The organism is Tamlana crocina (assembly GCF_012037625.1).
This window is the reverse complement of record NZ_JAAVJS010000008.1, coordinates 57,672-170,587: the sequence shown is the minus strand read 5'-3', so window position 1 is coordinate 170,587 and position 112,916 is coordinate 57,672. Positions and strand designations below refer to the sequence as shown.

Annotated in this window: 110 protein-coding genes, 1 tRNA gene and 2 pseudogenes (1 of these 113 only partly in view); 51 read left to right on the top strand and 62 right to left on the bottom strand. The window is 38.7% G+C overall.

The window, feature by feature from the left end; genetic code table 11:
- Positions 1 to 103 (top strand): annotated as a pseudogene (locus HC176_RS19965) (ISAon1 family transposase); the annotation flags it as partial.
- Between the two features lie 233 nt (positions 104 to 336).
- Here the strand turns inward: HC176_RS19965 and HC176_RS07790 are convergent.
- The 5 genes from HC176_RS07790 to trxA all read right to left on the bottom strand — a co-directional run bounded on the left by HC176_RS07790 (position 337) and on the right by trxA (position 5,157).
- A tRNA-Asp gene (locus HC176_RS07790) sits at positions 337 to 413 on the bottom strand.
- A gap of 143 nt (positions 414 to 556) precedes the next feature.
- The gene (locus tag HC176_RS07785) at positions 557 to 1,492 is read right to left on the bottom strand and encodes a DUF58 domain-containing protein (RefSeq protein WP_167917630.1); all 936 of its coding nucleotides are present in this window, start codon (positions 1,490 to 1,492) and stop codon (positions 557 to 559) included.
- The gene (locus HC176_RS07780; RefSeq protein WP_167917629.1) at positions 1,483 to 4,050 is read right to left on the bottom strand and encodes a M1 family metallopeptidase; all 2,568 of its coding nucleotides are present in this window, start codon (positions 4,048 to 4,050) and stop codon (positions 1,483 to 1,485) included. The genes HC176_RS07785 and HC176_RS07780 overlap by 10 nt, the downstream gene beginning before the upstream one ends.
- Positions 4,051 to 4,129: 79 nt before the next feature.
- Positions 4,130 to 4,672 (bottom strand): ClpP family protease, encoded by a 543-nt coding sequence (locus HC176_RS07775; RefSeq protein WP_209309686.1) that lies wholly within the window; start codon positions 4,670 to 4,672, stop codon positions 4,130 to 4,132.
- A gap of 167 nt (positions 4,673 to 4,839) precedes the next feature.
- Positions 4,840 to 5,157 carry a thioredoxin gene (trxA, locus tag HC176_RS07770; protein WP_167917628.1) on the bottom strand — a complete coding sequence of 106 codons (318 nt, stop codon included), beginning with the start codon at positions 5,155 to 5,157 and terminating at the stop codon, positions 4,840 to 4,842.
- Between the two features lie 225 nt (positions 5,158 to 5,382).
- On the opposite strand from trxA, the gene HC176_RS07765 reads away from it, so the two are divergent.
- The 3 genes from HC176_RS07765 to HC176_RS07755 all read left to right on the top strand — a co-directional run bounded on the left by HC176_RS07765 (position 5,383) and on the right by HC176_RS07755 (position 9,122).
- Positions 5,383 to 6,075: a glycosyltransferase family 2 protein gene (locus HC176_RS07765; protein WP_167917627.1), complete on the top strand. Its 693-nt coding sequence runs from the start codon at positions 5,383 to 5,385 to the stop codon at positions 6,073 to 6,075.
- Positions 6,072 to 7,562: a cellulose synthase family protein gene (locus HC176_RS07760; protein WP_167917626.1), complete on the top strand. Its 1,491-nt coding sequence runs from the start codon at positions 6,072 to 6,074 to the stop codon at positions 7,560 to 7,562. Before HC176_RS07765 ends, HC176_RS07760 begins: the two co-directional genes overlap by 4 nt.
- 84 nt (positions 7,563 to 7,646) lie before the next feature.
- Positions 7,647 to 9,122, top strand: coding sequence for an MptA/MptB family glycosyltransferase (locus HC176_RS07755; RefSeq protein WP_167917625.1), 1,476 nt, complete (start codon positions 7,647 to 7,649; stop codon positions 9,120 to 9,122).
- Between the two features lie 175 nt (positions 9,123 to 9,297).
- Here the strand turns inward: HC176_RS07755 and HC176_RS07750 are convergent, their stop codons facing one another.
- From HC176_RS07750 to HC176_RS07720, 7 genes are all read right to left on the bottom strand, one after another.
- Positions 9,298 to 9,672 (bottom strand): hypothetical protein, encoded by a 375-nt coding sequence (locus HC176_RS07750; protein ID WP_167917624.1) that lies wholly within the window; start codon positions 9,670 to 9,672, stop codon positions 9,298 to 9,300.
- A 131-nt stretch (positions 9,673 to 9,803) separates the two neighbouring features.
- A complete protein-coding gene (locus HC176_RS07745; protein WP_167917623.1) occupies positions 9,804 to 10,025 on the bottom strand; it encodes a hypothetical protein in 222 nt (73 codons plus the stop codon).
- Positions 10,026 to 10,045: 20 nt separating this feature from the next.
- On the bottom strand, positions 10,046 to 10,369 hold the full coding sequence (locus HC176_RS07740; RefSeq protein WP_167917622.1) for a hypothetical protein: 324 nt from the start codon (positions 10,367 to 10,369) through the stop codon (positions 10,046 to 10,048).
- A gap of 59 nt (positions 10,370 to 10,428) precedes the next feature.
- Positions 10,429 to 11,964 (bottom strand): carbon-nitrogen hydrolase family protein, encoded by a 1,536-nt coding sequence (locus HC176_RS07735; RefSeq protein ID WP_167917621.1) that lies wholly within the window; start codon positions 11,962 to 11,964, stop codon positions 10,429 to 10,431.
- Positions 11,964 to 12,941, bottom strand: a complete 978-nt coding sequence (locus tag HC176_RS07730; RefSeq protein ID WP_167917620.1) for a deoxyhypusine synthase family protein — start codon at positions 12,939 to 12,941, stop codon at positions 11,964 to 11,966. Before HC176_RS07730 ends, HC176_RS07735 begins: the two co-directional genes overlap by 1 nt.
- Positions 12,928 to 13,860 carry an agmatinase gene (gene speB, locus HC176_RS07725; protein ID WP_167917619.1) on the bottom strand — a complete coding sequence of 311 codons (933 nt, stop codon included), beginning with the start codon at positions 13,858 to 13,860 and terminating at the stop codon, positions 12,928 to 12,930. Before speB ends, HC176_RS07730 begins: the two co-directional genes overlap by 14 nt.
- Positions 13,861 to 13,870: 10 nt before the next feature.
- The gene (locus tag HC176_RS07720) at positions 13,871 to 15,325 is read right to left on the bottom strand and encodes a type III PLP-dependent enzyme domain-containing protein (RefSeq protein WP_167917618.1); all 1,455 of its coding nucleotides are present in this window, start codon (positions 15,323 to 15,325) and stop codon (positions 13,871 to 13,873) included.
- 589 nt (positions 15,326 to 15,914) lie between these two features.
- On the opposite strand from HC176_RS07720, the gene HC176_RS07715 reads away from it, so the two are divergent.
- Positions 15,915 to 16,436: a porin family protein gene (locus HC176_RS07715; protein ID WP_167917617.1), complete on the top strand. Its 522-nt coding sequence runs from the start codon at positions 15,915 to 15,917 to the stop codon at positions 16,434 to 16,436.
- A gap of 66 nt (positions 16,437 to 16,502) precedes the next feature.
- On the opposite strand, the gene hppD is transcribed toward HC176_RS07715, so the two are convergent.
- The 5 genes from hppD to uvrC form a co-directional block, all read right to left on the bottom strand.
- Positions 16,503 to 17,663: a 4-hydroxyphenylpyruvate dioxygenase gene (hppD, locus tag HC176_RS07710; RefSeq protein ID WP_167917616.1), complete on the bottom strand. Its 1,161-nt coding sequence runs from the start codon at positions 17,661 to 17,663 to the stop codon at positions 16,503 to 16,505.
- A 148-nt stretch (positions 17,664 to 17,811) separates the two neighbouring features.
- Complete coding sequence (locus tag HC176_RS07705; RefSeq protein WP_167917615.1) at positions 17,812 to 18,966, bottom strand: homogentisate 1,2-dioxygenase; 1,155 nt, start codon at positions 18,964 to 18,966, stop codon at positions 17,812 to 17,814.
- Between the two features lie 301 nt (positions 18,967 to 19,267).
- Entirely contained in the window at positions 19,268 to 21,508 is a 2,241-nt protein-coding gene (locus tag HC176_RS07700; protein WP_167917614.1) for a patatin-like phospholipase family protein, read from the bottom strand.
- A 22-nt stretch (positions 21,509 to 21,530) separates the two neighbouring features.
- Positions 21,531 to 21,932, bottom strand: a complete 402-nt coding sequence (locus HC176_RS07695; RefSeq protein WP_167917613.1) for a hypothetical protein — start codon at positions 21,930 to 21,932, stop codon at positions 21,531 to 21,533.
- 5 nt (positions 21,933 to 21,937) lie between these two features.
- Positions 21,938 to 23,740, bottom strand: a complete 1,803-nt coding sequence (uvrC, locus tag HC176_RS07690; protein ID WP_167917612.1) for an excinuclease ABC subunit UvrC — start codon at positions 23,738 to 23,740, stop codon at positions 21,938 to 21,940.
- Between the two features lie 54 nt (positions 23,741 to 23,794).
- On the opposite strand from uvrC, the gene HC176_RS19625 reads away from it, so the two are divergent.
- Genes HC176_RS19625 through HC176_RS07670 form a run of 5 tightly spaced genes read left to right on the top strand, consistent with a single transcriptional unit; the run spans position 23,795 to position 26,911 of the window.
- Positions 23,795 to 24,001 carry a hypothetical protein gene (locus tag HC176_RS19625; RefSeq protein ID WP_209309685.1) on the top strand — a complete coding sequence of 69 codons (207 nt, stop codon included), beginning with the start codon at positions 23,795 to 23,797 and terminating at the stop codon, positions 23,999 to 24,001.
- Between the two features lie 10 nt (positions 24,002 to 24,011).
- On the top strand, positions 24,012 to 24,434 hold the full coding sequence (locus HC176_RS07685; RefSeq protein WP_167917611.1) for an ATP-dependent zinc protease family protein: 423 nt from the start codon (positions 24,012 to 24,014) through the stop codon (positions 24,432 to 24,434).
- Positions 24,431 to 25,315, top strand: a complete 885-nt coding sequence (rimK, locus tag HC176_RS07680; protein ID WP_167917610.1) for a 30S ribosomal protein S6--L-glutamate ligase — start codon at positions 24,431 to 24,433, stop codon at positions 25,313 to 25,315. The genes HC176_RS07685 and rimK overlap by 4 nt, the downstream gene beginning before the upstream one ends.
- A gap of 53 nt (positions 25,316 to 25,368) precedes the next feature.
- Positions 25,369 to 26,346 (top strand): succinylglutamate desuccinylase/aspartoacylase family protein, encoded by a 978-nt coding sequence (locus tag HC176_RS07675; protein WP_167917609.1) that lies wholly within the window; start codon positions 25,369 to 25,371, stop codon positions 26,344 to 26,346.
- Between the two features lies 1 nt (position 26,347).
- Positions 26,348 to 26,911: a 5-formyltetrahydrofolate cyclo-ligase gene (locus HC176_RS07670; protein ID WP_167917608.1), complete on the top strand. Its 564-nt coding sequence runs from the start codon at positions 26,348 to 26,350 to the stop codon at positions 26,909 to 26,911.
- A gap of 24 nt (positions 26,912 to 26,935) precedes the next feature.
- Here HC176_RS07670 and HC176_RS07665 read toward each other — a convergent pair whose 3' ends face one another.
- From HC176_RS07665 to HC176_RS07635, 7 genes are all read right to left on the bottom strand, one after another.
- Positions 26,936 to 28,981: a hypothetical protein gene (locus tag HC176_RS07665; protein ID WP_209309684.1), complete on the bottom strand. Its 2,046-nt coding sequence runs from the start codon at positions 28,979 to 28,981 to the stop codon at positions 26,936 to 26,938.
- A 31-nt stretch (positions 28,982 to 29,012) separates the two neighbouring features.
- The gene (locus HC176_RS07660) at positions 29,013 to 29,633 is read right to left on the bottom strand and encodes a lipoprotein signal peptidase (RefSeq protein WP_167917606.1); all 621 of its coding nucleotides are present in this window, start codon (positions 29,631 to 29,633) and stop codon (positions 29,013 to 29,015) included.
- Between the two features lie 98 nt (positions 29,634 to 29,731).
- Entirely contained in the window at positions 29,732 to 30,109 is a 378-nt protein-coding gene (locus tag HC176_RS07655) for a TraR/DksA family transcriptional regulator (RefSeq protein ID WP_167917605.1), read from the bottom strand.
- A 3-nt stretch (positions 30,110 to 30,112) separates the two neighbouring features.
- A complete protein-coding gene (ileS, locus tag HC176_RS07650) occupies positions 30,113 to 33,517 on the bottom strand; it encodes an isoleucine--tRNA ligase (protein WP_167917604.1) in 3,405 nt (1,134 codons plus the stop codon).
- Positions 33,518 to 33,750: 233 nt separating this feature from the next.
- Positions 33,751 to 34,446: a zinc metallopeptidase gene (locus tag HC176_RS07645; RefSeq protein WP_167917603.1), complete on the bottom strand. Its 696-nt coding sequence runs from the start codon at positions 34,444 to 34,446 to the stop codon at positions 33,751 to 33,753.
- Positions 34,447 to 34,599: 153 nt separating this feature from the next.
- Positions 34,600 to 35,700, bottom strand: a complete 1,101-nt coding sequence (gene ald, locus HC176_RS07640) for an alanine dehydrogenase (protein WP_167917602.1) — start codon at positions 35,698 to 35,700, stop codon at positions 34,600 to 34,602.
- A gap of 353 nt (positions 35,701 to 36,053) precedes the next feature.
- Positions 36,054 to 39,134, bottom strand: a complete 3,081-nt coding sequence (locus tag HC176_RS07635) for a leucine--tRNA ligase (protein ID WP_167917601.1) — start codon at positions 39,132 to 39,134, stop codon at positions 36,054 to 36,056.
- 486 nt (positions 39,135 to 39,620) lie between these two features.
- Here HC176_RS07635 and HC176_RS07630 point away from each other — a divergent pair, with 486 nt between their 5' ends.
- Positions 39,621 to 40,541, top strand: a complete 921-nt coding sequence (locus tag HC176_RS07630) for a DMT family transporter (protein ID WP_167917600.1) — start codon at positions 39,621 to 39,623, stop codon at positions 40,539 to 40,541.
- Between the two features lies 1 nt (position 40,542).
- Here HC176_RS07630 and HC176_RS07625 read toward each other — a convergent pair whose 3' ends face one another.
- Entirely contained in the window at positions 40,543 to 41,112 is a 570-nt protein-coding gene (locus tag HC176_RS07625) for a porin family protein (RefSeq protein ID WP_167917599.1), read from the bottom strand.
- A gap of 178 nt (positions 41,113 to 41,290) precedes the next feature.
- Between HC176_RS07625 and HC176_RS07620 the strand changes: the two genes are divergently transcribed.
- Positions 41,291 to 42,169, top strand: a complete 879-nt coding sequence (locus HC176_RS07620) for a cell division protein FtsX (protein ID WP_167917598.1) — start codon at positions 41,291 to 41,293, stop codon at positions 42,167 to 42,169.
- An 89-nt stretch (positions 42,170 to 42,258) separates the two neighbouring features.
- Positions 42,259 to 42,510 carry a DUF3098 domain-containing protein gene (locus HC176_RS07615; protein ID WP_167917597.1) on the top strand — a complete coding sequence of 84 codons (252 nt, stop codon included), beginning with the start codon at positions 42,259 to 42,261 and terminating at the stop codon, positions 42,508 to 42,510.
- Positions 42,511 to 42,605: 95 nt separating this feature from the next.
- Here HC176_RS07615 and HC176_RS07610 read toward each other — a convergent pair whose 3' ends face one another.
- Positions 42,606 to 43,736, bottom strand: a complete 1,131-nt coding sequence (locus HC176_RS07610) for a glycerate kinase (protein ID WP_167917596.1) — start codon at positions 43,734 to 43,736, stop codon at positions 42,606 to 42,608.
- 85 nt (positions 43,737 to 43,821) lie between these two features.
- Between HC176_RS07610 and HC176_RS07605 the strand changes: the two genes are divergently transcribed.
- The 3 genes from HC176_RS07605 to HC176_RS07595 all read left to right on the top strand — a co-directional run bounded on the left by HC176_RS07605 (position 43,822) and on the right by HC176_RS07595 (position 46,075).
- The gene (locus HC176_RS07605; protein ID WP_167917595.1) at positions 43,822 to 44,616 is read left to right on the top strand and encodes an undecaprenyl-diphosphate phosphatase; all 795 of its coding nucleotides are present in this window, start codon (positions 43,822 to 43,824) and stop codon (positions 44,614 to 44,616) included.
- Between the two features lies 1 nt (position 44,617).
- Positions 44,618 to 45,310, top strand: coding sequence for a tRNA pseudouridine(55) synthase TruB (gene truB, locus HC176_RS07600; RefSeq protein ID WP_209309683.1), 693 nt, complete (start codon positions 44,618 to 44,620; stop codon positions 45,308 to 45,310).
- 81 nt (positions 45,311 to 45,391) lie between these two features.
- On the top strand, positions 45,392 to 46,075 hold the full coding sequence (locus tag HC176_RS07595; RefSeq protein WP_167917594.1) for a hypothetical protein: 684 nt from the start codon (positions 45,392 to 45,394) through the stop codon (positions 46,073 to 46,075).
- On the opposite strand, the gene HC176_RS07590 is transcribed toward HC176_RS07595, so the two are convergent.
- Positions 46,059 to 46,676 (bottom strand): thioredoxin family protein, encoded by a 618-nt coding sequence (locus tag HC176_RS07590; RefSeq protein ID WP_167917593.1) that lies wholly within the window; start codon positions 46,674 to 46,676, stop codon positions 46,059 to 46,061. The two genes, HC176_RS07595 and HC176_RS07590, sit on opposite strands and share 17 nt — an antisense overlap.
- Before the next feature lie 109 nt (positions 46,677 to 46,785).
- Between HC176_RS07590 and HC176_RS07585 the strand changes: the two genes are divergently transcribed.
- Both HC176_RS07585 and HC176_RS07580 read left to right on the top strand, forming a co-directional pair.
- Positions 46,786 to 47,352 carry a DNA-3-methyladenine glycosylase I gene (locus HC176_RS07585; protein ID WP_167917592.1) on the top strand — a complete coding sequence of 189 codons (567 nt, stop codon included), beginning with the start codon at positions 46,786 to 46,788 and terminating at the stop codon, positions 47,350 to 47,352.
- A gap of 12 nt (positions 47,353 to 47,364) precedes the next feature.
- Positions 47,365 to 48,054 (top strand): DUF2490 domain-containing protein, encoded by a 690-nt coding sequence (locus tag HC176_RS07580; protein WP_167917591.1) that lies wholly within the window; start codon positions 47,365 to 47,367, stop codon positions 48,052 to 48,054.
- Between the two features lie 33 nt (positions 48,055 to 48,087).
- On the opposite strand, the gene HC176_RS07575 is transcribed toward HC176_RS07580, so the two are convergent.
- The 4 genes from HC176_RS07575 to HC176_RS07560 all read right to left on the bottom strand — a co-directional run bounded on the left by HC176_RS07575 (position 48,088) and on the right by HC176_RS07560 (position 50,890).
- Positions 48,088 to 48,849 (bottom strand): DUF5995 family protein, encoded by a 762-nt coding sequence (locus tag HC176_RS07575; RefSeq protein WP_167917590.1) that lies wholly within the window; start codon positions 48,847 to 48,849, stop codon positions 48,088 to 48,090.
- A 4-nt stretch (positions 48,850 to 48,853) separates the two neighbouring features.
- On the bottom strand, positions 48,854 to 49,486 hold the full coding sequence (gene aat / locus HC176_RS07570) for a leucyl/phenylalanyl-tRNA--protein transferase (RefSeq protein WP_167917634.1): 633 nt from the start codon (positions 49,484 to 49,486) through the stop codon (positions 48,854 to 48,856).
- Positions 49,487 to 49,610: 124 nt separating this feature from the next.
- Positions 49,611 to 49,988, bottom strand: a complete 378-nt coding sequence (locus tag HC176_RS07565; RefSeq protein ID WP_167917589.1) for a DUF3127 domain-containing protein — start codon at positions 49,986 to 49,988, stop codon at positions 49,611 to 49,613.
- Between the two features lie 32 nt (positions 49,989 to 50,020).
- Entirely contained in the window at positions 50,021 to 50,890 is an 870-nt protein-coding gene (locus HC176_RS07560; RefSeq protein WP_167917588.1) for a flavin reductase family protein, read from the bottom strand.
- A gap of 123 nt (positions 50,891 to 51,013) precedes the next feature.
- On the opposite strand from HC176_RS07560, the gene HC176_RS07555 reads away from it, so the two are divergent.
- Together HC176_RS07555 and HC176_RS07550 are read left to right on the top strand one after the other, a co-directional pair.
- Positions 51,014 to 52,174 carry a sensor histidine kinase gene (locus tag HC176_RS07555; protein WP_167917587.1) on the top strand — a complete coding sequence of 387 codons (1,161 nt, stop codon included), beginning with the start codon at positions 51,014 to 51,016 and terminating at the stop codon, positions 52,172 to 52,174.
- Positions 52,167 to 52,517, top strand: coding sequence for a hypothetical protein (locus HC176_RS07550; protein WP_167917586.1), 351 nt, complete (start codon positions 52,167 to 52,169; stop codon positions 52,515 to 52,517). Before HC176_RS07555 ends, HC176_RS07550 begins: the two co-directional genes overlap by 8 nt.
- On the opposite strand, the gene HC176_RS07545 is transcribed toward HC176_RS07550, so the two are convergent.
- Positions 52,512 to 52,901, bottom strand: coding sequence for an HIT family protein (locus HC176_RS07545; protein ID WP_167917585.1), 390 nt, complete (start codon positions 52,899 to 52,901; stop codon positions 52,512 to 52,514). The two genes, HC176_RS07550 and HC176_RS07545, sit on opposite strands and share 6 nt — an antisense overlap.
- Positions 52,902 to 53,114: 213 nt before the next feature.
- A complete protein-coding gene (greA, locus tag HC176_RS07540; RefSeq protein WP_167917584.1) occupies positions 53,115 to 53,588 on the bottom strand; it encodes a transcription elongation factor GreA in 474 nt (157 codons plus the stop codon).
- Between the two features lie 150 nt (positions 53,589 to 53,738).
- Between greA and HC176_RS07535 the strand changes: the two genes are divergently transcribed.
- Positions 53,739 to 54,161, top strand: coding sequence for a hypothetical protein (locus HC176_RS07535; protein WP_167917583.1), 423 nt, complete (start codon positions 53,739 to 53,741; stop codon positions 54,159 to 54,161).
- 57 nt (positions 54,162 to 54,218) lie between these two features.
- Here the strand turns inward: HC176_RS07535 and HC176_RS07530 are convergent, their stop codons facing one another.
- The 5 genes from HC176_RS07530 to HC176_RS07510 all read right to left on the bottom strand — a co-directional run bounded on the left by HC176_RS07530 (position 54,219) and on the right by HC176_RS07510 (position 60,223).
- The gene (locus HC176_RS07530) at positions 54,219 to 56,474 is read right to left on the bottom strand and encodes a TonB-dependent receptor (protein WP_167917582.1); all 2,256 of its coding nucleotides are present in this window, start codon (positions 56,472 to 56,474) and stop codon (positions 54,219 to 54,221) included.
- 347 nt (positions 56,475 to 56,821) lie between these two features.
- Positions 56,822 to 57,229 (bottom strand): alternative ribosome rescue aminoacyl-tRNA hydrolase ArfB, encoded by a 408-nt coding sequence (gene arfB, locus HC176_RS07525; protein WP_167917581.1) that lies wholly within the window; start codon positions 57,227 to 57,229, stop codon positions 56,822 to 56,824.
- Positions 57,230 to 57,231: 2 nt separating this feature from the next.
- Positions 57,232 to 58,779 carry a DUF4301 family protein gene (locus tag HC176_RS07520; protein ID WP_167917580.1) on the bottom strand — a complete coding sequence of 516 codons (1,548 nt, stop codon included), beginning with the start codon at positions 58,777 to 58,779 and terminating at the stop codon, positions 57,232 to 57,234.
- A gap of 89 nt (positions 58,780 to 58,868) precedes the next feature.
- Positions 58,869 to 59,597: a phosphoglycerol geranylgeranyltransferase gene (locus HC176_RS07515; protein ID WP_167917579.1), complete on the bottom strand. Its 729-nt coding sequence runs from the start codon at positions 59,595 to 59,597 to the stop codon at positions 58,869 to 58,871.
- Positions 59,597 to 60,223 carry a 4'-phosphopantetheinyl transferase family protein gene (locus HC176_RS07510; protein WP_167917578.1) on the bottom strand — a complete coding sequence of 209 codons (627 nt, stop codon included), beginning with the start codon at positions 60,221 to 60,223 and terminating at the stop codon, positions 59,597 to 59,599. Before HC176_RS07510 ends, HC176_RS07515 begins: the two co-directional genes overlap by 1 nt.
- Before the next feature lie 131 nt (positions 60,224 to 60,354).
- Here HC176_RS07510 and ahcY point away from each other — a divergent pair, with 131 nt between their 5' ends.
- Positions 60,355 to 61,671, top strand: a complete 1,317-nt coding sequence (gene ahcY / locus HC176_RS07505; protein ID WP_167917577.1) for an adenosylhomocysteinase — start codon at positions 60,355 to 60,357, stop codon at positions 61,669 to 61,671.
- Positions 61,672 to 61,776: 105 nt separating this feature from the next.
- Here ahcY and HC176_RS07500 read toward each other — a convergent pair whose 3' ends face one another.
- On the bottom strand, positions 61,777 to 62,235 hold the full coding sequence (locus HC176_RS07500; protein ID WP_245234860.1) for a hypothetical protein: 459 nt from the start codon (positions 62,233 to 62,235) through the stop codon (positions 61,777 to 61,779).
- A 58-nt stretch (positions 62,236 to 62,293) separates the two neighbouring features.
- Here HC176_RS07500 and HC176_RS07495 point away from each other — a divergent pair, with 58 nt between their 5' ends.
- The gene (locus tag HC176_RS07495; RefSeq protein WP_167917575.1) at positions 62,294 to 62,764 is read left to right on the top strand and encodes a very short patch repair endonuclease; all 471 of its coding nucleotides are present in this window, start codon (positions 62,294 to 62,296) and stop codon (positions 62,762 to 62,764) included.
- A 59-nt stretch (positions 62,765 to 62,823) separates the two neighbouring features.
- On the opposite strand, the gene HC176_RS07490 is transcribed toward HC176_RS07495, so the two are convergent.
- A complete protein-coding gene (locus tag HC176_RS07490; RefSeq protein WP_167917574.1) occupies positions 62,824 to 63,093 on the bottom strand; it encodes a heavy-metal-associated domain-containing protein in 270 nt (89 codons plus the stop codon).
- 95 nt (positions 63,094 to 63,188) lie between these two features.
- Between HC176_RS07490 and HC176_RS07485 the strand changes: the two genes are divergently transcribed.
- Positions 63,189 to 63,692: a DinB family protein gene (locus tag HC176_RS07485; protein WP_167917573.1), complete on the top strand. Its 504-nt coding sequence runs from the start codon at positions 63,189 to 63,191 to the stop codon at positions 63,690 to 63,692.
- A 54-nt stretch (positions 63,693 to 63,746) separates the two neighbouring features.
- Here the strand turns inward: HC176_RS07485 and HC176_RS07480 are convergent, their stop codons facing one another.
- The 6 genes from HC176_RS07480 to HC176_RS07455 all read right to left on the bottom strand — a co-directional run bounded on the left by HC176_RS07480 (position 63,747) and on the right by HC176_RS07455 (position 70,946).
- Entirely contained in the window at positions 63,747 to 64,763 is a 1,017-nt protein-coding gene (locus tag HC176_RS07480; protein ID WP_167917572.1) for a phytase, read from the bottom strand.
- Positions 64,764 to 64,770: 7 nt separating this feature from the next.
- A complete protein-coding gene (locus HC176_RS07475; protein ID WP_167917571.1) occupies positions 64,771 to 67,611 on the bottom strand; it encodes a TonB-dependent receptor in 2,841 nt (946 codons plus the stop codon).
- Between the two features lie 146 nt (positions 67,612 to 67,757).
- Positions 67,758 to 69,329 (bottom strand): tetratricopeptide repeat protein, encoded by a 1,572-nt coding sequence (locus HC176_RS07470; RefSeq protein WP_167917570.1) that lies wholly within the window; start codon positions 69,327 to 69,329, stop codon positions 67,758 to 67,760.
- A 144-nt stretch (positions 69,330 to 69,473) separates the two neighbouring features.
- The gene (rpmA, locus tag HC176_RS07465) at positions 69,474 to 69,734 is read right to left on the bottom strand and encodes a 50S ribosomal protein L27 (RefSeq protein ID WP_167917569.1); all 261 of its coding nucleotides are present in this window, start codon (positions 69,732 to 69,734) and stop codon (positions 69,474 to 69,476) included.
- Positions 69,735 to 69,770: 36 nt separating this feature from the next.
- Positions 69,771 to 70,418, bottom strand: coding sequence for a 50S ribosomal protein L21 (gene rplU / locus HC176_RS07460; RefSeq protein WP_167917568.1), 648 nt, complete (start codon positions 70,416 to 70,418; stop codon positions 69,771 to 69,773).
- An 81-nt stretch (positions 70,419 to 70,499) separates the two neighbouring features.
- Positions 70,500 to 70,946 carry a DUF4199 domain-containing protein gene (locus HC176_RS07455; RefSeq protein WP_167917567.1) on the bottom strand — a complete coding sequence of 149 codons (447 nt, stop codon included), beginning with the start codon at positions 70,944 to 70,946 and terminating at the stop codon, positions 70,500 to 70,502.
- 289 nt (positions 70,947 to 71,235) lie between these two features.
- Between HC176_RS07455 and HC176_RS07450 the strand changes: the two genes are divergently transcribed.
- Positions 71,236 to 71,619 (top strand): heavy-metal-associated domain-containing protein, encoded by a 384-nt coding sequence (locus HC176_RS07450; RefSeq protein WP_167917566.1) that lies wholly within the window; start codon positions 71,236 to 71,238, stop codon positions 71,617 to 71,619.
- Positions 71,620 to 71,694: 75 nt separating this feature from the next.
- Here the strand turns inward: HC176_RS07450 and HC176_RS07445 are convergent, their stop codons facing one another.
- The 5 genes from HC176_RS07445 to mutY form a co-directional block, all read right to left on the bottom strand.
- Positions 71,695 to 72,405, bottom strand: a complete 711-nt coding sequence (locus tag HC176_RS07445) for a hypothetical protein (RefSeq protein ID WP_167917565.1) — start codon at positions 72,403 to 72,405, stop codon at positions 71,695 to 71,697.
- A gap of 121 nt (positions 72,406 to 72,526) precedes the next feature.
- Positions 72,527 to 73,132: a gliding motility lipoprotein GldD gene (gldD, locus tag HC176_RS07440; RefSeq protein ID WP_167917564.1), complete on the bottom strand. Its 606-nt coding sequence runs from the start codon at positions 73,130 to 73,132 to the stop codon at positions 72,527 to 72,529.
- A gap of 23 nt (positions 73,133 to 73,155) precedes the next feature.
- Positions 73,156 to 74,472: a gliding motility-associated protein GldE gene (locus tag HC176_RS07435; protein ID WP_167917563.1), complete on the bottom strand. Its 1,317-nt coding sequence runs from the start codon at positions 74,470 to 74,472 to the stop codon at positions 73,156 to 73,158.
- 53 nt (positions 74,473 to 74,525) lie between these two features.
- Complete coding sequence (locus HC176_RS07430) at positions 74,526 to 74,978, bottom strand: single-stranded DNA-binding protein (RefSeq protein ID WP_167917562.1); 453 nt, start codon at positions 74,976 to 74,978, stop codon at positions 74,526 to 74,528.
- A gap of 91 nt (positions 74,979 to 75,069) precedes the next feature.
- The gene (mutY, locus tag HC176_RS07425) at positions 75,070 to 76,110 is read right to left on the bottom strand and encodes an A/G-specific adenine glycosylase (protein ID WP_167917561.1); all 1,041 of its coding nucleotides are present in this window, start codon (positions 76,108 to 76,110) and stop codon (positions 75,070 to 75,072) included.
- A 132-nt stretch (positions 76,111 to 76,242) separates the two neighbouring features.
- Here mutY and HC176_RS07420 point away from each other — a divergent pair, with 132 nt between their 5' ends.
- The 4 genes and pseudogenes from HC176_RS07420 to HC176_RS07405 form a co-directional block, all read left to right on the top strand.
- Complete coding sequence (locus tag HC176_RS07420) at positions 76,243 to 76,539, top strand: HU family DNA-binding protein (RefSeq protein ID WP_342448674.1); 297 nt, start codon at positions 76,243 to 76,245, stop codon at positions 76,537 to 76,539.
- Between the two features lie 422 nt (positions 76,540 to 76,961).
- Positions 76,962 to 78,506 carry an Rne/Rng family ribonuclease gene (locus HC176_RS07415; protein WP_167917560.1) on the top strand — a complete coding sequence of 515 codons (1,545 nt, stop codon included), beginning with the start codon at positions 76,962 to 76,964 and terminating at the stop codon, positions 78,504 to 78,506.
- Between the two features lie 130 nt (positions 78,507 to 78,636).
- Entirely contained in the window at positions 78,637 to 79,008 is a 372-nt protein-coding gene (locus HC176_RS07410) for a hypothetical protein (RefSeq protein WP_167917559.1), read from the top strand.
- Between the two features lie 93 nt (positions 79,009 to 79,101).
- Positions 79,102 to 79,498, top strand: a pseudogene (locus HC176_RS07405) (ribonuclease E/G); the annotation flags it as partial.
- Between the two features lie 53 nt (positions 79,499 to 79,551).
- On the opposite strand, the gene HC176_RS07400 reads toward HC176_RS07405, so the two are convergent.
- Complete coding sequence (locus tag HC176_RS07400; RefSeq protein WP_167917558.1) at positions 79,552 to 81,528, bottom strand: tetratricopeptide repeat protein; 1,977 nt, start codon at positions 81,526 to 81,528, stop codon at positions 79,552 to 79,554.
- Between the two features lie 301 nt (positions 81,529 to 81,829).
- Between HC176_RS07400 and HC176_RS07395 the strand changes: the two genes are divergently transcribed.
- Complete coding sequence (locus HC176_RS07395) at positions 81,830 to 82,207, top strand: hypothetical protein (protein ID WP_167917557.1); 378 nt, start codon at positions 81,830 to 81,832, stop codon at positions 82,205 to 82,207.
- A gap of 11 nt (positions 82,208 to 82,218) precedes the next feature.
- Here the strand turns inward: HC176_RS07395 and HC176_RS07390 are convergent, their stop codons facing one another.
- The 3 genes from HC176_RS07390 to HC176_RS07380 form a co-directional block, all read right to left on the bottom strand.
- Positions 82,219 to 83,259 carry an NADP(H)-dependent aldo-keto reductase gene (locus tag HC176_RS07390; protein WP_167917556.1) on the bottom strand — a complete coding sequence of 347 codons (1,041 nt, stop codon included), beginning with the start codon at positions 83,257 to 83,259 and terminating at the stop codon, positions 82,219 to 82,221.
- A gap of 176 nt (positions 83,260 to 83,435) precedes the next feature.
- Complete coding sequence (locus HC176_RS07385; RefSeq protein WP_167917555.1) at positions 83,436 to 84,395, bottom strand: OmpA/MotB family protein; 960 nt, start codon at positions 84,393 to 84,395, stop codon at positions 83,436 to 83,438.
- A 29-nt stretch (positions 84,396 to 84,424) separates the two neighbouring features.
- Positions 84,425 to 85,189: an exodeoxyribonuclease III gene (locus HC176_RS07380; protein WP_167917554.1), complete on the bottom strand. Its 765-nt coding sequence runs from the start codon at positions 85,187 to 85,189 to the stop codon at positions 84,425 to 84,427.
- 178 nt (positions 85,190 to 85,367) lie between these two features.
- Between HC176_RS07380 and HC176_RS07375 the strand changes: the two genes are divergently transcribed.
- Positions 85,368 to 88,790 carry a hypothetical protein gene (locus HC176_RS07375; protein ID WP_167917553.1) on the top strand — a complete coding sequence of 1,141 codons (3,423 nt, stop codon included), beginning with the start codon at positions 85,368 to 85,370 and terminating at the stop codon, positions 88,788 to 88,790.
- Here the strand turns inward: HC176_RS07375 and HC176_RS07370 are convergent.
- The 5 genes from HC176_RS07370 to HC176_RS07350 all read right to left on the bottom strand — a co-directional run bounded on the left by HC176_RS07370 (position 88,787) and on the right by HC176_RS07350 (position 95,311).
- On the bottom strand, positions 88,787 to 89,710 hold the full coding sequence (locus HC176_RS07370) for a M28 family peptidase (RefSeq protein ID WP_167917552.1): 924 nt from the start codon (positions 89,708 to 89,710) through the stop codon (positions 88,787 to 88,789). The genes HC176_RS07375 and HC176_RS07370 overlap by 4 nt on opposite strands.
- 82 nt (positions 89,711 to 89,792) lie before the next feature.
- The gene (locus tag HC176_RS07365) at positions 89,793 to 90,536 is read right to left on the bottom strand and encodes a succinate dehydrogenase/fumarate reductase iron-sulfur subunit (RefSeq protein WP_167917551.1); all 744 of its coding nucleotides are present in this window, start codon (positions 90,534 to 90,536) and stop codon (positions 89,793 to 89,795) included.
- 72 nt (positions 90,537 to 90,608) lie between these two features.
- Complete coding sequence (locus HC176_RS07360) at positions 90,609 to 92,621, bottom strand: fumarate reductase/succinate dehydrogenase flavoprotein subunit (RefSeq protein WP_167917550.1); 2,013 nt, start codon at positions 92,619 to 92,621, stop codon at positions 90,609 to 90,611.
- An 11-nt stretch (positions 92,622 to 92,632) separates the two neighbouring features.
- Positions 92,633 to 93,310, bottom strand: a complete 678-nt coding sequence (locus HC176_RS07355; protein WP_167917549.1) for a succinate dehydrogenase cytochrome b subunit — start codon at positions 93,308 to 93,310, stop codon at positions 92,633 to 92,635.
- A gap of 186 nt (positions 93,311 to 93,496) precedes the next feature.
- Complete coding sequence (locus HC176_RS07350) at positions 93,497 to 95,311, bottom strand: T9SS type A sorting domain-containing protein (protein WP_167917548.1); 1,815 nt, start codon at positions 95,309 to 95,311, stop codon at positions 93,497 to 93,499.
- A gap of 126 nt (positions 95,312 to 95,437) precedes the next feature.
- Between HC176_RS07350 and HC176_RS07345 the strand changes: the two genes are divergently transcribed.
- On the top strand, positions 95,438 to 96,730 hold the full coding sequence (locus HC176_RS07345) for an aminopeptidase P family protein (protein ID WP_167917547.1): 1,293 nt from the start codon (positions 95,438 to 95,440) through the stop codon (positions 96,728 to 96,730).
- 56 nt (positions 96,731 to 96,786) lie between these two features.
- On the opposite strand, the gene HC176_RS07340 is transcribed toward HC176_RS07345, so the two are convergent.
- Entirely contained in the window at positions 96,787 to 98,109 is a 1,323-nt protein-coding gene (locus HC176_RS07340) for an aspartate kinase (protein WP_167917546.1), read from the bottom strand.
- A gap of 222 nt (positions 98,110 to 98,331) precedes the next feature.
- On the opposite strand from HC176_RS07340, the gene HC176_RS07335 reads away from it, so the two are divergent.
- From HC176_RS07335 to HC176_RS07320, 4 genes are all read left to right on the top strand, one after another.
- Positions 98,332 to 98,988: a hypothetical protein gene (locus HC176_RS07335; protein ID WP_167917545.1), complete on the top strand. Its 657-nt coding sequence runs from the start codon at positions 98,332 to 98,334 to the stop codon at positions 98,986 to 98,988.
- 45 nt (positions 98,989 to 99,033) lie between these two features.
- Positions 99,034 to 99,813, top strand: coding sequence for an alpha/beta fold hydrolase (locus HC176_RS07330; protein WP_167917544.1), 780 nt, complete (start codon positions 99,034 to 99,036; stop codon positions 99,811 to 99,813).
- A gap of 59 nt (positions 99,814 to 99,872) precedes the next feature.
- The gene (locus HC176_RS07325) at positions 99,873 to 100,136 is read left to right on the top strand and encodes a hypothetical protein (RefSeq protein WP_167917543.1); all 264 of its coding nucleotides are present in this window, start codon (positions 99,873 to 99,875) and stop codon (positions 100,134 to 100,136) included.
- A gap of 77 nt (positions 100,137 to 100,213) precedes the next feature.
- Positions 100,214 to 100,468 carry a hypothetical protein gene (locus HC176_RS07320; protein WP_167917542.1) on the top strand — a complete coding sequence of 85 codons (255 nt, stop codon included), beginning with the start codon at positions 100,214 to 100,216 and terminating at the stop codon, positions 100,466 to 100,468.
- Here the strand turns inward: HC176_RS07320 and thiL are convergent.
- Positions 100,461 to 101,504 (bottom strand): thiamine-phosphate kinase, encoded by a 1,044-nt coding sequence (gene thiL, locus HC176_RS07315; protein ID WP_167917541.1) that lies wholly within the window; start codon positions 101,502 to 101,504, stop codon positions 100,461 to 100,463. The two genes, HC176_RS07320 and thiL, sit on opposite strands and share 8 nt — an antisense overlap.
- A 291-nt stretch (positions 101,505 to 101,795) precedes the next feature.
- Here thiL and HC176_RS07310 point away from each other — a divergent pair, with 291 nt between their 5' ends.
- The 15 genes from HC176_RS07310 to HC176_RS07240 all read left to right on the top strand — a co-directional run.
- Positions 101,796 to 102,125, top strand: coding sequence for a HesB/IscA family protein (locus tag HC176_RS07310; protein ID WP_167917540.1), 330 nt, complete (start codon positions 101,796 to 101,798; stop codon positions 102,123 to 102,125).
- 47 nt (positions 102,126 to 102,172) lie between these two features.
- Entirely contained in the window at positions 102,173 to 103,621 is a 1,449-nt protein-coding gene (gene sufB / locus HC176_RS07305) for a Fe-S cluster assembly protein SufB (RefSeq protein ID WP_167917539.1), read from the top strand.
- A gap of 47 nt (positions 103,622 to 103,668) precedes the next feature.
- Positions 103,669 to 104,088 (top strand): hypothetical protein, encoded by a 420-nt coding sequence (locus tag HC176_RS07300; RefSeq protein ID WP_167917538.1) that lies wholly within the window; start codon positions 103,669 to 103,671, stop codon positions 104,086 to 104,088.
- Between the two features lie 2 nt (positions 104,089 to 104,090).
- Complete coding sequence (gene sufC / locus HC176_RS07295; protein ID WP_167917537.1) at positions 104,091 to 104,840, top strand: Fe-S cluster assembly ATPase SufC; 750 nt, start codon at positions 104,091 to 104,093, stop codon at positions 104,838 to 104,840.
- A 36-nt stretch (positions 104,841 to 104,876) separates the two neighbouring features.
- Positions 104,877 to 105,266: a four helix bundle protein gene (locus tag HC176_RS07290; RefSeq protein WP_167917536.1), complete on the top strand. Its 390-nt coding sequence runs from the start codon at positions 104,877 to 104,879 to the stop codon at positions 105,264 to 105,266.
- Between the two features lie 67 nt (positions 105,267 to 105,333).
- Positions 105,334 to 106,647, top strand: coding sequence for a Fe-S cluster assembly protein SufD (gene sufD, locus HC176_RS07285; protein ID WP_167917535.1), 1,314 nt, complete (start codon positions 105,334 to 105,336; stop codon positions 106,645 to 106,647).
- A gap of 92 nt (positions 106,648 to 106,739) precedes the next feature.
- Positions 106,740 to 107,954, top strand: coding sequence for an aminotransferase class V-fold PLP-dependent enzyme (locus tag HC176_RS07280; protein WP_167917633.1), 1,215 nt, complete (start codon positions 106,740 to 106,742; stop codon positions 107,952 to 107,954).
- Between the two features lie 215 nt (positions 107,955 to 108,169).
- On the top strand, positions 108,170 to 108,592 hold the full coding sequence (locus HC176_RS07275; RefSeq protein WP_167917534.1) for a SufE family protein: 423 nt from the start codon (positions 108,170 to 108,172) through the stop codon (positions 108,590 to 108,592).
- A gap of 75 nt (positions 108,593 to 108,667) precedes the next feature.
- Positions 108,668 to 108,994, top strand: coding sequence for an SUF system Fe-S cluster assembly protein (locus HC176_RS07270; RefSeq protein WP_167917533.1), 327 nt, complete (start codon positions 108,668 to 108,670; stop codon positions 108,992 to 108,994).
- 83 nt (positions 108,995 to 109,077) lie between these two features.
- A complete protein-coding gene (locus HC176_RS07265) occupies positions 109,078 to 109,413 on the top strand; it encodes a cupin domain-containing protein (protein ID WP_167917532.1) in 336 nt (111 codons plus the stop codon).
- Between the two features lie 136 nt (positions 109,414 to 109,549).
- Positions 109,550 to 110,056: a DUF2480 family protein gene (locus HC176_RS07260; protein WP_167917531.1), complete on the top strand. Its 507-nt coding sequence runs from the start codon at positions 109,550 to 109,552 to the stop codon at positions 110,054 to 110,056.
- 100 nt (positions 110,057 to 110,156) lie between these two features.
- Entirely contained in the window at positions 110,157 to 111,080 is a 924-nt protein-coding gene (locus HC176_RS07255; RefSeq protein ID WP_167917530.1) for a DUF3078 domain-containing protein, read from the top strand.
- Positions 111,081 to 111,262: 182 nt separating this feature from the next.
- Complete coding sequence (locus tag HC176_RS07250; RefSeq protein ID WP_167917529.1) at positions 111,263 to 112,531, top strand: DNA cytosine methyltransferase; 1,269 nt, start codon at positions 111,263 to 111,265, stop codon at positions 112,529 to 112,531.
- Complete coding sequence (locus tag HC176_RS07245) at positions 112,531 to 112,854, top strand: hypothetical protein (protein WP_167917528.1); 324 nt, start codon at positions 112,531 to 112,533, stop codon at positions 112,852 to 112,854. The genes HC176_RS07250 and HC176_RS07245 overlap by 1 nt, the downstream gene beginning before the upstream one ends.
- Positions 112,848 to 112,916: the 5' end (the start) of an HpaII family restriction endonuclease gene (locus tag HC176_RS07240; RefSeq protein ID WP_167917527.1), read on the top strand. The gene runs 1,014 nt beyond the window's last position; only the first 69 of its 1,083 coding nucleotides appear in the window; its start codon is at positions 112,848 to 112,850; the stop codon falls past the right edge of the window. The genes HC176_RS07245 and HC176_RS07240 overlap by 7 nt, the downstream gene beginning before the upstream one ends.

Genomic DNA, 112,916 nt, shown 5'->3' with positions numbered 1-112,916 from the left:
AGCGGAATCCTTTAATGCCAAAATTAAAGCGTTTAGAATGCAACTTAGAGGTGTAAGAAATAAAGAGTTCTTCCTGTTCAGATTAACTCAAGTTTATGCTTAGTCCCCAACTTTTGTACTTGATCCATTAAAGCTTTTATAAAAAGCCTACAGGTCCAAAAATACACTGCCCAAAAACAAAAAAGCATCCCCATTTTCTTCTCAGAAAAAAGGAAAGCTTTCCATTGGAACACCAAATAAACTTTGGCATTACTACACTCCCAAACTACATTGGGAACAACACAACTACTTTTCATTGCCAAAAAAAGCCCTAATTTCTTAGAGCTTTTAACAATTTGGCGGTCTGGACGGGACTCGAACCCGCGACCTTCGCCGTGACAGGGCGACATTCTAACCAACTGAACTACCAGACCGTTGCTTTATTGCGGTTGCAAATATACGCGGCTTTTTCAATATCTCAAATATTTTTTCACTTTTTTTTATTATTTTTTTCTATCCACACACTACTTTTTCTCCAGACACAAAACAAAACACTATACAACAACACGTTACACGATTAAGAGAACTTTTTCCGCTCCACCAAATATGTGGTTAAAATGTTATTAAAACCACTATTAATATCAGCTTCAACGTACTTAATTTTATATTGGGCACATTTTAGGCGCAACGTTTTAAAGTATTCTTCTACCGATTTACTGTAATTTTCCTTTATAGCATCGGCATACAAATTAATATACTCGCCAGTTTCAACATCTACAAAGCGTTTGGGTTTATTATTGTAATCGAAATGCAACTCCTTAGATTTGTCGAATACATGCAACAAGATAACTTCGTGCTTATTGTATTTTAAATGCCGTAGTGCTTCAAACAGCTTACCCTCGTCATCTCCCGTTTGGAACATATCGGTAAACAAAAAAATCATCGAGCGGCGGTGTATCTTTTCGGCTATTTCGTGCAAATATTTAAACGTTTCTGTTTTCTTGCTAACTGGTTTAGCAACTGCGGCTTTACCAAGATGGTTCAACAACATTTGATGATGCCGCTCACTCCCCTTTTCAGGCGCATAATAATCGTAAGCATCGCTATAAATACTCAACCCCACTGCATCGCGTTGCTTCTTTAATATTTGCATCAATGCCGCCGAAGCCAGTACCGAAAAACCTATTTTGTTCAACCCTTCGATAGAAAACGAGTTCATTTCAGGGTAGTGCATCGAGCTACTGTTGTCTAAAATAATATGGCAGCGCAGATTGGTTTCATCGTCATAGCGTTTGATGTACAGCTTATCGGTTTTGGCAAATAATTTCCAATCGATGTGACGCGTACTTTCCCCTTGGTTATAAATTTTATGCTCGGCAAATTCAGCAGAAAAACCATGAAACGGACTTTTATGCATCCCGGAAATAAATCCCTCTACCACTTGTTTAGCCAGCAGTTCGAGGTTTTTAAACCCTTCCGTTTTATTCAGTTCGTTTTGTAAATCTAATGCCATCGCTCTCTTAAAATTTCTCCTTTATACACGCCGTCGGCAGCCTGTAACAACTTATTTTTTAAAACCGTCGGAAAGTTAGGGTTTTCTTTTAAGAACGTTTCAACCACCTCAAATGCATAGTTCGAGTTATAATTCCCGATGGTTGCATTGAGCCATGACTTCGGAAAAAATATATCACCCGTTTTTTGAATGTCTTCCGTTAAGCCCAAACACATCTTTAAATGCTTTTTAGCTGAAGCCTGCCGTAACGGATGATTCATATTATACAAAGCCGAAATGACCCAACTCTCCTTTTCTCTATTTTCGGCCTGGGCCAAAGATTGCATAAAACCATCCCTTAAATTCTCGTCTGCCGACAAAGATGGTAATAAAAACTCAAACCGCTTTTTTCTATCCGAATTAGAAATATCCTTTAAAGCCTCGTGCAAAATGGTTTCAGCCTCCGGATGCCCATAAATGGCCAAAGTTGCCGCCAAACCGGTATAATCGTTTTCATTAAGGTTTAAGTTTTCAATTTTCAAAGATTTATCCCAGATTTTATAGAGCATATCGCGACCAGAAGACAAATATGCCACCCCCCTGTAAAATCCGAAAATTGTTTTTTTCAATCCTGACGGAAGGGCTTTGTCCATCAATCGTTTTATCAACTTCGGTTCCATCATTTGTGCTAAATCATCCCGTTTTTCAGGGTTGATGTATTTCCAAAAAATGGCTGAACCATACCCCGAAACCATACTTAAAACAAGTTCGTTCTTTTCAGTCAACAAACCTTGCACTAAGGTTTCCAAAGCTATTTCGGGCTTTAACTTGCCCAACAACACATTTTCATAAAGATTGATATAACTATAACCCCTAGCGACATCATCCTGAATATTGGGAATTGCCGAAGCTTCCAAATGTTTCATCGGGAACACGCCGTAACCAAAAGCATCATAATTATAAATAATGGACTGCGGTTTTTTAACGCCCTTAAATTTGGCTATGTTTTGACTTTTTTGATTTAGACTCACCGGGACCACCTTTAAGGAATCGGGATACACCAACCCAATGGAAAAGTGTTGTGGCCAAAGATTATCGCTGCCATCCTCGGCTTGCTGCTCAATGCTGAAAGACTCAATTTTACCATCTCTATACACCACATTGTCGGTTATTATGGGCCGCCCGGGCTGGAACACCCATACTTCACTCCATTGTTTTAAATCGACGTCGGTTTCGGCATCGAGCAATGAAACCAAATCGTTCCAATCGGCATTACCGTTGGCAAAATCTTTTATATAATTCTGCATGCCTTTTCTAAAGCCCGTTTCGCCCACCAAAGCCTCCAATTGCCGCATCATTATGGGCGATTTGTGATAAATAATATTTCCGTAAAGTGTACCGGCATTTTTTAAATTATCGAGGGGTTGCTTAATGGGTGTAGCACCTTTTGTTCGGTCCTCACTATACGCGCTGGAATAATGTTCGCACATAAAATTAAGGCTGTGGTTCACCTCCGGAAATGCAGGTTCCGAAATTTTATCGGCCAAAAAATTGGCAAATACTTCCTTCAGCCACACATCGTCAAACCATTTCATCGTCACCAAATCGCCAAACCACATGTGTGCCGTTTCGTGGGCAATTAAATGACAGCGGTTCAGTTTTTGGTTTTGCGTGGCATGCCTATCTAAAAACAACGACGACTCTCTGTACTGAATAGCCCCTGGATGTTCCATTCCTCCGTATTGATACCCCGGAATGGCCGCAAAATCCAATTTCTGGAACGGAAACGGAAACTGTGTGTAATCTTCCAAAAACGAAAGCGATTGCTTATGGAATTTAAAAATCGGTTCCATACTGGCTTCAATTTTTTCTGTATCATTTTCCCTGTAAAGGAATTCCATGTTGAAACCGTCTAACATTTCACTTGTTTTTTCAAATTCACCGGCAACGAACGAGAACAAATAAGTACTCATCAAATCGGAAGTTTTAAATCTGTGCCTTATAGCATCTTCGAGTTCCTCTTCGACCTCCAATGCCGCGCCACTAAGCACCTTCCAATGTTTTGGCGCTGTAATATCTAGTAAGTAATAGGCCTTAATGTTGGGCTGATCAAAACACGGAAACAGGGTACTGGCACGATCGGGCACCAAAAGGGTGTACAGGTAATCGTCGTTTCGGTTTAAGGATTGTTCACCGGCATCAAAAAGGATATTAATTTGGTTTTTGCCAATTTTTAAATATTCTGAAGCTACAATAACATGTTCTTCTTCGTGGTTTATATCAATGGTTTTTCCGTTAACGGCAATCGTTTTCAAAAGCGAACTATCAGCATTAAAATCCAAATACAACGGATGCCTTAAATCGTTTATGGTTAAGCTTAAATCGAGTTCGGCATCGATGGGCTCGGACTTTTCTTCCGGAATATCAAAAGACAATGTATAAACCACATCGCTAACCTGTTGCTTTCGGTAATTGGCCAGCTCTAATGAAATGCCCGGACTCAACAATGATTTCGTTTCTTCTTTTGCACACGAAACCAACAAGAGAAACACCGAAATTAATGTTGCAATTTTTTTCATTCAAAAACTTTAGGGTTTTGTAAAAATACGAAAAGGCACAGTTTGCACCATGCCTCTTAAAGTTAAATTGATTTGCTGCTTATATTACGGCATCAACAATACCGTAAGCTACCGATTCTTCGGCGCCCATCCAATGGTCGCGATTAAAATCCTTCATTACTTTTTCAAAATCCTGACCGCAATTGTCGGCCAAAATTTTGGCACTCAATTCTTTGGTTTTTAAAATTTCCTGTGCTGTAATTTCAATATCACTGGCCTGCCCTCGCGCTCCGCCACTGGGCTGATGGATCATCACTCGGGCATGGGGCTGAATGAAACGTTTTCCTTTAGCACCCACGGAAAGTAAAATAGACCCCATGGAAGCTGCTAAGCCCGTACATATTGTTGACACATCGCTTTTTAATGATTTGATGCAATCGTACATGGCGAAGCCAGAAGTCACATAACCGCCCGGACTATTAATGTATAGGTGGATATCTTTCGTTTCGAGGGCATCTAAATAAAGTAGTCTATCGATAACGTGTTTGGCCGATTTATCATCTACTTGACCCCACAAAAACACTTTTCGTTCTTCCAGCAATTTACTGTCTATGGCGTCTTGAACTTTTATTGGTTTGCTCATAATATTCTTTTATTCTTTATTTTGTTCTAAAATAAAAAAAGGTTCGCCATATTGGCAAACCTTTTTGGCTTTCTTTTTCACGTATGTTTTGAGCATCAAATTTTTTATGCATTAAAAACACAATCCAAATTGGTGTTGGTTTTTAAATTTAGATGCCTAGAGTCATTTTACAAAAGCGAATCGATAGCGTCTGTGTAAGCATTTTTAGGCGCTACACCTACCTGTCTTCCAACAACTTCTCCATTTTGAAATACCAAAACCGTTGGAATGTTACGCACACCGTACTTAGCTGCAAACTCTTGGTTGGCGTCAACGTCTACCTTTCCTACAACGGCTTTACCATCGTATTCGTCGCTAATCTGTTCGATGATTGGACCTACCATTCTACATGGTCCGCACCAAGCTGCCCAAAAATCTACCAATACGGGTTTATCACTCTTTAATACTGTTTCTTCGAACGTTGCATCTGTTATCTCTAATGCCATGATATTTATACTTTAAATGTTTTCAACTTATTTTTATTTCACAAAATTAGTCAAAAAAAACTCTAAAGCTTACAAACCGACAATTTGTTTTCCTTATAGTTTTATCAATTCGTATTATTGTTCATCGTTCACTTAAACTCGCTTCAAATTACTTTTCTTCACAACAAAATAAAAACCAAAGAATAAACTACCTTTGTCTCTTTAAAAACCAAACCAGCCATTGCCATGACCAAGATAATGGTTATTATTCCTGCTTTTAACGAAGAAAGCTCCATTGCACATGTTATAAACGACATACCCAGTGTAGTGGATGAAGTTATTGTAGTAAGCAATAACTCTACCGACAATACGGAAACCAATGCCCAAAAAGCGGGCGCTACTGTTTTAAGCGAACCCCAAAAAGGCTATGGCTATGCTTGCTTAAAAGGATTGCAATATGTGGCTTCAAAAGTCGAAAAACCCGATATTATTGTTTTTCTTGATGGTGATTATAGTGATTATCCCGAAGAACTTACCAAAATAGTTGCCCCGATAGTTGATAATAATATTGACTTTGTAATTGGAGCCAGAATCAAACGACTGAGAGAACCAGGATCCATGACTTTACCACAAATTTTTGGAAATTGGCTAGCCACCACCCTTATGACCCTATTTTTTAGATCTAAATTCACTGATTTGGGACCGTTTAGAGCCATAAAATATGAAAAACTGCTGCGTTTGAACATGGAAGACAAAACCTACGGATGGACCGTAGAAATGCAATTAAAAGCCTTAAAACAAAAATTGACATATACCGAAATACCAGTAAATTACAGAAACAGAATTGGGGTCTCAAAAGTTTCAGGCACAATAAAAGGCGCTATATTTGCAGGCGTAAAAATATTGGGTTGGATTTTCAAATACAGCTTTAAATCATGATTTTAGAAACAGTAATTATTACCATATACAGTATTTCACTTTTGCTGATTTTCATGTATGCTTTGGCGCAATTAAATTTGCTGTTCAATTACCTTTCTTCAAAGAAGAAAACCGAAAACTGTCCTAAATTCGATTTATCTAAGCCTGAAGAAATCCCCTCCGTTACCATCCAGCTACCCGTTTACAACGAAATGTACGTTATGGAGCGTTTACTGGACAACATGGCCAAAATAGACTATCCGAAAAACAAACTGGAAATTCAAGTGCTTGACGATTCTACCGATGAAACGGTTGAAAGCACCAGAAAACATGTCGAAAAACTACAAGCTACCGGACTTAACATTCAGCACATTACCCGTACCGATCGAAAAGGCTTTAAAGCAGGCGCCCTAAAGGAGGGATTAAAAATAGCCAAAGGTGAATTTATAGCTATTTTCGACTCTGATTTTTTGCCGAAGCCCGATTGGCTAAAACGCACCGTGCCTTATTTTAAGGATAAAAAAATTGGCGTGGTACAAACCCGCTGGGGGCATATAAACCGCAATTACTCGTTACTTACCAAAATTCAGGCGTTTGCACTCGATGCCCATTTTACTTTAGAACAGGTAGGCCGAAACAGCAAAGGCCACTTTATTAATTTTAATGGCACTGCTGGGCTTTGGCGAAAAACCTGTATTATTGATGCCGGCAACTGGGAGGGTGATACCCTTACAGAAGACCTCGACCTGAGTTACCGCGCCCAGTTAAAAAACTGGAAATTCAAATATCTGGAAGATGTTGAAACACCTGCCGAACTTCCCGTTGTAATCAGTGCGGCACGCTCACAGCAATTTAGATGGAACAAAGGCGGAGCTGAAAATTTCAGAAAAATGCTGGGTCGGGTTATAAAAAACCACAACATTTCATTAAAAACTAAAGTACATGGTTTGTTACACCTACTTAATAGCACCATGTTTTTAAATGTTCTTATTGTTGGCGTTTTAAGCGTTCCGATGCTATACATAAAAAATGAGTACGCCCACTTGCATGCCTATTTTTATGTAATGAGCTTTTTCGTGATTAGTACCATTATCTTTTTTGTTTGTTTTTGGTTTATGTATAAAAACACTTATGGCAGCGGGCTGAAGAACTTCATTAAATACGTAGGTATGTTTTTTACGTTTTTTTCCATAGCCATGGGGTTTTCGCTTCACAATTCCATTGCGGTTATTGAGGGCCATATGGGAAAAAAATCAGAATTTGTGCGTACTCCAAAATTCAACCTCAGCAAATACAAAGACAACTGGAAAAACAACAAGTACTTGAAGAAAAACCTATCAGTACACTTGATTTTTGAAGGTTTGCTGATGCTATATTTTGGTTTTGGGATGTACAGTGCCTTTATTGTAGGCAATCAGGGTGGCGATTTTGGGCTTTTCCCGTTTCACCTCATGTTATTTGCTGGATTTGGGTATGTGTTTTTTAAATCGTTGGCTTCTAAGGCTTAATGTCTATCTGTATCGCTGAAGGGGTAAAAACAGTTAAAGTAAACAGCTTTATCCAACATTTCAAATTAGCCCTATATTTGGATTATGCAGCCTAACACAATATTTTTTAAACTGTACAAACTCCCCTTACTCCTGGCCTTATCCTGCGGGTTTCTCTATTGGACTTTTGCTTATGATTTAGCCAGAACGGACTACATAAAACTTTTAACGCTTTATGTGGGCTTGTTCGTCTTGTTTTACAAACTGGTCCAAATTTTCAAAAATCAAATTGCTTTTTTAAGCTATTTGGCATTTGGGTTTCGAGCTATTTTTATTTTGGCCATTCCCAACCTTTCACAAGATTTTTACCGATTTATTTGGGACGGAAGAATGATTTTTGAAGGCATTAACCCCTATTTATTTACTCCCGAATCGTTTATAAGCACCGGCGAATTTCCAATCGCCCAAGCCCAAGAACTTCACAAAGGCATGGGCGTCCTCAACGCCAGTCACTTTAGTAACTACCCTCCTATCAACCAACTATGCTTTGCCATTGCCGCTTTGGTTTCCGGAAAGAATATTTTAGGTTCGGTAGTTGTTATGCGTTTAATCATTATTGCAGCCGATTTCGGAACGCTTTTCTTTGGAAAAAAACTGCTGAAAAAATTGAATATGCCTGCCCATCATATTTTTTGGTATGTTTTAAATCCGTTTATCATCATCGAACTCACCGGAAACCTCCATTTTGAAGGCGTGATGATTTTCTTTTTAATTTGGGGTTTGTATTTGCTCCACTCTGGAAAGTGGCAATGGTCAGCCGTAGTATTGGCACTGTCTATCTCAACCAAACTCATTCCATTGTTGTTTTTACCTTTGTTTTTTCAGTGGTTTGTTAAACGAGACGTCATTGCGAGAGGAACGAAGCAATCTTTTGAAAATCACGAGATGCCGAAACAATTCCGAAAGCCTTCGGTACAGCATATCGAAAACAAAAACAAGGCTACCATATTCGTAGAAATAAAAAGACTATTTATATTTTACTCTATTGTTTTAGGGGCTACGCTTTTGCTTTTCATACCGTTTTTTTCTTCAGAATTTATCAGCAACTACAGCCAAACCGTAGCATTGTGGTTTCAAAATTTTGAATTTAACGCCAGCCTGTATTACATTGCCCGAGCGATCGGATATACCTTTCGGGGTTACAATGAAATTGCCATTATTGGAAAATTTACGGCTATAATCGTGTTTGTTTTTGTTTTGGCTTTGTCATTTTTAAGAAAGAACGAAGCCACGGTAAAACTGATCACTGCCATGCTATTCGCTTTATCCTTTTATTATTTTACAGCGACAACGGTACACCCTTGGTATCTCGCCATGCTTTTAGCTTTATCGGTGTTTACGAACTATAAATTTCCTTTGGTGTGGACTTTTATGATTGTTTTAAGCTACCTGGCCTACCTCAACGTAAATAGCGCAGACAAATCAGAAAACCTTTGGATTATCGCTTTGGAATACATAGTGGTTTATGCTGTTTTTATTTGGGAAGTTTTTATAAAAAAGGCCACCAAAGTGGAAGCCTAAATTTTTACAAATAGAATAAATAGCAGAACCTTAAAAAAAACTAACTTAATAATATTCAATATAATGAGATTTCTCGACATAAGTTTATCTTGAGCGGAGTCGAAAGGCTCGAAATGAATAAGATACGCTTTTTTTCAACCCCAAATTTTCAAAAATAAACTGAAAGCTTTAATTTCTAAACTTTCTCCAAAAGCGTAATGGTATTTATTTCTTCTTCATCATCATTGCCATGTTCGTCTTTGGTCACTTTAATGGTTTTATTAAAAGTGATTTTAAACTTAGTGCCCACTAATTTTTCAGAATTTAAATCGAATGCTTTTAGAACACTTTCTTCAACCCTTTGAAAGGTTAAAGTATATTCCATGCCATCTTTTCCTTTAGTGACAAAGCTATAACCGTAATCCTCCTTTCCATCGTAAGAAGCATAAACCACAAGCCCCTCTTGATCTGAATTCGTAATATACATATCATTTATCCCATCACTTGTCACAAAACTTGCACTGAAAAAACACAGGGCAAACAAACCGCTCAACATCACTATTTTTTTCATTGTCATCATTTATCAATTAAGTTAACATACTGCTTTTTGTATTCAAAACACACAATAAATCAATGTATTAAATATACGTAATTCCATTCGCTTATTAAAACAAATAAAAAGCACCAACTAAGGCTTGGTAATTAAAGGGGCTTTAAACTTTGTACGCGATAAATAACATCGTCGCCATCTTCGTCCTCAACAAATGCCATTTTAAACTCTTTATCAACTAAGCTTTTATCGTTTTTTAAATCGAATTGCTTCAAAACGCGTGGATGCACCTCCTCAAAGGCCAACTCTTCGCCGTTTTCTAACCAAAACCTAAAGTAACCGTTTTTGTAGGACTTAAAAACAGCCGTTCTCATAATACTTTCTTATTTAATAATTAATTATCGTCGTCTGGGTCTTCATCCATCATATCGGGATCCTGCACGGCATCTGGATCATTTCCAGAGTAATCTTCATAATCGTCCTCGTCATAGTTCTCCATGGTCATGGCCAACTTAGTGCTCACCTTTACTAAATATTTGGTATCGGCCGTGGTTACTTCAACGGCTTCAATAATTTCGTTGTGCTGATTCCTAAAGGATATAATATGGTCGTCATCATAGCCATCGGGGTATTTTTCAACCAATAATGCTAAAATTTCTGGTGTTAATTTTTTAAAATCTACAATGACACGTTTTAAATTATCATTTCTATTTTTCATCAATTTGATTTTTTAATTTAGGGTAAAGTTTTTTGAGTTTGTTGTTCTAAAGATAGCATTTATGACGATTTTTTGCGAATAACATCATAAAAATCTTTCCTGCGGTCTTTTAGATTTTTTACTGCGCCAAACGAATGCAGTTCGCGCAATAAACTAATATCGACATCGGCTACCAATATCATTTCGGTGTTTGGTGTAGCCTCGGCTTTTATACCATTACTCGGAAACGAAAAGTCGCAGGGCGTAAACACCGCCGATTGCGCATATTGAATATCCATGTTGTTGACATTGGGCAAATTCCCAACGCTTCCGGCAATGGCCACATAACATTCGTTCTCCACGGCACGCGCTTGTGCACATAGCCTAACACGTGAATAGCCGTTTTGGGTATCAGTTAAAAAGGGCACAAACAGAATGTCCATGCCTTCGTCGGCCAACAAACGTGACAGTTCCGGAAATTCGGAATCGTAACAAATTAATATACCTATTTTACCGCAATCTGTATCAAAAGCCTTTAGCTGGTTGCCTCGTTGCAAACCCCATACTTTGGCTTCATCGGGCGTTACGTGAATTTTTTCATAACGCTCTACACTGCCATCACGCTTGCATAAATAGCCCACATTATATAGCTTATCGTTTACCACCTCGGGCATGCTCCCGGAAATGATATTGATATTGTATGAAATTGAAAACTCCTTCAGTTTGTTAACAATGGTTTCGGTGAATTTAGCCAATTCCCTAATGGCATCGGGTTCGTGCAAATGGTTGAACTCGGCCATGAGTGGCGCATTGAAAAATTCCGGAAACATGGCAAAATCCGACCGGTACGCCGCAACGCTATCTATAAAATACTCTGCCTGTTGCATGAGGTCATCCAAACTTTTATAAGGGCGCATTTGCCACTGGATAAGCCCTAATCGCACCACTGTTTTTACGGTACTGGCCTTTTTGCTGGGCTTGGTGTAATAGATATTGTCCCACTCCATTAAAACGGCATATTCGTTTGAAGCGGTATCGCCCTCCAGATAACCTTTAAGCACACGTACCGGATGAAAATCGTTGGAAATTTGAAAATTCAAAACCGGATCGTGAATTTCCTTTTGCTTTACCTTTTCAATATACTGTTTGGGTGTTAAATCTTTATGCTTGTGGTAATTGGGCATCCTCCCACCAAAAACAATACTTTTTAGATTCAGTTTTTCGCAAACTTCCTTTCGGTAATCGTAAAGTCGTCGCCCTAAACGCAAGCCCCTGTACTGTGGCTTGATGAATACATCGATACCATACAGCACATCGCCCTCTGGGTTGTGGTTTTTAAACGATTCGCCTTCAATAATATCGTTGTACGTATGGTCGTCGTCAATGCTATCAAAATCTACGATAAGCGAAAGTGCACAACCGGCAATATCGCCATCTACCAAAATAACCACCTGCCCTTCTGGGAACATCGAGGTTAATTTTTCAATGTGGTGCTTTTTCCAATAGGAATTGAGCACACCGCCGTACGACTCTAAAGTAGCGACTTTAAGCTCTTCAAAATCATCAACGGTTAAGTATCGAAGCTCAACGTTTTCTATGTTTTCAATTTTAGACATTACCAGCCCAATAAATATGCAAAAATTAACGGTGCCACAATGGTAGCGTCACTCTCTACGATAAACTTCGGGGTATCGATATCCAATTTACCCCAAGTTATTTTTTCGTTTGGAACAGCTCCGGAATACGACCCGTAACTTGTGGTACTGTCGCTAATTTGGCAAAAGTAACTCCAAAACGGCGTATCGGTACGCTCCATATCTTGATACAGCATGGGCACTACACAAATGGGAAAATCGCCTGCAATGCCTCCACCTATTTGAAAGAACCCAATACCCTTTTCTGAATTATCGGTGTACCAATCGGCCAAAAAGGTCATGTATTCAATACCCGATTTCATGGTACTAGCCTTTAATTCACCTTTCAACACATAGCTCGCGAAAATATTCCCCATGGTACTGTCTTCCCAACCTGGACATACAATAGGCAAGTTTTTTTCGGCCGCAGCGTACATCCAAGAATCCTTTATATCAATTTCGTAATATTCTTCCAAAACACCAGAAAGCAACATTTTGTACATGTATTCATGTGGCAGATAACGCTCGCCTTTATCGTCGGCTTCCTTCCAAATATCGTAAATATGTTTTTGTAAACGACGGAAGGCTTCTTCCTCTGGAATACAAGTATCGGTTACACGGTTCAATCCTTTTTCAAGCAAATCCCACTCCTCCTTCGGCGTTAAATCACGGTAATTAGGCACACGCTTGTAATGTGAATGTGCTACCAAATTCATGATATCTTCTTCCAAATTGGCGCCCGTACAAGAAATAATCTGCACTTTATCCTGACGAATCATTTCTGCAAAGCTTTTGCCCAACTCGGCAGTACTCATCGCACCTGCCAACGACACCAACATTTTCGCTCCGTTATTTAGTTGCGCCTCGTAGCCTTTGGCGGCATCTACCAAAGCGGCAGCGTTAAAATGTAAATAGTGTTTTTCTATAAATTGGGAAATCGGTCCTCTAGTAGTTGTCATCGTCATTAAATTTTAAGTTATTGTTTTTCTGTGCCGAGTTATCGTAAGCATTGTCGTATTCGTCATCCACCTCTTCGTCCAAAAATTTATAGCTCAACATTTTGTAATACAATTTGGCGGCTAAGAAATCGGACGACTTTTCATTTTTATTGGGGCAAAGTTCAACAATATCGAACCCTACCACATTTTTTTCAGCAAACACCTGTTTTAAAAACTCCAAGGTTTCGTACCATAACAAACCTCCTGGCTCAGGTGTTCCGGTACTTGGTAAAATCGACGGATCGAAGGCATCCAAATCGAACGTGATAAAAACGTTATCGGTCATCTGATCGATGGCCGAATCCACCCAAGTATCATCCACCGCCATATCATGGGCGAAATAGGTTTTCTCCTCGTCCATTACGGTTTTTTCCATAATATCCATAGAACGGATGCCCACTTGAATCAAGTTCGTGGTTTGGCTCGCTTCGTAAACTGCACAGGCATGGTTACATGTAGTGCCTTCGTATTCTTTTCTCAAATCGGCATGTGCATCGATATGCAACACCGTTAAGTTCGGATACATCTCGTTAAAGGCACGAATGGTACCAATGGAAATGGAATGTTCGCCACCAAAAACAGTCACGAATTTATTTTTTTTGATGTATTTTTTTGTGGTTTGATGCACCGCTTCAACCATCGCCTCTGGCGAACTATTTTCAGTTACCGCATCAGCCAAAAACACCCCTTGTTGATACACTTCGGTACCGGTTTCAATATCGTAAAGCTCCATATTTTCTGAAGCATCTAAAAAAGCATCAGGGCCTTTATCGGCACCTTTTTGCCAAGTACTCGTACCATCATATGGCACGGGAATTAAAACAATTTTTGCACGTTCTAATTTTGCAAATTCTTCTGGAATTCCAGCGTAAGTTTTCATCTGTTGGTAATTATTGTTTTTCGGAAGTTTCAAATTCGTCAACCTCAACCTCGGCTGATTCGTTTTGACCATTTTGATACCCCAATATTTTTAGTAAATCTTCACTTTTTTGTTGTTCGCTAAACAGCCTTGTGGTTAGCTTTCCATTTTCGTCCCGATCGATTAAAACATGCTTTGGCGATGGAATTAAACAGTGTTGCAGTCCGCCAAAACCACCAATAGTTTCTTGGTATGCGCCCGTATTGAAAAACCCAATGTACAGGGGTTTATCTTTGTTGTATTTGGGTAAGTAAATGGCATTCATGTGCTGTTCGCTGTTGTAATAATCGTCGCTATCGCAGGTCAACCCACCCAAAAGCACACGCTCGTAGGTGTCTTGCCAACGGTTAACCGACAACAAAATAAAGCGCTTATTAATCGCCCAGGTATCCGGTAAAGTGGTGATGAACGACGAGTTAATCATGTTCCATTTTTCGCGGTCGTTTTGCTGTTTTTGGTACAACACCTCATAAATGGCTCCACCACTTTCACCAACGGTAAAGCTTCCAAATTCTGTAAAAATATGGGGCACATCTACTTCTTCCTCTTCACAGGTGAGTTTAATTTGATTGATAATTTCATCAATCATGTATTCATAATCAAACTCAAATGCCAATGAATTTTTTATCGGGAACCCTCCACCAATGTTAAGACTATCCAACGACGGACAAATCTTTTTCAAGCTGATGTACACCTTTAGGCATTTCAGCAATTCGTTCCAATAATAAGCGTTATCTCGAATACCGGTATTAATGAAAAAGTGAAGCATTTTAAGTTCAACTTTTTTATTTCCGGCAATCTGATTTTTATAAAACGGCACGATGTTTTTGTAACCAATGCCCAATCGCGAGGTGTAAAACTCAAATTTTGGTTCTTCTTCCGAAGCAATACGTATACCTACCTTAAACTTGCCTTTTATTTCTTTTGAAAGCAAATCCATTTCCTCGTAATTATCAATAATAGGAATGGCATTTTTATGGCCACTGTTAATTAAACGTGCAATGTTAGTAACATACTGCGCACGTTTAAAACCGTTACTGATTACAAAAGTATCGTTGGTTATTTTACCCTCCTTTTTCAGACGTTCTACAATATCGATATCGAAAGCCGAGGAGGTTTCAATATGAATATCGTTCTTCAACGCCTCGTCCATCACATGCTTAAAATGCGAACTTTTGGTACAGTAGCAATAGTTGTATTTGCCTTTGTAATCATGCTTTTCAATAGCATTGGCAAACCACGTTTTGGCCCTGTTGATGTTGTTCGAAATTTGTGGCAGGTACGTAAATTTTAACGGTGCGCCATACTCTTTTGTGAGCTGCATTAAATCGATATCATGAAAATGCAACTGTCCTTTATCAACCTTAAATTCTTCTTGCGGAAAATCATAAGTTTGATTTATTAAATCAATATATTTAGTATTCAATTTATTTTTAATTAAAATTAAAGATGTAATTACTAGATTAACTACAGGTTAAGTTAATAAAAAATAAACACTATCAAATTTGGATCTCGCGCTGGGTAGTAGGCACAAAAGCATATTCATGCTGTACAGCATATATTGGCGATACGGAAGTTAGCTTTAAAATTCGGTTGCTTAAACGATAAGCTGCTTTTGAATATGACTTCCTAATTTTCAAAAGCCCGAACGTAGAAACAGATTTCAATTTGTTCAGCTAAAAAGTGAGACAAATGTAAATTATTTTTTAACATGTGAAACTTTTTTTATTTTTTTTTTAAAACCACGCCTAAACCCCTTTTCCATTAACTATCAACCTGTTACGTGTTTAAAATACTAAAGTCAAATCCAAAATAGGCTGGCGGAGCGCTTATATTGGGCAAAGCAGAAGGAATAGGCACAAGCTGAAGTATTGTGGACGAATGTATTGATTGCCCCCATAGCTACCCGAGTCACTACAGTTCTTAATCCTACCCATTTCAAAAAATTTCAAAAAAAACTGCTCACATTTCTGTTTTGGGCCGATGTACATTTATAACCATTAAAAACAAATACTATGTTACGAAAAACATTTAGCCTTTTCATTATTTTTTTAATTACAGCAAGCACACAAGCCCAAGAACTAAATTTGGCCGCCACAGCAGGTTACCTGAACCTCAATTCAATATTTAAGGTAGATGGCGAAAAATGGGATTTAGATTTTGATAGCAGCGGATTTTATATTGGCGCCCAAAGTGAATTTGAAATTACCGACGAGATAAACCTAAAACCTGAACTACTCGTTGCCATAAACAACGAGGGCAACACCCTTTATCTTGGCTTTTTGGGCGGTTATGAAATTACAGAAGAATTTAGCGTTTTAGCAGGACCTTCTATTAATTACCTACTGGAGGAAGTGGTTGACAATTACAGCAAACTTGGTGTTTTCATTACTTTTGGGGCAGAATATAGCTTTACCGAAAAAATCTATGCTCAAGCCAAGTACGGCGTGCAGCTGAATAATTTTTATACTGGCACCGCAGACCTTAGTTCAAAAATCAATTTTTTACTCTTTGGGGTGGGATATAAATTTTTATAGTTGTTTTTGTTAGTCAAGTTGAAAGGCATGTTTACGAATAAACTAAACATGCCTTTCTTTTTTAGCCTACAAAGTGCCTCTATTGGCCTGTTCGCGCTCAATGGCTTCAAAAAGCGCTTTAAAATTGCCTGCACCGAAACCTCGGGCACCCATCCGTTGGATGATTTCAAAAAACAAAGTCGGTCTATCCTCAACAGGTTTGGTGAAAATTTGTAACAAATAGCCCTCCTCGTCGGCATCAATCATAATTCCCAATTTTTTTAGTGTTTCAATATTTTCACGTAATTGGTGGCTGTGTTCTTCCAAACGCCCCGGAACGGCTTTATAATATGCTTCGGGTGGTTTCGATAAAAATTCAACGCCGCGCTCCCTTAATTGCGAAACTGTATTGATAATATCGTCGGTCGCCACAGCGATATGTTGCACGCCAGAACCTTCATAGAAATCGAGATATTCTTCAATTTGTGATTTCTTTTTGCCTTTTGCGGGTTCGTTAATCGGGAATTTTATGCGGCCATTACCATTGCTCATCACCTTGCTCATGAGTGCTGAATATTCGGTGTGAATCTGTTTATCGTCAAACGACAAAAAGTTCTCAAAACCCATCACATCTTCATACCATTTCACCCATTTATTCATCTGCCCCCAACCCACATTACCAACCATATGGTCGATATATTTCAAGCCAACCGGCGAAGGATTATAGTCGGATTTCCACGCTCTGAATCCCGGTAAAAATGTGCCTTTATAATTTTTCCGTTCTACAAACATGTGCACCGTTTCACCGTAGGTGTAAATTCCTGAACGGACTACTTCACCCTTTCCGTCAGTTTCAACGGCTGGCTCCATAAACGATTTTGCCCCTCGGCTCGTGGTTTCTTCGTAAGCTTTTCGGGCATCTTCCACCCAAAGGGCAATGACTTTTACGCCATCACCGTGTTTTACGATATGGTCGTTTATGGGCGATTTGCTATTGAGCGGCGTGGTTAGCACCAATTTGATTTTATCTTGTTTCAGCACATAACTCACCGAATCTTTCGAGCCCGTCTCCAAGCCTTTATAGGCATATGACTGAAACCCAAAAGCCGTTTTGTAAAAGTGTGCGGCCTGTTTGGCATTGCCTACGTAGAATTCAACGTAATCGGTTCCCAAAAGTGGCAGAAAGTCCTGTGCGCCTTCAAATATTTTTTCCAATCCGTAGTTTACTGATTTTATGTCTTTACTCATATTATGCCCCTCTTAATCTCCCCGAAGGGGAGAAACTCAAATCGGGAATTTGAATTTTTCTATATTATATCTAATTTAATTGCACTAACATTCCTCAAATTAAACCTGGAGCATTCTATCTCCCTCCTTTGGAGGGGTTAGGGGAGGCTCATATCCACGACTTAAAATAACTCTCATCGGCTATTTTCATGGCCTCTTCCGTTACTTGTAGTGGTTTAAAAGTATCGACCATTACGGCGAGCTCTTCGGTTTTGGTTTGCCCAATACTACGCTCAGTGGCACCGGGATGCGGACCGTGCGGAATGCCGGCTGGATGCAGTGAAATATGCCCAACCTCAATATCGTTTCTGCTCATAAAATCGCCATCTACATAATACAGTACCTCGTCGCTATCAATATTGCTGTGATTGTAGGGCGCGGGAATGGACTGCGGATGGTAATCGTACAGCCGCGGCACAAAACTGCACACTACAAAAGTATCGGTTTCAAATGTTTGGTGTACTGGTGGCGGCTGGTGGATGCGCCCCGTAATAGGCTCAAAATCGTGGATTGAAAACGCATACGGATAATTATAGCCATCATAACCCACCACGTCAAACGGATGAGATGCGTAAACCATCTCGATGATATCGTTTTGCTTTTTAACTTTGATTAAAAAATCGCCATTTTCGTTATGGGTTTCCAATTCCTGTGGGCGACGGATATCGCGCTCACAATACGGTGCGTGTTCCAACAATTGTCCGAACCAATTTCGGTAACGCTTTGGCGTGTAAATGGGCCGATGCGACTCGACTATAAATAGCCTGTTATCTTCAGAATCAAAATCTATTTTATAGATAATTCCACGAGGCACCAATAGATAATCTCCATATTTGAAATCGAGATTCCCCAGGTGTGTTCTTAATTTTCCCGAGCCTTTGTGGATAAAAATCAATTCGTCGGCATCGGTATTTTTATAAAAATAATCGGTTATTGATTTTTTGGGTGCCGCCAATATGATTCCACAATCGTTGTTGAACAAAATGGTTTTTCGGCTGTCGAGATAATCGTTTTCGGGCTTTACCTGAAAGCCTTTGAATTGGTACGATTGAATGTTATTGGCCTTGGCAATTTTAGGCGCCATACTGTACTGGTTTTTAATTTCCTTAACCTGTGTGGGGCGTTGCTCGTGGTAACTGTTGGTAGACATACCATCGAAACCAATGGTGCCGAACAACTGCTCGTAATACAAACTGCCGTCGGGCTTTCTAAATTGCGTATGCCGCTTGTGCGGAATGTTTCCTAATTTATGATAAATGGGCATTTTCGTTTAGTTTAGATCTGCTCATCGTTCGGAAAAGCCCAAACCACGAGCAATAATAGATTAACAATCAACTATATAAAGATACTAAAATTAAGGGGATTCCTGCTTGGTCATTTACTTTAGCCGAAATACAAACAGGAACAACAAAAATGCCGACTTATTCAGGATTTCTCTTGATAAGGAAATGAAGAAATTGCAATAAGTCTTTCCAAAAAGGTTTCATAACTTAACAAATATCGGAAAAAATTTTCATTCAATCAAACCAGGGAATAAATTCAATTCAAAGCAAGTTTAGAAACCATCAAAACCAAAAACCAATATTAAAAAACCATTTGCCCTGACCGCGTTCGGGCGAATAACTGTATTTGGCCTGAACGGGACCTAAAAAGGTTTCAATGGCGTAACCCAGTGCATAACCCCTATAATCGGGTAAGGTAAACCACTCTCCAGTATCGAAAATATTATCGTCAATATTCGCCCAATTGCCCTCTAAAGTAATGTGATGCTTTTTTATGATTTCGTAATCGGCCACCATCAGTGCCTTCACATAGCTGTTTCCTGTAAGTGAAATAAAATCGTACCCCAAAAAGGGTACAAAATTGTTTATTAAATTATTGCCATATCCGCCCAAAGCAAAATCTAAAGTTTGGGTAGATTTATCGCCCAATTTGAATCCGCCACTGGTTTGTAAGTTGAACGACAATTTATCTGAAATACTAAAAGCATAGCCCATATCGGCCTTGGCTATGGAGAAACTTTTAAAGTTTTCAACAAAATGAGAAGCATGAAAATAAATATTTAAGTGCCCATTAAAGTATAAGCCCTTTTTAGGAAAATATATATTATCGTAAGTATCGAGTTTTAGGTTTCCGAATAAACTGAAATAATCGGTATTTTCGAATAAAAATTCGTCATCAGGGTTATTGCCCGAAATAGTTTCCGAATCAATTTCCAAACGTTTGTGCTCGGCACCCATACTCAACGAAAAATCGCGTCTAAACAGTGTTTGCAAATAAAACTGATTGGTTTGATCTTTAAGCTTTACACCTATTTTATTCAATCCCGTTGCCGTTATTTCCTCTTCATCCAACAAAAGCTGGGCATTTATGTTTTTATTGAATTGATTGTACCGCGAACGCAAACCAATACTCCAATAAAACCCTTTGTCAATTAAATAATCAAAATTATAGCGCACGTTATCACCAAGAATAACATCAAGCGAAGCCACATCGTTTTTAAAGAATAAGCGTTTTTGGGTTAAATTTACCAAAGCGGCACTTTTGTACAACTCATCGTAGTGGATGCCCAATTTCAAAAAGGTATTTACCTGAGACTCTTTAATATTTGCCATAAAACTGTATTCTCCGGCATTTTCCGTACGCTTTAATTCGTACTGAAACACATCGAAATTATTGGTGGCCACCACATTGTAAATACCTTCGTTAAAATCTTTGTAGCTTATTTTTTCATCGGTTTTTAATTTCAGTTTTCCTAAAATATATGCCCGGGTGTAGTTTTCGTTCCCTGCAATTTCAAAATTTTTAATGCTTATGCTATCGATTGGTTTTTCGAGAAACGGTTGTTTATTTCCACAATTTTTGGATGCCAATGTTCTCAATACATTCAACTTAAACCATGCTGCTTCTTGCCCTTCGTTTATTATTTTATCGCCCTCGTCAAACGAAATCACATTAAAATCTTTGATATTGGGCTTTATGTAAATATCGGTTTTTGGAGCCTTTTCCTTCATGGCGTTAATGGTACGAAAATTATTGATTTGAATCAGTACATCGGGCGCCGAAGCCAGTTCTTCCCTGTTGGACAAACCGTCCTGAACATCTACCCCAATAATAACATCCATGCCTTTGTTGCGCAGCTCATCAATAGGGTAATTGTTCACCACTCCGCCATCAATCAAAATTTTATCGTCGATAATCACCGGCTGAAATAGCGAAGGCAACGCTCCACTGGCCACCATAGATTGGGCCAGGTTTCCTTTATCCAACACCACTTGTTCGCCCGTTTCCATGTTGGTAGCTATGCAGAAAAAAGGAATGGGCAGTTTATCAAAATCTTGAATATGACTAACGTTTAACGCCAATTTTAAAAGTAAACCATATACATTGTGACCCCTCGATAAGGCCGAAGGCAACTTTACCTTAAGCTTGTTAAACGGCAAGGTAACGGCATAACGCTCTGAATTATCGCGTTCGTAAAAGGCTTTCGATTCGCGGGGCAAATCGTCGTTTATAATATTATCGAAATCGACTTCCTGAAAAATGGAATCGAGCTGTTTTCCGGTGTACCCCGAAGCATAAAGTCCGCCAATGATTGCCCCCATACTGGTGCCTGCCACATAATCGACCTTTATGCCCAAACTATCAATCACCTTTAAAACCCCAATGTGCGCCAAGCCTTTTGCTCCGCCGCCACTCAACACCAAACCGATTTTAGGCTTAGTATTCTCTGGCTCGATGTTTTGCGCTTTCGCGGAAAATAGCGTGAGAAAGCTTAGAATTAATATGACAATGTGGGTTTTCAATGTAACCAATTTTAAGTTTGCCCTATTTAAAATGAGCTCCGGGCAATTCGTGCTTTTCGATAATTTTGTTCAAACGGGTTAGCGATGTGTTTTCTATTACGTTTGTATCAATTCTCAACTCTGCGCTTTGGGTTTGTAATATATATTCCCCTGCAAATATTTTGAAGTTTTCAACCTCACTAAATTTTAGTGCTTTACCAAATATGCCGTGCTTTTTGATAACATTGTTATTTATAGTTAAATATTGGTTTACATACTCATAGATAAACTGTAGCAGATACATTAGCGAGATACCACAATAACCATAGTCTGTCCAATCTATTTTTTCCTCATTTGCCAAATGGAAAACTGCAAAAACCAGCCAAACAACACCAATTACTAAATTAGAATACAACCGCTTCTTTTTATATTTAATCTTTATCATTTGAGCTATTTTACTTCGTTCTTATGATAATAATCATAAACCTTTTTGGCACGTGATACGCCAACCACATCTTCCAATTCGTCTAGTTTGGCATGTGCTACGCGTTTGGCCGATTTAAACTTTTTCAACAACTCCACTACTGTTTTTTCGCCCACCCCTGGAATGGTCTCCAACTCGGTGTTCAACGCACTTTTACTCCGTTTGTTTCGGTGATGCTCAATACCAAAACGGTGCGCTTCGTTTCGCAACTGCTGGATGACTTTTAGCGTTTCGCTTTTCTTATCTAAATATAAGGGAATTGGATCGTTTGGATAAAATAATTCTTCCAAACGTTTAGCAATTCCGATAATAGCAATTTCACCTCTTAAATGGAGCGCATCGAGACTTTTTAAAGCCGATGACAACTGCCCTTTTCCACCGTCGATTATGATAAGTTGCGGCAAGGGTTGCTCTTCGTCCAAAAGCCGTTTGTAACGGCGATATACCACTTCTTCCATCGAAGCGAAATCGTCTGGCCCTTCCACGGTTTTAATGTTAAAATGGCGGTAATCTTTTTTACTGGGTTTGCCGTTTTTAAACACCACGCAAGCCGCTACGGGATTGGTGCCTTGAATGTTCGAATTATCGAAACACTCGATATGCCGCGGCTCTTCACTGAGCCTTAAATCAGCTTTCATTTGCGCCATAATACGGTTGGCGTGCCTATCGGGGTCTACAATTTTTATTTGTTTAAACCGCTCCATCCTAAAATATTTGGCGTTACGGAGCGACAAATCCAATATGTGTTTTTTATCGCCCAACTTGGGAACGGTGACTTTCAAATCCTCTCCCAACTCGACTTTAAACGGCACATAAATTTCTTTGGATTTTGAATTGAAGCGTTGCCGGATTTCGGTAATGGCCAGCTCCAACAATTCTTTGTCGGTTTCGTCGAGCTTCTTTTTAATTTCTAAAGTATGCGCCCGAATGATGGAACCATACGACAGCTGTAAAAAATTGATGTAGCCATAACTCTCGTCGCTTACTATAGCAAACACATCTACATTGCTGATTTTTGGGTTTACCACAGTCGATTTGGCTTGATAGTTTTCCAGCACCTCCAGTTTTTCCTTTATTTTCTGGGCTTCCTCAAACTGCATATTGTTTGCAAATTCAAGCATCTGGGCTTTAAACTGCTGTAACGAATCCTTAAAATTTCCTTTTAAAATTTCTTTAATCGCTTTTATGTTTTCGTTGTATTCAGTTTCAGATTCAAGACCTTCGCACGGGCCTTTACAATTACCCAAATGGTACTCTAAACACACTTTGTACTTTCCGGCATCCACTTTTTCTTCTGAAAGGTTATAATTGCAAGTGCGCAAACTGTACAGCCCTTTTATTAAATCGAGTAGTGTAAGCACGGTTTTACCGCTGGTGTACGGCCCAAAATATTCGCTACCATCCTTGATGACCCGTCGGGTGGAAAACACCCTTGGGAAACGCTCTTTTTTTATGCAAATCCACGGATAAGATTTATCGTCCTTCAGCATTACATTGTAGCGTGGCTGGTATTTTTTAATGAGGTTATTTTCCAACAGCAGTGCATCGGTTTCAGTATCGACCACAATATGCTTTATTTCGGCTATTTTCTTAACCAACACCCGCGTTTTACCACTATCGTGGGTTTTATTGAAATAAGAACTGACCCGTTTTTTTAAATTTTTGGCTTTACCAACATAAATAATAGTACCCTCTTTATCGTAGTATTGGTACACTCCGGGCAGGTTGGGCAGGGTTTTTAACTGTATCTCTAAATCGGGGGTATCCATTGTTGTAAAGGTAATTATTTTAATTTTTCCATTCGTAAAATCAACTCCGAATAAATGCTTATATTTTATGAAAGTTTTTGGCCGATGGATGAATTATTTATCTACATTGCGCCACTTTTTGAAAAACCTAACAAACAGGCAAAAAGTTTGAAGCCGCCCCGTAAAATGCGGGCTGGCGCGTTAGGGATAGAGGCATTGTTGGAGCTCTCCCTTTTTTTGGGAAGCGACTGCCGAAAGCCCGGCCAACGCCATAAACATTGAAAAAATTAAAATGAAAAAAATTATAGGACGTGTTGATATTGTTGATTTCCCAAAACTGGGACTCTTTAATATTGACGTAAAAATTGACACCGGGGCTTACACCTCGGCCATCCATTGCTCGAAAATTATCGAGGAAAACAATACACTGCGCTGCATTTTTAACAGCAAAACCCATAAAAACTTCGGTAAGACCGAAATTATTTTTGAGGAATTTTCGAGAACCGACGTGAAAAGCAGCAACGGATTTAAGGAAAACCGCTATAAAGTAAAATCTGAAGTGGTATTTTTTGGAAAAACGTACAAGATTAACTTAACTTTAAGCACCAGAGACGATATGAGGTTTCCTGTTTTGATTGGCAGGCAGTTTTTAAAACAAAAATTTTTGGTTGATGTAGACCAGGAAAACCTTTCGCACCTAACAAGCAAAGCATGAACATAGTTATTCTGTCTAGAAACAACCAACTGTATTCCACCGAAAGGCTTATTGAAGAAGGCGAAAAACGGGGACATAAAGTTGAAGTGATCGATCCGCTGAAATGCGATATCATCATCGAAAAGGAAAAACCTACCATTTATTACAAAGACCGTTATTTGGATTACGTTGACGCCATTATACCTCGTATTGGTGCCTCGGTAACCTTTTATGGCTGTGCCGTGGTGCGTCAGTTCGAAATGATGGGGGTTTTTACCATTTGCACATCGGATGCGATACAGCGTTCGCGTGATAAACTACGCAGCTTGCAGCGTTTGAGCAAAGCCGGAATTGGCATGCCCAAAACGGTGTTTACCAATTACTCGCGTGATGTTGAAGAAGTAATTGAGCATGTTGGCGGCACGCCCGTAATCATTAAATTATTGGAAGGCACACAAGGCTTGGGCGTGGTTTTGGCCGAAACGAAGAATGCGGCCGAATCGGTATTGGAAGCTTTTAACGGACTCCAAGCTCGAGTTATCGTTCAAGAATTTATTAAAGAAGCCGGTGGTGCCGATTTGCGTGCTTTGGTAGTTGACGGACAAGTAGTGGGCGCGATGAAGCGCCAAGGGAAGGAAGGCGAATTCCGCTCGAATTTGCACCGTGGCGGACAAGCCAATATTATTAAACTGAGTCACGATGAGCTGAAACTGGCCATGAATGCCTCGCGTGCTTTAAAACTACCTGTTTGTGGTGTGGATATGTTGCAATCGGCCAGAGGGCCTTTGTTGCTGGAAGTGAATTCCACCCCAGGCTTGGAAGGCATTGAAGCCGCCACGGGCCGAAATATAGCCAAGGCCATTATAAGATATATTGAGAAAAACGTACCGCAAACCACCTAATAATTGAAAACCGAAGCTTTGGAACAATGTTCTAACCTTTAACATAACATTAAATGCCCGTAACACAAACTGAAGTCCTTCATATTTTAGGCGAACAGGTAAAACCTGGAGAAAGCAAGGAAGTTAATTTTGATGTTGCCAATTTACATACCTCATCGCCCGTGCACATTCCCGTCATAATCGAGCGCGCTAAAAAACAGGGGCCAACAATATTGTTTACCGCCGGTATTCACGGTGACGAGGTTAATGGTGTTGAAATTATAAGGCAACTCATCGCCAAAGGCATCAACAAGCCCAAAAGCGGCACCATTATTTGTATGCCAGTCATCAATATTTTTGGGTTCATAAACCTGAAGCGTGAATTTCCCGATGGGCGCGATTTAAACCGTGTGTTTCCTGGAAGTCCGTCGGGATCTTTGGCAGGTCGCGTGGCCTACAAATTGATGGACGAAGTGATTCCGCATGCCGATTTAATCATCGATTTCCACACCGGTGGTTCAGGCCGGTTTAATGCACCGCAACTGCGATACGCCAAAGAAAAAACCGACCTCGATATTTTAGCCAAAGTGTTCGGCGCACCGTTTGTACTGTATTCGAAAAACTTATCCAAATCCTTTCGCGCTACCTGCAATAAATTGGGCAAGCCCTTACTGCTTTTTGAAGGCGGAAAATCATTCCATATTGATGATGTGGTCACCAACTCGGGCGTTAACGGCTCCAAACGTATTTTAAAACATTTCGGTATGTTGCGCACTGTTTTTAAATCGTCGAAACCCAAAACCGAATGCGTTTTTATAAACGACAGCAAATGGCAGCGCGCCAAATACTCGGGTATGTTTAAGGCTTCCATCCCCATTGGGTCTTATGTGAAAAAGGACGACATGCTGGGCAATATCACCGACCCCTACGGCAAGTTCAATTATTTTGTTCGGGCTTCGAACACAGGCTATATCATCAACGTAAACGAATCGCCCATTGTGTACCAAGGCGATGCCCTATTCCATATTTCCACAAAGCTTAAAAGGCAGTAGCATGACCAAAAATGAACTCCGAAAAACCTATAAAGCCCTGCGAAATACTCTTTCGCAAAACCAAGTGGAAGATTTAAGTTTGGCTATTGCCAACCAGGTTTTACAGTTGCCCATTTGGGAAGCTTCGTTTTTTCATATTTTCCTTTCCATTGAAGAACACAAGGAAGTGAACACCGATTATATTCTGAATATTTTATCGGGGAAGGATAAAAACATTTTGGTATCGAAAAGTGATTTCAAAACGGGTGAAATGACCCATTTTTTACTTACCGACAACACCAAAATAAAAAAGAATGCCTATAATATCCCCGAGCCGATTGATGGTATTGAAATAGCCAACGATAAAGTTGATGTGGTATTTATTCCGCTGTTAGCTTTCGACAAAACAGGGAATCGCGTAGGCTACGGCAAAGGCTTTTACGACCGGTTTTTAGCCAAATGCAAACCCGAAACCCTAAAAATCGGACTTTCTTTTTTTGAAGCTGAAGTTGAAATTACCGATGTTTTTGAAGGTGATATCAAGTTGGATTATTGTGTAACGCCAGAGCGGGTTTATGAGTTTTAATAGCCTACCTCAATAGCTCTTTTTCTATTTTACAATTTCAATAAACATATCTGGCACATTATTATTGTACAAGTCATAGTACTCATCTCGTGGGAAACCAGAAGACAAGCTTATAATATTTCCTTGCGCATCCTCAACAACATATAACGGATACCCTTTAGTTGTAATTTTTTCTGAATATTTTTTTTCTATATCGTAAACCACAATTTCTTTTGAATAATCCTCATAAGAGCCAGTATATTTCTCATTTTTATCTACCCCGAAAATTTTTGTTCCTAATCTATTGAAATTAAACGTAACCCTGGGATTAGTGTAGCTATCTGTTTTTGAAAAATCTGAGATGGAATAAACTGAGTTCCTTTTTTTATTAAGCAACAGTTGAGATTCCATATTCACAGACAAATCGCTATTCAAAGTTGCCAACAACGGAATTTGTATAATACCTTTATTAGCAATAAAACCACCCTTATCAATACTATAATGTATTGCTCTCCCTTCGTTATTATGACTTAAAAGTACATTAGCATTATCTAATTTGGTAATTTCGTAGTTCCCACCCCCTTGATGCTTTGTAAAATGAAGTTTTTGATCAATCTTTTCCATAGTAGAGCCGGTACGCTTATACGTAAAAACATGGTCGTCATCTGAAAACACCCAAATACCATTTTTCAAATACGAGAAACTATCTCGCGGCCCTATAAAATCAAGATTTAATGAGTATTTAAACGTTAAGTCGGAGGCGTCATACACCCAATACTCACCGCCTTGCTCTAAAATAAGTTCCTTCCCCTCATTTGATGTGATCAGTTTCATTTCCACGTCTGTTTGAACTGACGGCAACTTATAACCTTCAGCTAGAACATTGTGATTTATATAATCATATTTAATGAGTCTTCTAGTGTTGTCGGGGTTAACTCCATAAAAGAAAAGAGCTTGTTCATCGGGATCAAAACTTAAAAACCTTATATAATCAAAGCTCAACAACTCGGGCCTGCTAAAGTTCGTTGTAATCAAGTTCCCATCTTGATTTAATTGGCTTGTGTTTCCAAAAATATTGTGCACATAAATTGAATAGATTGGATTATTCACATAGGGCGGGTTTACATCAGTGTATAAAGTCGTATTTACATCTTCAATTATGGCTACCGTTTCGATATGCGGCATTGAATTTTGATTTTGATCTTGTACTCTAACCTCATAATGTGAAAAATAATACCCTTTATATTTCTCCCAAGAAAGAGCAACAGAGCTTTCAGTATCTGTAGCATTTATAACCTTTACACTTTCTGGCAAAATAAATTCCGTTGCTACATAACGGGGATTGCTAATGCCTAACAAACCTTTATCGGTATAAATCTTCAAAAAATAACAAATTCCTTCAGTCGTGGGTGGATTATAGTCAATGAAGCGTGACACATTCACATCTTCAATTGTTTGAACTAATTCGGCTGAGGTGATATCGCACTCCTCAGTACTTCTATAAATTTCGTACCGTAAAAACGTGTTATACCCAGTGTAAATATCCCAACGAAATGTTATATGGTCTTCAAACGGGGGCTCTGTTCTTCTCGAAAAGGAATCTGTGTAAATATCCATTTCATTCGGCGGGTTGTATTTTAATGCAGTTAGCTTATAAACCTCTAAACTCCCATCTCCATTTAAATCCATACGCGTGGTAAAAATAAAAGTGGTTGTATTTAAACTATTGATTTCTATTAACTGGGATTCGCTTCCATTGACTGTTGACAATTCAATTACCCCCCTATTTAAGCTCCATTTCAATTGAAATTCTGAAGGCTGACAGGTTGACGATTCTAGAAATTGGAATTCCGAATACGAATAGTCTTCGTTATAAATAAAAAAATCTCTACCGCAAGTCTCAAAATTGACAGGCACCTCAGCTTTTACACCATCCGACTCAACAGAATATATTGTCCATACTCCTAATAAGTCTTCTTTTTTGACATCCGTTTGTATGTTGCTACTTTCACCAGAATCATCGTCGGTTGAGCAGGAAAGAACAAACACTGCCAACAAATAACACAGAAATTTTAATTTTTTAAATGACATAGATTGAAGATTCTTTTCACGTTTCTTAATTTCAAACTTTCGAAAACGCCTTTTTATTAAACACAATAAGCATAATAAAACCCGTGCTTATGGCTACATCGGCAATATTAAAAACCGGTTCGAAGAAATTAAAGCGCTTACCGCCGTAAAACGGCACCCACTGTGGCAAGTCGATTTCAAACAAAGGGAAATAAAGCATATCGACCACACGGCCGTGAAGCAGATTATCGTAACCGCCATTTTCGGGCAAAAAGGTGGCCACTTGGCTCATGCTGTCATCAAACAACACACCATAGAACACCGAATCGATAATATTACCCAAAGCCCCTGCAAATATTAAAGCTATAGCTAAAATGAGCACGCGCGAACCCTTGTTTTTTGTGGCGCTATAGAGCCAATAACCAATACCAAAAATAGCTACAACCCTAAAAAGCGTTAAAGCTACTTTTGCTGTCCTATCGGAAATAAACGAAGCAAAATCACTAATTTTTGTCCCCCAAGCCATACCGTCGTTTTCAATAAAATAGATTTTAAACCAACCGAACACATCTACACTTTCGTGAAGCACAAAATGGGTTTTGATGTAAATTTTACTGATTTGATCAATCAGCAAAACCGCAATTATAAGAATGATGGATTTTTTTAGTGACATTAAAAATTCTTAAAATGATGTTGAATTTGGCGCTATTCCAAACAAAAAACGTCCCAAATATTATTTTTGAGACGTTTTAAACCTATTATTTTAAACGCTTATTGCTGCATGTTTTTGGCTTCTATACTTAAGGTAGCATGCGGCACTAATTTTAAGCGCTCTTTGTTAATCAATTTTCCGGTAACACGACAAATGCCATAGGTTTTGTTTTCAATCCTTATTAGGGCATTTTTAAGGTCGCGGATAAACTTTTCTTGACGTATAGCCAATTGCGAGTTCGATTCTTTGCTCATCACTTCACTACCTTCATCAAAAGCCTTGAATGTAGGCGACGTATCGTCAGTACCATTGTTATGGTCGTTCATATAGGCACTTTTAATAAGATCTAAATCGTGTTGCGCCTTTTGGATTTTGTCCTGTATTATTTCTTTAAATTCAGCTAAATCCTTGTCTGAATATCTTACTGTATCTGCCATAATTTAATGTTTTTGGATAAATAGCTTGGTATTTACATCATCAAAAGCAATTTCTATACCATCGTCTAATTTATCGATAATTTCCAATTCATTTGTTAGGGTTTCCGACTTAATATAAGTGATATTTGCATCAACGGCACTTACCACCTGCTCGTCTTTTTGAAGCCTCACATCTATCCTGTCAGTCACTTCAAAACCAGAATCCTTACGTAAATTCTGAATGCGGTTAACCAATTCGCGAGCAATGCCTTCTCTACGTAAATCATCTGTAATGGTAACATCTAAAGCCACGGTAAACGCACCTTCTTTGGCTACCAACCACCCTTCAATATCTTGAGAGGTGATTTCTACATCCGAGCGTTCTAATGTAATATTTTTTCCATTAACATCAACCTCTACACTGCCATTTTGCTCAATTTTGTTAATATCTTCAGGTGAAAAGTTAATTACTGCGTTGGCAATGGCTTTCATATCCTTTCCAAAGCGTGGTCCCAAGGCTTTAAAATTCGGTTTTATCTGTTTTACCAAAACGCCCGAAGCATCATCCAGCAACTCAATTTCCTTAACGTTAACCTCGTGTTTTATCAAATTCTGAACCGCCAAAATCTCCTCTTTTTGCCACTCGCTATCAATAGGAATCATTATTTTTTGAAGCGGTTGGCGTACTTTAATTTTCTCTTTTGCTCTTAACGACAACACCAACGAAGATATTGTTTGCGCCGCTTCCATTTTACGCTCTAAAGCTTTATCTACAAAACTTTCATCGAACACGGGGAAATCGGCCAAATGCACACTATCAAACGTTTCCTTTTGGGTTACGGCGTTCAAATCCAAATACAGACGATCCATAAAGAACGGTGCAATGGGCGCGCCCAACATGGCAATAGTCGCCATGCAAGTGTAAAGCGTTTGGTAGGCCGAAATTTTATCCTGCCCATAATCGCCTTTCCAGTAACGTCTTCTGCTTAAACGCACAAACCAATTACTTAAATAATCTTGAGTGAAGTCTGAAATCGCTCTTGCTGCCCTTGTTGGCTCGTAATCGGCATAAAAGGCATCCACTTTTTTAATGAGCGTGTGCAGTTCTGAAAGGATCCAACGGTCTATTTCCGGTCTGTCTTCAATAGCAATATCGGATTCGCTATAATTGAAATTATCCAAATTGGCATACAATTGGAAGAACGAATAGGTATTGTAAAGCGTGCCGAAGAATTTACGCTTCACTTCCTCAACACCTTCTAAATCAAACTTTAAGTTATCCCATGGGTTGGCGTTACTAATCATGTACCAACGTGTAGCATCGGCACCGTAATTCCCAAGGGTTTCAAACGGATCGACGGCATTGCCCAAACGTTTCGACATTTTTTGTCCGTTTTTATCCAACACCAATCCGTTAGACACTACATTTTTATAGGCCACAGAATCGAAAACCATGGTTCCGATAGCGTGCAAAGTATAGAACCAACCACGGGTTTGGTCCACACCTTCTGCGATAAAATCGGCCGGATAGGTTGTACCTTTATCAATTAAATCTTTGTTTTCGAACGGATAGTGCCACTGCGCATAAGGCATGGAGCCCGAATCGAACCATACATCGATTAAATCGCTTTCGCGGAACATTTTTTGCCCCGATGGCGACACCAAAACGATATCGTCAACGATGTTTTTATGCAAATCGATTTTAGCGTAGTTGTCTTCGGAGTTATTTCCGACTTCAAAATCTTCAAAAATATCTTTTGAAAGCACACCAGCTTCAACCGCTTTGACCATCTCATTTTTCAATTCTTCCACCGAACCAATGCAGATTTCTTCTTTTCCATCTTCAGTTCTCCAAATAGGCAACGGAATACCCCAGTAGCGTGAACGCGACAAGTTCCAGTCGTTGGCATTGGCCAACCAGTTTCCAAAACGTCCGGTTCCGGTAGCTTTAGGCTTCCAATTGATGGTTTCGTTGTGCGCCACCATCTTGTCTTTTATGTCGGTTACTTTGATAAACCAAGAATCTAACGGATAGTAAAGAATCGGTTTATCGGTTCTCCAGCAATTCGGGTAGCTGTGCTTATATTTTTCAACCTTAAAGGCCTTGTTTTCTTCTTTTAATTTGATAGCTATTTCAACATCTACAGACTTCTCAGGTGCTTCGCCATCATTGTAATATTCATTTTTTACGTACTTACCAGCGTGCTCGCCCATTTCTGGTCTGAACTTCCCTTGCAAGTCTACCAAAGGCACCAAGTTTCCGTTTTCATCTTTCACCAACATAGGTGGCACCTCAGGTGTGGCTTGTTTGGCCACCAAGGCATCATCAGCACCAAAAGTAGGCGCAGTATGTACAATTCCCGTACCGTCTTCGGTAGTTACAAAATCTCCGGAAATGACTCTAAAGGCATTTTCAGGGTTGTCGTTTGGCTGTACGTACGGCAACAATTGTTCGTACTTAATGCCCACCAAATCCTTACCAACAAATTCTTTTACAACATAAAACGGAATTTTTTTATCGCCCGATTTATAGGCTAATAATTCCGATTTATCTTCAACTTGCTTAAACTTACCAGAGAACTGATAGTTTACCAACTTCTTAGCCAAAACCACATTGATAGGCTGGTGTGTGTATTGATTGTAAGTTTCCACCAACACATAGTCGATTTTTGCCCCAACGGTTAATGCCGTGTTACTAGGTAACGTCCAAGGTGTGGTCGTCCAAGCCAAAAAGTGGATATCACCTTCGTTCTGCAAAAATTCTGGAAGGGTTTCTTCAACCGCTTTAAACTGAGCTACTATCGTGGTATCGGTAACATCTTGGTACGTTCCTGGCTGGTTCAATTCGTGGGAACTCAATCCCGTTCCCGCTTTTGGCGAATACGGCTGAATGGTGTAACCTTTATACAGTAGGTCTTTGTTATAAATCTGTTTGAGCAACCACCAAACACTTTCCATGTATTTGGGTTCGTAGGTAATGTACGGATCGTCCATATCTACCCAGTAGCCCATTTTTTCAGTAAGGTCGTTCCAAATATCGGTATAGCGCATTACCGCTTTGCGGCAGGCTTTGTTGTAATCTTCAACCGAAATGGTTTTGCCAATATCCTCTTTGGTAATGCCCAATTCCTTTTCAACACCTAATTCAATCGGTAATCCGTGGGTATCCCATCCGGCTTTACGCTTAACCTGGTATCCTTTTTGGGTTTTATATCGGCAAAAAATATCTTTTATGGCCCGGGCCATCACGTGGTGAATGCCCGGCAAACCGTTTGCAGAAGGCGGCCCTTCAAAAAACACATAGGTTTCGTTGCCTTCTCTTGTCGATATACTTTTTTCAAATATGTTGTTTTCCTGCCAATAGCTCAGAATTTCTTCTGCTACTTTTGGCAAGTCAAGTCCTTTATATTCAGGAAATTTAGCGCTCATTTACTGGTAATTCTGTTAAGTTCGCGAATTTAATGAATTTTGATAAAACAGCCGTGGTTTTGCCCGATAATCGGGGTTTGAAATTTTGCAAATGAACCCATCGGACTAAAAACTTTGAAGATTCAATGTTTCTATCTATATATTTTCTTTCAAATATTTCAAAAATTCAAACAAAAAAGCCACAGAAAACGAATTTCTATGGCTTGAAATATTTTCAAAAAAAAAAGGATGCTTTAATCTCTAGCCCCAAACACTTGGAAACCCCAATACACAAGGTTAGCCAAGGCACCAATGGCTGCTACCAAATAGGTTCGGGCAGCCCATTTCAAAGCATCTTCAGAACCTTTGTATTCTTCGGGCGTTACCATATTTTTATTTTTCAACCAAGCCAAAGCGCGGTTACTGGCATCGTACTCCACAGGAAGGGTAATAAAACTGAATAGCGTAGCAAAGCCCATCATGACCAATCCAGCAACGGCTACCCAATAGCCCATGCCCACACCAGCGGCGGCACCCAATACCAAACCACCAATCACCAACCATTGCGACATACCCGAAGTCACACTAACTACAGGCACCAATGCCGAACGCATTTTTAAATAATCGTAAGCTTGGGCGTGCTGTACGGCATGACCACATTCGTGGGCAGCTACAGCAGCAGCGGCAGCGTTACGCTGATGATAAACGGCTTCACTTAAATTTACGGTTTTATTTTTTGGGTTGTAGTGGTCGGTCAATCGGCCGGGAGTAGAAATCACCTCAACATCGTAAATGCCATTATCGGCCAACATTTTCTCAGCAATTTCGGCACCACTCATACCGTTTCGAAGCTGTACCTTAGAGTATTTTTCAAACTTTCGTTTTAAGGTACTGCTCACCAACCAGCTTACTAATGCTATACCTCCTAATAATATATAATATCCAATCATTGTTCTATTTTAAATTGATTATAACAAAATAAAGATAGCAAAAATAACGCCAATTTTATGGATATGATATTCTGTCAGTCATTAAAATTCTGTTAAAAATAGGGCATAAAAAAAGCCCTCGTAAGAAGGCTGTATAAACATCAATATCATTTTTTATGATACTGCGTACTCCAAATCGAATGCTTCTGCTATTTCCTTGTAAACAATATTGCCCTTAACAATATTCAATCCTTTTGCTAAAGATTTATTTTCTTCACAAGCTTTTTCCCAACCTAAATTTGCCAACTTAATCACGTATGGCAAGGTTACGTTGGTTAATGCCATGGTCGACGTGTAAGGCACAGCGCCAGGCATATTGGCCACACTATAGTGCACCACTTCATCAATAATATATGTGGGATCCTGGTGCGTAGTAGGTTTTGTAGTTTCGAAACAACCGCCTTGATCTACCGCCACATCTACCATAACAGTACCGGGACGCATGTCCTTCAACATATCTTTCGTGATTAATTTTGGCGCCTTCGCTCCTTTAATCAACACCCCGCCGATGATTAAATCGGAATCCTTAATATGTTTTCTGATGTTATATTCACTTGAAAACTCACTAATTACGTTATTCGGCATCGTTTCACTCACATGCCGAAGGGCTTTCATATTAATATCTAAAATGAACACGTTAGCACCCAAACCTGATGCCATTCTTGCGGCTTGAATACCTACCACTCCGGCTCCTAAAATCAATACTTTTGCTGGTGGCACCCCAGGAACACCGCCTAATAAAATACCACGACCTTTAATGGGTTTTTCCAAATATTTGGCACCTTGCTGAACAGACATTCTTCCTGCCACTTCAGACATTGGAATTAACAAGGGCAGTGTACCATCGGTATCCTCAACCGTTTCGTAAGCAATACAAACCGATTTGCTTTCAATCATGGCATGTGTTAACGCTTCGCTCGATGCAAAATGGAAATAAGTAAACACTACCTGATCGGGCTTAATTAAACCATATTCGGGCTCAATGGGCTCCTTTACTTTTACAATCATTTCGGCAGTTTGGTAAACCTCCTCGATAGTTTCAAGAATGGTTGCCCCTGCATCCACATAATCTTCATCCAAAAAGCCACTGTTAAAACCAGCGTTTTTTTGCACGAATACCTCGTGGTTTCTTTTGGTTAATTCGAATACACCAGAAGGCGTCATACCTACTCGGTTTTCGTTGTTTTTCAATTCAATAGGAACTCCAATTTTCATCGGCACAATTATTAAAGTTAGTTAAAATACAATGCAATATTACAATACTCCATTTAAAAAAAACACAAAAACACAGACTTTATTAAAAAATCAATATCGATTTTAACCTTTTTATAACAATTATATAAAACACATCGATTTTGTAGGGTTTTAACAAATCCTCGAAAACTAGCATTTATGCACTTTAGTTTTTCCGGAAACCCAAATTTTTGTAACTACAATTTGAGGAAAACAAAAAAAGCATCCGTTTTGGATGCTTTTTGATATTAAAACTGTTTAAAATAAAAAAACAGGGTTTTTAAGATGAGATTGCCGCGTCGTCCCAATTCCTATTGGGACTTCTCGCAATGACATTATCCTACAATATTGACGATTTTACCCGGCACCACAATCACTTTTTTAGGCGTGCGGCCCTGTAATTGGTCTTGGGTTTTTTCGTGTGCCAAAACGGTTTTTTCAATTTCGTCTTTTGGCATATCCAAGGGTAATTCTAGGGTAAAACGCATTTTTCCGTTGAAGGAAATCGGGTAGTTTTTACTGCTTTCTACCAAATGGCTTTCATCAAATTTTGGGAATGGTGCGGTTGAAATACCCTCATACCCTTTTGGCAAATCTTCAATTTCAATATACTTTCCAAATTGGACACATACATAAAGTTGTTCAGCGATATGCGGCGCATACGGCGAAATCAAAACCAACAAAGGTTCTAAAATGGCTTTTGATGTACATTTTTGAGCCGTTAATTCATTTACGGCAATCATAAAAGTAGATACCGACGTGTTGAATGAAAAATTCTCGATGTCCTCCTGAACCTTTTTAATAGTTTTATGCAGTGTTTTTAAGCTGTCTTTTGTTGCCTCGGCATCAGTAACTTTTAATCCGTTGTCGCCTACATACAATTTCCATAATTTTTTAAGGAAGGAATGTACTCCGGTTATTCCAGCGGTATTCCAAGGTTTGTACTGCTCTAACGGCCCAAGGAACATTTCGTAAAGGCGTAAACTGTCGGCTCCGTATTCTGCACAAATGTTGTCTGGATTGACGACGTTGTACTTGGATTTGGACATTTTTTCGACTTCGCTCTTTAAATCGATATATTTTCCATTTTTATCACTACCATCCCATAATACATCTTGGATGGTCAGCCCCTCAAAACGTTTATCTGTTTCTATTAATAATTTAAGATTTTTTTCATAAATCCTCCTGCCAATTGCCAGATTCACAGGCACATGGTATACATATTCACACAACAACCCACAAAGTTTGTTGTTAATTTTCACACTCTTCAGAGCTAAATCAGCAACATTATATTTTGAATTCGCTAAAATTTTCTTTCCAGTAACATTATAAGGAGGCATAATATCTTCACATATATCATACTTCGTTAAGAATAATGACTCTCCCAAAATCATCCCTTGGTTAATCAGTTTTTTTGCAAACTCATCAACGGGCACTTGACCTTTATCGAACAAGAATTTCTGCCAAAAACGTGAGTAGAGCAAATGCCCTGTTGCGTGCTCGCTTCCGCCGATGTACAAATCGACATCCTTCCAATAGTTTAGCGCCTCTTGGCTGGCAAAAGCATCGGTGTTATTGGCATCCATATAGCGATTAAAATACCACGAACTGCCCGCCCAACCTGGCATGGTGTTCAGTTCTAAAGCCCCTCCTAGCCTCCCCAAAGGGGAGGAATTCTCAAACTCTTCTTTTGAAACGATTTCTGCTTTATCACCATATTGCAACCAGTGCCATTTTTTGGCATTCCCCAATGGCGGTTCGCCTGTTTCTGTTGGTAAATACTTCTCTACTTCGGGCAACTCGATAGGCAAAAACTTTTTGTCTATCATTTGCGGCATTCCCGTTTCATCGTAATACACCGGGAATGGCTCGCCCCAATAACGCTGGCGACTAAACACGGCATCGCGCAAACGGTAATTGGTTTTTCCTTCGCCCTGACCCAGTTTTTCCAATTCAGCAATCACCTTTTTTGTAGCCTCTTTAAACCCTAAGCCGTTCAAAAACCCTGAATTTTTCAAAACGAAGCCGGATTTTTCTGCAAAAGCACCGTTTTCAATTAGGCTTTCGGGGTTTTCTGCTCCCCCTTCGGGGGCTAGGGGGCTAAATATATTCGGAATCAGGATATTAAAATGTTTTGCAAAATCGTAATCGCGCTGGTCTCCGCAGGGCACACTCATTACTGCCCCCGTTCCGTAGCCCGCCAACACGTAATCACCAATCCAGATTGGGATGGGTTCTTTGGTAAACGGATGCTCTGCGTAAGCGCCAGTAAAAGCGCCTGTAATGGTTTTTACATCGGCCATACGGTCGCGCTCACTCCGTTTTGCAGTGGCTTCGATGTAAGCCTCAACCTCAACTTTTTGCTCGGGCGTGGTTATTTTTGAAACCAATTCGTGCTCGGGTGCCAAGGTCATGAACGATACACCGAAAATGGTATCGGGCCGTGTTGTAAAAACTTCAATTTGATGAGCCCCTTCGACTCCGCTCAGGGTGACATCTCCGTTTTCTGATTCAACAGATGGCTTCGCTTCGTTCGCAATGACGTTGAATTTTACAGATGCCCCTACCGATTTTCCAATCCAGTTACGCTGACTCTCTTTTAGCGAATCGGTCCAATCTATCTTTTCCAAACCTTGCAGCAAACGCTCGGCATACGCCGAAATACGCATACTCCATTGGGTCATTTTTTTTCTGACTACGGGGTGCCCGCCGCGTTCAGACACGCCGTTTACAATTTCATCGTTTGCCAAAACCGTTCCCAAAGCCGGACACCAGTTTACTTCGGTTTCCGCCAAATAAGTCAATCGATATTGCAGTAATATTTCCTGCTTTTTTACATCGTCAAAACCATTCCAAGCAGATGCTGTAAACGCTTCCACATCGTCATCGCAAGCGGCATTAACATTGGCATTACCTTCTGATTCAAAAATTTTGATGAGTTCGGAAATATCTTCGGCTTTATCGCTGTTTTTGTTGTACCACGAATTGAACAGCTGAATGAAAATCCACTGTGTCCATTTGTAATAACTCGGGTCTGAAGTACGCACCTCACGGCTCCAATCAAAAGAAAAGCCAATTTGGTCTAACTGGCGGCGGTAGGTTTTTATGTTTTCAGCCGTGGTAATGGCCGGATGCTGCCCCGTTTGGATAGCGTATTGTTCGGCCGGCAAACCAAAACTATCGTAACCCTGCGGATGCAACACATTAAACCCTTGGTGGCGTTTGTAGCGCGCGTAAATATCGGAAGCGATGTACCCTAATGGATGCCCCACGTGCAGCCCGGCACCACTGGGGTACGGAAACATATCCAACACGTAATATTTCGGCTTTTCGCTCTGGTTTTCTGCTTTAAAGGTTTGGTTTTCTGCCCAATACTTTTGCCATTTGGCCTCTATCTCGTTGAAATTGTAATTCATCGTATTTTTTTAAAAATAATGACGTCATTGCGAAGCAGGTACTACTGCGGCAATCTTTTGGATAAACAGTTCCATTCATTAAGATTCCCACGCTTCACTTCGACTGCGCTCAGTGTGACACGCTCGGAATGACGAATTTTAAGCTGCAAATTTAAGGTTTCTACCGAAAAACGGGATAGGTTTATGCCTTCATTTTTAAAAGACTCCGAATAATGACGCTAAAACTTAATGTATTCGAATCAAACTCGTTAATTCGAGTGAATTTTTCGACTGAAAAGAGAATTTGCACTTCGGCTGCGCTCAGCAGAGCTATCGAGAATTAAAATTTTAGTCACACAAAAGTTCTCGATACGATTTTTCGTTCCTCAAAATCACTCGAACTGACGACCAAACTATTACTCTACCTTCAAAACACAATAGTTTAGCTTTTATTTAAAGTTCTATTTGAGCGGCAATTTGTAATTTCGCAGCATAAAAATCCCTGCTTTGATAAAAAACACTACAAAAGCTCACCTTGCCCTTTTGGGCGCCAACATTATTTATGGTGCTAATTATATTATTGCCAAAGGCGTAATGCCCAATAAAATTGGTCCGACCGCCTTTGTATTTATCCGTTTAGCGGGCTGCGTTCTGCTGTTTTGGACGCTGAAATTGCTTTTCATTAAGGAAAAGGTAGAAAAGAAAGATTTTTTAATGCTCGCCCTTTGCGGGTTATTTGGCGGTGCGGCCAACCAAATGCTGTTCTTCCATGGTATTAATTTAACCTCACCCATTGATGCCTCCATCATCACCACAGCCACACCGGTAATTGTACTTATTTTTAGTTATTTCATTTTGAAGGAGCGCATTACAAAAAACAAGGTAATAGGTATTTCCATGGCAGGTGCCGGCGCCATATTTTTAATTTTGTACGGCAACAAAACCGATGGCACCAGTTCGCTATTGGGGAACTTTTTTGTACTGCTTAATGCGAGCAGCTACGGATTGTACCTTGTTTTGGCCAGAACGCTAATGAAAAAATACCATGCTATAACCGTAGTGAGCTGGATATTTTTATTCGGGTTTATGTACGTGCTCCCCTTTGGTTTAAACGATTTTTTAAACACCAACTTCGAAGCGTTTACCATAAACACCTATTTAACCATAGGCTATGTGGTATTGTTTACCACCTTTTTCGCCTACCTGTTTAATATTTTTGCACTAAAACATTTACCACCATCTATTACCAGCAGTTACACTTACCTTCAACCGGTGGTGAGCTTTCTTATAGTAACCTTAATGGCGCACACCTTTATGAACGATGTTTACGCCAAAGACATTAACCTTATTAAAATATCAAGCTGTGTAGTGGTAGCTGCTGGGGTTTATATTATTAGCAAGCCTTCAAAAGTCAAAACCGCTAAATAGTTTAAAATCGATAGCCAACGGACAATTGGAATATACCATTGTTAATATCGGGGTTTTCTCCAACCTTGGTAATTCCATAGCTATATCGCAGCTGCGAAAACCAGTGTTGGGCAAAATCAATGCCTAAACCTGCGTTAAGGGCTAAATCGAAGGTATTGGCATCGGTATCGTAATCGGGAATCTCTTCAAACCGAAACTTGGCCGTATCGTTAACCAAAAAACTAAATTGCGGACCAACATCTAAACTAAACCTATCGGCAATGTAAAACTTGGCCATTACGGGCACCGAAATATAATCTAACTGAAACGCCACTACATTTTCTTCTTCGGCACCTGCTCTGGAGTACAACAGTTCGGGCTGCAACGCAAAAGCATCGCTAAACTTTACTTCAGCTATAAAACCCGCATGAAAACCAATTAAACTATTTCGTTCTATTTGGTTATCTGAACGGTTGCCATAAAAACTCGAAACATTCATTCCTGCCTTAGCTCCTAAGTTAACCGTTTGGGCGTGCATCGTTTCAAAAAATCCTAAGGCCATTAACAAGGCCACAAGTAGCGTTTTTTTCATAGTTAAGTTATTTTAAAAATTATTGGTTCTGCAGTTTCAACAACTATGCCAAGTTCAAAAAAACTGAACTCCAAACAACAATTTCAAATAACAAAAGTTATAGCATGTAATTACTTGTTTTATTCATGGTATCGTACATCTTTTTATTATTTTTACAACCACAATTCAAACCGCCCTTATGAGTTCATCTTTTGAAAAACACCAAAAACGCAGACTAATTTCTTCCTATTTTTCGGTAGTGCTCAGTATTGCCTTGGTGCTATTTTTATTGGGGCTTTTGGGCATGTTGGTATTGAACGCCAAAAAAGTATCGGACCATTTTAAGGAACAAGTGGTTTTGACCATTTATTTGAAAGATGCCGCCAAAGAAGTGGAAATCAACCAACTTGAAAAAAGTTTGGCGATGGCCGAATATGTAAAATCGACCGAATACGTTTCAAAAGAAAAGGCGGCCGAATTTATGAAAGTTGAAACTGGTGAGGATTTCATGGATTTTGTGGGCTACAATCCGTTGCAAAATTCCATCGATGTACATTTGAAAGCCGATTTTGTAACCTCGGAACATTTGGAAAAAATTTCGGCGGAAGCCACATCAAAAAACTTTGTAGACGAGGTCACCTACGATAACGATTTGGTGAATTTGATGAACGACAACGTTCGGAAAATCAGTTTTTGGATATTGGTTATCAGTGGTATTTTTACCCTTATCGCCGTACTTTTAATCAACAGCTCCATTAGGCTGTCGGTTTACTCGAAACGATTTACCATAAAAACCATGCAAATGGTTGGTGCTACCAAACAATTCATTCGCCGCCCATTCGTTTGGAAAAGCGTGCGCTTGGGCATTATCGGCGCTATTCTAGCTTTAATTGGCATGGCCGTGGTATTATATTACGTCAACAAAACCTTCCCCGAACTCGGGTTGCTCAACACACCTATTTTAGTGGTTGGTCTATTTGTTTTTGTTTTTGCTTTGGGTATTGTCATTACCTGGATCAGCACCCATTTTGCCACACAACGCTTTTTGAATTTACGTACCGATGAGCTTTACTACTAACCTGTTGTCTGTTGAAAAGTATAATTTACAATCCTATTAACATTGCTTTTTAAATATTTCCGTTAATTTGCAGCACTAGCATTAAAACCATGGGAGAAAAAAAACGAAAAGAAGACGCAAAACCCACATTTGTTTTTGGGAAGAAAAACTATAAATTTATGTTTATTGGTTTGGCCGTTATTGCTCTTGGTTTTATTTTGATGGCCGGTGGTGGCAGCGACGACCCCAACGTATTCAATCCCGAAATTTTTAGCTGGCGCCGCATTCGTTTGGCTCCTACGCTTGTTATTTTAGGGTTTGGCATCGAGATGTATGCCATTCTTTTAAATCCGGACAAGTAGTTTATGTCACTCCTGCGGAGGCAGGAATCCACATCGCCATCTTACAATTATAGCTTTAAAACAACAGATTCTCACGTCGTTCCTTTCGTCACTCCTCAGAATGACAACAGTTTTTCAGCAAATGCTTTTGCCATTTTTTTAACATAGGTAAAACTATTTTCCATCGCATCTTGCAGGTTTTCAGAATAACCTAAAACCGCATCGGCATAGTCGATTCCCAAATTTTCAATTTCCTTTTCACTTAAATCAATCGCCCCGCAAAAGGCAGCCACTTTTTTGTTTTGCGCTTTCGCGGAAGTTAACACGCCTTGAATGGTTTTCCCCGAAAGGGTTTGATGATCTAATTTTCCTTCTCCGGTAATGACCCAATCTGCCTCTTCAATGTTGTCGTCAAAATTTGCCAAACCTTTAATTAAGTTTATCCCCGGTTTTAAATCGGCCTTTAAAAACACTTTAGCGGCCAAGCCCATACCTCCTGCTGCGCCTGCACCTTTTATGTGTTGCGCTTCTACTTGAAAAACACCATTAACTATTTTTGCAAAAGATGCCAATCCTTTATCCAATAATTCAACATCCTCTTTGGTAGCTCCCTTTTGCGGCGCATAAACATAAGCTGCTCCGTTTTTTCCGTACAAAGGATTGGAAACATCGCAGGCCACTTTAAAATGCACATCGCGTAATTTTGGATGAACAGCAGTTATATCAATAGAAGCAATTTTCGATAAATTAGCCCCAATGGGTTTTAACGCCTTATTATTTTCATCCAAAAAACGATAGCCCAACGCGGTTGCCATCCCGATACCACAGTCGTTGGTAGCGCTTCCGCCTATGCCCAAAATAATATGTTTTGCGCCTTTGATTAAGGCATCTTTAATTAATTCGCCCGTACCGAAAGTCGTCGCATTTGTACAATCAAACTGTTCTGGTTTTAGCAATTTTGCCCCTGAAGCTTCGGCCATTTCAATGAATGCGGTTTGCGTGCCTTCAGCATATAAATAAGAGGCTTCAACAGCTTCAAAAAATGGATTATTGACCACTAATTTTACCATTGTGCCTTTAAGGTAGTAGTTCACCACATCAATAGTACCATCGCCCCCATCGGCCAATGGTAATTTTAAAAATTCAAATTCCGGGATAACCGATTTCACACCTTCTTCAACGGCATTACAAAATTCCATTCCTGTTAGTGAATTTTTAAATTTATCGGGTGCTACAACTATTTTCATATGTTTCTATTAAAGCACTTAAAATAACACTTATAATTTAACTGAGAACAAAGCTTTTGTATTGGTATTTTAATATTTTTGCCCCATGGAAATTATAGACGCAATTATTCTTGGCATTATTCAAGGGTTAACCGAGTTTTTACCCGTATCGTCCAGCGGACATTTAGAGTTGGGCAAAGCTATTTTGGGTGACAACTCTGTTCCCGAAGAAAGCCTGTTGTTTACCGTGGTGCTCCACTTCGCCACGGCATTGAGTACCATGGTAGTTTTCAGAAAAGACATTTTCAATTTAGTAAAAGGCGCATTGAAATTTCAATGGAACGAAGATTTACAATTTATTGCAAAAATAGCCGTATCTATGATTCCTGCTGTGGTTGTCGGCCTATTTTTTGAGGAACAATTGGAAGCTCTTTTTGGCGGAAACATTTTTTTAGTGGGCTGCATGCTTTTGGTTACCGCAGTGCTTCTTTTTTTGGCCGACAAAGCCAAGGACACCAATAAAAAAGTATCGTTTTCCAATGCTTTTGTTATCGGTATTTCGCAGGCAATTGCCATGTTGCCCGGCATTTCGCGTTCAGGGGCAACTATTTCTACTTCGGTTTTATTGGGTAACGACAAAACCAAGGCTGCTCGTTTTTCGTTTTTAATGGTGGTTCCTCTTATTTTCGGAAAAATTGCAAAAGATATTTTAAGTGGCGATTTGAGTTATGACAGCGGAAATTTCACGGCATTGTCCATAGGCTTTATTGCGGCATTTGTAGCAGGGTTGTTTGCCTGCACTTGGATGATTGCTTTGGTAAAGAAAAGTAAACTTACCTATTTTGCCGTTTATTGCGCCATTGTTGGACTGATTGCTATAACTTTCACTTTTTTCAATTAATATGTTGACTGCTGAAGATTATCTTTCTGGACAGGTTTTGTTGATAGACAAACCCTTGCATTGGACCTCGTTCCAAGTGGTTAACAAACTACGGTGGGAAATTAGGCAAGCCTTCAACATAAAAAAAATAAAAGTTGGGCATGCCGGCACTTTAGACCCCTTGGCCACTGGGCTTTTGGTGATTTGCACCGGAAAAATGACCAAACAAATCGACAGCTTTCAGGCACAAATAAAGGAATACACAGGCACCTTTGTTTTAGGAAGCACCACACCGTCCTACGATCTGGAAACCGAAATAAACGAAACTTTCCCTACGGAACACATTTCTGAAACGCTAATACACAACACCGCCAAACAGTTTTTGGGCGATATTGAGCAGTTCCCACCTGTATTTTCAGCCATAAAAAAAGATGGCAAACGCCTTTACGAATTTGCCCGAGCCGGTGAAAGTGTTGAAGTAAAATCCCGAACGGTAAGCATTTCAGAATTTGAAATCACTAATATTTCTGGATTGAATATCGATTTTAGAGTGGTATGCAGCAAAGGCACTTACATCCGTTCTTTGGCTCACGATTTTGGAAAATCCCTAAATTCGGGCGCGCACCTGTCGGCACTCAGAAGAACCAAAATTGGAGACTTTAAGGTTGATGATGCCGTTACCATTGAAGGGTTTATAGCCAAGCTAAAGAACTAAACCGCTTATTTTTACGTATATTTACTGTACCCCAATTGTAATTTACAAGATTTGCACCTAACAAATCAACATAGAGCCTTATTGATTACGTTTCTCATTGCTGGAACCGTAATCCTTTCTGTTTTTAATATCGGACTTAAAAAACACAGTGAATTTATATCTGAAAGTTATTATGAATTAGAGCCAGAAAAAGACCCCGAAGAAGCTGCCGAAAAACAGGAAACCGAAACGGAAGCCAACAAAACCAAGGCCGAAACCAATAATGCCTTTAATGAGTCGCAAAAGGAAAAGCATTTTGCCCAAGCCTTTAAACGTATTGCTCCACCAGAAGATTATATCCCTAAAAACAGTGACATTTCAAAAAACAGCCATTCAGCAAAAAGAGATTATAAACTACCCGATGATTCGAAACTGAACGCAGAAGAGCTATCCAAGTTCAACAAGGCGAACGAAGTACTAAAAAAACAATTGGCCGAAAACAACAACCACAAAAGTACCATTAGCTATTCACTCTCAAATCGGAAAAAAGTGTACATTCCCATTCCCGTTTACCTTTGCGAAGTAGATGGCAAGATAGTGGTAAATATTACCGTAAACGCCAGCGGCGAAGTAACCGACGCCTACTTAAACACCTCATCAAATTCCTCAAACGAATGTTTGATTGAACACGCTTTGGAGTACGCGAAAAAATCGAAATTCAATGCCGACCCGTCTAAAAGCAGTCAAATAGGATCCATTACTTTCAATTTTATAGGCAAACGCTAGGTTCCAATTTACAGAGCATTTCGGTAACATCTTTTAACACGTTTTGTCCTTTATTTTTATTGTACCAATGCTGTAAATCTTCTTTAAATTCAGGAGTTAATTTGCCGTATTTTGCTTTGTACCTATTCACATAAACCGTGGCTTCGCTAGGTCGTGGCCCATAAGTAGTCAAAACATCACCTGTTTTGTCCTCAATCATGATTACCTTCGGGATAGACCGCGAACCTTCGGTTAAGAAAGCGTCCATTAGTTTTGGGTGTTCGTCGCGAAGCACAATTTTCATATTGAGATTTCCATTCAATTCAACAATTTTATGGAGCGCCGGCAAAACATGGGCAGCATCGCCGCACCAACTTTCGGTGATAACCAACCAAGTAACTGGGTGGTTGAATTCGGCAATCTTTTTCTTTAAATCATCCGATACTTTAATGGTTTTATCCCATCGCTTCATTCGGCGGTCGTTCAACTTTGTGTAATTAACCAAAGCTTCTGTTTTTTCCAAGCCTGTGGTATCGCTATTCTCTGCTAATTGCTTCACTAATTCCCGATAGGACGGGTAAGACATACCACGCTCTAAACTCGATTTTATTATTGATTCCATAAATAAGATTTTAAACAGGTACAATGACGCCTTCAAAATTAAAGGCTTCCCATTTCAATTAAGATGATATTTGTCATACTTTTACTTTAAACCTTACTTTTGCAGAATCATGAGCAAAAAACAACGATGCGGCTGGTGCGAAGGCGATGCACTTTATGAAGCCTACCACGACGAAGAATGGGGTGTTCCGGTGTATGACGACGATACACTTTTTGAATTTTTAACCTTGGAAACCTTCCAGGCCGGGTTAAGTTGGATAACCGTACTACGAAAGCGTGAAAATTTTAGAAAAGCATTCGATGATTTTAATTATGTAAAGATTGCCCGTTACAATCAGGATAAAATTGACGAGCTTATTCAAAATAAAGGAATAATAAGAAATCGATTAAAAATAAAAGCTACTGTTACCAATGCCCAATCTTTTATGAAAATACAGGACGAATTTGGCAGTTTCAGCAAATACATTTGGGGTTTTGTGGATGGCCAGCCCATAAAAAATTCGATAAAAAACTACAAAGAAGCCCCAGCAAATACGCCGTTAAGTGATGCCATAAGCAAAGATTTAAAAAAACGCGGATTCAAGTTTGTGGGCACCACAGTAGTTTACGCACACATGCAAGCTACGGGTATGGTTAACGACCATGAGACAAGTTGTTTTAGGTATAATCAAGTTTAAACCATTTCTCCTGTGAATATACAACACTTCCGTTTTAGCTTATTTTTATTGGCCATGCTTTGGGGCTGTAATTCTGCCAATGCCCAAAAGAGCTTTAGTAGTTTAGGCGAATCGGCCATTGGCATTAATCACCGTATTTCTAAAAACTACAATTTAAATATCACCCTTCGTAGCAGATATTTTCTTTACAATAACGACCATTTTGGTTATGAACAGCAACAATTTGACATCTACCATTTATCGTCTTTTAAATGGAAACAAAATAAAACTTTTGGTTTAGGGATTTATTACCGCAATAGGGATTGGTTTGATTCTGGAAGTGACGAATTACGGTTTATGCAGCAGTTTGTTCGAAAAAAACAATTGGTGACCGCTAAGGTAAGTCACCGTTTTAGGGCAGAACAACGCCTGTTCGAAGCTTCAACCATTTACAGGCAACGCTATAAATTTGGTATGGATTTCCCTTTAAAACCCGTTAAAAGCAAATCGAGAAAAACCTATTTAAGCACCGCACTTGAAGTCCTGTGGAGCTTAAGCAAACAAATAAGGGGCGAAACCGACATTAGAGTTACGGCCCAAATGGTTTGGCCAATTTTAAACAAACTGGGCTTAAAAGCTGGTTTAGAGCACCGCATGGAAGCGTTTAACCTGAAAGCAAAACATTATTTGTTTGTATTGACTTCGGTGAGTTTAAAAATTTAGCTAGCGGAATAGGTTCTAAATTAAAGTTTTGGTTCAACTTGCTTTTTTCTTCAACACCTCAATTTTGTTCGCCACGGAGCCCCACTCGGTAAAACGAATGATTTTAAATACGATACGTTCCAGTGTTCCTTTTGAAACCACCCGATCGGACAACGCTTTAATTTTCTCGTCCCTTAACTTAATGCAATTTTCGTCATTCAGCTGTTCTATTTCCAAAATCAGTTCGTTGGCGAATTTCCAAGCCCCGTCACGTGCTATGCCCATGCTGAAATTTACAAGAAAGTTGTCGACGTTTTTTAGTTTTTTTAAAATCCAAACCAAGGGGCGCCAAATTAAGCTTAAATTACTTTTCACATCGTCCACCAATTCGCCCAATATATCGTTGATTTTATTAAAATCGGATTCCAACAAATGAATATTTGATGGGGTTGATATTTGAGCCGCAGCAATTCCCAAATCGAGATTAATGTGGGCATTCATCCCAAGTATTAAATGCTGAAGCACTATTAAGTTGTTGTTTTTCGATAGGTTGAAAGCGACTTCCCAAGATTGGGTATTGCTTTTATTTGTTCTGTAATTGGCATAAGCCAACAGATACCGATTGGCAAAAACCACATCCAACAACTCCATACGTGCATCATCATCAAAATAACCTGTGCCCAATTTTTCCTTTACACAGATGGTTACTTTTTGATAAAGCGCTGCAAAATACCCCAACGGACTTTCCTCTTTTTTTGAGGTTTGAATGATGTCTTCCAACAGCACGATAACTTCTTCAATGGTTTTTGCTTCCATGTTTTCAATTGGTTTTTAAAAATTCAACAAATTGATTTCGTGGTATATCTTCTGCCCCCAAACTTGCTAAATGATTGGTGTACACTTGGCAGTCGATCAGCTTGTAATTGCTGTTGTTCACAAAAGTGATAAACCCCACTTTGCTGGCATTGCTCACTTTACTAAACATACTTTCGCCACAAAACACCCCATTTTTTAAATCGACACCATATAAACCTCCCACCAACTTTGTGTCCTGCCAAACCTCAACCGATTTGGCATATCCCATATCATGTAATTTTTGATAGGCTTTTACCATGTCGTTGGTAATCCATGTATCGTCCTGGTCTTTGCGTTTTATTTTCGAGCATTCTAAAATCACTTGCCCAAACGCTTTGTTTTCGGTAACCTCAAAAGATTTCTTTCGTAGCACCTGCTTCATACTTTTTGATACTTTTAATTTCTGCGGAAACAGTACGAATCGCGGATTGGGTGACCACCATAAAATGGGACTTTCTGCATCGAACCACGGAAATATCCCCGACCTATAGGCCAGCAGCAATCTTTCAACCGACAGGTCGCCACCAACAGCAAGTAAACCTTCGCTGGTTGCTTCTTCTATTTTCGGAAACCATAATTTTTCGGTTAGGTAATGCATGCCTTTAAAAGTAAAAAGTTTCAACAAAAAAACCTCAATGTTTATGCTAAACATTGAGGTTCTATTATATGAGCTATCTTTCTTTTATTTACAACACCAAGAGTGTCTTGGTAATGAAATTAGTTTAGAAAGGTAAATCGTCGTGCTCGTCTTGGTTTAAATCGCCCGCTGGCTCAAAAGCATCGGCCGGTGGCACTGGAGGAACATTTCCAGAAGCAGCTTCAGTTTGCACTGCCTCAATTCTCCATCCTTGGATAGAGTTGAAGTATTTAGTTTCACCTTGAGGATTTACCCACTCTCTCCCACGTAAGTTGATGTTAATTTTTACTTGCTGCCCCACTTGAAAATTATTCAACAAATCGGTTTTATCTTGAACAAATTCCACCATAATGTGCTGTGGGTATTGCTCTTCTGTAGTCACTACAATCTCTCTTTTTCTGAATCCGTTGTTCCCAAAAGTTTGGGTTTCACCAATCATTTTTACTCTTCCTTGAACTTCCATTTACTCTAATTTATACTTAATTAATATTCTTTTTATGACAACAATATTTTCCAAGCGCTCTCCACATCACCAAAGCTTAAATAGTTTCGTGCCAGTTTATGCTTTTCGCGATGGGTTGCCGTTTTAATGTTAGGATACCGCTCGCCCAAATCTTCAATAAAAGCATTAACGCTTGCTTCACTTGGCAAGGCTTCCACATTGCCCAACATGCCCAAATCGTTTCCGGTAAGCACCATACTGTGCTTTACATGCTCGGGAAAACTATCCACTCCTATACCCAACGTCGTCAGTGGTTTTGGTATTTGGAAAAACCCTTTTTTTGCTCGGCTGTAATAGCTTCCGCCAGCTCTTGCTACCAAATCTAACTTTATTTGGTCGATGGCTTCATCCTCATCCAAAACCTCTTCATCAATGTGCAACCGTACTACTTCACAAATTATCAAATTTCCGGCTCCACCATCTTCCCCCAGTTTGATAATTTCATTGACTTTGCATTCAAACTGAACGGGCGATTCGCCTACCCGAAAGGGTTTTACAACATCCGATTTCAGCATCGTCAGCCCCGCTTTTTCAAACTCATTCACCCCTTCAGGATATTCAGTACTGCTCAACGACATTTGGTGAACCATATCATAATTCACCACATTTATTACCACTTCTTTGGTTTTTTCAATATTCTCCAAAGTGTGTTTTGTCGTGTTATCGCGTACCCGTCTCGCTGGTGAAAATATCATAATTGGCGGGTTGGCACTAAACACATTAAAAAAACTAAATGGCGACAAATTTGGGTTTCCGTCGGCATCAACCGTACTTGCAAAAGCTATGGGTCTGGGCGCCACCGCACTCAACAAATAACTGTGTAATTTACTGGTTGATAACTGCTTTGGATCTATTGAAGCCATTACACTTTTAATTGAACAACAAATGTAACCAAACTATAACTCATGTAAAAACCGATTTACTAACAACTCGCACAATAATATTAACAGATTTGCATTATATTACCAGTTAAAAAATTTATTTCCATGTTTTTTTCCAAGCATAGCAATGCCTTTAGGTGGATAATAATTGCATCTTCCTTTATAATTGTATCCCTAATTTTATGGAAAACTTACGAGTTTTTTCAACATTTTAAGGAAGAAGAGCGTACAAAAATGGAAAATTGGTCGTTCGCCCAAACCGAATTCGTTAATGCCGAAACCAACACCAATTTAAACCTTACCCTAAAAATTTTAAACAGCAATACCACCACCCCTATGTTGGTGATAGATCAAGAAGGCAATTTAAGCAGCTCGAACAATATTGACGAGCGTAAACTGAAAAACAAAAAAGCCATCAACAAACTCATTGAAACCTTCAAAAGTGAAAACAAACCTATCGATATAAAATACCAAGGCGAAGTATTCTCTACCATTTACTATGGTAATTCCCCTTTGCTCAACAAACTGAAATACTACCCTTTGGCCTTGCTGCTCATTGTGTTTTTGTTCGGCGCCGTTATTTTCTTCTTTTACCGTAGCAACAAAAACGCCACGCAAAACAAATTATGGTCGGGCATGGCTAAAGAAACCGCACACCAAATCGGTACGCCGTTATCATCGTTAATCGGTTGGACCGAAATTTTAAAGACCGAGAATGTGAATGCCGATTATATTTCTGAAATGGAAAAAGACATCGACCGACTGAAAACCATTACCGAGCGCTTCAGTAAAATAGGCTCGTTGCCCACTTTAGAAAAGGCCGATATTATTAAAGAAACTATCGAGTCGTACGACTATTTAAAAGCGCGGTCGTCAAAACTAATTGAGTTTGAAATCATCACTCCCGATGATGAGATCCCGGTGGAACTGAACAAACAACTCTACAGTTGGTGCATTGAAAATTTGGTAAAAAATGCCATTGATGCAATGAAAGGCCGCGGCAAATTAACCATTGAAATTTCGCAACTGGAAAATGATGTTAAGATTAGAGTTACCGACACCGGAAAAGGCATTAGCAAAAAAGATTTCCATAAAATTTTCGAGCCCGGATTCACGACAAAAAAACGCGGTTGGGGACTTGGTTTATCCTTAACCAAACGGATTATTGAAGATTTCCACAATGGAAAAATTAACGTGCTGGAATCAGAAAAAGGAAAAGGCACCACGATACAGATTAACCTGAAACGCGCCCACCATTATGCCTGAAAAATTTATAGAATTTAAAGCCCTCGTTTTAAAAAACAACTGTCCGCAATGTTACAGTACAGACGGACTGCGGCTAACATTTAAACAAAAAATAGTGGAAACCGCACTATACAAGTCCATAACTTCTGAAATTCAGGACAAATTGGCTTGCGAAACCTGTAATTCCATCATTTATCCCGTGCAATGGACCGACGATATTGAACGCGTTGTAGAATATCAAAAAAAGGCTTTCACCCCCAAAAAACCCTCTACCTATCTAAAAAAAGCCACTTGGCTAATTATCGTAGCGGTTATTTTGGCTGTAATTGCTATTCTGTTTTTCGTGTTTTATAGTGAATTATAAATGCGCCCTAATCGCTTCGGCCACGGCTTCAAAATCTTCGGGAGTCAGTTTTTCCTTTTTAATGAATCGGGCATCATCCATACTGCGCAACGGAATTAAATGTACGTGTGCGTGTGGCACTTCCAAGCCAATTACCGAAACCCCCACACGATTGCACGGCACGGCTTTTTCAATGGCCAAGGCTACTTTTCTGGAAAAAGCCATAAGTCCCATATAGGTGGCCTCATCTAAATCGAAAATCTTATCGACCTCTTTCTTCGGGATGCACAGGGTATGCCCTTTGGCATTTGGATTGATGTCTAAAAACGCAAAAAACTCGTCGGTTTCTGCAATTTTGTAACACGGAATTTCACCATTGATTATTTTTGTAAATAAAGATGCCATACTATTTCGCTATTTTATTTTTTGAACTAGCCTAAATATAAAAGATTCCTGATGAAATACATCAGGAATCTTTATTGTGTTTTTAATATTTTCAATGCAATGAGATTTCTCGACTTAAGTTTATCTTGAGCATCTCGACTGCGCTCGATAAAGGCTCGACCCGAAAGGCTCGAAATGACCATCAAATTACTTTTTTCGCTGCAACCTACATGCCTATCTTGTAATCTCGACAATATCAAATTTCATCACGCCATTGGGCACTTGTATTTCTGCCACATCGCCAACCGATTTGCCCAGCAAGCCTTTTCCAATAGGCGAGTTTACCGAAATTTTTCCCGATTTTAAATCGGCTTCACTTTCAGCCACCAACGTATAGGTCATTTCCATGCCATTGGTTTGGTTCTTTATTTTTACGGTAGAAAGCACCAACGCCTTTGATGTATCGAGCTGCGACTCATCAATCAACCTAGCATTAGCGAGCGTAGCTTCCAATTTAGAAATTTTCATTTCCAAAAGCCCCTGTGCTTCTTTTGCCGCGTCGTATTCTGCATTTTCACTTAAATCGCCTTTGTCTCTTGCCTCTGCAATAGCTTGCGACGCCTTTGGCCGCTCCACATCTTTTAATTGATTTAATTCGGCTCTTAATTTTTTCAACCCCTCTGCTGTGTAGTAAGATACTTTACTCATAACTTCATCGTTTATTAATAACAAAGATGCTGAACTGGGTTCAGCATAAAAAAAATCCCGCATAGACGAGATTTCATTTTCAAATATACAAAATTTTTATCTGAGTTTGCTTTTTATCGTAAATTGCACTCCTAAATTTTTCATTGCATTATGAAGCCCATTTTCTATTTAACCTGTTTCATTTTTTTATGGTCTTGTAGCGGAAATCAAGTGGACGACAAAAACTGCCGTTTTTTACTGGATATAGTGGTGCACCATGAAATAAACTTGAGCTTACCGGCTTATAGCCAATTGCAATTTGCTGGCAACTCCGTTTATATTCCTAACATTGGAAACGGTGGCGTTATTGTTGCTTCCACAGGTGTTGACTTTTATGCTTGGGATGCCAGCGATCCTAACCACGCACCGAAAGAATGCTCACCTATAATACCCGATGGGCTAAATGGTACTTCTGGATGCGGCAACACCTACAATTTTGTCACTGGAATTATCGATAAAAATGACGGCCTTAGCTGTCCGCTAAAAAATTACCGTATTCAACAAAATGGCAATATTCTAACCATTTACAATTAATAAAAAAAGCCTTTCCAGTTCGGAAAGGCTTTTTATTTTTTTTAGAAAAAGCTGTTTTTAGAATTTTAAAGTAGCTCCAAATAAAAAGTTTATAGTTGCCTGTGGGTAGTAAAAATTTTCGGTTATTGGTGCATCAGGTGATCCTTCAGGTCTGTAGTAATAGCTATATGTATACCCATTAGATACATATTCAGAATCAAACAAATTATTAACTAATAAGTTTAGAGCTATTTCTTTAATCCATGTTGGTTGAAATTTGTATGACAGGTTTAAGTTATTTACAAAATAGGCATCAATACTTTTACTGTTACTCGATGTATTATCTAAATATTGTTTTCCAACGTATTTAGACAATAAAGCAATATTTCCGTTTTTAATAGGAGTAAAAGTTAAGTTGTTTCCAAAAATAACATTTGGTGAAAAAGAAATATCTGTATCCTCATACTCTGTAACAATAGGCTCGTAAGATACGGTATCAAATGAGTTAGGGTCGTATTGCGTATCGTAAACCACATAATCAAAAGCCTTAATCTTATTCTGGCTAAAAGTTGCATTAGCATCAGTTCTTAACCATTCTGACACTTTATATCCTATCTGTAATTCAATACCAGTCCTAAAACTTTTATCTACATTTTGTCTAATAGGGTCGCCAACATCATCTAAATCACCTGTCAAAACCAATTGGTCCTCATAATTCATGTAATACAAATTGGCAATGGTATAGAAATTAGGAGTTCTTAACTTATATCCAAATTCAAAATCGTGTAACCTTTCAGGCTTTGGTTCAAGTGGGTTTTTAGTTAAATCATCTCTATTAGGCTCTCTGTTAGCAACTGCAAAAGAACCGTACACAGTATTGTAATTATCGAATTTATACGTTAACCCAAATTTAGGATTGAAAAAACTATAGGATTCTGCTACATCAATATCTATTAAATCTGAGCTAGTTCCTACCGATTCATAATCTACTTTTCTAAATTGTAAATCTAATAATGCAAAGAGATTAGAACTGATATTATATTCCGCTTTCACATATGTATTGTAATCTTTTTTATCTCCATAACTAAAATAATAGTTGCTATTTATTGGAATTTCAGAAGAAAATGAATCCCAAATTATTTCACCAAAATGATCGCCCTTATAGGTGTTATAACCTCCTCCAAGGTATAAGCTTAAATCGTTCTTTTTGTAATTAAGCGAATATACTATTGCTATAAAATCATTATCCAACCAGCGTCTTCTAATAACATCTCCTTCGTCTGCAGCATTGGGGCTATTTGGAAAATAACCGCCTAGCTCTTCACCTTCTTTATACTGCTCAAAATAGCCTTTACCCCTAGTATAGTTTCCTGAAATATTAGCTGAAAAATTAGTGTTAAATTGATGCGAAGCATGTAATTGATAATGTGTTTGCTCGTAATTATCTACTTCATTTTCATAAGTGTAATAATTATAGGTTCGTCCAGAATTTAAAAGATTTTCAGCTTCAGATTCCGAAGGGAAATTTCTGTCGACAAATGCCTGAATACCCGCTCTATCATTATTTACAACAGCTTCAGGTGTGCCATACCAAGATTGGTATGTTTCTTCTTTACCTCCAAAAACAATGGCTTTAACTGATGTTTTTCCATTTAAAAATCCTGTTTCTACATAATACGAACTTAGATCTGCTCTTGCTCTATCAATATATCCATCACTTTGAATGTTTGACAATCGTCCTTCAGCATAAAAGTTATTTTTAATTCCAGAACCAATGCTAATATTGTGTTTTCTAGTCCCAAAACTTCCAACCGTATGGGTTGTAGTTGCGTAACCTTCGGTTGATGGGTTTAATGTTTTCAAATTTAAGCTTGCACCAAAAGCGGCAGAGCCATTAGTTGAAGTTCCTACACCCCGTTGAAGCTGAATATCTTCGACCGATGACACAAAATCGGGCATGTTAACCCAAAATGTTCCTTGACTTTCGGCGTCATTATACGGAATTCCATTAATGGTCACATTCACACGTGTTGCATCCGTACCACGCACCCGAATCCCCGTATAACCTACTCCTGCGCCTGCATCACTTGTGGTAACTACCGATGGTAGCTGGTCCAATAAAATTGGTAAGTCTTGGCCTAAATTTGTAGACTCCAACTCATCCTTAGTAATGTTTGTAAAAGCAACTGGCGTTTTATCCTTAGCCCTTGTTGCTGAGAGCAATACTTCATCCAAATTTTCTGTTTTTGTTGAATCTTGCTCGGTTTGGTTTTGTTGCGCCATAGCATTGACTGACAACACCAAAAGCGTTAAAAAAAGAAAACTATTTTTCATCTCGATTACGGATTTATAATCGAATAAAAAGAGGTAATTATTCTTTAATGGTTAAAATTGATTTTTTTGAATTTACTCTGAAAATATTGCCGCGTTAATTGATAAACTGCCAGCAATAGCTTTATAAATCCACCTCCCTAAACAGCATTATCTGTTCTAGGTTCTATGGGTATGATCTCAGCCTAAATGATTTTAGATTTCAAATTTTAGATTTTAGATTTTTGAAGTAAACATTTCAAAAATCGTCAATCATCAATCGTCAATCATCAATCAAAAAGCACCCCTTTATGAGAACGCTGCAAAGATACTACCCAATTACCGAACTTCAATTATTAATGATTAATATTTTAATCGATATCAGGCTTCTTTCGGTTGGCCTTTTTTTCAGATTGGGTGCGTTTGCTTTTTAAACGCTTACGGATGGCCGATTTCGGAATTTTTGTTGGTTTTCTTGGTTTGGGTTTAACCAAATTTGATTTTATCAAATTTAAAAAACGGGCAATCACCAGGTTTTTATTTTGGTGCTGACTTCTGCTTTCACCGCATTGTAAAATCAAAACACCTTCTTTGGTCAGTCTATGTCCCAACTTGCTCAAAAGTCGTTCTTTTTGAGTATCTTTAAGCACTAACGAATCTTTTATACTAAAAGCCAATTCTACTTTCGTGGATGTTTTATTAACGTGTTGCCCACCACTGCCCGAACTCCTAACGGCCTTAAAAGTTAATTCATTTATTAATGCTTCCGAATCAATCATGTTTAAGCTTGGTGCGCCGGCTTCAACAAATCGTTTACCGTTTTTACCGGATTGAAAGTTTCAATGGGCACTTCCACAAAAATGGAGTTCCAATGCGCCATGCTGCCATTCCAAAGTCCGGGCAATTCCAACGCTTGTATGTCGGTGCCATTTTGGGTTTTCATGGTGATGAATGCCGCTTCGGGATCTACAAAATCGGTGAGGTTGAATTTTTCTCCTTTGTAGTTTTTAATGCCACAAACCAAATCGGTGGGGTTAAAATGGGTCGCCTTGTACACCAATTCCTGTTGGCGGGTTTTACTAAAATTGATTTGGGCAAACTCAACAATTTGTAACGAAATATCTCCGTTTTTGTCCTTTACCCAAAACGGTCCGCCTCCGGGCTCTCCTTCATTTTTTACCATCCCACAAACACGGATGGGGCGGTTAAGTTTCCCCCTTAAAAAGGCAATTTTTTCTTCTATTGAGCTGTTTTCTATTTCTGCAGGAATTGAAATATTCAATCGGTAACGTAAAAACAGCAACATGATTTTGAGGTCGGTTTCTTCCAACTGACATTCATCTAACTTATGTAAATACGAAAACACGGTTTCTTGTGCTTCTAATAGCACTCCCGCAAGTAGCTTTTTATATTTTGAAACCTCAACATTTCTATTGGCTACCACAATATTATCGATGTTTTTTATAAAAACGAGGTCACTTTTTAAATCGTTCAAATTTTCCAAAAGCGCACCATGCCCTGCCGGGCGGAATAAAATAGAGCCATCTTCTTTTCTATAAACCTCGTCTTTTGTGGTGAGGGCAACTGTTTCGGTGGTTTCTTTTTGATAGGAAAACGATACATTAAAATTGGTATTGGTTTTCTTCTCTAAATTTTCCTTTATGCTATTGAATTCTTTTGAAAAGTATTCGTGATGCTTTTCAGATACGGTAAAGTGTAAATTGGCCTCGCCATTTGAGGAGGCGTACAAAGTGGATTCGAACAAATGCTCCTGAAAAGCGGTAACCACCTTGTCATCATATTTATGGAAAGGCAACAATCCTTTTGGCAGAAAACTGTAGTTCAATCCATTTCCATCGAGCATGGTTTTTACAAATTCATGCTGTTTTTTAGCTTCGCTTAAACTGTCGTAATGTGGAACAGTTTCTTTTAATTTTGAAATGACTTCATTGTAAAACGGAAAACTTTCCAGATTGGAGAAGAATTTTACAATCAAACTATCATTTTGTCTTTCAGTATAAGTTTTTAAAGTATCTGTTTCGGGATTGAAATTTTTCAAAAACTGAAACAAAAATTTGAACATACGAGTCGCCGCTCCAGAAGCTGGGACAAATTTCAACAAATGTAAATCGTTCTTTTTTTCTTCAAAAGCCTTAACAAATCCATCAACATCAGAATCGCCATAACTTTCAATGCCTTTGCCAATAGTGGCCGCCGACAGCAAATTGGAATACGACATACCATTTTTAATACGATTTACCTGTGCATTTACAGTGTCTATGCTTATGCCCTTCGATTGGATTTGTTTGATATCTTTATCTGAAAACATGATTTTGTATTTTGTACGTAAATATAGCACTCTAAAATGAAGCAATAAAAAACCAATGTAACTTTTAGACTAAGAAATCATTAATTCGGTTAATGGTTCTTTATGGCGTCAAAAAAAGATGTGTCTTCTTCAAAAGCTGTACCAATCACTACCAAGTCGGCTCCTGCTTTGTAGGCAACATCCAATTGGTTTTTTTTGCGAATACCCCCACCAACAATCAACGGGATATTCAACTCACGCTTAACGGATTGAATGATTTCAGAAGTTATGGGATGAAGCGCACCACTACCAGCCTCCAAATAGATTAATTTCATCCCCAAAAACTGACCGGCCACAGCGGTATCAACAATATTTTGGATATTATTTCTTGGCATGGGCTCTGTTCCGGTAATGCGCTGCACCGCAGTTTCCTTTCCGTTTTGGACCAAAATGTAGCCCGTTGGAATAATTTCCAATTGAGTCTTTCTAAGTTTTGAAACCGACTCCACATGCTTCCCGATAAGGTACTCTGGATTTCTTCCTGAAATCAAACTTAAAAACAACAGTGCGTCGGCTTTGTCGGTAATTTGGGTAACATCGCCTGGAAAGAGCACCACGGGCAATTGAGTGTGCTTTTTTATTTCAGCCACTAAAATTTCGGTAATATGCTCAGCTACGGTGCTTCCACCAACAAAAACATGTGTAGCGACCGACTGGTTTACTTTTTCGACAAAACTTTTGGTGTTGGAAAATGCAAATTTATCAGGGTCTATTAAAACCGCCAATAGTTTTTCTCTTTTTTTACAGGCCTTATAAATATGTTGATAAATACTCTCCATTAGGCAATCGCATAGGCGCAGGTAAAACCTTCAAACTCTAAAAATTCAATATTATATCGGCATTTTCTATTTTCATAATCAATCCACGCTACAGTTTCGTTTTCACCATCCGATATTGGGATTACCAAACAATGCTGTTTAAAACTCAGCCCCGATGTGGCAAACAGTTTGTACAACGACTCTTTTACGCACCAAATCATGGTTAGTTTTTCAACATAATCGTCAGCCGTTTTATCCAAATAATCACTTTCGTAATCAATGAATTTATGGGCGATGATTTGTATTTTATCGCGTTGTTTTTCAATATCAATCCCAATAACGGAATCACTGATTATTACTGCCGAAAAATTAAAAGAATGGGTTATGGAAATTTGCCTGCCATCTTTTAAATGCGGTTTGCCATTTTCGTCATAAAATAAATCGGTATCGGCGTAACCAAACTCTTGAAGCAACCGCCGCACACTTAAAAAACCACGTTGGTGCAGTTCACTTTTCATGCCCATAACGCGATTTAAACTTTCGGGCTTTAAATTCACCGATGCCATCAAATCGTCAAACGACTCTGTTATTTTCCAGATTTTAACAGTAGTTTGTGAGTTTGGGCTAATGGTTTTGTAAAGTGGCATTTAGTATTCTGAAACTTATTGATTATCTTTGCACCGCCTAATAAAGCTCTTGCTTTTTGTGGTAGCGAATTTAAGTATTTTAAAAGCTATTAGCAATCAAGTTGGGGTTTAAAACAATAAAGAAAAATACTATGAGTACAAAAACAGTTCCTTACGTGGCCCATAAAGTAAAAGACATTTCGCTTGCCGATTGGGGAAGAAAAGAAATTGAGTTGGCCGAGGCCGAAATGCCAGGCTTGATGAGCCTTCGCGAGGAGTATAAAAACGAACAACCTTTAAAAGGTGCTCGTATTGCAGGTTGCTTGCACATGACCATCCAAACTGCCGTGCTAATTGAAACTCTTCAAGCTTTAGGCGCAGAAGTTACCTGGAGTTCTTGCAACATTTTCTCTACGCAAGACCAAGCTGCTGCTGCTATTGCTGCCGCTGGAACTGCCGTTTATGCTTGGAAGGATATGACCGAAGAGGAGTTCGATTGGTGTATCGAGCAAACTTTATTCTTTGGTGAAGACCGAAAGCCATTAAACATGATTTTGGATGATGGTGGCGATTTAACCAATATGGTTTTAGATAAATACCCAGAATTAGTGTCTGGTATTAAAGGATTGAGTGAAGAAACCACTACTGGTGTTCACCGCTTGTACGAGCGTATGCAAAAAGGCACATTGCCTATGCCAGCCATTAACGTAAACGATTCGGTTACTAAATCGAAATTCGATAACAAATATGGTTGTCGCGAAAGTGCTGTTGATGCTATCCGTCGTGCTACCGATGTGATGTTGGCCGGAAAACGCGTTGTAGTTTGTGGCTATGGCGATGTTGGTAAAGGAACTGCCGCTTCGTTTAGAGGTGCTGGAAGTATTGTAACTGTAACTGAAATCGACCCGATTTGTGCGCTACAAGCAGCCATGGATGGTTATGAAGTTAAAAAACTGGAAACCGTAATTGGCAAAGCCGATATTGTAATCACTACCACTGGAAATAAAGATATTGTTCGTGGTGAGCATTTTGAGGCCATGAAAGACAAAACCATAGTTTGTAACATTGGGCATTTCGATAATGAAATTGATATGGCATGGTTGAACAAAAACTACGGAAACACCAAAAACGTTATCAAGCCACAAGTTGATAAATATACCCTTAACGGAAAAGATGTTATCATTTTGGCACAAGGTCGTTTGGTAAATTTAGGTTGTGCTACTGGCCACCCAAGTTTTGTAATGAGTAACTCGTTTACCAACCAAACTTTGGCACAAATCGAGCTTTGGAACCACAGCGACAAATACGAGAACAAAGTATATATGCTGCCAAAACACCTCGATGAAAAAGTAGCCAAATTACACTTAGAAAAAATTGGCGTTGAGTTGACTGAATTAAAAGAAGATCAAGCGGAATATATCGGTGTAAAAGTAGAAGGTCCTTATAAGCCTGAATACTACCGTTACTAAGTTCATGTCATTCCTGCGAAAGCAGGAATCTCGTCAATAAAACTTTTTAGATATTTAGAACCCCTTACAGTCCCGATAGCTATCGGGATGTGAGGGTTTTATTTTTTAATAACCAATTAGCAAGATCCCTTTTAATGGGAGCTGCATTCGGCTGCTGACATATAGTGTTTCCAAAAATGAATAAATTTTAGAAAAATCATCCGAATTCCTGTATTCATTGCGCACCGCAATCACCAAGTATTCAACTTGAAACATCATACTTGCCTGAAAAATGTCTTTTAAAAATTGATTGTTAGCAACCGCCCTACCAGCTTCTACTTCAATAACAACTTTACCGTCGGAACTAACAGCATCGGCGTTGAAACTCTTATCTATTTGATTATTGAGTCCAAACAAAACAGGTACGTGTATTTTGGATTCCTTCGATTTGCCTTTTTCAACTTTAAAACCTATATTTTCAAGAGGTTTTCTTAAAAACTCAAGTACTTCATTACTACTGTAAGTAAAAGTGCTTGATGATATTTTATCCTCACAATCAATAAAACAATCAATAACGTCTTGCATCTGATTTGTTATGCCTTGTGAGCGCGGAAAAAATTGAAAACGAATCATAATTTAATAAATGTCCTACGAAGATAATAAAATAAAAGTCCCACGTTTTAACGAAGCTTCCGGTTTTTACACCACTAAAAAGCGCTCGAAAATCATGGGTAAAATACGGGGCAAAAACACCAAACCCGAGCTGTTGTTTCGGCGTGCACTTTGGGCACGTGGCGTTCGGTTTCGTGTGGACAACAAAACGCTACCGGGAAAACCCGATGTGTCCATAAAAAAATACAGACTGGCTATTTTTATCGATGGGGAATTTTGGCACGGCTACAATTGGGACGAGCGCCAACAAACCATAAAAAGCAACCGTGCATTTTGGATACCAAAAATTGAACGCAACATTCAGCGCGACAAAGAAGTGAACCAACAACTAGCCGATATGGATTATACCGTTTTTAGGTTTTGGAGCCGCGAGATTAAACAGAACTTAAACCAATGCATCAACGATGTTATGGTTTATATTTCTACGGGGTATGATTTTTAGTTTTTAAGAGTATACGAATGAGATTCCGAAATAAATTCGGAATGACAATAGGCCATTCATTAATCCACCAAATCTTCCTCAAAATACCACCACAGACTCGAGTCTATAGCTTGTTTCATTTTATCAAGGTCGGCATCTTCATTTAAAAACACGGTAATATTTTCATTGGCACGGTTTTGACCAACGCTTTCCCGTATTTCAATCGATTCAACTTCCTTGAAATGTTCCAAATGCTTTTTAATGCGTTCGTCTAAAGACTCATCACTTAAAAAAATCTTGATGGTTGGTTGGCTTGGGGAATTTCTAATTTCTGATCTAAACGGTAGCATATCTATACAATTTTCAAGTGAAACAATACAGCTTTTGCAAAAGCAATTGCTTAAAGTTAAACATTTAATTTATATCTTTTGAAGAAATTTTGGGCATGGGCAGCAAATATTTCAATATTCTGAACAAACAATTGGCACAAATAGAAGCCCACATACCCCATTATCAAGTTACCGTTAAAAAAGTTTCGAAGCGTAGTATTGGTTGGCATTTATCGCATGTTTTAATGGTGATTAATGGCGTTTGTGGCATATTGGCCAAAACCAAACCCGAAAACTATAAACGTGATTTCAACATAAAGCGAACCATTATATTTCCATTAGGCTATATGCCACGTGGCATGGGCAAAGCGCCAAAAGTAGTCGTGCCAACAAAAGCTATTACGGTAAAGGATTTAAAAGTACAACTGAATTTTGCCAGAAAACAAGTTGAAGCCACAAAGCAGCTTCCCGAAAAAGCCTTTTTTACCCATCACATTTTTGGTATGCTCAACAAAAAACAAACACTTCATTTTTTGACCATTCACACCAATCACCATTTAAAGATTGTGCGGGATATTTTGAAAAAAGAAAACCCTCTCCGAAATACGGAAAGGGTTTAAAAAGGAGTCTTTATTAACCCCGAGAACTATCGGGACAGTATGATATGTAAATTTTTATTCCGTTAATTTTAGTAAGTCCAAATCGTGGAAGTAAAAATTGCGGTCGTTGTTCATCGATACGAACAGCCCATTTGGGAATTGACTCCCCAAATCTGCTGTGGTTACCTCACAGCCATCGGTCTCAATGGTTCCTAAATTAAGTTCTTTTATAAATGCATTGGTTTCTAAATCGAAAATATTAAAACTGTGCGCTTGCTGGTTCGAAACAATCAAAAAGCCTTTATCGGCGTATTTAGCAATAGCAATGCCCTCTATATCTTCTTTAAAATATTCGCCACCAAAACAACCTATCTCTTCGTCCCCCATTGAAGGTTCAGCATAGTATTTTCGGATGCAATGCCCTTCATCTGAAAAATAAACGATACCATTTTCGTTATCGATAGCAATGGCTTCAATTTCTTTTTTCCCACTGAATGCGCCAAACTTACGCACCAAATTGGCATGTACCCCTAAACTATCGGAAACCAATTCGTATTGGTGCAAGTAACCCAATTTTGGGCCTGACTTCCTGCCAACAATAACATATATGCTACCTGTTTTTGGCGATTTGTACAACGCAATGCCCATAGGTAAATTGTGCTCCAATTCGGTTTCTCCCTCAAAAACCTTAAACCCTCCGTTGTCCAACGGTTGTATATCTGGCACGGAGAACACACGGAATTGCTGGCGCTCCCTTTCGCTAAAGGCAATGATATCGGTTTCCGTAGAATCGGTCAATTTAAAACCGTATTCCACATCCACATTATTGGGACGCTTTATATTTTTAATACTTTTGCTTTCAATTATTTTTCCATTTAAATCGAAGGCATACACACCGCCATCGGTATTTTTATCGGTTCCGAAAACGATACTTTCCGAAGGGTTATCGGGATTCACCCAAATAGCGGGATCGTCGGTATCGTGTGGAGTTTGTTCGGTAACAACAGTGGCGATGATTTCGGGCAACTTACTGCCACAGCCTACTACCACCAAAGTGATTACCAAAACTATATTTGCTTTTAATTTATTCATTTCACTATTAATTTTTAAACACATCGTATTTTAATCCGAACGTCAATCGTTGTCCATAAAATTCCTTTTGCATCGTTCTGGCTTTTACGCCTTGGAAGTAACGCAAAGGTTGGTCGGTAATGTTATTAATACCCAAATACAGACTTAAATTTTTGTTGATGGACACGTTGGCATTGAAATCCAAAAAGAACTGCTCATCGTAATAGCGGTCTTCAAAAGCGCTACCACCAATTTCATCAATGTAAGAATCTGAATAATTCGCCGATAGGCGGAAGCTCATTTTTTTGGTAGCATAGGCCAACGAACCGTTGAACATATTTGGCGCCGTACCTGGCAAATCTAAATCGGCACGCTCGTCTCCATCTTCGTTTTTAATGCCATCGGCACTCGACGTTAGGTAAGTATAATTGAGCATAACACTAAAGTTTTTCGCAAAACCGGGCAAGAAATCCAGTTTGCGTTGCAAAGACACTTCTGCCCCAAAAACGGTAGCGCCCTCACCATTTAATGGCTGATACACTTCGTAGCCGTTATTGTCTTCCGATTGACTGGTGTAAACAAAATCTTGAATGTTTTTATAGAAAAGTCCACCAGAAACAATACCCACCGATTTAAAATAATGCTCGGCCATCACATCGAAGTTCATCGAAGTTGTGGGGTCCAGTTCTGAGTTACCTAAAAAGATTTCCTCGTCTTCGTTGTTGGTTTCTTGGTAAGGCACCAAATCCACATAATTGGGACGTGCCAAAGTGTTCGTCCAAGCAAAACGCAATACCGTATGATCGTTCTTTAAGTTATATTTTAAATGCAATCCTGGCAACACATTGGTGTATGAGTTTTCATCTTTAAGCTGGTTGGTTCCGGCATAATCGCCATCGACATCGAAAATAAGCTCGTTACCCAGACTGTTTATTTGGGTATGCTCTACCCTAACACCAACTAACATGCTTAGTTGACTAGACAGTTTTTGGTTGGTCATGGCATAGGCCGCATACACATTTTCATCAGCATCAAAATTGGCGGTCAGGTATTCCTCAGGAAGATTTTCGCCCTCAAATTGAGCTGCATCATTTAGGTTTAGGCTCCCAATAAATTCTGGAGTAGCAAAATGTCCCACCGCATATTGGCTGCCCGCCAAGAAATCTGCATCAGAATAATTACGTGTTGGTACATCGCCCAACATATCTAAGGCGCTGGTTAGCGGACTATACTCGGTAAAATCGTTGTCTCTATTTTTATTTTTGAATCGGGTTTTCGCTCCAAACTTCAAGAAACCATCTTTCTCCCCAAACAAATTAAGAGGCAACTGAAAGTTTACAAATAAGTTAATATCGCGCTCTTCGGTATATTGATTTTCTTCGGATACTTCGCCAAGTTCAAAATCGCTAAAAAGGGCATCGTCGGCATCTTGAGGTGTAAATAACGGATCCTCTAAATTATTATTGAAGGTAATACCGTACTCGCTTTCGTATTCTAAATAACGTTCATTTAAACGCTCTTCGGAAGCTTTTGAAACCGAAGCCATCCAATCTATCTGTAAATCGTTGGCTAAATGCTCTCCCCCTAAGCTGAAGTTGAACATGCGTTGATCTTCCAAGCGTCTGTTTTTATTTCGACTATTATCAATTCCGCCTTTAGATTGCCTTTTAACTTCCACGAGAAACCCAGTTAAGTTACCGCTTCCATCCACCGAAAAGTCACCTGACTCAATATCTTCTCCATCTAAAATTTCGTGCTCTAAACGGAATCTGTTTTCGCGGTCGTCGCGCCAGTTATAAATCGATTTAAAATAAATGTTGTTGTTTTTATTCAACTTATAATCGAGATTGGCCGAAAAACTTCTGCGGATACGTTGCACCAAATATTCACGAATTTCGAATACGTTGGCATACGGATTTACATCTACTTCCTCTAAGTTATCTTCGTCGTTGAAGGCATTGTATTCAAACTCATCGGTCCATTCGGCTTCAAAGTTGTCGCTTCCAAAATCATTATCGTTGAAAGAGGCCGAAACCATCCAGCCCAATTTTCCGTTTTCACTTCGGTCGCCCAATAAAAACGATCCGTTAAGGATTCGTTTATCGGTAATGAAATTCACCCCCGAACCGCCTGTTGCTGAAAAACGGAAACCTTGCGGCGACGTTCTGGTAATTAAATTTACGGAGCCACCCAAAGCATCGGCGTCCATATCGGGCGTAACGGCCTTGTTCACTTCAATAGTCTGGATCATATCAGAAGGAATCAAGTCCATTTGTACATTTCTGTTATCGCCTTCGGCAGAAGGAATACGGCTTCCGTTTAAAGTCACGGAGTTTAACTGTGGTGCCAAACCACGCACTATAATGTTTCGTGCTTCACCTTGATCCACCTGCATCGTGATACCCGGAATACGCTTAACGGCATCACCGATATTGGCATCGGGGAATTTACCAATCTGGTCGGTCGATACAATATTGGTGATATTGGTTTTATTCTTTTGGGTGTTCAATGCTCTGGCTTGTCCGCTATTAAAACCATTAATCACCACGCCATCCAACTCTAACGCTTTTGAAGCGATGCTAATTTTCACGGTTGCCGTTTTTCCAGCTTCAACCAAAACCTCTGCTTTGGCATCTTCGTAACCCAAATACTTTACGGTTAAGGTTTGATTCCCTTCTGGCACGTCGAGCAGCAAAAAGTTACCGTCAACATCAGAGTATGTCCCTTTGTTTAAAGATTCGATTAAAATATTACTGAAAGGCACTTGCAGTCCGTCGTTATCGACCACAACACCTTTAATGTTTCCATTTTGTGCCACCCCATAAAAGGACACTACAAATAGAATAATAAAAGAAAAATAAGATTTCATTATTGGTTGATTTTTGTTTGACACAAAACTACCTTCAGCTTGTGTTTTCTTGCTGAAGTGATTGTTAACAAAAAGTAACCAGAGCTCTAAAAGCGCCTATATAACATAGCAACATTAACATTGGGCTAACATTGCGATAAGATTTGCTAAAGATTGAGCAAATAGCCCTGCAAATCGTCATTGGAATCGAGGGGGAGTTTTTTTCGCAATCTATACCGTGCAATACGAACGCTATCTGGAGTTATGCAAAGTATAGAAGCAATCTCTTTTGAAGACAAATTAAGCCGAAGCAACATGCAAAGCCGCAATTCTGATGGCGACAATTTTTCCAAAGCGTTTGTTTTTAAAATTTCAAAAAACTTGGGATGGATTTGAGAAAAAAAGCCCATTAGCTCTTCCCATTCGTTTTCGTTGGATAGCTTAACATCAATTTCACTTGCCAAATCGCCCAATTTGTTCTTTATAAAATCGCCATTTCTGCTTTTTAGATTATTAAGTGTTCTAGAAACATCGGCCAACATTTTATTTTTATGCGCTATATTCAAGCTGTAATTGGTAAGCGATGCTATTTTAAAATCTATTTCCCTTTTCAAGGAAGTTTCTTCAGCAGTTTTTTTGTCCAAATCGGCTTTAAGAAGTTGCTGTTTGTACTGAAAAATTTGGAGTTCCTGTTTCTTTCTCTTTTTTATATAAACCATCCAAACAGCCAAAACCAAAAGCATTGCGAAACCTATTAAAAGAATGGCCCATTGCCTCGTTTTAGCAATTTGATTTTGTTTGTTAAGCACATTTACCTGAGCTTCTCTTTCCTTTACTTCGTACAGTACTTCCATGGCGCTCACCAATTCGGCATTATGCCGTTTTATCTCCTGCTCATTTACAATAGCCTGATTGTTCATAAATTCGTATGCCTTTTCAAAATCGCCCATAGCGGCGTAGGTTCGCGCCAAATCTTTTAGAGCACTTTCCTCTTCCGAGCCATTTTTCGCATCTCTTGCCATTTGCAAAGCCTGCTCAGTAAAGTGTAATGCAGACTCAAAATTTCCGGTTTTCCGATTAATATCCCCCAGATTATTTATGATGTTAATACGAACATGCATCGGGCTATTTTTCGCATAATGAAACGCCTTATTGAAATAAGTATCGGCTAAAGCATAACGCTCCAAATCTTCGTGAATGCTTCCGATGTTTTCGTATGCTATAGCTAATCCAGTACTATCCTGTTGTTTCTCGAATAAAGAAAGGCTCTGCTCTTGGTTTTGCAAGGCCCGTTTATAATCGCCTTGTTTCTCGGCTACACTCCCTGAAAGCGCAAAAGCCGTAGCCAAGCCTTTATCGTATTGTATTGTTTTTGAAACCTCAATACTTTCTTTTAAGTATTTGTTGGCCTCTTCAAATTTTTTCAATGAAAAGTTGATGGCCGCAATGCTATTGTTTGTATAAACAAAAAAGGTATCTTTTTTAGCGCTGTATTGTTGTGACAGATGGAAATTATTGAGCGCTTCGCTATACAACCCTAAGTGTTTATAAAAATCACCCAGCTCAGCATGTACTTGTTTGATTTTTGAAGAATCTATATGATTTTCTGCAATTTTTAGCTGTTCCTTTAGCACGGAAAGTGTTTCTACTTGTCGTGTAGAATTCGATTCTTGGGCGTAATTTATTGTAATGAACAGCAACCCAAAGCAAATAAGGGAGCATCTTTTTTTGAAACTCATTTCGTTTACATCCTTTTAAAAAGGAATAAAGAAACCACCTTTATGTTACTTAAAATTTTTCTGGTTGTTATGCTTATATTAAAGCACAAAAAAAGCGACTGAAAATTTCAGTCGCTTTAAATTTTATCTTAAGAAAGTAGTTTCTTAAGCCTCAAAAGGCTCGATAGAAACATAAGATTTGTTATCTTTTTTCTTAGTAAACTTTACAATACCGTCAACTCGGGCATGCAAAGTGTGGTCTTTTGAAGAATACACGTTTTCACCTGGGTGGTGGGTGTTTCCTCTTTGTCTTACGATAATGTTTCCAGCAACGGCAGCTTGACCGCCAAAAATCTTAACACCTAAGCGTTTCGATTCTGATTCTCTACCGTTCTTAGAACTACCTACTCCTTTTTTATGAGCCATTGTCTTAAGTTTTTATATTGTTAATAAAAACGGAATTTATTTTTCAATTCCGCCGTCTAATCTGTCTTGTAATTCTTTTAACTCATCCCATTTACCTTCGGCAGCCAAACCTGCTTGTTTTGGCCAAGTTTCGGTAACGATGTGAGATAATCTTGAACTTGCTTCAGAAAGAATATTGCTTAATTCTTCTGGAGTGGCTTTAGCTACTTTTGCAAAAGTATCCAAACCGGCATTAACCAACGCTTCTGCAGCTTTTGGCCCTGCACCTTCAATTTTCTTTAAATCATCAGCCTTACCTGTTGCTTTCTTAGCAACTGGTTTTGCTTCAGTTTTTTTAGCTTCTTTTTTAACTGGAGCAGCTTTCTTTGCTCCTGAAGCTACAATGCTTTCGATTACGATTTCAGAAAGCGCTTGACGGTGACCATTTTTTACACGGTAACCTTTACGTCTTTTCTTTTTGAAAACTATAACCTTATCACCTTTAAGGTGTTTTAAGACTTTTGCTCCTACTTGAGCTCCGTCTATAGCCGGGGCGCCTACAGTTACATTGTTACCATCACCTACTAAAAGAACGTTATCGAAAGAAATTTCTTTACCTTCTTCAGTTTGTAAACGGTTAACAAAAACTTTTTGGTCTTTTTCAACTTTAAATTGTTGCCCTGCTATCTCTACAATTGCGTACATAGCGTAACGTTTTTATTAATTTATTCAAAAAATGAGTGCAAATATACTGCTAATTAATTAAACCGCAAACGTTTTTAAACATTATTGAGGAACATTCCCTGTTTTTTTGAAGTATTGCATCACTGTAAGGGCAGCGACTACCGTAGTGGCAAATCCCATAATGGCCACCACAAAGGTTACCATACCAATATCGGCATTGAATCCCCCATTAACAGTCCGTAATAACTCGTGCAGAAAACCGCTATTAATTTCGGTAGCATAAAGCAGGAAGAAAACAGTAAATACAATGGTTGCGACGGCTCCAGTTATAATTGCTGTTTTAAAACCTTCGGCATACGAGAAACTGTTGAAGTTTTCTATTTTTTTAAATCGTACCGCTTCATATATACCCAAACCTGTTATAAGTGCATTGAAGAAACTAAAGGCCGGATTGGTATGTTTGTCTACCAAAGCCAAAACCAAAAAATAGGCTATTAAAACAGCACTGGTTACCAAACCGAAACGAATAGGAAGAGATATATTTTTCATCTGTTAATATTTAGGGTTATATGCAATGCCCAAAACTTCACTTTCGCTGGTTTACAGCAATTTGACAACAGGCATTTCACAATGGTTAGCTTAAATTAGTTCACTTAAATTTCGGAAAAAATCTTTGAAAAAAATAATTTCATCACTATTTTTTTACATTATTCGCAAATAAAACACCTGAAACAAACTGTTAAATATTTACATGAACACCATAAAAAAACATACGTTATCCTATTCTTGAAACATATATTTAGTAATTTTGAATTCTGAACATTTAAATACTATTTCAATGAAAACCATAAAATATATTTTAACGCTTGCTACCTTAACATTAGTTGTTTTAAGCTGTAAAAATGATGCAAAACCAGAAGTTAAAACGGTTGAAGTGGCCACTGAAGAAGTTAAAAAATTAGATCCTAATGCCACTTATGCAAAAGCCGAATTCACCATTGACGGCATGACCTGCCAAATAGGCTGCGCTGCCACCATACAAAAGAAAATTTCGAAAATGGACGGTGTAAAATCCGCCACGGTCGATTTCGATAAAAAACTGGCCATGGTGGAATACGACGAAGCTAAAGTAAATCCAGAATTGCTTACTGAAACCGTAACGAACGTTTCTGAAATCTACAAAGTAAGCGATATGAAAACGGTCGAAACCTTTTCGAAATAACTCAAAAACACACCTTTATAAAAAAAGCTTTTCCCGTAGGAAAAGCTTTTTTTTGTTTTGTCGTATTTATCTCTTTTAAGAAACTCCCTTCGATTGCCGAACCAAATAGCAACACAATAAATAGTGTGCTAAATTAAAACATATTACTGCAAAAAAATTGAACAGATCGTTCTTTTCCATAAACAAATTGTATCCCTGGAAATAAGAGCTTAACAGTATAGAAATTGCCGAAAACAATAAAAACCGATGGGTTTCGGTTTTTCGCGAAACATAAACCAATACTGCCGACAAAATATATAAAGCCGTGAGGCATACATACAGGATAGTAGCGTTAAAAACCACTGTTTGCTTTATCCCATCGTAATAAAAGGCCAAGGGCACCAACACCAATAGCGTTAACGGCCCCAAAACCGATAAAACTTTCTTCAAACTAAAGTTTTTAAAAGGCCTGAATAAAATATAACAATAAACCAAATAAGCCACGGAATGGAAGATTAATCCTGTGGAATTGTATCGCTCGTAGGGATTGTTAAAATAATATATCCCCAAGAAGTTCAGCACCAAAGTCAAGACAAACCAAGCATTAACCTTGCGGGTATTTATCAAATAAATAACCGTAAGCAAAGGAAAGGGAATGAATATGGTAATTTTTCTATTGAGATATTCAGGAGAAATAGCTCCCAAAGCATCTAAAAAAACGATTCCAAAAAACATCAGACTCGCTAATTTCTTTTGGCTAAAAAGTTCTAACAACTCTTCCTTAACCAAGTCTTTAAAAGCTCCCAAAACTCAATATATTTTTATTCTTCATAAAAATGACATCACTTGTGGTATGCAATATACGTTTTTCTGAAAAACCAAATAGAATGTGCGTTCTTAACAAACGGAGCCTATTAAACGCTAAAGCTCACTCCCAACGCAAGCTCTCCATAATATGCTTAATATCCTTTTGCAGATAATGCGCGGCTGGCAGAATAGAGTCGTAGTTGGGTTTAGCATAAAAATAAAGCGACCCCGTTAAAAAATGATTTACACTATCGGTAACATAAAACTGTGCCGGAGAGGCAACGTTTCCCTTAACTTCGGCAAAAGCCCCATATACTTTACGTTGCTTGTTTTCGTATGCTGTTACCGGAATCTCATCGGCTTTTATGGTATGTTTTTGGGTGAAGTTTTGGGCGTCCCTTAAAAAATCGTTTAGATTTTTTTTATCTCCGCCTATAGCTTTGTACGTTAAAAAAATAGTCCCCTTCATGGATGGGTATTCTAAATTTACACCGAAGCTTTTTGCTGACGACGGCACTTCTGACACTTCAATATTTTGAGCCAGGGTATTTACATTGAATGAAAACGGCAAATCTAAATGATCTTCCACGTATTGCGCTTCGGGGTATTCCAATCTTAATTCAGCCTTAGGTTTGGGCACATAGTCGTCTCCACAGGACAGAAAACACACAAAACCAACAACAGTAAAAGTTTTAAAAAAAAGAGAGTTTTTAATATTTAGAGTCATTCGTTTTTTGATGCGTTTACAAGCTAGCTTGCGGTTGATAATATGGTAAACTTAACTAGTTTGATTCGTTTTTTATCTAAAGCCTCAATAGTAAAAACGTAATTTTCAAAATTTATTTTACTGTTGAGTTTTGGGAAGCTACCAGAAATTTCTAGTACAAACCCCGCAATGGTTTCGGCCTCGCCTTTATTGTTTTCAAAAAGGGTTTCGTCTTCCAACTTTATTATTTTATAAAAATCCTTTAAAGCCGTTTTACCTTCGAAAACATAATTATTTTCATCGAGCTTGGAATAGGTTAAATCTTCGTCATCAAACTCGTCGCTAATATCGCCAACTATTTCTTCAATAATATCCTCCAAAGAAATCAAACCTGAAGTACCTCCATATTCATCGACCACAACGGCCAAATGCACTTTTTTATCTTGAAACTCGGCCATTAAATCGTCCAGCTTTTTGTTTTCGGGCACAAAAAATGGCTCCCTGATTAAAGAAGTCCAATTGAATTGTTTTTTATCAATATGTGGCAGTAAATCTTTTACGTAAAGAATACCTTCAATATTATCGACATTGTCGCGATAAACGGGTATCCGCGAATAACCATTTTCAACTATACTGTCCATAACATCTTGATATTCCAACTCTATGTTGAGCGCAAAAATATCAATACGCGGACGCATCACCTGTTTGGTATCTGTATTTCCGAAAGAAACAATACCTTGCAGAATTTTGTGTTCCTCCTTGGTTGTATCTTCTTCGCTGGTCAGTTCCAAAGCTTGCGAAAGTTGATCGACACTAATACCCGATTTTTGCTTCCCCAACTTATCGTGAATAGCCAATGTAACGCTGCGCATAGGCAAACTAATGGGCGACAAAAACACATCTAACACTCTAAGCGGATAGGCCATAAACGTGGCAAATTTTAAGTTGTTTCGGCTGGCATAGATTTTCGGCAAAATTTCACCAAAAAGCAAAATAAGAAAGGTTACTACAATAACTTCAACCACAAATTTAATTTCCGGGCTGCTAAAACTACCAAAAAGAAAATCGCCCAAAAAGGCAAACAAAATAACTATGGCAATGTTTATAAAGTTGTTGGCCACTAAAATGGTCGCCAAGAGTTTCTTGGGGCGCTCGAGTAGTTTCGCAATAATTTCTATGCGCTTCGATTTTTGCACCAATCCGTCTTTAATCTGTTCTGCGGTTAACGAAAACAGGGCCACCTCGGCGCCAGAAACAAGTGCCGAACACACTAAGAGCACAAACAATAGCGCCAAGCTAAATGCCACCGAATAATCGATGGTAGCAATCAAGGAAATAAAACTCGCGGGGTCAGGATCCAACTACTGTAGCTTTAGTTAAACATAGGTTTCTCGATAAACTACCGAGTGTGGAATTAAAACGGGAGGTCATCACTATCGTCTTGAATGGGTTGATTTTGTGAAGGCTGATTTTCAACAGGTTTTTTTGGCATTGAAGCATTTGATGCCGCCGCATTGTTTTCACTTTCCTTTTTGGTAGTGAGGAACGTAAAATCGGTACACTGTATTTCGGTTGAATACCTATCGTTTCCACTATCGTCCTGCCATTTTCTGGTTTTTAACCGGCCTTCAATGTACACCTTATCGCCTTTGCTCAAATATTTTTCACAAATTTCGGCGCCTTTGTTTCTTACCACAATATTGTGCCACTCGGTATTTGTAATGCGTTCGTTTGTTTGCCTATTGGTATAGGTTTCGTTTGTTGCCAACGGAAAACGCCCAACACACCCGCCACCATCAAAATAGTGCATTTTTACTTCATCTCCCAAATGCCCAATAAGCATCACTTTATTTAACGTTCCAGACATAATTTTTTCTTAATTCAAGAGAGCAAATGTAACCAATTGCCCATCATTTTTTTAAAATTAATAAATTTTTGTGATTGGCATAAATTATCAATCAAAAATTAAACGACTCTATAAAATTGTCAATCAAAACCGGTACCGCATAATCGCGTACTTCGCTTACGGGAATCCCGGGTTCGGACAACTTTTCCACATTTACAATCCAAAATTTAGTGTATAGATGGCGATGCGACAATTTATGGACCACACAGTCCTTATTATATAGTGTAAATGTAAAATCGCTTCCTTTAACCAAATCGTGGCTTTCAATTAATGGTTTAAACGCAGTGGCATCGTAATTTTTAATGGTCTCCACTAACGGAAATTGGTATAAATTCCGCCAAATGCCTTTGCCTACTCTTTTTTGAAGAATGGTTTTTCCGTCGTCTGAAACAAATACTAAAAAATTGAAATATTGCTTTTTCGCTTTCGCGGATTTGTTTTTCACCGGTAATTTATCAATCCGGTTGCTACTGAAAGCCACACAAGAATTTTGAAACGGACAGCTATCGCAGTCGGGATTTTTAGGCTTGCACTGCGTTGCCCCGAACTCCATAATAGCTTGGTTGAATTCGGCCGGATTCTTTTTATCAATTAGTTCTTGCGCCAAAGCTTTGAATTCCTTTGCGCCCTGCGATGTATTTATTGGTGTATCTATTCCAAAATAACGCGACAGTACTCTATACACGTTTCCATCAACCACCGCGGCCGCTTCGCCAAAACTGATAGACGCAATGGCACTGGCTGTATAATCGCCAACACCTTTCAATTTTAGCAATCCTTTATATGTATCAGGAAAAACACCATCCAATTCGTTTGCCACATATTTGGAAGTAGCATGCAAATTTCGAGCACGTGAATAATACCCCAAGCCTTGCCATAATTTTAAAACTTCACTTTCTTCGGCGGAAGCCAAATCAAAAACTGACGGGTATTGAGCAACAAAAGCTTCATAATATGGTAAACCTTGCTTAACTTGTGTTTGCTGTAAAATAATTTCCGACAACCAAATATAGTACGGGTTTTTGGTTTCGCGCCAAGGCAATTTACGTTTATTTGTTGAGTACCAGATTGTTATGGTTTTTGAAAAATTCATCAATCTTTAAAATAAATCAAACAAAAGTAAACCTTTATAATATTAAATTTTAATTAATTAGGTTTGAAATATTGAATATTTAATTCCTATATTTGCATCCCTTTTATAATTAATAGTAACATAAAATATAATATTAAAATGACGAAGGCTGATTTAGTAGCGAAAATTTCTGAGAAGTTAGGAATTGAAAAAGGCGATGTTCAAGCAACTGTTGAGACATTCATGGAAGAAGTAAAGACTTCTTTAGAAAGCGGAGATAATGTTTATTTAAGAGGTTTTGGAAGTTTTATCATTAAAACTAGAGCAGAAAAAACTGGTAGAAATATTTCTAAAAATACAACAATAAAAATTCCAGCTCATAACATTCCTGCATTTAAACCTGCTAAAGTTTTTGTAGAGGGAGTAAAAACAAACGTTGACGTAAAGTAACAACACATAGCCAGCACTGTTCTGGCATTAAAATAAATCATTAATTTAAAAGACACTATTTATGCCAAGTGGTAAAAAACGTAAAAGACATAAGGTAGCGACGCACAAGAGAAAGAAACGTAGACGCGCTAACCGTCACAAAAAGAAAAAATAAATCAGAAAAAGTAGTTAGATCAGCTACTTTTTTTGGTTTAAAAACAAAAGTTCTTTGAAATGAGTTCATTTATTTTTTTAGGCACTGTTTTGGGTGCTTGATGAACTCCACGGATACTTAAAAATCCTGTGAAAAAATAATGTATAATCCATCTGTACCATTTGGTTTTTAGTTGATGGTTTTTAGTTGCTAGTTCTTAAGCATTTGCTTTAACTTAAACTTTAAACTTTTAACTTTTAACTGGACCGTATGGATAAAAATTAACAAAATGGATAAAGAATTGATCATTAGATCTAGTTCCGAAAATGTTGATTTTGCCTTATTAAAAGATGGAAAACTTATTGAATTACAAAAGGATGAAGATAGTAACGACTTTTCGGTTGGTGATGTGTTTATAGCCAAAATTAGAAAAGCCGTTCCTGGACTAAATGCCGCATTCGTTAATGTGGGCTACGAGAAAGATGCATTTTTGCACTATCACGATTTAGGGCCAAAACTACCTTCACTTTTAAAATTCACAAAACGTGTAAGCACAGGTAAACTAAAAGATTTTTCTTTAAAAAACTTCCCATTCGAAAAAGATATTGAGAAAGACGGTAAAATTACCGACGCCTTAAAATCTAATCAATCGCTATTGGTACAAATCGTTAAAGAACCAATATCTACCAAAGGCCCAAGGATAAGCAGCGAGCTTTCCATTGCGGGCAGGTATATTGTATTGGTACCTTTTTCCAACCGTATTTCCATTTCGCAAAAAATAGAAGACCGCGAGGAAAAAGACCGCTTAAAGCGACTAGTAAAAAGCATTACACCGTCAGGCTTTGGCGTTATAGTGCGTACCGTAGCACAAGGCAGAAAAGTAGCTGAACTAGACAAAGATTTGCAAAACTTGCTTAGTCGATGGACAGCAATGTGCAAAAAGCTACACAAAGCCCACCACCCCAGTAAAGTATTAGGTGAAATGAACAAAGCCTCGTCTATATTGCGAGACATTTTCAACGACACCTTTACCGGAATTACTGTGGATGACGAAGAGCTTTACATTCAAATTAAGGAGTACTTACAAGAAATTGCTCCAAAAAAAGAATCAATAGTTAAACTGTATCAGTCTAAAGTTCCCATTTTCGAAAAATATGGAATTGAACGACAAATAAAAACTTCGTTTGGCAAAACGGTTTCTATGGCCAAAGGCGCCTATTTGGTAATTGAACATACCGAGGCCCTACATGTTATAGACGTAAACAGCGGCAATCGCTCTAACAAAGCCAATAGCCAAGAAGATACAGCTTTGGAAGTTAATTTAATAGCAGCTACCGAAATAGCCCGACAATTGCGACTGCGCGATATGGGCGGTATTATTGTGGTAGATTTTATTGATATGACTACGGCAGAAAACAGGCAAAAACTCTTTAATCATCTGCGTGATGAAATGAAAGACGACAGAGCCAAACACAAAGTGCTGCCTCCAAGCAAATTCGGATTGATACAAATAACAAGGCAACGGGTTCGCCCAGAAATGAACATTAAAACCCGCGAGGAAAACCCCAACGGCACTAATGGATCTGAAGTGGAAGCACCTATAGGATTGGTGCAAAAAATTAACCACGACCTTGAAAGACTATTTAAAAAAGACTATAAAAAGTTGACCTTAAACACACATCCTTTTATAGCAGCCTTTTTAACTAAAGGTTTTCCATCTGTGCGTTCTAAATGGTTTTTAGAACACAAAAAATGGGTAAAAATTTTACCAAGAGATGCTTACACATACCTAGAATACCACTTTTTCGATAAAGATGGTAATCAAATTAAATAACTAAAACCTTTGCTTACAACTGGAAGCAAAGGTTTTTTTGTTTGCACAAAAAATAATCGGTCGCAATTAACTTTCATAAATCAGTTTTTTAGACTATATTTCTTACTATAAATTAAAGATTTATCATCTTATGGTGACCTCTTTTTTAGATAAAGAAACGAATATTGTTGAAGCCGAATTTAAGGGCAATGTGCACGCGGAAGAAATTAATGATTTTATAATCGCTTTTAAAGAAAACTGTGCGTACCCGAGGGTGCTAAAATGTATCATAAACGCCACCGATGCTAAGTTTAAATTTTCACTAAAAGACGTTAATATATTTAATCAACTTAGGAAAGAAGCGTTTGTAGACTACAAAATAGTTATATGCGCTATCATTGTTAACCACCCAGCCACTGCTGCACTCAGCACATTATATTCTAACGTTGCTAATACAGAATCCTATAAATTCAAAGTGTTTTCCACTCGAAAAGCTGTCGTTTTTTGGATCGATAGTTTCTAACATCCCTTTTGCCTGTATGAAATTAAGATTGCCCATTGAAGAAACTTAATAAGCTATTGTGAAAGATTAACGGATTGTATAACTATGCAAACACTCTTCAACCATCTTCGCGATGAAATGAAAGACGACAGGGCCAAACACAAAGTACTGCCCCCGAGCAAATTCGGATTGATACAAATAACAAGGCAACGGGTTCGCCCAGAAATGAACATTAAAACCCGCGAGGAAGCCCCCAACGGTGCTAATGGCTCTGAGGTTGAAGCACCTATAGGATTGGTGCAAAAAATAAACCACGACCTTAAACGACTATTTAAAAAGTTGACTTTAAACCCACATCCTTTTATAGCAGCCTTTTTAACTAAAGGTTTTTCATCTGTACGTTCTAAATGGTTTTTAGAACAAAAAAAATGGGTGAAAAATTTTACCAAGAGATGCTTACACATACCTAGAATACCACTTTTTCGATAAAGATGGTAATCAAATTAAATAACTAAAAACCCGTTGCTTTTAAAGTTTTCTGGTTTTTTTATTTTAAGAACGAATTTATTCAGGTCTCCTCTGTTCCTGCTGAGATCTTTTTAAATCTTCTTTAGTTTTAACAATACGTTCATCATTCGAGGGAAGTAAATTATTGTAAATTTTTAAAGCTTTCTTAAAACAATTTTCTGCATCCGCATATTTTTTTTCAAAGAAAAAAGTATAACCTAAATTCACATAACTAGAACCTATCGCCTCTTGTATTGAAGTGTCATTTGACAGAGAGAGATATTTAATAGCGTTTTCTAAATATTCCCGTGCGTTTTCGTAATCTTTCTCCAAAAAGAAAAGATAGCCTAGGTTGTTATACACAGCTCCAATGTCATCTTTATTTGAATTCTTATTTTCCAACAAGTAATACAGAGCTTTTTCCATATAGTTCTTAGCTTCTTTGAGTTGATTATTCCCTTTATATGCAGTTCCCAAATTCTCATAAGCTTTTACAACTTTCGGGTGGCCCTCTTCGACATTAGAAAGCCAGATATTAAGGCCACTATGAAGACATTCAATAGCCTTGGTATATTCTTTTTTATTACTCCAAACAATCCCTATTGCTGAATATGCATTTGCAATATACTGGTGATTTTGTCTAAGTTCTTTTTTATAAATGCTTAAAGCCTTTTCTTCGAATTGTATGGCTTTATCATATTTCCCCAACCCATTCCAAGATATTCCCAACTGAATATAAACGTCTGCTATTTGAACACTATTATCTTTAAAAGTTTGTGTTCGAATTGCTAAAACCTTGTTCAAATATTCGATGGATTTCTCATATTCCTTTTTTGCAAGATATAATTTTGAAAAACTCATATATGTGTTTGAAACTTTCGGGTGTCTTTCACCAAGGTTTTTCAAATTTAAATCAAGTGATTTATTGAGATTCTCTAAAGCTAGCTTGTAATTTCCCTGTTGTTTATATATTGAACCTAAGTTATTGTAGTAGGCTCCTATATATGGGAACTTTTCATAGTCTTCCACAGGAATAGTTGATATCGCTTTTTTATAATAATCTAAAGACTTTTCTAAATTTTCCAAATCGCCATAAACAGTCCCTAAATTATTATAGATAGTAGCAATACCTAACAAATCTTTCTTTTTGGAATTAAGTGAAACTTTTAATGCTTTTTCGTAATATGAGATAGATTTAATATGTTTTCCTTTTCTATTCCATGCAACACCCAAGTTTGAATAAACTGGAGATAAGTTTATGTTGTTTTTATCTACTCGTTTTAACCACAATTCCATTGCATATTCTAGGTTTTTAATTGCCTCATTATTTTTTCCTAACTCCATTAGTATTACTCCATACTCACCAAAAATGACGGCATTTCCTTTATCAATATTTGTAGCAATTTCTAGTTCCCTTTCCGCAGATAAATATTTTAATTCCGCCCTATAGGTTAAGGATTTTAGGTAATGTAATTCCGCCAAATCTTTTTTTGTAAAAGTTGTATTGTCTTCTAAAAACAAATCAATTTGTTTTCTTGCTTCTGAAAATTTTAAAACATTAATCAAGCCCTGCACTTCTTTTCTCAATTTCTCATCTAATTTGGAAACCCCATCACTCTTCAACCTTTCCTTTAGCTTCTTGTGCTCCATCAATATCTCTTCAATAGTCCTATTTTCCAGCAAATTGACCAAATTATCATATGTCTCTTTATTAGCTAAAACCTCCTCATAATCATCACCTAATAATTCAACCATAAAACTTCGGGATCTAGAATTTAGCCGTCCTTTTTCTTTTAATAATTTCTCAATTCCTGCAATACCTCCATTCAACGCATTAAACCCTTCTTGAGTTGTTAAGAGAAGTGAATCTTGTTTAGTTAGAATGCTATCCCTTTCTTTTTTAGCTTCTAAAGTACTCTCCCCTGCACTTTTATTAGAGAAATACCTGTACCCAAAAACACTTATTGCAGTTAAAATGGCTGAAGTCAACCCTAAGTACATAAAAACATTTTGCATTTTTTTTGTTTTATTCATTACCCACTTTCAATAAAAGAGAAGTTAATTAAAATAACTAAAACCGTTTAAATCAAATTTAAGAAAAATAAAAAAAAACTTTCAAAACGATTTGAATATTTCTCTTATCTCAAGTAAGAGATTATTTCTTGACTTAAAGTTCATTTCAATTACAGTAATTAATACCCAAACTTTTTTAAACTATTGAACTACCATTACAAAGCTCCGAATACATTCAAAAAAACTATTCTTTTACCATCCTGAATTCAATCCACTAACATAAATTTAATATCTTTAAATTGTAAAAAATTTCCTTTTACTAATGATAAAATCCGCATTCGATTTTAATATTAATATTCTCGAAACAGAGTTTAAAAATGATATCGACGCTGTTGATATTCTTTTATATTTACAAGAATTTGAACATAACAATTCTTACCCTAGAAAGTTAAAAACCTTAGTTACTGCCACGGATGCCGATTTTAAATTCACAATAAAGGACTTAAAATCGTTTAACCAAGTTAAAAATCAATCACTAAAACAATACGAACTGGTTGTTTCGGCAATTATAATAAACAACCCCGTTGCAGCGGCTCTTAGCACCGTGTACAGTACCTTGGCCAACAACAAAAAATATAAATTCAAAGTATTTTCTACCCGTGAGGCTGCTTTGGTTTGGCTGAACAGTTTTGGTTTTTAATAAAACATCAACTAAACAGCCGGATTAGGGATTTCGGCATGCACCGCATTAATTTGCTCCAAAACAGCATCATTTAAAGTAATATTTACTGAGTCGATATTTTCCTTAAGCTGTTCTAAATTGGTTGCCCCAATAATGTTGCTGGTCACGAATGGTTGTTGGGTAACAAAAGCCAAACTCATCTGGGCCAGGGTCATGTTATTGTCTTCTGCTATTTTAAGGTAAAGTTTGGTGGCTTCGGTGCATTGTTCACTACTGTAACGCGCAAATCTCGGAAACAACTTTAAACGGGCATTATCGGCCGCCGTTCCTTTGATGTATTTTCCCGAAAGCACTCCAAAAGCCATGGGGGAATAAGCCAGAAGTCCTAATTCCTCGCGTATGGATATCTCGGCCATATCACCCTCAAAATCACGATTTAATAACGAATACGCATTTTGAATGGTTTTCATTCGAGGCAAACCATGTATTTTAGATTCCTCCAAAAATCGCATGGTGCCCCAAGCTTTTTCGTTTGATATTCCCACATACCTAATTTTACCCAACTTTATCTGATTTTCAAATACGCGAAGTACTTCATTAAAATTGTCTTCCCACTCGTCGTCGGGGTTATGTTTGTAATCTCTAGTTCCAAAAGTATTCGTTTCGCGTTCTGGCCAATGAATCTGGTATAGGTCGATATAATCGGTTTGCAGTCGTTTTAATTCAGAATTTATAGCTTCTTCAATCGCTGCTTTTTTCAGACCCGTTTTTCGTATGTGCGCAGTGTAATCGCTTGGGCGGCCCACTATTTTACTGGCTAAAACCACGTGTTCACGGTTAGCTCTTTTTTTTAACCAATTGCCAATAATTCTACTGGTTTCCCCTTGGGTTTCGGGACTTGCCGGAACGGGATACATTTCGGCTGTATCAATAAAGTTAATGCCTTGCTCAAGCGCATAATCCAATTGGGCGTGCCCTTCTGCCTCTGTGTTTTGGTTGCCCCAGGTCATGGTACCCAGGCATATTTTACTAACTTTTATATCGGTTTTTGGTAGTGTAGTGTATTTCATAATCTGTTGTGCTAAATACGATTCAGCGTCTCTTTTTTAAGAATTTATTTTTAAGGTCGATAAAGATAAAAAAACCTTTCAGTCCAATAAAAAACTGAAAGGTTTTAATAAATGATTTATACTATTAATATGATACATCCCGACAGCTAGCTACCAGGGCGTACCACAATGATATTTTAATTTTCGTTCAAAAGTTTTGAAAGCTCATCTAACTTAGGGGTTAAAATCACTTCTATTCGGCGGTTTTTAGCCCGACCTTCAGGAGTATCGTTTAGTGCGATTGGAGCATATTCACCACGACCTGCTGCAGTAAGGTTTTCAGGGTTTATTTCACGGTTTTCGCGCAATATGTTTACAATTGATGTGGCTCGCTTTGTTGATAAATCCCAATTGCTGGTCAGTGGTCCGTTTCCAGAATAAGGCACATTATCGGTATGGCCCTCAATAAGCACGGCTATATCTGGGTTTTGAGCTAATACCGCCCCTAATTGTTCTACTGCTCTTCGGCCTTCGGCACCAACTGCCCAACTTCCAGAACTGAATAGCAATTTGTTTTCCATAGACACATATACTTTTCCATCGCGTTGCTCTACGGTTAACCCTTTGCCTTCAAAATCGGTAAGTGCGCTCGAAATGGCATTTTTCAAAGCCGTCATAGCTGCATCCTTATCAGCTATCAATTTTTCCAATTCTGCCACTCTGCTCGAACGGTCTTGCAACTCTCTTTTCAGTTTTTCTAAACGATTGTTTTCGGCCTCTAAGGCTTGTTCCTTCGCTTCAAGTTGCGCTAAAAGTTCTCTATTTTTTTGTGAGTTTTCAGCAATCGCTCTCGAACTGTTCTTTTCCAAAGCCTCGTAAGAGCTTTTTAAATTATCTAAACTCGCTTTGGTGGCGTTGTATTCGGCTTGCAAATTATCACGCTGAGCAACGGCTTCATCGTAAGCCGCCTTTAACTGCTTCAACTCATTTTCTGCTGCAGTGTTTGCTTTTGATAGTTTGTAATTTTCTCGAGCCAGGTTTTTGTTTTCCTGTTTTAAGTCGGCATACTTGGCCTCTAAATCCTTGTACACTTTTGGCGACACACAAGAAGCCAACAGCACTAAACTAAGTGCAGCTAGTAACGTTTTTTTAATCATTGGTTTGGATTTGTTTTGATGTTAACACTTTAATTTTCAATTTCCAGCAGAATAGGACAATGGTCGCTATGTACTGCTTCGCTTAATATAACGGCGCGTTTTATGTTTTCTTGCAAAGGTTGTGCCACCATTGCATAATCCAGTCGCCAACCTTTATTATTGGCACGGGCATTGGCGCGGTAGCTCCACCAACTGTATTGCTGCAACTCGGGGTTTACATACCTAAACGAGTCGATAAATCCACTGTCAATAAAGTTTCCGATCCACTCGCGCTCTGCTGGCAAAAACCCGGAAACTTTGCTAAGCCCTTTGGGGTTATGGATATCGATTTCTTCGTGGCAAATATTATAATCGCCGCAAATGATTAAGTTGGGAATATCCTTTTTAAGATTATCGATATATTCCTGAAACATATCCATGTACTCGAATTTATGGCCAAGCCGAGCATCGTTGGTACCCGATGGCAAATACAAACTCATTACCGAAACACCATCAAAATCGGCCCTCAAATTTCGTCCCTCAAAATCCATCGATTCAATCCCTGTGCCGTATTCCACGTGGCTAGGTTCAATCTTACTCAAAATAGCCACACCGCTGTACCCTTTTTTTTGGGCACTGAACCAGTAATGGTACTTGTAACCTGCTTCCTCAAAAACACTTAAATCCAACTGTTCTTTCATGGCCTTAATTTCCTGCAGGCAAACTACATCGGGATTTGCTGCCTTTAGCCAATCTATAAAACTTTTATTTAATGCGGCTCGGATGCCGTTTACGTTATAGGATATGATTTTCAAACTGTTGAATTTTAATTTGTTCAGTTTCCAGACCTATAGGATTTTGAATATCCTGCAGGTCTTTCCAAGATATTTCTGCTAAAATAAATAATACGCTACTTTTACGCTAGTTTCGCAACAGGAGATTTAACGAAGCTATTAACAAAATATTTTAAACGTTTATCAGTTTAAATACCAAATGAAAGGCATAATTTATATTCTGGCAGTGCTGTGGGGCTTTTGCGGATTTTCGCAGAGCCAAAACAGCAATTACAGAACGGTAAAAGTGCCCACCAACGACACTATAAAAATTGATAGCATAAGCATAAACCCACATTGGTTTTCGGTACGGAGAAAAGATAGCTCGCTTATTGATTCGTCATACTATACCGTCGATTTTTCAAAAGCTATTTTAAGTTTCACTAAAACAATTGAAACCGATTCATTAATTATTAATTATTTGAAGTTTCCGGAGTTTCTCACTAAAACTTACCAACAGTTAGATGAAAATATTATTGTTGAAAGCACCGATAACAGCCAAACCTTGTACAAGTTTCAGGAATCGAACATTTCCAAAAACTATATACCTTTTGATGGATTGACCACCTCGGGAAGCATTTCACGTGGCGTTACTATTGGCAACAATCAAAACTCGGTTTTAAACAGCGAACTCGATTTACAAATTACGGGCAAACTGAATGAAAAAGTGTCGCTACGAGCTTCCATTCAAGATGCCAATATTCCGTTGCAAGAAAGCGGATATAGCCAACGTTTGGATGAATTCGACCAAGTATTTATTGAACTGTTCAGCGACAAATGGAACGTTCGGGCTGGCGATATCGACTTAACGAACACCCATTCGTATTTTGCCAATTTTTCAAAACGTGTCCAAGGGCTAAACTTCAATTTAAATTTAGGTGACGACGATGCCAAAACCAACATTTTTGCCGCAGGTGCTTTGGTTCGCGGACAGTTTACCACCAGCCAGTTCACCGCACAGGAAGGCAACCAAGGACCATACAAATTACAGGGTCAAAATGGCGAACTGTTTGTCTTGATTGTTTCGGGCAGTGAAACGGTTTACGTAAACGGCACACCCCTAAAACGCGGAGAAAACGAAGATTACATTATCGATTATAATGCGGGTGAAATTATTTTCAATTCCACTTTTCCTATTACTTCCGAAATGCGCATTACCGTCGATTACCAATTTAGCGACCGTAATTATTCCCGTTTTGTGGCCTACGGTGGCACCCGATACGAAACCGAAAAATTGAAAATCGGCGTTTCGGTGTATACTGAAAACGATGCCAAAAACCAACCTTTGCAGCAAAATCTTTCGGAAGCACAGATTGAAATTTTGAGCAATGCCGGTGACGACCGTTCGCAAATGGTAGCACCTTCGGAAATTAGGGAAAACCAAAACGATAACCGCATCTTATACAAAAAAGAGCTAGTGGATGACAACGAAATATTTGTGTTTTCGAACAACCCCGACGATGAATTGTACCGCGTTACTTTCTCTTTTGTTGGCGACAACCAAGGCGATTATATTTTAAGCAACACCAACGCCATAAATAATATTTTCGAATATAACGGTGTAAACCAAGGTAACTATGCCCCCATTGTGCAGTTGGTGGCGCCTACCAAACTTCAAATTGCGGTAGTAAACGGACAATACACGCCTTCTGAAAAAACGGATATTGGTTTTGAGTTGGCAGCCAGCAAAAACGATTTGAACCTGTTTTCGAATTTAGACGACGGCAACAACAACGGTTTCGCTGGAAAGATTACCGCCAACCAATCCATCGTAAAAACCGATAGCCTTTGGAATTTAGATGCTTTTATAGACACCGATTTCATTCAAAAAAACTACCGAAATATTGAAGGCCTTTACAACCCCGAGTTTAACCGCGATTGGAATTTGGACTCCATCAATATAAACGGTATCGGTTTCGGTTTGGGGCATCAAACATTGGCGTATTCGGGTTTAAAATTGTACCATCATCAAAAAGGTTTTGCTAACTATCAATTCGAACACCTAAATTTTTCGGATGGATTTAACGGAAACCGCCACGTTGCTAACATCAATTTGAATTTGAACAAATTCAACATCACATCGTATTCCAGTTTTTTAAATGCAAACTCCACAGTAAACACCTCAACATTTTTACGTTCACACAACCGTATTGTTTACCAAATGAAAAAGAGTTGGCTGGGCACTAAACTTTCTGTTGAAGATAACGAACAACGCGAAAAGGCCACACAAAACCTAACGGAACTGAGCCAAAGATTCAAATCGTACGACGTGTTTTTTGGGGTGGGCGACAGCACCCAAGTTTTTGCCGAAGTGGGTTACAAAAACCGCGTGAACGACAGCATCCGCAATAACGAACTACAAAAAGTAAATACTTCGAATACCTTTTATTTGAATTCACGGTTGGTTCAAAATAAAAACACCAACCTATCGCTTTATGCTAATTACAGAACTTTAAAGAACGTAGATAGCGCCGTTGAAAATGAAAACTCCATTAACTCACGCTTGCAATTCAACAAAAAACTATTCAACCAAATCATTAATTGGAACACTATTTTTGAGACCAATTCTGGCACATTGCCACAGCAGGATTTTACCTATGTTGAAGTCGAGGCTGGACAAGGCGCCTACACTTGGAACGATTACAACAAAAATGGCATTCAGGAGCTTGAGGAGTTCGAAATCGCACAGTTTCAGGATCAAGGAAAATATATTCGCGTGCTATTGCCCAACCGTATTTTCATAAAAACCCACCAAAACCGATTGAGCCAAACGTTGACCTTTAACCCGGCACAATGGTCGGCTTCAAAAAACAAATCGAAAAAATTCTGGTCGCACTTTTACAACCAAACCAGTTATTTAATCGACCGAAAAATAAAACGGGAAGGCAACAGTTTTAATCTCAATCCTTTCAATAATAGCGAAGACGACCAATTGGGGCTTCAACTTAATTTTAGAAACGTGCTGTTTTTTAACCGCGGAAAACAGCGTTATACCACATCGTACACGTTTTTGGACAACACCACCAGAAACGTACTTTCTGTGGGATTTATTGAAAATGGCCTAACGAGCCACCAAATTAATTTCAATCATAAAATTGCTGTTAATTGGCTTATTAATATGCTTTCGGCGTTTGAAACCAATGAAAGCATCAGCGAGAATTTTGCCAGTAAGAATTACAATTTTGACGAAACGCGATTCAATCCTAAACTGTCGTATTTATTTAACGACAACTCCAGTTTCGATGTGTTTTACCAGTACGCCAGTAAGACCAATACTATTGGCAATGAAGAGTCGCTAAAACAGCAAAAATATGGGTTGTCGTTCAGTTTGGCTAGCAGTCAAAAAAGTGCTATTAACGGCGAACTGAACTATATTTCGAACAGTTACAACGGCAATGTAAATACGCCCGTAGCCTACCAAATTCTTGAAGGTTTACAACCTGGAAAAAACTTTACTTGGAGCCTTTTGGCACAAAAAAAACTGACTGATTTTTTAGATTTGAATTTGAGTTACTTCGGAAGAAAAACCAAAACCAGCAAGACCATCCACACCGGATCGGTACAGTTGAAGGCTTATTTTTAATAGCTTGAAGCGTCAATTTTTTCAAACACAGAAATAATGGTTTTTACCGCATCAATATAAAATTGGGGGTGGATATTTTCAAAATCGTCTGTGGGCTCATGGTAGTCTTTATGGTCTTCAACGCCAAAATATAAAAACGGGATACGCTTTTTGTAGAAGTTGGTATGATCGGAGGCATAAGTCCAATCCTCTCGACCATCATAACCATCGTGCCCTAAAACAAGATTTAACGATTTTGGAGTTTTTGTAGTTTCAACCAAATACTTCAACCGTTTATTTTCCGAAGTTCCAACCACAAAAAGCTCCTGCTTATCACTTCGGCTTATCATGTCCATATTAATATTGAGCATGATTTTTTTTAACGGAATGACGGGATTGTTCACAAAATATTTAGAGCCTTGAAGCCCTAATTCCTCGCCATCAAAAGCAGCCAAAATAACAGAATGTTTAGGCGGATTATTCTTAAAATGTTCAGCAAAACTAAAAAGGGCACTAACTCCGGATGCATTGTCATCAGCACCATTGTAAATCTCGCCCCGTTTGATGCCTTCATGGTCATAATGGGCACTAATCACGATGTACTTATTTGGAAATTCGCTTCCTTTTACAAGTCCCAAAACGTTGACTCCGTTGTATTCGTTCCGTTTATGGATAAAGAAAAAAGGCTGCAGATAATCTTCAACTAACGGAGATACGTCCAAACTATAAAACTGATTGACGATGTATTTTTTGGTTTTTGTAGCTCCGTTGGTTCCGGTACGCCGACCTTCAAAAGCATCAGAAGACAGCGATTGAAGATGTTTTAAAAGCGATTCTTCGTTAAGGCAAGTTTCCTGTTTGTTGGATAACACCACACCTTGTGAATGGACAGATCCGCACAATAACACAAATAGCAATAAAAAAATAGCGTTTCTGTTCATCCTTATAAAAACTTCACTAAAGCTAATAAAAAAACCCAAGCGGTGAGCTTGGGTTCTATATTTTTACGATGAACAGCGTAAATTATGACATTGACGCTTTCATTAATTCGCGATTCATTCTAGCGATATTATCCAATGATATACCTTTAGGGCATTCAATTTCGCAAGCCCCTGTGTTGGTACAGTTTCCAAAACCTTCCAAATCCATTTGAGCCACCATGTTTTTTACACGGTCTACAGCCTCAACCTGTCCTTGTGGCAACAACGCATATTGCGATACTTTTGCCCCAACAAACAGCATAGCACTTGAGTTTTTACAAGTGGCCACACAAGCCCCACAACCAATACAAGTTGCAGCATCCATAGCCTCATCGGCAGCATGTTTTGAGATTGGAATGGCGTTTGCGTCTTGGGTGTTTCCTGAAGTGTTTACAGAAATATACCCCCCAGCTTGCTGGATACGCTCGAACGAAGTTCTATCAACAACCAAATCTTTAATTACTGGAAAAGCAGTGGCTCTCCAAGGTTCGATGGTAATGGTATCGCCATCGTTAAACATACGCATATGCAACTGGCAAGTCGTTACCCCTCTGTCTGGCCCATGGGCTTCACCATTAATGTACATGGAGCACATTCCGCAAATACCTTCACGACAATCGTGATCGAATGCTACGGGCTCTTCGCCAGAGCTTACCAATTGTTCATTCAACACATCCATCATTTCTAAAAATGACATATGCTCAGAAATATCTGTTACTTTATAATCGACCATTTGACCCTTTGTATTCGAGTCTTTTTGTCTCCAAATTCTAAGTGTTAAATTCATTTTTTTAGTTTTTGGTTGTTAGTTGCTCGTTGTTAGTTTTTAATCCAAAAACTAATAACTGACAACCATCAACTATTTATACGAACGTTGTTTCAGTTCAATATCGTTAAATTCTAATTGTTCTTTATGAAGCACGGCATCTGCTGGTTCTCCTTTGTATTCCCAAGCAGCAACAAAAGCGAACTCTTCATCATTACGTTTTGCTTCACCTTTTTGCTCGCCATCCATTTCTACCGATTCTTCACGGAAGTGTCCTCCACATGATTCTTCACGCATCAATGCGTCTTTAGCAAACAGTTCTCCCAATTCCAAGAAATCGGCCACACGACCTGCCTTTTCCAGTTCTGGGTTCATTTCGTTAGCACCGCCAGGTACTTTTACGTCTTTCCAGAATTCTTCACGAATTTGTTTGATTTCGGCCATAGCCTCTTTCAAGCCTTTTTCGTTACGCGCCATACCTACTTTATCCCACATTACTTTTCCTAAACGCTTGTGGAAGTGGTCAACAGATTTTGTTCCGTTGTTATTCACGAAGAAGTCAATTCTATCTTTAACCGCTTTTTCAGCCTCATCAAATTCTTTGGTGTCCGTTGGAATTTTTCCTGTACGGATATCGTCGGCCAAATAATCACCGATTGTGTACGGCAACACAAAATAACCATCGGCCAAACCTTGCATTAAAGCTGAAGCTCCTAAACGGTTAGCCCCATGATCGGAGAAGTTGGCCTCCCCAATACAGTAGCACCCAGGAATGGTAGTCATTAAGTTATAATCAACCCAAACGCCACCCATGGTGTAGTGCGTTGCTGGGTAAATCATCATAGGCGTTTTGTACGGATCTTCGTCAACAATTTTCTCATACATTTGGAAAAGGTTTCCGTATTTTGCCTCAACGATTTTTTCACCTAATTCAGTAATTTTTTCTTTTGAAGGATTCGAGATATTCTGAATTTTAGCTTGCTCTTTTCCGTAACGTTCAATGGCCGAAGCGAAATCCAAGTAAACCGCCTCACCAGTAGCATTAACACCATAACCGGCATCGCAACGCTCTTTAGCGGCACGAGACGCCACATCGCGAGGCACCAGGTTACCGAATGCTGGGTAACGACGCTCTAAGTAATAATCTCTTTCATCTTCCGATAAATCGGTTGGCTTTTTCTTGCCTTCACGGATGGCTATAACGTCATCCATGTGTTTTGGCACCCAAATACGTCCGTCGTTACGCAACGACTCCGACATCAACGTTAATTTTGATTGGTAATCTCCCGAACGTGGAATACAGGTTGGGTGAATTTGCGTATAACATGGGTTGGCGAAATAAGCGCCTTTTTTATGAATTTTCCAAGCCGCCGTTACGTTACTTCCCATCGCATTGGTTGAAAGGAAATATACGTTTCCGTATCCTCCTGAAGCAATAACAACAGCATGTGCTGAATGTCTTTCAATTTCACCAGTAACTAAATTACGGGCAATAATTCCTCTGGCTTTACCATCAACCTTAACCACATCGAGCATTTCGTGACGGTTGAACATTTCAATTTTACCACGGGCAATTTGGCGGTTCATGGCCGAGTAAGCCCCTAATAATAATTGCTGTCCGGTTTGTCCTTTTGCATAAAATGTTCTGGAAACCAAAACCCCACCAAACGAACGGTTATCTAACAACCCTCCGTAATCACGAGCAAAAGGAACACCTTGTGCCACACATTGATCGATAATGTTTGCCGACACCTCTGCCAGACGGTACACGTTTGCTTCGCGCGAACGGTAATCGCCACCTTTTACGGTATCATAAAACAATCGGTAGGTTGAGTCGCCATCACCTTGATAATTTTTGGCGGCATTGATACCTCCCTGTGCTGCAATAGAGTGCGCACGACGCGGAGAATCTTGGTAAGCAAATGCTTTTACGTTATATCCCAGTTCAGCTAAAGTGGCTGCCGCCGATCCTCCTGCTAAACCCGTTCCTACAACAATAACATCAATATGACGCTTGTTTGCAGGGTTCACTAAGTTTATATGGTTTTTATAGTCTGTCCATTTATTTTGAATTGGACCCTTTGGTACTTTTGAATCTAAAGCCATTGTTATAAATATTAATGGTTTAAGTAATGAAATAAAGCAATAAAAATAAACCCTAGCGGAATTATAATAGCATATGCTTTACCTATATTTTGTAATGTTTTTTTACGGCCGGCGGTAGACCCCATGGACTGAAATGCCGAGGTAAATCCGTGCATTAAGTGCATCGCCAAGAATACAAACGCCAGCACATAAGCCCCAACACGGATTGGGTTCACAAATTTATGCGTTAATTCTTCGTAATAGCGGTAGCCGTCTACGCCTGCCATTGTTCCAGACCAATCGCCTTTTATAAACTTGGTATTAATTTCTGGAAACCAAAAATCAATAAAATGTAAAACGATAAATGCCAAGATAACCACACCACTCCAAATCATGTTTCTGCTAAACCAACTTGAATTGGCCGCCCCATTGTTTTTTACATATGAAATTTGTCGGGCATTTCTGTTTCTAATTTCTAAAATGAAACCCATTACAAAATGGAATACCACACCAAAAATTAAAACGGGTTGCAGTGCAAATTGAACCAACGGATTTGTTCCCATAAAATGGGAAGCTTCGTTGAACAATTCAGGACTGAAAACCGATAAGATATTAATTGCAAAATGTTGAAGCAAGAAAAACATCAGGAAGAATGCCGAAAGTGCCATAGCCACTTTTCTTCCTATTGAAGATTTAAAAAATCCGCTCATTATAATAAAGTTAGTTATTTATTGCAAATGTAAATCAGGAACGCATTTTAGACAAATAAGAACACATTGTTTTTTCTATTTAGAATGGTTTTAAAGTAATGTTTAGCCCTGTAAAAAAGCACCTTAACAGGTGCTTTCTTGCATTACATTCATTCATTCATTATTTTTGTTGGCATCTCCGAGTCATCACTCTACAACCACCTTTTTACCTACTACGGTATTTCCTGAAACCAGGTTCAGGAAATAAATCCCTTTTGAAATTTCTCCCACGTTTATGGCTTTTACTCGAGGTGCATCAACCATGTCTATATTTAAAATGGCTCTCCCACCAATATCGAACAGTACCACTTTATCTAAGCTTACAGCAGATCCATTTTCAATATACAGAATATCGTTTACCGGGCTTGGGTAAACAGAAATTTGATCGGTCAACACCTCCGTAAAGGCAACCCCAAGAGAACAACTTCCGGAGTAGTCTTCCATCATGGTTTGTCCACACATTTGGGTTGTGGTACTAAAATTTTGAATTATGCCCGCCGCAGTTTCATTATTTCCACTTAAGAAACGCTGCGTCTCACTATTGGACAGCGCGTAGTGCATCACATCATTGATATTAATAACATGCTCCAATTGATGACCATGCCCCAATTCATGCAACGCCACACTTTCAAAATCGTATTGTTCAAAAGCGGGGTCACCAGAACCAAAATACCAATCAGTATCATTATCAAATACTATATCCAATTCGGTAACAACATCTCTAGTATCTCCACAACTTCCAGAAGTTGTTATACACACTCCCAAAAGGCCCTCATCCAAAGGATCATTTTCATCAAACACCACAACATTAATATCATCCTGCACCCCAACATTAACTGAGGTTGTTGACCCCATCAGCCAGTTAATCCCTGTTTCACATCGCCATCGATTAAACGCTCTTAAAAAGGCCTCTTTTGCAGGGGTATTGGCATCAAAATCGGTGTTCATCTGCCAAGTCATACTCGTTTCTCCATCTATACCCATGTGTTGAATTAAAACGGCATCACCTCCATTATCAACGTTGTTTGAAAGCGCGTATAAAACCGTTAATTCCTGAGATGAAACTTGAGAAGCCCCTCCATTATCAGTAACTCGAATAATTCCAGTTCCAGCCACACCTGTCCCAAAGTTTTCTTTGGCTTCCTTATCAGCTATGGACGGGACTTCAACGGTGATTTCATTATTAGACCATGTTAAAACCTGCGAATCTAAAGCATCTATAAACCCGTCACCTCCTGCATCTGCATCTGAAAAACCTACCTTACCCTTAACACTCCCAAATCCCGAGCCCGTGATGGTTAGCACAGAACCCGTACCCGCCGTTATGGTTGTGGGACTAAAATTTGTTATAACCGGAACAAGGGCTTTATTGTTATTTTTATTGAGAATTTCTGATGCACCCTTAACACTAAAAGAAACCAACTCTGTAAATGGTTTTCCTGTAATTTCAGATATCTGCAGATATAAGCTTTTTTCTACGTCTTTCTTTTTAGCAAATAAGTTAGTTGCTGTATTACTCCTCAAATCATACCTATAAAACCCTTGCAAAGAGCTATAAGGCTTGTACTTTTTTAAGCTCGAACTTGTTTTTTGGGCCAATCCAATATTGTTATCATACAACGTAAATACACCAACATCCCCTTTATTTAAACTTAAACTTGGCACCACTGTTTGTGTAATGTCTTCAACGGTTCCACCGGGAGTGACAATTTCAATTTGAAGGTTCGACTTTCCCTTAAACACTTTATAAACCTCAACTGTATTTATAGTTAGAATTTTATTTCGGTCTGCATTCCAAATCGATTTTTGCGATACTACCCGCCCTTCAACCACCAAAGTTGAATTTTCAACCTGTCTTTTAAGTGGCACTTTCATGAGCATGCCTTGGGCAAAGACGACACTCTCAGGTGAAAGCATCAAGGCTAAGGCAAAAAAAACCTTCAATAGTATTTTTTTTCTCATAAGGTTTTATATTTGGTAAAGTGGACTTTGCAAAGTCCACTTTACCAAATATAATGAAATATGGCGAGGTTTTGCTTAATTTTGCTACATTTAAGACTCACATAACATATTAAAAACACATTTTTAATGAAGTACTCCCCAATAGATAAATCACTTTTTATAAAAAACAGAGAAAAATTCGCTAAACTAATGAAATCTAAGAGTTTGGCCGTTTTCAACTCCAACGATATTTACCCGATTAGTGCCGATAGCACCATGCCGTTTCAGCAACATCGCGATATTTTCTATTTGAGCGGTGTAGACCAAGAGGAGAGCGTTTTGGTTATTTTTCCTGACTGCCCGAAAGAAAAACATAGGGAAATTTTATTTCTGAAAGAAACCAACGAGCACATTGCCATTTGGGAAGGCGAAAAGCTTACCAAAGAAAAAGCCCTTAAAACCAGTGGCATCAAAACGGTATATTGGCTGCAGGACATGGAAAAAATATTGTTTGAAATCATGACCCAATGCGATACCGTTTACATAAACACCAACGAACACTACCGCGCCAATGTAGAGGTTGAAACGCGCGAAGACCGATTTACAAAATGGTTAAAAGAGAAATACCCCGCACATAGCGTCGCCAAGAGCAACCCCATTTTACAAAAATTGCGCTCGGTAAAAGAAGACATCGAAATCGAACTGATACAAACTGCTTGCAATATAACCGAAAAAGCCTTCAGAAGAGTTTTAGGTTTTGTTAAACCCGGCGTTTGGGAATATGAAATTGAGGCTGAATTGATGCACGAGTTTTTACGAAACCGCTCTAAAGGTTTTGCGTATACGCCCATTATCGCATCGAGCAACAACGCCAATGTACTGCATTACATAGAAAATAACCAACAGTGCCAAGAAGGCGATTTAATTTTATTCGATACCGCTGCCGAATATGCCAATTACTCAAGCGACCTAAGCCGAACTATCCCTGTTTCCGGACGGTACTCCAAGAGACAAAAGGAAGTTTACAATGCGGTTTTAAAAGTAAAAAATGAAGCCACTAAAATGTTGGTTCCCGGAACCGTATTAACCGAATACCACGTTGAAGTTGGCAAATTGATGACTAGCGAATTGTTAAGCTTAGGACTACTCGATAAGGCAGATGTGCAAAACGAAAATCCCGATTGGCCCGCGTATAAAAAATATTTTATGCACGGCACATCGCACCACATAGGGCTAGACACCCACGATTACGGCATTATTACCGACCCCATCGAACCCAATATGGTATTTACCGTAGAACCCGGCATCTACATTCCCGATGAAGGTTTCGGCATAAGACTGGAAGACGACGTGGTGGTTCAAAAAACGGGCGAACCCGTCAACTTAATGCAGAACATCCCGATTGAAGCCGAAGAGATTGAAGAATTAATGAATGCATAAAAAACTAAAAGAGCCGTTACAAAACGGCTCTTTTTCGCTAAAATACTAATGTTATCTTATAGAGTGACTAATTCAAATAAATAATCGTTTAGTTTTTGTAGCGTATTTATTTTATCTTTTGAATCGATTAACAATGAGATATTATTTTTGCTTCCACCGTAAGATATCATCCTGATTTTCACATCTTGCAAAATCTGGAACAACTTGTATGTATCTTGATGGTTTACCACAGAATGACCAACCAAACACACAATACTTTGGTTTTTATCGACCTCGATGGTTGCAATTTTATCAAGCTCAGCAAGAATCGCTTCCAAGTTTCTATCGTCATCAATAGTCAATGAAACCGCCACCTCCGAAGTGGTAATCATATCGATTGATGTTTTATGCGTTTCGAAAATCTCAAACACTTTTTTCAAGAAACCGTGGGCTTGCAACATCCGCGCCGACTTAATCTTAATGGCTGTGATACCATCTTTTGCAGCAATGGCCTTAATTCCGTTTTCAGAAGTTGTACTTGAAATCAAGGTTCCATGCGCTTCGGGATCCATAGTATTTTTTAAACGTACCGGAATATGGTCTGCCCTAACCGGAGTCACCGTTTGCGGATGCAAAATCTTTGCCCCAAAATACGCCAACTCGGCAGCCTCATCAAACGACAAATTCGAGATAGGGTGCGTGTTTTCAACGTAACGCGGATCGTTATTGTGCATCCCATCAATATCGGTCCAAATCTGTACTTCTTCCGCCTTTATGGCAGCTCCAATAATAGTTGCCGTATAATCACTACCTCCTCTTTGAAGGTTCGAGATATTATCGTTATCATCCAAACAGATAAAGCCTTGGGTTATGTAAATCTGCGCATCTTCAGCAACATTCAGCACAGCATTAAGCTGCTCTTTAATATAATCCAGATTAGGCTCCTTAAATGCATCAATACGCATAAAATCAAGGGCAGGCAATAAAGCAGAACTCACCCCTTCTTGGTTCAAAAAACTATTGAACATATAAGTTGAAAGCAATTCGCCTTGTGCTACAATTCGGTTTTCCAAGTTTTCAGAAAAAGTCTCATTGGTACATTCATTTAAAAAAGCAAACACCTTTGAAACATACGCTTTAACATCTTCGTTTAAAGCAGCATCGCTCAACAAGCTATCAACAGTTACTTCATAGCCTTTTTCCAGCTCGGCAACCCTATTCTGCGCCTCCTCAACATTACCGTTCTTTATTTCTTCAGCAATCGTTACCAATTGATTGGTCGTGCCCGACATAGCAGAAAGCACCACAATCTTCTTTTCCCCATCGTTGATAATGCTCTTAACGTTAGCCATGTTTTGAACCGAGCCAACCGATGTTCCACCAAACTTTAATACCTTCATATCTTTATTTAAATTCTTTTTAGAGTCGTGTTTCAATTTCATTCCAAACAACCCCATAACACCTTTAAAACAAATCCCTTTCACGACAAAACGGTTGCCATAGGTGTTTCATTTTCATTTATTTGAGCCGCAAAATTATAATTCATTTGCATGCCAACACTATTTTTTAAAAAAATTGTTTATTTTTACACATAATGTTAAATATTTAACAACGATTTCATTATGAAAACGGTATCGAATTGTGTTGAAGATATTTTAATAGCCCAACCATATTTAGAAGAAGCGCTTTCGCGCAACATTATTAATTTTAGCGCACTGGCCATCGAACTTACCGAACCCATTAGCAAAATGCTAAAAAAAGACGTAAAACCTGGCGCCATCATGATGGCCTTGAGAAGGTACAATCCGCCAGCGGCGCTTTCCAATTCGGTTAAAATGAAACGTGTTATCCAGAATTTGGGCGATATTACCGTACGCTCGAACTTAACGGATTTTACGGTAAAAAACTCAGACACCATCATTGATAATCACGCCAAAATTCTGGAACGCATTAACCAAGAATCGAAACTATTTTACACCTTTACCCGCGGTATCCACGAAAGCAACATTATTGTTTCCAGCAGCCTAAACGACTTTGTAAAAGACTCCTTAAAAAACGAACGGTTTTTAGCTGTGCAGGACGGCCTCTCGGCCATCAGCATTAATTTGCCTCAGGACAACTCTAAAATTGCAGGGTTATACTACCACTTTTTTAAACGTTTAGCCTGGGAAGGCGTTGTGCTATACGAGGTACTCTCTACTACCAATGAGTTTACTATTTTAGTGGAAGACGAGTTTGTAGACAAAGCCTTTACCGCCATTAAAAAGGTGAAAGCTTAGTTTTTTAGAAAGCTTGATTTTATCTTTGCCGCAGATAAGCTCAACATGATTTTAGAATATAAAGGCACCAATATTTATTACACCGATACCGGCAAGGGAAGGGCTTTGGTTTTATTGCATGGTTTTTTAGAAAATGCCAATATGTGGAAACCATTTATCTCGGCACTCTCAAAAAAAAACCGCGTTATCTGTATTGATCTTTTAGGCCACGGAAAAACAGGCTGTCTCGGCTACGTACATTCCATGGAGTTGATGGCCGAAGCCGTTGAAGCCGTACTCAAAAAACTTAAAATACGTAGATCTACATTTGTAGGCCATTCTATGGGCGGCTATGTAGCACTCGCTTTCGCGGAAAAAAATCCTGATGCGCTACGAGGTCTATGCCTCATGAACTCTACATCGCGCGCTGATTCGGAAGAAAAAAAACAAAATCGAGACCGTGCTATTTTGGCCGTTAAACAGAACCATAAAACGTTTATCCGCATGGCCATCGCCAATTTATTCCGTCCAAAAAACAGAAAACTATTTGCCAGCACCATAAAGGAAATCACTAAAGAAGCTCAACAAACGCCTTTACAGGGTATTGTCGCCGCTTTGGAGGGTATGAAAATTCGCGACGACCGAGAAGCCCTTCTCCATTTTACCCCATTCAAAAAGATGATGGTTTTAGGCAAAAAAGACCCCGTTTTAGATTATGAAGCCTTAGTAACGCAAACCCAAAATACCGAAGTAGAGGTTGTGGAATTTCCAGATGGACATATGAGCCAGATTGAAAACAAAGATGAATTCTTACAAATTTTAACGCATTTCGTCGAAAATATTTAACTTTTTAACGATTCATTCAATTTTTATTTTTAGATTTAGGCACCCTAAAACCCTAAATCATGGAAAAACCTACTAACAAACCTCTGCTCATCCCAAGCATGTACTGCAATGTTTTTGGGCACGACTACCAAATTTCCAAAAAGGTAACCTACCACGTAAAAGAGTATACGTGTAGCCGTTGCAAGAGACAATTAACCACAAACAGCAACGGCCATTTAATTGAGTTAACCCCTAAATTTAAAGAGATTAACGCTATTCTGGAACGTATTCACCAGTCCAGAACCGCTCGTTTAAAGAAAAAAACGCTCATTTCGTCGATCTAATTGTAGCGCACATTTTTTTTCCAACGGTTTTTAATAATTTACATGCTCTCTCTAAAAAACAAATTAAATAGCAAAACATGAGAAGCATTCACTGCAAAGTGTTCGGACATGATTTAAAAACCACAAAACAAGTTACCTATCACGTCACAGAATACCGGTGTAAACACTGTAAAAAAGAATTCACAACAAACAGTAACGGTCGCTTAACCGAACTCACACCCAAATTCCGGGAGATTAATGAAGTTTTGGAGCGTGTTCACAACAAACGCCTTTTAAGAGCGGTAAACAAACAAACTTCTTTTAAGCAAGACCACTTGTTGGTATTTAATTAAAATTTTTCCAGCCCTGCGCTTTTATTGGTATTCGAGTATTGGCACGCGTTACCAAATGCAAACCTTCTTTTGCTTCTTTCATATGACCAATAACCGTTAAGTGCGGATTGGCCTTGATTTTAGGATAGTCGTCCTGAGAAATAGTAAACAACAATTCGTAATCTTCACCACCATTTAGTGCCACGGTTGTACTATCAATATTAAATTCCTCGCAAGTTGAAATCACTTGGGGATCTAACGGTATTTTTCCTTCATACAAATCGCAACCCACGTCGCTGTTTTTGCATAGATGTATAATTTCAGAAGAAAGCCCATCGCTAATATCAATCATGGCTGTTGGTCTTACTTCTAAATCTTCTAACAGCTTAACCACATCTTTTCGCGCCTCGGGCTTTAATTGCCTTTCAATAATATAAGTATAAAGCGATAAATCGGGTTGGTTTTGCGGATTCACCTTAAACACCTCTTTTTCGCGTTCTAAAACCTGAAGCCCCATGTATGCACCGCCTACATCACCCGAAACCACTAACAAATCGTTAGGCTTAGCCCCGCTTCTATAAACTTCGCTACCCGTTTCAACCTCGCCTATAGCGGTAACCGAAATCAACAATCCGGTAGTAGAAGACGTAGTGTCTCCACCCACAACATCAATATTATAAATAGAAGCCGCGGTTTCAATTCCGGCGTACAACTCTTCCACTGCTTCCAACGGAAAACGGTTCGATACCGCAATAGATACTGTAACCTGCGTAGCTTTCGCATTCATGGCATAAACATCAGAAAGGTTAGCAATCACCGCCTTGTAGCCCAAATGCTTCAAAGGAACGTAACTTAAATCGAAATGCACACCTTCAACCAACATGTCGGTGGTTACCACAACGTTTTTGTTTTTAAAATTTAAAACGGCCGCATCGTCGCCAATTCCTTTTATCGTCGATTTATGCTGAATTTTAAAATTCCTGGTCAGGTGGTCAATAAGTCCAAATTCACCCAATTCACTTAACGGTGTGCGCTGCTGGTTTTTATCTTCTATCATGCTGCAAAAATAAGAAGCTAATTTTGTTTTTGCTATTTATTAAAATAAAATCGTCGCCCACCTCTGTTCCCCCTCATTTCTTTACACTGAATTCCCAAAACAATAAAAATCAAATGGGTTTATTAAACCTTAAAATTATGGGGTTTCCTTGGCATATTTACAAACATTTCCGCCTTTAACAATCAATAACTAAAAACTATAAAAGCATATACTAATATAATGTTAGGTTCTATGGTAATCCATGACTTATATTGTATATTTGCACTCTATTTAGAGTTAATCTATTTAATTATGATAAAAGTTTCTGAAACAGCTAAAAAGAAAGTGATAGAGCTGATGGCTGATGACGGCTACAATGCCGCTACCGATTACATTCGCGTGGGCGTGAAAAGTGGAGGTTGTTCTGGATTATCATACGATTTGAAATTTGATAAAGAACAACAAGAAGGCGATAAAGTTTTTGAAGACAACGGCGTAAAGATAATTGTTGACAAAAAGAGCTTTCTATACCTGATTGGAACCACTTTGGAATATTCCGGCGGATTGAACGGAACAGGTTTTGTATTTAACAACCCCAATGCCAACCGCACCTGTGGTTGTGGCGAATCATTCTCGCTATAGAGGCCCATCCTAACCTTCCCCAAGGGAAGGCACTTAAAAAGAAAAACATGAGTAAATATACTGAAGACGATTTAAGAGAAGAATTAAAAACCAAGGAATACGAGTATGGGTTTTATACCGATATCGAGTCGGACACCTTTCCCAATGGTTTAAATGAGGATATTGTACGGGCTATTTCCAAAAAAAAGGAAGAACCCGAATGGATGACCGAATGGCGTTTGGAAGCCTTTCGCGTTTGGCAGAGCATGGAAGAACCCGAGTGGGCAAACGTTAAATACGAAAAGCCCGACTTTCAGAACATTTCGTATTATTCGGCCCCCAACAAAAAACCAAAATACAATAGTATTGACGAGGTAGACCCAGAACTTTTGGAAACCTTCAACAAACTGGGAATTTCATTAGACGAGCAGAAAAAATTGGCAGGTGTGGCTATGGACGTTGTAGTGGATTCCGTTTCGGTAGCCACCACTTTTAAAAAGACATTGGCCGAGCAAGGCATTATTTTTATGAGTATTTCTGAGGCCATCCAAGAGCACCCAGAGCTTGTAAAAAAATATATTGGCACCGTAGTACCAAAAACCGATAACTTTTATGCCGCTTTAAACTCGGCCGTTTTTAGTGATGGTTCGTTTTGTTACATTCCAAAAGGCGTAAAATGCCCCATGGAACTATCAACATACTTTAGAATCAACCAAGCCGGAACGGGTCAGTTTGAACGTACTTTGGTAGTTGCAGACGAAGGCAGTTACGTAAGTTATTTGGAAGGCTGTACCGCTCCAAGCCGTGACGAAAACCAATTGCACGCCGCTGTGGTAGAGCTTATCGCTTTGGAAGATGCCGAAATAAAATACAGTACCGTACAAAACTGGTTCCCTGGAAATGCCGAAGGTAAAGGCGGCGTTTTCAACTTTGTAACCAAACGTGGATTGTGCGAGAAGAACTCAAAAATCTCATGGACGCAGGTAGAAACCGGTTCGGCCGTAACTTGGAAATACCCAAGTTGTGTATTGAAAGGTGATAATTCGGTAGGTGAGTTTTATTCTATCGCTGTTACCAACAATTTCCAACAGGCCGATACAGGAACCAAAATGATCCATTTAGGTAAAAACACCAAATCGACGATTATTTCAAAAGGTATCTCGGCGGGTAAATCGCAAAACAGTTACCGCGGATTGGTTCAAATCAATTCCAGAGCCGAAAACGCACGTAACTTCTCGCAGTGCGACAGTTTATTGATGGGCAACGAATGTGGGGCGCACACCTTCCCATACATCGAAGCTAAAAATAAATCGGCCAAAATCGAACACGAAGCCACCACCAGTAAAATTGGTGAAGACCAAATTTTTTACTGTAACCAACGTGGTATCGATACCGAAAAAGCCATCGCTTTGATTGTAAATGGTTTTAGCAAAGAGGTATTGAATAAGTTGCCTATGGAATTTGCCGTAGAAGCTCAAAAATTATTGGAAATCAGTTTAGAAGGTAGTGTTGGATAAGATGTCACACTGAGCGCAGTCGAAGTGTTTTAACAAAGGAATTTCACATGAAGAACATATTTTCAATAGCACTGATTCTAAGCGTTTTTTTAAGCTGTAAAAACGATAACAAATCAGAGCAAAAAGAAGAAACCAATACGATTAGCACCGAGCGCACCGAAAAGCAAAGCGACGGACTAACTTTATTAAAAGGCGAGTTTGTGTATTACGATGGCGCAGCCGTTTTACAAACACATGCCGATATTTACGGTGTTTTTATCACCGACAAGCTTAAAGAGTTAAGCCAACGCGCCGAACAATATAAAAACGAACCAACCGATATGGTTGAAGTAGAAATAAGAGGAAAAATTACAAACCAAAAAGACGATAAAATCCTTTGGGAAAACAAGGTTGAAATTGCGGAAATACTCAACGTAAACCCGCTTCCTAAAGACAAAAACAACGTTGTAAAATTAGGACAAGAGTAGTTATGTTAAAAATTAATAATTTACACGCAAGTGTTGAGGAGAAGAGCATCCTAAAAGGGATTAACCTAGAAGTAAAGGCTGGAGAAGTACACGCCATAATGGGACCAAATGGGTCGGGTAAAAGTACTTTGGCTTCGGTAATTGCCGGGAAGGAAGAATATGAAGTTTCAGAGGGCAACATCGAGTTTTTAGGTGAAGAAATTGATGAGCTTGCGGCCGAAGAACGTGCACATAAAGGTATATTTTTATCATTTCAGTATCCTGTTGAGATTCCAGGCGTATCGGTAACCAACTTTATGAAAACGGCCATCAACGAAACCCGTAAGGCTAAAGGTTTGGACGAGATGCCTGCTAAAGACATGCTTAAACTTATCCGTGAAAAATCTGAACTTTTAGAGATTGACCGCAAATTCTTATCGCGTTCACTAAACGAAGGCTTTTCCGGAGGAGAGAAAAAACGTAACGAAATTTTCCAAATGGCTATGTTAGAGCCTAAATTGGCTATTCTTGACGAAACCGATTCAGGTTTAGATATCGACGCCCTTCGAATTGTAGCCAATGGGGTTAACAAACTAAAAAGCAAAGACAACGCCGTAGTAGTAATTACCCACTACCAACGTTTATTGGATTATATCGTACCCGATTTTGTACACGTTTTGCACAATGGAAAAATTGTAAAATCCGGACCAAAAGAATTAGCTCACGAGCTAGAAGAAAAAGGTTACGATTGGATAAAGCAAGAATTGGTTTAGCCAATTCTTGAGTTTAAAGTTTTTTGTTTCAGGTTTATGGCAACCATAAAACGATTTGAAGATTTAGAAATTTGGCAAGAAGCCAGAAAACTATTTAATCAAATTAAAGATATTGCCAATGAAACAGACTTAAAAACTGATTTTAGGTTAAAAGACCAAATAAAAGCCTCGGCCGGTTCGGTAATGGACAATATCGCCGAAGGTTTTGAAAGAGATGGAAACTTAGAGTTTAGGCAATTTTTGTCGATTGCTAAAGGGTCTGCTGGAGAAGCCAGATCTCAATTGTACAGAGTTTTCGATTCTGAGTATATTTCAGAAGAAAAGTTAAAAACATTAGTTGATGAATATGAAAAATTAAGCAAAAGAATTTCTGCTTTCATTTCATACTTAAATAATAAAGATTTTAAAGGAAACAAGTTTAAATAAGCACTTACGGCGGTATCTGAAACCTGGAACCCCAAACATGAAACTTGAAACCTGAAACAGTAAAACAATGGAATTAAAAGACAAATTAGTATCATCATTTATGGCTTTTGAAAACGAGGTGGATGTAGACGCCTACGTTCATGGCCTAAGAAGCGATGCCATAAAAATATTTGAAGAAAAAGGCTTTCCTACAAAAAAGGACGAAGCTTGGAAATACACTTCCTTAAATAAAATATTAAAGGAAGATTACAGCGTATTCCCAAAACGTGAAAAAGCGTTGGAATACAGCGAGGTTAGAAAATATTTTATCCACGATATCGACAGTTACAAAATTGTGTTTATCGATGGTAAATATTCGTCGCACCTATCGCAAACCACGCACGAAGGAATCGATGTTTGCTTAATGTCTTCGGCGCTTTCAAAACCAAAGTACCGATTGGTCATTGAAAACTATTTCAATAAAGCCGCCACAAAAGATAGCTTAACCTCTTTGAACACCGCGTTCTCACAAGAAGGAGCATACATCCATATACCGAAGAATAAACTGGTTGAAAAACCCATTCAAATTATTCATTTTTCAACAGGAAACGAAGCCGCTACTATGTTACAGCCTCGTAACTTAGTTGTTGTGGACGAGAACTCACACGTTCAAATTATCGAGCGTCACCAAAGTTTAACCGATAATGCCGTATTGACCAATAGCGTTACCGAAATTTTCGCTAACAAACGCGCCATTGTCGATTACTATAAAATCCAAAACGATAACGACAATGCCTCGTTGATAGACAATACTTATATCAGCCAAAAAATGCAAAGTCACGTTTCGGTACACACGTTTAGTTTCGGAGGGAAATTAACGCGCAACAACCTTAATTTCTTCCAAAACGGCGAGCATATCGACTCTACCTTAAAAGGTGTGACCATTATTGGCAACAAACAGCATGTAGATCACAACACTTTGGTACACCACATCGAGCCTAATTGTGAGAGTCACCAAGATTACAAAGGTATTTTTGATGCAAATGCTACCGGTGTGTTCAACGGCAAAGTGATTGTTGAAAAAGAGGCCCAAAAAACCAATGCGTTCCAGGCCAACAACAATATATTGATTAGCGACAAAGCAACCATTAACACCAAACCGCAGTTGGAAATTTTTGCCGACGACGTAAAATGTTCGCATGGTTGTACCATTGGCCAGCTAGACGAAAGCGCCTTGTTCTACATGCGTTCTCGCGGTATTCCGGAAAAAGAGGCCAAAGGACTTTTAATGTTCGCTTTCAGCAACGATGTATTAAGCTCGGTTAAAATTCCTGAAATCAAGCAACGCATCACCAAGATTATCGCCAACAAATTAGGCGTAAATATTGGTTTTGATCTTTAAAATTTTTTGAAGCTAATCCCGCTATCCGCTATATCTTTTTTGCTTTAATGGCAAAAAAGGATACCACTACTATCGGGGCTAACCCATCAGCCATGTTCAACGTACAAGACATCCGAAAAGACTTCCCCATACTTTCACGCAAAGTAAACGGGAAGCCTTTGGTTTATTTTGATAATGCTGCCACATCGCAAACCCCAAAACAGGTTATCGATGCCATTGCAGATTATTACTCAAATTACAACGCCAACATTCACCGTGGTGTACACACGTTGAGCCAAGAAGCCACGGATCTTTACGAACAGTCGCGCGAAACCATAAGAGCCCATTTCAATGCCAAGTTCACCCATGAGATTATTTTCACTTCGGGGACTACACACGGCATTAATTTAGTGGCCAATGGGTTTTCATCACTTTTAAAACAAGGCGACGAGATAATTGTTTCGGCCTTAGAGCATCACAGTAATATCGTGCCATGGCAAATGCTTTGCGAGCGCACGGGTCCTGTTTTGAAAGTCATCCCGATGAATGAGGAAGGCGAATTGTTGATGGATGAGTTCGACAACCTGCTTTCCAAAAACACCAAACTCGTTTTCGTAAATCACATTTCCAACGCTTTAGGAACGATTAATCCCATTGAACACATCATTGAAAAAGCCCATGCCGTTGGAGCAGCCGTTTTGATCGATGGTGCACAATCGTGTCCGCATATCAAACCCGACGTACAAAAACTGGATGTCGATTTTTATGTGGCCTCTGCCCATAAAATGTGTGGCCCAACTGGTGTCGGTATACTTTACGGCAAAGAAGAATGGCTTAAAAAACTACCACCCTACCAAGGGGGCGGCGAAATGATTGCCGAAGTGACTTTCGAAAAAACCACGTACGCCGATTTACCGCATAAATTCGAAGCCGGAACGCCCAACATTTGTGGCGGCATTGTTTTCGGAACGGCCATCGATTATATGAACCAAATTGGTTTCGATGCTATTGCCAATTACGAAAATGAACTGCTTCATTACGCCACCGAAAAACTTTTGGAAATTGAAGGCCTAAAAATTTACGGTACATCCCCACAAAAAACCTCGGTAATTTCATTTAATTTGGAAGGCATCCACCCATACGATGTAGGCACTATTTTAGACAAAATGGGCATTGCCGTACGTACCGGTCACCATTGCGCACAACCTATTATGGATTTTTATAAAATTCCGGGTACCGTACGTGCTTCATTCGCCTTTTACAATACCAAAGAAGAAATTGATGCTTTGGTAGAGGGCGTAAAGAAAGCAAAAATGATGTTGTCTTAACTAGACACAAACCACCTGTGTTATTTCGATGAAGTAAGAAAAGAACTTAACCTGCACTGAGCCTTTTCGACTTCGCTCAAGATAAACTGGAGTTGAAATGAGAAATCCGCATAGTGTTCAAATTCTGCTTCTTAAAAAAACTAGAAATGTTATCAATTTGCAAAAACATTGAATAGCAACTTTTGTTATTGTATTTTTGTACAAAACTTATCATTGTGACTATAGAAGAGATTCAAAATGAAATAATAGACGAATTTTCCATGTTCGAAGACTGGGAAGAGCGTTACCAATATATGATTGATTTAGGGAAAGAATTACCCCTTATCGACGACCAATATAAAACTGACAATAATATCATTAAAGGCTGCCAAAGCAAAGTTTGGGTGCACGCCGAAATGAACGACGATAAAGTTGAGTTTACCGCCGATAGTGATGCCATCATCACCAAGGGCATTATCGCTATTTTAATTCGGGTGTTCTCTAACCAAAAGCCCAAAGATATTATTGATGCCGACACCAGTTTTATCGACAAAATCGGTTTAAAAGAGCATTTATCGCCAACGCGTGCCAACGGACTGGTAAGCATGGTGAAGCAGTTAAAAATGTATGCCATTGCATACCAAACGCAATTAAAATAGCGTTGATTCGTTGAGGCGTTTAACTGTTGACAACAAATAAACGATTAAACCAATAAACGCATAAACATTCTAAAGATGAGCGAAACAACCATAGACACCGCCGAATTGGGAGAAAAAATAGTAAACGTGTTAAAAACCATTTACGATCCCGAAATCCCTGTTGATATTTACGAACTCGGATTGATTTACGACGTATTCGTTAACGAAGATTACGATGTAAAAATCTTAATGACGCTCACTACGCCCAACTGCCCCGTGGCCGAAACATTGCCTTTGGAAGTTGAGGAAAAAGTGAAGTCGCTCGATGCAGTAAACAATGCCGAAGTTGAGATTACTTTCGATCCGCCATGGACACAAGAATTGATGAGCGAAGAGGCCAAACTGGAATTGGGCATGCTTTAATAAAAAAGAGTTCCTCATTTAAGCGCGGTCACTGAGCGGAGTCGAAGTGACCGTTCAAATCCAGAAACAAACTAAACAACAATATGTCTAAAGAAGTAGTAAAAAGTAACGAAGGTTTTGAAGCCTTAAACCCCAATTTAAACCGCAAGGTGGTTCACTTAAATGATTTAATGGTAACGGTAATCGATTTTACCAACGGACCCATGGCGCAACCCGACCCACCGCACAACCACCCGCACGAGCAGATTACTTATGTGGCCAGTGGTTCGTTAAAATTGTTTGTGGAAGACCGCGAATACCTTTTAAACGAAGGCGATGTATTTAAAATTGAATCGAACCTAAACCATTCGGTGCAAACCTTAACGGAAAACGTTCGGTTAATTGACAGCTTCAACCCTATTCGTGAAGATTTTTTATAATTGAGCGTCTATTTTAGACATCAACTTAAATTAAGTACAGTATTAAAATTTAATTTTTTGTCATTTCGAGCGGAGTCGAGAAATCTTTTGATTTTTAGCCGAATGACAAAAACATAAATTTATATCCAAATACCACATGGCAGACGAAATCATCAACCGCGTAGCGAACAGTAAACTGGTTACCGTAAACCTTGAGGACTACTATCCCAATGGGCAACGTGTGCTTTTCGATATCAAAGATTGGCTCTTTGAAGGCTTCGTGCTTCGTGAAAAAGACTTCAGAAATGAAGTGAGCGATCACGATTGGTCGCAATACCAAAACAGTTACGTGGCGCTAACCTGCACTTCAGATGCTATTATTCCGGGCTGGGCCTATATGCTCATCAGTATTCAGTTAGAGCCCTATGCCAAAAAAGTAGTCATTGGCAACTTGGAGCAATTAGAAACCTCGGTTTACCAAGACATCATCCAGAATTTAGACGTTTCAGAATTCGAGGGCAAACCGCTTATCATAAAAGGATGCTCCAAAAAGCCCGTTCCTGAAAATGCCTATATCATGCTGGCCACCAAATTAAAGTCAGTAGCCAAATCGATTATGTACGGCGAAGCCTGCTCGTCGGTGCCGCTTTACAAAAAGAAATAAAAAAGTCATTTCGAGAAATCGACATGTGACTTCTCCCTAAAAAAGGGGTCTAAACCCCAACAGCCATTAATTTACTTAAACCTTAAACACTAATTTGAAAATGAAAAAAATCTTATTATTTCTATGTTTAATTGGAATGGTTTCTGTCCATGCCCAAACTAAAGAAGAGCTGCAAGCCCAAAAGGCCGAAAAACAGGCCGAGGCAGATGCTGCTCAAAAAGAAGCTAACGCCATTCAGGCAAAAATTGACGCCCTACCGGGATGGAGAACTGGGGCTTTCGGTACCATTGGTGGTAGCCTTTCAAACTTTAACAACTGGTACGCACAAGGCACCCCAAACAACGCCTCAGGAAATATTGGGTTTACCTTAAATGCTTTTGCCAATTTAATTGAAGATAAATTTTTCTGGAGAAACTCCTTAACCACGAACCTAAACTGGGTAAAGTTGGATGACAAAGACGACCCGAATGATGACGACAGCTTCAACCCCACTACCGATGTGTTCAACCTAAGCTCACTTTACGGTAGAAACATCACCAAAACTTTAGCGGCTTCTGGTTTAATGGAATACCGTACTACTTTATTGGATAACTTTAACGACCCTGGCTATTTAGACCTTGGTATCGGTGCCACTTGGACCCCCATTACCAATCTTGTTGTGGTAATACACCCCCTAAACTACAACATTGTTTTTGCCGATAACGATGCCGTTTTCGATTCATCGTTGGGTGCTAAAATCGTAGCTGATTATACCCGACAACTTGGTGCCGTTAACTTTAAAACCAATTTCTCGACCTTCCAAAGCTATAAGTCGGGCGACCTCTCGAACTTTACATGGACCAACTCGTTTAGCTATACCCTTTGGAAAATGATTGGTGTTGGTTTCGATTTTGGTTTGCGTAGCAACAAGCAGGAAGCCTTAAACTATGCTTTGGCGCAAGACCCACCAACAGCCACTGGTTTTGATGATGTCGACAACAAATTACAAACCTATTACACCGTAGGTGTTTCGTATAAATTCTAAAAATAGTTTAGAAGATAGACTAACTCTTAAAAAACGCCTCCTGCTTGCAGGGGGCGTTTTGTTTTGGAGATTGACACCAAAAAATTGTTCAAAAAAGGTGTAAAAAACACTTATTCACAGGACAAAAAAACATAGAAAGTATTCTTATCTTGCAGAGACCAATTTTTGATTTAAAAATTAAAATGCTTCAAGAGAAAAAAACTATAGAAAATATTGACGGCGATTTATTTGAAATAAATATCATTGAGCCTGAAAATCCAAAACAGGCTTCATATTCACACTATTTACACAATCACAAAAATGGTGTTTCTAAATTTTTCAAAAAAGATGCTGTAGATTTTGTTAAGGAAATTTTACACGAGAATACTGGCGATAAAATTTCAAACAAAGTTGCAGAAGAAGCTTTACAGTATTTGATTTTTAAAAATAATAATTCTGTTCCATTTCCTTCTCCCGAAAACCCCAAATTCAAATTTATCGACCTTTTTGCAGGAATTGGCGGGTTTAGATTAGCCCTACAAAATTTAGGCGGTAAATGTGTTTTTACAAGTGAATGGGATAGATATTCTAAAAAAACCTACAGAGCTAACTTTGGTGAAATCCCGTTTGGCGATATAACCAAACAACAAACAAAAGACTACATTCCCGACAATTTTGATGTTTTATGTGCAGGTTTTCCGTGTCAAGCATTTTCAATTGCTGGAAGACGTGGTGGATTTGAGGACACAAGAGGCACATTGTTTTTTGATGTAGCAGAAATTATTAAAAAGAAACAGCCAAAAGCTATTTTCTTAGAGAACGTAAAAGGTTTGAGAAACCATGATAAGGGCAAAACCTTAGCTACAATTTTAAACGTTCTTCGTGAAGATTTGGGCTATTTTGTCCCCGAACCACAAATAATTAATGCCAAAGAATTCGGTGTACCACAAAATCGGGAACGAATTTTTATTGTTGGCTTTCACAAAAGTACTGGAGTTACTGATTTCAAATATCCTAAACCCACAAATGATGAAATGGTTTTAGAGGACATTTTAGAAAGAAATGAAGTTTCGGTAAAATATTATCTTTCCACAACTTACATTGACACCTTAAGAAAACACAAGGCGCGACATGAAAGTAAGGGAAATGGATTTGGTTATGAAATCATCCCGAATGACGGAACTGCAAACGCCGTTGTTTGCGGAGGAATGGGCAGGGAAAGAAATCTCGTTTATGATGATAGGCTTACAAACTTTAAACCTGTAACCAATATTTCGGGTGAAGTAAACCGCGAAGGCATTAGAAAAATGACACCTCGTGAATGGGCAAGGCTTCAAGGTTTTCCTGATAATTTTAAAATTGTTGTTTCTGATGCACAGGCCTATAAACAGTTTGGAAATTCGGTTGCCGTACCAGCCATTCAGGCTACTGCCGAAAAGATTATAAAAAAACTAAAATTCAAAAAAAAGTAATGAAAAATCAACTACAAACCAGTCCCATTTTTGTCGCTTTAGGTTCTGAAATAGATTTTTTCAGATTCCCTCAAATTTCAACTAACGCAAAAATAGAAGAGCTTGGCAAACGCAACGAGTTGATTTACCATCAAGTTGACGACTTAAAAGCAGCTAGTATGTTATGCAAAGAATTCATTAAAGAGCACAGGCTCGGTTCTTCAAATTGGATGGGAGGCAGAGTTGTTGATGAAAACTATAATTTCGTTGCCCAAGTCTCTTATAACGGAAGAGTTTGGGATAATGAAGACTGGGAAATTTCTAAGGAAATTGAAATATGCTAAAAGGCAACAAGGGTGAGTGGAGTGAGTTATATACATTTTTTAAACTACTCGCAGAAGGCAAA

Coding starts and splice junctions, on each gene's coding strand:
- HC176_RS07605 (WP_167917595.1), top strand. CDS start 43,822: ATGGAAATTATAGACGCAATTATTCTTGGCATTATTCAAGGGTTAACC.
- sufC (WP_167917537.1), top strand. CDS start 104,091: ATGTTAAAAATTAATAATTTACACGCAAGTGTTGAGGAGAAGAGCATC.
- HC176_RS07415 (WP_167917560.1), top strand. CDS start 76,962: ATGGATAAAGAATTGATCATTAGATCTAGTTCCGAAAATGTTGATTTT.
- HC176_RS07340 (WP_167917546.1), bottom strand. CDS start 98,109: ATGAAGGTATTAAAGTTTGGTGGAACATCGGTTGGCTCGGTTCAAAAC.
- greA (WP_167917584.1), bottom strand. CDS start 53,588: ATGAGTAAAGTATCTTACTACACAGCAGAGGGGTTGAAAAAATTAAGA.
- HC176_RS07695 (WP_167917613.1), bottom strand. CDS start 21,932: ATGATAAAGATTAAATATAAAAAGAAGCGGTTGTATTCTAATTTAGTA.
- HC176_RS07635 (WP_167917601.1), bottom strand. CDS start 39,134: ATGAATTACAATTTCAACGAGATAGAGGCCAAATGGCAAAAGTATTGG.
- HC176_RS07705 (WP_167917615.1), bottom strand. CDS start 18,966: ATGCCCATTTATCATAAATTAGGAAACATTCCGCACAAGCGGCATACG.
- aat (WP_167917634.1), bottom strand. CDS start 49,486: ATGCATTACCTAACCGAAAAATTATGGTTTCCGAAAATAGAAGAAGCA.
- gldD (WP_167917564.1), bottom strand. CDS start 73,132: ATGACTCTAAATATTAAAAACTCTCTTTTTTTTAAAACTTTTACTGTT.
- HC176_RS07455 (WP_167917567.1), bottom strand. CDS start 70,946: ATGAAAAATATATCTCTTCCTATTCGTTTCGGTTTGGTAACCAGTGCT.
- HC176_RS07535 (WP_167917583.1), top strand. CDS start 53,739: ATGAAGCCCATTTTCTATTTAACCTGTTTCATTTTTTTATGGTCTTGT.
- HC176_RS07530 (WP_167917582.1), bottom strand. CDS start 56,474: ATGAAAAATAGTTTTCTTTTTTTAACGCTTTTGGTGTTGTCAGTCAAT.
- thiL (WP_167917541.1), bottom strand. CDS start 101,504: ATGATAGAAGATAAAAACCAGCAGCGCACACCGTTAAGTGAATTGGGT.
- HC176_RS07500 (WP_245234860.1), bottom strand. CDS start 62,235: ATGCAAGACGTTATTGATTGTTTTATTGATTGTGAGGATAAAATATCA.
- trxA (WP_167917628.1), bottom strand. CDS start 5,157: ATGGCATTAGAGATAACAGATGCAACGTTCGAAGAAACAGTATTAAAG.
- HC176_RS07510 (WP_167917578.1), bottom strand. CDS start 60,223: ATGCCACTTTACAAAACCATTAGCCCAAACTCACAAACTACTGTTAAA.
- HC176_RS07255 (WP_167917530.1), top strand. CDS start 110,157: ATGAAAAAAATCTTATTATTTCTATGTTTAATTGGAATGGTTTCTGTC.
- HC176_RS07400 (WP_167917558.1), bottom strand. CDS start 81,528: ATGAATAAAACAAAAAAAATGCAAAATGTTTTTATGTACTTAGGGTTG.
- HC176_RS07560 (WP_167917588.1), bottom strand. CDS start 50,890: ATGGCTTCAATAGATCCAAAGCAGTTATCAACCAGTAAATTACACAGT.
- HC176_RS07350 (WP_167917548.1), bottom strand. CDS start 95,311: ATGAGAAAAAAAATACTATTGAAGGTTTTTTTTGCCTTAGCCTTGATG.
- sufD (WP_167917535.1), top strand. CDS start 105,334: ATGGAATTAAAAGACAAATTAGTATCATCATTTATGGCTTTTGAAAAC.
- HC176_RS07755 (WP_167917625.1), top strand. CDS start 7,647: ATGCAGCCTAACACAATATTTTTTAAACTGTACAAACTCCCCTTACTC.
- HC176_RS07745 (WP_167917623.1), bottom strand. CDS start 10,025: ATGAGAACGGCTGTTTTTAAGTCCTACAAAAACGGTTACTTTAGGTTT.
- ileS (WP_167917604.1), bottom strand. CDS start 33,517: ATGAGCGCTAAATTTCCTGAATATAAAGGACTTGACTTGCCAAAAGTA.
- HC176_RS07760 (WP_167917626.1), top strand. CDS start 6,072: ATGATTTTAGAAACAGTAATTATTACCATATACAGTATTTCACTTTTG.
- HC176_RS07325 (WP_167917543.1), top strand. CDS start 99,873: ATGGAAAAACCTACTAACAAACCTCTGCTCATCCCAAGCATGTACTGC.
- HC176_RS07265 (WP_167917532.1), top strand. CDS start 109,078: ATGTCTAAAGAAGTAGTAAAAAGTAACGAAGGTTTTGAAGCCTTAAAC.
- HC176_RS07355 (WP_167917549.1), bottom strand. CDS start 93,310: ATGAGCGGATTTTTTAAATCTTCAATAGGAAGAAAAGTGGCTATGGCA.
- HC176_RS07485 (WP_167917573.1), top strand. CDS start 63,189: ATGGGCAGCAAATATTTCAATATTCTGAACAAACAATTGGCACAAATA.
- rpmA (WP_167917569.1), bottom strand. CDS start 69,734: ATGGCTCATAAAAAAGGAGTAGGTAGTTCTAAGAACGGTAGAGAATCA.
- hppD (WP_167917616.1), bottom strand. CDS start 17,663: ATGAGTAAAGACATAAAATCAGTAAACTACGGATTGGAAAAAATATTT.
- HC176_RS07470 (WP_167917570.1), bottom strand. CDS start 69,329: ATGAGTTTCAAAAAAAGATGCTCCCTTATTTGCTTTGGGTTGCTGTTC.
- ahcY (WP_167917577.1), top strand. CDS start 60,355: ATGAGTACAAAAACAGTTCCTTACGTGGCCCATAAAGTAAAAGACATT.
- HC176_RS07260 (WP_167917531.1), top strand. CDS start 109,550: ATGGCAGACGAAATCATCAACCGCGTAGCGAACAGTAAACTGGTTACC.
- rplU (WP_167917568.1), bottom strand. CDS start 70,418: ATGTACGCAATTGTAGAGATAGCAGGGCAACAATTTAAAGTTGAAAAA.
- HC176_RS07550 (WP_167917586.1), top strand. CDS start 52,167: ATGCCTGAAAAATTTATAGAATTTAAAGCCCTCGTTTTAAAAAACAAC.
- HC176_RS07270 (WP_167917533.1), top strand. CDS start 108,668: ATGAGCGAAACAACCATAGACACCGCCGAATTGGGAGAAAAAATAGTA.
- HC176_RS07565 (WP_167917589.1), bottom strand. CDS start 49,988: ATGGAAGTTCAAGGAAGAGTAAAAATGATTGGTGAAACCCAAACTTTT.
- mutY (WP_167917561.1), bottom strand. CDS start 76,110: ATGAATTTTTCAAAAACCATAACAATCTGGTACTCAACAAATAAACGT.
- HC176_RS07250 (WP_167917529.1), top strand. CDS start 111,263: ATGCTTCAAGAGAAAAAAACTATAGAAAATATTGACGGCGATTTATTT.
- HC176_RS07555 (WP_167917587.1), top strand. CDS start 51,014: ATGTTTTTTTCCAAGCATAGCAATGCCTTTAGGTGGATAATAATTGCA.
- HC176_RS07300 (WP_167917538.1), top strand. CDS start 103,669: ATGAAGAACATATTTTCAATAGCACTGATTCTAAGCGTTTTTTTAAGC.
- HC176_RS07360 (WP_167917550.1), bottom strand. CDS start 92,621: ATGGCTTTAGATTCAAAAGTACCAAAGGGTCCAATTCAAAATAAATGG.
- arfB (WP_167917581.1), bottom strand. CDS start 57,229: ATGATTGATTCGGAAGCATTAATAAATGAATTAACTTTTAAGGCCGTT.
- HC176_RS07390 (WP_167917556.1), bottom strand. CDS start 83,259: ATGAAATACACTACACTACCAAAAACCGATATAAAAGTTAGTAAAATA.
- HC176_RS07620 (WP_167917598.1), top strand. CDS start 41,291: ATGAGTTCATCTTTTGAAAAACACCAAAAACGCAGACTAATTTCTTCC.
- HC176_RS07430 (WP_167917562.1), bottom strand. CDS start 74,978: ATGTCTGGAACGTTAAATAAAGTGATGCTTATTGGGCATTTGGGAGAT.
- HC176_RS07335 (WP_167917545.1), top strand. CDS start 98,332: ATGAAAACGGTATCGAATTGTGTTGAAGATATTTTAATAGCCCAACCA.
- HC176_RS07375 (WP_167917553.1), top strand. CDS start 85,368: ATGAAAGGCATAATTTATATTCTGGCAGTGCTGTGGGGCTTTTGCGGA.
- HC176_RS07370 (WP_167917552.1), bottom strand. CDS start 89,710: ATGAACAGAAACGCTATTTTTTTATTGCTATTTGTGTTATTGTGCGGA.
- HC176_RS07290 (WP_167917536.1), top strand. CDS start 104,877: ATGGCAACCATAAAACGATTTGAAGATTTAGAAATTTGGCAAGAAGCC.
- HC176_RS07775 (WP_209309686.1), bottom strand. CDS start 4,672: ATGAGCAAACCAATAAAAGTTCAAGACGCCATAGACAGTAAATTGCTG.
- HC176_RS07750 (WP_167917624.1), bottom strand. CDS start 9,672: ATGAAAAAAATAGTGATGTTGAGCGGTTTGTTTGCCCTGTGTTTTTTC.
- speB (WP_167917619.1), bottom strand. CDS start 13,860: ATGAAAACTTACGCTGGAATTCCAGAAGAATTTGCAAAATTAGAACGT.
- HC176_RS07615 (WP_167917597.1), top strand. CDS start 42,259: ATGGGAGAAAAAAAACGAAAAGAAGACGCAAAACCCACATTTGTTTTT.
- uvrC (WP_167917612.1), bottom strand. CDS start 23,740: ATGGATACCCCCGATTTAGAGATACAGTTAAAAACCCTGCCCAACCTG.
- HC176_RS07410 (WP_167917559.1), top strand. CDS start 78,637: ATGGTGACCTCTTTTTTAGATAAAGAAACGAATATTGTTGAAGCCGAA.
- HC176_RS07480 (WP_167917572.1), bottom strand. CDS start 64,763: ATGAATAAATTAAAAGCAAATATAGTTTTGGTAATCACTTTGGTGGTA.
- HC176_RS07385 (WP_167917555.1), bottom strand. CDS start 84,395: ATGATTAAAAAAACGTTACTAGCTGCACTTAGTTTAGTGCTGTTGGCT.
- HC176_RS07320 (WP_167917542.1), top strand. CDS start 100,214: ATGAGAAGCATTCACTGCAAAGTGTTCGGACATGATTTAAAAACCACA.
- HC176_RS07395 (WP_167917557.1), top strand. CDS start 81,830: ATGATAAAATCCGCATTCGATTTTAATATTAATATTCTCGAAACAGAG.
- HC176_RS07715 (WP_167917617.1), top strand. CDS start 15,915: ATGTTACGAAAAACATTTAGCCTTTTCATTATTTTTTTAATTACAGCA.
- HC176_RS19625 (WP_209309685.1), top strand. CDS start 23,795: ATGCTTATATTTTATGAAAGTTTTTGGCCGATGGATGAATTATTTATC.
- HC176_RS07545 (WP_167917585.1), bottom strand. CDS start 52,901: ATGGCATCTTTATTTACAAAAATAATCAATGGTGAAATTCCGTGTTAC.
- HC176_RS07735 (WP_167917621.1), bottom strand. CDS start 11,964: ATGTCTAAAATTGAAAACATAGAAAACGTTGAGCTTCGATACTTAACC.
- HC176_RS07585 (WP_167917592.1), top strand. CDS start 46,786: ATGAGCAAAAAACAACGATGCGGCTGGTGCGAAGGCGATGCACTTTAT.
- HC176_RS07365 (WP_167917551.1), bottom strand. CDS start 90,536: ATGAATTTAACACTTAGAATTTGGAGACAAAAAGACTCGAATACAAAG.
- truB (WP_209309683.1), top strand. CDS start 44,618: ATGTTGACTGCTGAAGATTATCTTTCTGGACAGGTTTTGTTGATAGAC.
- HC176_RS07515 (WP_167917579.1), bottom strand. CDS start 59,597: ATGGAGAGTATTTATCAACATATTTATAAGGCCTGTAAAAAAAGAGAA.
- ald (WP_167917602.1), bottom strand. CDS start 35,700: ATGAAAATTGGAGTTCCTATTGAATTGAAAAACAACGAAAACCGAGTA.
- HC176_RS07610 (WP_167917596.1), bottom strand. CDS start 43,736: ATGAAAATAGTTGTAGCACCCGATAAATTTAAAAATTCACTAACAGGA.
- HC176_RS07730 (WP_167917620.1), bottom strand. CDS start 12,941: ATGACAACTACTAGAGGACCGATTTCCCAATTTATAGAAAAACACTAT.
- HC176_RS07685 (WP_167917611.1), top strand. CDS start 24,012: ATGAAAAAAATTATAGGACGTGTTGATATTGTTGATTTCCCAAAACTG.
- HC176_RS07280 (WP_167917633.1), top strand. CDS start 106,740: ATGTTCAACGTACAAGACATCCGAAAAGACTTCCCCATACTTTCACGC.
- HC176_RS07785 (WP_167917630.1), bottom strand. CDS start 1,492: ATGGCATTAGATTTACAAAACGAACTGAATAAAACGGAAGGGTTTAAA.
- HC176_RS07660 (WP_167917606.1), bottom strand. CDS start 29,633: ATGTCACTAAAAAAATCCATCATTCTTATAATTGCGGTTTTGCTGATT.
- HC176_RS07345 (WP_167917547.1), top strand. CDS start 95,438: ATGAAGTACTCCCCAATAGATAAATCACTTTTTATAAAAAACAGAGAA.
- HC176_RS07495 (WP_167917575.1), top strand. CDS start 62,294: ATGTCCTACGAAGATAATAAAATAAAAGTCCCACGTTTTAACGAAGCT.
- HC176_RS07665 (WP_209309684.1), bottom strand. CDS start 28,981: ATGTCATTTAAAAAATTAAAATTTCTGTGTTATTTGTTGGCAGTGTTT.
- HC176_RS07490 (WP_167917574.1), bottom strand. CDS start 63,093: ATGCTACCGTTTAGATCAGAAATTAGAAATTCCCCAAGCCAACCAACC.
- sufB (WP_167917539.1), top strand. CDS start 102,173: ATGAGTAAATATACTGAAGACGATTTAAGAGAAGAATTAAAAACCAAG.
- HC176_RS07655 (WP_167917605.1), bottom strand. CDS start 30,109: ATGGCAGATACAGTAAGATATTCAGACAAGGATTTAGCTGAATTTAAA.
- HC176_RS07670 (WP_167917608.1), top strand. CDS start 26,348: ATGACCAAAAATGAACTCCGAAAAACCTATAAAGCCCTGCGAAATACT.
- HC176_RS07330 (WP_167917544.1), top strand. CDS start 99,034: ATGATTTTAGAATATAAAGGCACCAATATTTATTACACCGATACCGGC.
- HC176_RS07520 (WP_167917580.1), bottom strand. CDS start 58,779: ATGTTTTCAGATAAAGATATCAAACAAATCCAATCGAAGGGCATAAGC.
- HC176_RS07310 (WP_167917540.1), top strand. CDS start 101,796: ATGATAAAAGTTTCTGAAACAGCTAAAAAGAAAGTGATAGAGCTGATG.
- rimK (WP_167917610.1), top strand. CDS start 24,431: ATGAACATAGTTATTCTGTCTAGAAACAACCAACTGTATTCCACCGAA.
- HC176_RS07245 (WP_167917528.1), top strand. CDS start 112,531: ATGAAAAATCAACTACAAACCAGTCCCATTTTTGTCGCTTTAGGTTCT.
- HC176_RS07740 (WP_167917622.1), bottom strand. CDS start 10,369: ATGAAAAATAGAAATGATAATTTAAAACGTGTCATTGTAGATTTTAAA.
- HC176_RS07675 (WP_167917609.1), top strand. CDS start 25,369: ATGCCCGTAACACAAACTGAAGTCCTTCATATTTTAGGCGAACAGGTA.
- HC176_RS07645 (WP_167917603.1), bottom strand. CDS start 34,446: ATGATTGGATATTATATATTATTAGGAGGTATAGCATTAGTAAGCTGG.
- HC176_RS07590 (WP_167917593.1), bottom strand. CDS start 46,676: ATGGAATCAATAATAAAATCGAGTTTAGAGCGTGGTATGTCTTACCCG.
- HC176_RS07450 (WP_167917566.1), top strand. CDS start 71,236: ATGAAAACCATAAAATATATTTTAACGCTTGCTACCTTAACATTAGTT.
- HC176_RS07780 (WP_167917629.1), bottom strand. CDS start 4,050: ATGAAAAAAATTGCAACATTAATTTCGGTGTTTCTCTTGTTGGTTTCG.
- HC176_RS07575 (WP_167917590.1), bottom strand. CDS start 48,849: ATGGAAGCAAAAACCATTGAAGAAGTTATCGTGCTGTTGGAAGACATC.
- HC176_RS07625 (WP_167917599.1), bottom strand. CDS start 41,112: ATGAAAAAAACGCTACTTGTGGCCTTGTTAATGGCCTTAGGATTTTTT.
- HC176_RS07765 (WP_167917627.1), top strand. CDS start 5,383: ATGACCAAGATAATGGTTATTATTCCTGCTTTTAACGAAGAAAGCTCC.
- HC176_RS07475 (WP_167917571.1), bottom strand. CDS start 67,611: ATGAAATCTTATTTTTCTTTTATTATTCTATTTGTAGTGTCCTTTTAT.